At 66.9% G+C, this 113,031-nt stretch carries 101 protein-coding genes, 1 tRNA gene and 7 pseudogenes (2 of these 109 only partly in view); 50 read left to right on the forward strand and 59 right to left on the reverse strand.

Annotation, left to right across the window (positions count from 1 at the left end):
- Positions 1-292, forward strand: partial view of a glutamate--cysteine ligase gene (locus tag ACWPN3_RS27480; protein WP_492240152.1) — the 3' portion only. 1,073 nt of this gene lie to the left of the window's left edge; only the last 292 of its 1,365 coding nucleotides appear in the window; its start codon lies beyond the left edge, outside the window; it ends in the stop codon at positions 290-292.
- A 140-nt stretch (positions 293-432) separates the two neighbouring features.
- Here the strand turns inward: ACWPN3_RS27480 and fdxB are convergent, their stop codons facing one another.
- Genes fdxB through nifE form a run of 6 tightly spaced genes read right to left on the reverse strand, consistent with a single transcriptional unit; the run spans position 433 to position 4,720 of the window.
- Positions 433-726, reverse strand: a complete 294-nt coding sequence (gene fdxB / locus ACWPN3_RS27485) for a ferredoxin III, nif-specific (protein ID WP_012973385.1) — start codon at positions 724-726, stop codon at positions 433-435.
- Between the two features lie 56 nt (positions 727-782).
- Positions 783-983: a CCE_0567 family metalloprotein gene (locus ACWPN3_RS27490; protein WP_455176626.1), complete on the reverse strand. Its 201-nt coding sequence runs from the start codon at positions 981-983 to the stop codon at positions 783-785.
- Positions 984-1,000: 17 nt separating this feature from the next.
- Complete coding sequence (locus ACWPN3_RS27495) at positions 1,001-1,456, reverse strand: NifX-associated nitrogen fixation protein (protein ID WP_109450506.1); 456 nt, start codon at positions 1,454-1,456, stop codon at positions 1,001-1,003.
- 2 nt (positions 1,457-1,458) lie between these two features.
- Positions 1,459-1,857, reverse strand: coding sequence for a nitrogen fixation protein NifX (nifX, locus tag ACWPN3_RS27500; protein WP_109450505.1), 399 nt, complete (start codon positions 1,855-1,857; stop codon positions 1,459-1,461).
- Positions 1,858-1,895: 38 nt separating this feature from the next.
- Positions 1,896-3,296, reverse strand: coding sequence for a nitrogenase iron-molybdenum cofactor biosynthesis protein NifN (gene nifN, locus ACWPN3_RS27505; RefSeq protein WP_492240153.1), 1,401 nt, complete (start codon positions 3,294-3,296; stop codon positions 1,896-1,898).
- 5 nt (positions 3,297-3,301) lie between these two features.
- On the reverse strand, positions 3,302-4,720 hold the full coding sequence (nifE, locus tag ACWPN3_RS27510) for a nitrogenase iron-molybdenum cofactor biosynthesis protein NifE (protein ID WP_109450502.1): 1,419 nt from the start codon (positions 4,718-4,720) through the stop codon (positions 3,302-3,304).
- Between the two features lie 243 nt (positions 4,721-4,963).
- Here nifE and ACWPN3_RS27515 point away from each other — a divergent pair, with 243 nt between their 5' ends.
- On the forward strand, positions 4,964-5,491 hold the full coding sequence (locus ACWPN3_RS27515; RefSeq protein ID WP_109450500.1) for a hypothetical protein: 528 nt from the start codon (positions 4,964-4,966) through the stop codon (positions 5,489-5,491).
- Positions 5,492-5,530: 39 nt separating this feature from the next.
- Here ACWPN3_RS27515 and ACWPN3_RS27520 read toward each other — a convergent pair whose 3' ends face one another.
- From ACWPN3_RS27520 to ACWPN3_RS27545, 6 genes and pseudogenes are all read right to left on the reverse strand, one after another.
- Entirely contained in the window at positions 5,531-6,499 is a 969-nt protein-coding gene (locus tag ACWPN3_RS27520) for a methyl-accepting chemotaxis protein (RefSeq protein WP_492261854.1), read from the reverse strand.
- Positions 6,459-7,091, reverse strand: a pseudogene (locus ACWPN3_RS27525) (PAS domain-containing protein); the annotation flags it as partial. The gene ACWPN3_RS27520 and the pseudogene ACWPN3_RS27525, both read right to left, overlap by 41 nt.
- A gap of 385 nt (positions 7,092-7,476) precedes the next feature.
- Positions 7,477-9,036, reverse strand: coding sequence for a nitrogenase molybdenum-iron protein subunit beta (gene nifK, locus ACWPN3_RS27530; protein WP_109450496.1), 1,560 nt, complete (start codon positions 9,034-9,036; stop codon positions 7,477-7,479).
- 31 nt (positions 9,037-9,067) lie between these two features.
- Complete coding sequence (nifD, locus tag ACWPN3_RS27535) at positions 9,068-10,507, reverse strand: nitrogenase molybdenum-iron protein alpha chain (protein ID WP_109450494.1); 1,440 nt, start codon at positions 10,505-10,507, stop codon at positions 9,068-9,070.
- A 184-nt stretch (positions 10,508-10,691) separates the two neighbouring features.
- Positions 10,692-11,588 carry a nitrogenase iron protein gene (nifH, locus tag ACWPN3_RS27540; RefSeq protein WP_063634031.1) on the reverse strand — a complete coding sequence of 299 codons (897 nt, stop codon included), beginning with the start codon at positions 11,586-11,588 and terminating at the stop codon, positions 10,692-10,694.
- 264 nt (positions 11,589-11,852) lie between these two features.
- Positions 11,853-13,148 (reverse strand): hypothetical protein, encoded by a 1,296-nt coding sequence (locus ACWPN3_RS27545; protein WP_492240155.1) that lies wholly within the window; start codon positions 13,146-13,148, stop codon positions 11,853-11,855.
- A gap of 185 nt (positions 13,149-13,333) precedes the next feature.
- Between ACWPN3_RS27545 and ACWPN3_RS27550 the strand changes: the two genes are divergently transcribed.
- The 5 genes and pseudogenes from ACWPN3_RS27550 (at position 13,334) to ACWPN3_RS27570 (ending at position 17,312) form a co-directional block, all read left to right on the forward strand.
- Entirely contained in the window at positions 13,334-14,224 is an 891-nt protein-coding gene (locus ACWPN3_RS27550; protein ID WP_492240156.1) for an NAD(+)--dinitrogen-reductase ADP-D-ribosyltransferase, read from the forward strand.
- A 106-nt stretch (positions 14,225-14,330) separates the two neighbouring features.
- Positions 14,331-15,225 (forward strand): annotated as a pseudogene (draG, locus tag ACWPN3_RS27555) (ADP-ribosyl-[dinitrogen reductase] hydrolase).
- A 2-nt stretch (positions 15,226-15,227) separates the two neighbouring features.
- Positions 15,228-15,647 carry an ArsC/Spx/MgsR family protein gene (locus ACWPN3_RS27560; protein WP_492240157.1) on the forward strand — a complete coding sequence of 140 codons (420 nt, stop codon included), beginning with the start codon at positions 15,228-15,230 and terminating at the stop codon, positions 15,645-15,647.
- A 129-nt stretch (positions 15,648-15,776) separates the two neighbouring features.
- Entirely contained in the window at positions 15,777-16,547 is a 771-nt protein-coding gene (locus ACWPN3_RS27565) for a class II glutamine amidotransferase (RefSeq protein ID WP_109450484.1), read from the forward strand.
- Positions 16,548-16,688: 141 nt separating this feature from the next.
- The gene (locus tag ACWPN3_RS27570) at positions 16,689-17,312 is read left to right on the forward strand and encodes an FMN-dependent NADH-azoreductase (RefSeq protein ID WP_492240158.1); all 624 of its coding nucleotides are present in this window, start codon (positions 16,689-16,691) and stop codon (positions 17,310-17,312) included.
- A 52-nt stretch (positions 17,313-17,364) separates the two neighbouring features.
- On the opposite strand, the gene ACWPN3_RS27575 is transcribed toward ACWPN3_RS27570, so the two are convergent.
- The 7 genes from ACWPN3_RS27575 to ACWPN3_RS27605 form a co-directional block, all read right to left on the reverse strand.
- Complete coding sequence (locus tag ACWPN3_RS27575; RefSeq protein ID WP_109450480.1) at positions 17,365-18,873, reverse strand: AMP nucleosidase; 1,509 nt, start codon at positions 18,871-18,873, stop codon at positions 17,365-17,367.
- A gap of 120 nt (positions 18,874-18,993) precedes the next feature.
- A complete protein-coding gene (gene ftsY, locus ACWPN3_RS27580) occupies positions 18,994-20,355 on the reverse strand; it encodes a signal recognition particle-docking protein FtsY (protein ID WP_492240159.1) in 1,362 nt (453 codons plus the stop codon).
- A gap of 22 nt (positions 20,356-20,377) precedes the next feature.
- Complete coding sequence (gene mtaB / locus ACWPN3_RS27585; protein ID WP_492261855.1) at positions 20,378-21,649, reverse strand: tRNA (N(6)-L-threonylcarbamoyladenosine(37)-C(2))-methylthiotransferase MtaB; 1,272 nt, start codon at positions 21,647-21,649, stop codon at positions 20,378-20,380.
- Positions 21,646-22,497 carry a diaminopimelate epimerase gene (gene dapF, locus ACWPN3_RS27590; protein WP_109450476.1) on the reverse strand — a complete coding sequence of 284 codons (852 nt, stop codon included), beginning with the start codon at positions 22,495-22,497 and terminating at the stop codon, positions 21,646-21,648. Before dapF ends, mtaB begins: the two co-directional genes overlap by 4 nt.
- 92 nt (positions 22,498-22,589) lie before the next feature.
- Positions 22,590-23,018 carry a GtrA family protein gene (locus tag ACWPN3_RS27595; RefSeq protein WP_492261905.1) on the reverse strand — a complete coding sequence of 143 codons (429 nt, stop codon included), beginning with the start codon at positions 23,016-23,018 and terminating at the stop codon, positions 22,590-22,592.
- Positions 23,018-24,076, reverse strand: a complete 1,059-nt coding sequence (locus tag ACWPN3_RS27600; RefSeq protein WP_109450471.1) for a glycosyltransferase family 2 protein — start codon at positions 24,074-24,076, stop codon at positions 23,018-23,020. The genes ACWPN3_RS27595 and ACWPN3_RS27600 overlap by 1 nt, the downstream gene beginning before the upstream one ends.
- A gap of 86 nt (positions 24,077-24,162) precedes the next feature.
- Positions 24,163-25,803 carry a hypothetical protein gene (locus ACWPN3_RS27605; protein WP_492240161.1) on the reverse strand — a complete coding sequence of 547 codons (1,641 nt, stop codon included), beginning with the start codon at positions 25,801-25,803 and terminating at the stop codon, positions 24,163-24,165.
- A 375-nt stretch (positions 25,804-26,178) separates the two neighbouring features.
- Here ACWPN3_RS27605 and leuD point away from each other — a divergent pair, with 375 nt between their 5' ends.
- Positions 26,179-26,790, forward strand: a complete 612-nt coding sequence (gene leuD, locus ACWPN3_RS27610; protein ID WP_098740325.1) for a 3-isopropylmalate dehydratase small subunit — start codon at positions 26,179-26,181, stop codon at positions 26,788-26,790.
- A gap of 72 nt (positions 26,791-26,862) precedes the next feature.
- The gene (gene leuB / locus ACWPN3_RS27615) at positions 26,863-27,978 is read left to right on the forward strand and encodes a 3-isopropylmalate dehydrogenase (protein WP_109050567.1); all 1,116 of its coding nucleotides are present in this window, start codon (positions 26,863-26,865) and stop codon (positions 27,976-27,978) included.
- 105 nt (positions 27,979-28,083) lie between these two features.
- On the opposite strand, the gene ACWPN3_RS27620 is transcribed toward leuB, so the two are convergent.
- Positions 28,084-28,374 (reverse strand): con-10 family general stress protein, encoded by a 291-nt coding sequence (locus tag ACWPN3_RS27620; protein ID WP_109050568.1) that lies wholly within the window; start codon positions 28,372-28,374, stop codon positions 28,084-28,086.
- Between the two features lie 529 nt (positions 28,375-28,903).
- Between ACWPN3_RS27620 and ACWPN3_RS27625 the strand changes: the two genes are divergently transcribed.
- Together ACWPN3_RS27625 and ACWPN3_RS27630 are read left to right on the forward strand one after the other, a co-directional pair.
- A complete protein-coding gene (locus tag ACWPN3_RS27625; RefSeq protein WP_109450464.1) occupies positions 28,904-29,299 on the forward strand; it encodes a response regulator in 396 nt (131 codons plus the stop codon).
- Positions 29,300-29,332: 33 nt separating this feature from the next.
- Positions 29,333-30,778, forward strand: a complete 1,446-nt coding sequence (locus tag ACWPN3_RS27630; protein WP_492240162.1) for a hypothetical protein — start codon at positions 29,333-29,335, stop codon at positions 30,776-30,778.
- A 28-nt stretch (positions 30,779-30,806) separates the two neighbouring features.
- Here ACWPN3_RS27630 and ACWPN3_RS27635 read toward each other — a convergent pair whose 3' ends face one another.
- Positions 30,807-31,676 carry an HpcH/HpaI aldolase/citrate lyase family protein gene (locus ACWPN3_RS27635; protein WP_492240163.1) on the reverse strand — a complete coding sequence of 290 codons (870 nt, stop codon included), beginning with the start codon at positions 31,674-31,676 and terminating at the stop codon, positions 30,807-30,809.
- Between the two features lie 203 nt (positions 31,677-31,879).
- Between ACWPN3_RS27635 and pdxY the strand changes: the two genes are divergently transcribed.
- Positions 31,880-32,740, forward strand: a complete 861-nt coding sequence (pdxY, locus tag ACWPN3_RS27640) for a pyridoxal kinase PdxY (protein ID WP_492240164.1) — start codon at positions 31,880-31,882, stop codon at positions 32,738-32,740.
- A 31-nt stretch (positions 32,741-32,771) separates the two neighbouring features.
- On the opposite strand, the gene ACWPN3_RS27645 is transcribed toward pdxY, so the two are convergent.
- A complete protein-coding gene (locus ACWPN3_RS27645) occupies positions 32,772-34,946 on the reverse strand; it encodes an ATP-binding protein (protein ID WP_492240165.1) in 2,175 nt (724 codons plus the stop codon).
- A 255-nt stretch (positions 34,947-35,201) separates the two neighbouring features.
- Here ACWPN3_RS27645 and zapE point away from each other — a divergent pair, with 255 nt between their 5' ends.
- The 3 genes from zapE to ACWPN3_RS27660 all read left to right on the forward strand — a co-directional run bounded on the left by zapE (position 35,202) and on the right by ACWPN3_RS27660 (position 39,097).
- Positions 35,202-36,374 carry a cell division protein ZapE gene (gene zapE / locus ACWPN3_RS27650; RefSeq protein WP_492240166.1) on the forward strand — a complete coding sequence of 391 codons (1,173 nt, stop codon included), beginning with the start codon at positions 35,202-35,204 and terminating at the stop codon, positions 36,372-36,374.
- A 381-nt stretch (positions 36,375-36,755) separates the two neighbouring features.
- Positions 36,756-38,426, forward strand: coding sequence for a methyl-accepting chemotaxis protein (locus tag ACWPN3_RS27655; RefSeq protein WP_492240167.1), 1,671 nt, complete (start codon positions 36,756-36,758; stop codon positions 38,424-38,426).
- 209 nt (positions 38,427-38,635) lie between these two features.
- A complete protein-coding gene (locus ACWPN3_RS27660; RefSeq protein ID WP_492240168.1) occupies positions 38,636-39,097 on the forward strand; it encodes a hypothetical protein in 462 nt (153 codons plus the stop codon).
- Here the strand turns inward: ACWPN3_RS27660 and lipA are convergent.
- From lipA to ACWPN3_RS27695, 7 genes are all read right to left on the reverse strand, one after another.
- Complete coding sequence (lipA, locus tag ACWPN3_RS27665) at positions 39,081-40,001, reverse strand: lipoyl synthase (RefSeq protein WP_492240169.1); 921 nt, start codon at positions 39,999-40,001, stop codon at positions 39,081-39,083. The genes ACWPN3_RS27660 and lipA overlap by 17 nt on opposite strands.
- On the reverse strand, positions 40,001-41,131 hold the full coding sequence (locus tag ACWPN3_RS27670; protein ID WP_492240170.1) for a 2,3-butanediol dehydrogenase: 1,131 nt from the start codon (positions 41,129-41,131) through the stop codon (positions 40,001-40,003). The genes lipA and ACWPN3_RS27670 overlap by 1 nt, the downstream gene beginning before the upstream one ends.
- A gap of 63 nt (positions 41,132-41,194) precedes the next feature.
- Complete coding sequence (locus ACWPN3_RS27675; RefSeq protein WP_492240171.1) at positions 41,195-41,980, reverse strand: glucose 1-dehydrogenase; 786 nt, start codon at positions 41,978-41,980, stop codon at positions 41,195-41,197.
- 95 nt (positions 41,981-42,075) lie between these two features.
- Positions 42,076-43,200, reverse strand: a complete 1,125-nt coding sequence (locus ACWPN3_RS27680) for an acetoin dehydrogenase dihydrolipoyllysine-residue acetyltransferase subunit (RefSeq protein ID WP_492240172.1) — start codon at positions 43,198-43,200, stop codon at positions 42,076-42,078.
- A gap of 120 nt (positions 43,201-43,320) precedes the next feature.
- Positions 43,321-44,355, reverse strand: a complete 1,035-nt coding sequence (locus ACWPN3_RS27685) for an alpha-ketoacid dehydrogenase subunit beta (protein ID WP_492240173.1) — start codon at positions 44,353-44,355, stop codon at positions 43,321-43,323.
- Between the two features lie 67 nt (positions 44,356-44,422).
- Positions 44,423-45,406, reverse strand: a complete 984-nt coding sequence (locus ACWPN3_RS27690; RefSeq protein WP_098740309.1) for a thiamine pyrophosphate-dependent dehydrogenase E1 component subunit alpha — start codon at positions 45,404-45,406, stop codon at positions 44,423-44,425.
- Positions 45,407-45,438: 32 nt separating this feature from the next.
- Entirely contained in the window at positions 45,439-46,530 is a 1,092-nt protein-coding gene (locus tag ACWPN3_RS27695) for an ATP-NAD kinase family protein (RefSeq protein WP_492240174.1), read from the reverse strand.
- A gap of 332 nt (positions 46,531-46,862) precedes the next feature.
- Here ACWPN3_RS27695 and ACWPN3_RS27700 point away from each other — a divergent pair, with 332 nt between their 5' ends.
- The gene (locus ACWPN3_RS27700; RefSeq protein WP_492240175.1) at positions 46,863-48,266 is read left to right on the forward strand and encodes an FAD-linked oxidase C-terminal domain-containing protein; all 1,404 of its coding nucleotides are present in this window, start codon (positions 46,863-46,865) and stop codon (positions 48,264-48,266) included.
- A 25-nt stretch (positions 48,267-48,291) separates the two neighbouring features.
- Here ACWPN3_RS27700 and ACWPN3_RS27705 read toward each other — a convergent pair whose 3' ends face one another.
- The gene (locus tag ACWPN3_RS27705) at positions 48,292-48,771 is read right to left on the reverse strand and encodes a YaiI/YqxD family protein (RefSeq protein WP_492240176.1); all 480 of its coding nucleotides are present in this window, start codon (positions 48,769-48,771) and stop codon (positions 48,292-48,294) included.
- Between the two features lie 162 nt (positions 48,772-48,933).
- Here ACWPN3_RS27705 and ettA point away from each other — a divergent pair, with 162 nt between their 5' ends.
- Positions 48,934-50,610, forward strand: coding sequence for an energy-dependent translational throttle protein EttA (gene ettA / locus ACWPN3_RS27710; RefSeq protein WP_098740304.1), 1,677 nt, complete (start codon positions 48,934-48,936; stop codon positions 50,608-50,610).
- A gap of 93 nt (positions 50,611-50,703) precedes the next feature.
- Here the strand turns inward: ettA and ACWPN3_RS27715 are convergent, their stop codons facing one another.
- The 4 genes from ACWPN3_RS27715 to ACWPN3_RS27730 form a co-directional block, all read right to left on the reverse strand.
- On the reverse strand, positions 50,704-51,891 hold the full coding sequence (locus tag ACWPN3_RS27715; protein ID WP_492240177.1) for a YsnF/AvaK domain-containing protein: 1,188 nt from the start codon (positions 51,889-51,891) through the stop codon (positions 50,704-50,706).
- 5 nt (positions 51,892-51,896) lie between these two features.
- Positions 51,897-52,349, reverse strand: a complete 453-nt coding sequence (locus ACWPN3_RS27720) for a YsnF/AvaK domain-containing protein (protein ID WP_492240178.1) — start codon at positions 52,347-52,349, stop codon at positions 51,897-51,899.
- A 19-nt stretch (positions 52,350-52,368) separates the two neighbouring features.
- Positions 52,369-52,509 carry a hypothetical protein gene (locus tag ACWPN3_RS27725; protein ID WP_492240179.1) on the reverse strand — a complete coding sequence of 47 codons (141 nt, stop codon included), beginning with the start codon at positions 52,507-52,509 and terminating at the stop codon, positions 52,369-52,371.
- 148 nt (positions 52,510-52,657) lie between these two features.
- A complete protein-coding gene (locus tag ACWPN3_RS27730) occupies positions 52,658-54,172 on the reverse strand; it encodes a pentapeptide repeat-containing protein (protein ID WP_492240180.1) in 1,515 nt (504 codons plus the stop codon).
- 162 nt (positions 54,173-54,334) lie between these two features.
- Here ACWPN3_RS27730 and ACWPN3_RS27735 point away from each other — a divergent pair, with 162 nt between their 5' ends.
- Complete coding sequence (locus ACWPN3_RS27735) at positions 54,335-55,606, forward strand: MFS transporter (RefSeq protein WP_492240181.1); 1,272 nt, start codon at positions 54,335-54,337, stop codon at positions 55,604-55,606.
- Between the two features lie 63 nt (positions 55,607-55,669).
- Here the strand turns inward: ACWPN3_RS27735 and ACWPN3_RS27740 are convergent, their stop codons facing one another.
- Both ACWPN3_RS27740 and ACWPN3_RS27745 read right to left on the reverse strand, forming a co-directional pair.
- Positions 55,670-56,299: an MlaC/ttg2D family ABC transporter substrate-binding protein gene (locus ACWPN3_RS27740; protein WP_109450422.1), complete on the reverse strand. Its 630-nt coding sequence runs from the start codon at positions 56,297-56,299 to the stop codon at positions 55,670-55,672.
- 206 nt (positions 56,300-56,505) lie between these two features.
- Positions 56,506-57,291, reverse strand: coding sequence for an MlaA family lipoprotein (locus tag ACWPN3_RS27745; protein ID WP_109450420.1), 786 nt, complete (start codon positions 57,289-57,291; stop codon positions 56,506-56,508).
- Positions 57,292-57,747: 456 nt separating this feature from the next.
- On the opposite strand from ACWPN3_RS27745, the gene ACWPN3_RS27750 reads away from it, so the two are divergent.
- The 12 genes and pseudogenes from ACWPN3_RS27750 (at position 57,748) to ACWPN3_RS27805 (ending at position 67,952) form a co-directional block, all read left to right on the forward strand.
- Positions 57,748-58,734, forward strand: coding sequence for an ArsR/SmtB family transcription factor (locus ACWPN3_RS27750; RefSeq protein WP_492240182.1), 987 nt, complete (start codon positions 57,748-57,750; stop codon positions 58,732-58,734).
- Positions 58,731-59,636 (forward strand): methylenetetrahydrofolate reductase [NAD(P)H], encoded by a 906-nt coding sequence (gene metF, locus ACWPN3_RS27755; protein ID WP_492240183.1) that lies wholly within the window; start codon positions 58,731-58,733, stop codon positions 59,634-59,636. The genes ACWPN3_RS27750 and metF overlap by 4 nt, the downstream gene beginning before the upstream one ends.
- 60 nt (positions 59,637-59,696) lie before the next feature.
- Positions 59,697-60,170, forward strand: coding sequence for a DUF29 domain-containing protein (locus ACWPN3_RS27760; protein WP_109450413.1), 474 nt, complete (start codon positions 59,697-59,699; stop codon positions 60,168-60,170).
- Between the two features lie 4 nt (positions 60,171-60,174).
- Positions 60,175-60,648 (forward strand): DUF29 domain-containing protein, encoded by a 474-nt coding sequence (locus ACWPN3_RS27765; protein WP_492240184.1) that lies wholly within the window; start codon positions 60,175-60,177, stop codon positions 60,646-60,648.
- A gap of 51 nt (positions 60,649-60,699) precedes the next feature.
- Positions 60,700-64,192 (forward strand): annotated as a pseudogene (gene metH, locus ACWPN3_RS27770) (methionine synthase).
- A gap of 50 nt (positions 64,193-64,242) precedes the next feature.
- Complete coding sequence (locus ACWPN3_RS27775) at positions 64,243-64,575, forward strand: nucleotidyltransferase domain-containing protein (protein ID WP_109450406.1); 333 nt, start codon at positions 64,243-64,245, stop codon at positions 64,573-64,575.
- Positions 64,565-64,966, forward strand: coding sequence for a HEPN domain-containing protein (locus tag ACWPN3_RS27780; protein WP_109450404.1), 402 nt, complete (start codon positions 64,565-64,567; stop codon positions 64,964-64,966). The genes ACWPN3_RS27775 and ACWPN3_RS27780 overlap by 11 nt, the downstream gene beginning before the upstream one ends.
- On the forward strand, positions 64,967-65,302 hold the full coding sequence (locus tag ACWPN3_RS27785) for a nucleotidyltransferase domain-containing protein (protein ID WP_492240185.1): 336 nt from the start codon (positions 64,967-64,969) through the stop codon (positions 65,300-65,302).
- Between the two features lie 19 nt (positions 65,303-65,321).
- The gene (locus ACWPN3_RS27790) at positions 65,322-65,708 is read left to right on the forward strand and encodes a HEPN domain-containing protein (protein ID WP_492240186.1); all 387 of its coding nucleotides are present in this window, start codon (positions 65,322-65,324) and stop codon (positions 65,706-65,708) included.
- A complete protein-coding gene (locus ACWPN3_RS27795; RefSeq protein ID WP_492240187.1) occupies positions 65,705-66,202 on the forward strand; it encodes a thioesterase family protein in 498 nt (165 codons plus the stop codon). The genes ACWPN3_RS27790 and ACWPN3_RS27795 overlap by 4 nt, the downstream gene beginning before the upstream one ends.
- 65 nt (positions 66,203-66,267) lie before the next feature.
- On the forward strand, positions 66,268-66,804 hold the full coding sequence (locus ACWPN3_RS27800) for a pentapeptide repeat-containing protein (RefSeq protein ID WP_492240188.1): 537 nt from the start codon (positions 66,268-66,270) through the stop codon (positions 66,802-66,804).
- 119 nt (positions 66,805-66,923) lie between these two features.
- Positions 66,924-67,952, forward strand: a complete 1,029-nt coding sequence (locus tag ACWPN3_RS27805) for a GGDEF domain-containing protein (protein ID WP_109450395.1) — start codon at positions 66,924-66,926, stop codon at positions 67,950-67,952.
- 21 nt (positions 67,953-67,973) lie between these two features.
- Here ACWPN3_RS27805 and ACWPN3_RS27810 read toward each other — a convergent pair whose 3' ends face one another.
- The 5 genes from ACWPN3_RS27810 to ACWPN3_RS27830 all read right to left on the reverse strand — a co-directional run bounded on the left by ACWPN3_RS27810 (position 67,974) and on the right by ACWPN3_RS27830 (position 74,301).
- Positions 67,974-69,053: an NAD(P)H-dependent flavin oxidoreductase gene (locus ACWPN3_RS27810; protein ID WP_492240189.1), complete on the reverse strand. Its 1,080-nt coding sequence runs from the start codon at positions 69,051-69,053 to the stop codon at positions 67,974-67,976.
- Between the two features lie 112 nt (positions 69,054-69,165).
- Positions 69,166-70,788 carry an ABC-F family ATP-binding cassette domain-containing protein gene (locus tag ACWPN3_RS27815; protein WP_492240190.1) on the reverse strand — a complete coding sequence of 541 codons (1,623 nt, stop codon included), beginning with the start codon at positions 70,786-70,788 and terminating at the stop codon, positions 69,166-69,168.
- A 162-nt stretch (positions 70,789-70,950) separates the two neighbouring features.
- Positions 70,951-72,819 carry an adenylyl-sulfate kinase gene (gene cysC, locus ACWPN3_RS27820; RefSeq protein WP_492240191.1) on the reverse strand — a complete coding sequence of 623 codons (1,869 nt, stop codon included), beginning with the start codon at positions 72,817-72,819 and terminating at the stop codon, positions 70,951-70,953.
- A gap of 1 nt (position 72,820) precedes the next feature.
- Positions 72,821-73,618, reverse strand: a complete 798-nt coding sequence (cysD, locus tag ACWPN3_RS27825; protein WP_109153259.1) for a sulfate adenylyltransferase subunit CysD — start codon at positions 73,616-73,618, stop codon at positions 72,821-72,823.
- On the reverse strand, positions 73,615-74,301 hold the full coding sequence (locus ACWPN3_RS27830; protein WP_492240192.1) for a phosphoadenylyl-sulfate reductase: 687 nt from the start codon (positions 74,299-74,301) through the stop codon (positions 73,615-73,617). Before ACWPN3_RS27830 ends, cysD begins: the two co-directional genes overlap by 4 nt.
- Positions 74,302-74,581: 280 nt before the next feature.
- Between ACWPN3_RS27830 and ACWPN3_RS27835 the strand changes: the two genes are divergently transcribed.
- From ACWPN3_RS27835 to ACWPN3_RS27850, 4 genes are all read left to right on the forward strand, one after another.
- The gene (locus tag ACWPN3_RS27835; RefSeq protein WP_492240193.1) at positions 74,582-75,139 is read left to right on the forward strand and encodes a precorrin-2 dehydrogenase/sirohydrochlorin ferrochelatase family protein; all 558 of its coding nucleotides are present in this window, start codon (positions 74,582-74,584) and stop codon (positions 75,137-75,139) included.
- 130 nt (positions 75,140-75,269) lie between these two features.
- A complete protein-coding gene (locus tag ACWPN3_RS27840; RefSeq protein WP_109453140.1) occupies positions 75,270-75,557 on the forward strand; it encodes a DUF2849 domain-containing protein in 288 nt (95 codons plus the stop codon).
- Between the two features lie 57 nt (positions 75,558-75,614).
- A complete protein-coding gene (locus ACWPN3_RS27845; protein ID WP_492240194.1) occupies positions 75,615-77,306 on the forward strand; it encodes a nitrite/sulfite reductase in 1,692 nt (563 codons plus the stop codon).
- Positions 77,293-77,793, forward strand: coding sequence for a DUF934 domain-containing protein (locus ACWPN3_RS27850; protein WP_109450381.1), 501 nt, complete (start codon positions 77,293-77,295; stop codon positions 77,791-77,793). Before ACWPN3_RS27845 ends, ACWPN3_RS27850 begins: the two co-directional genes overlap by 14 nt.
- Positions 77,794-77,861: 68 nt before the next feature.
- Here ACWPN3_RS27850 and ACWPN3_RS27855 read toward each other — a convergent pair whose 3' ends face one another.
- Positions 77,862-79,364: a calcium-binding protein gene (locus ACWPN3_RS27855; protein ID WP_492240195.1), complete on the reverse strand. Its 1,503-nt coding sequence runs from the start codon at positions 79,362-79,364 to the stop codon at positions 77,862-77,864.
- A gap of 313 nt (positions 79,365-79,677) precedes the next feature.
- Positions 79,678-80,313: a peptidoglycan L,D-endopeptidase MepK gene (gene mepK, locus ACWPN3_RS27860; protein ID WP_247873207.1), complete on the reverse strand. Its 636-nt coding sequence runs from the start codon at positions 80,311-80,313 to the stop codon at positions 79,678-79,680.
- Positions 80,314-80,873: 560 nt separating this feature from the next.
- Here mepK and ACWPN3_RS27865 point away from each other — a divergent pair.
- Positions 80,874-82,181, forward strand: coding sequence for a pentapeptide repeat-containing protein (locus ACWPN3_RS27865; protein WP_109453138.1), 1,308 nt, complete (start codon positions 80,874-80,876; stop codon positions 82,179-82,181).
- A 28-nt stretch (positions 82,182-82,209) separates the two neighbouring features.
- Here the strand turns inward: ACWPN3_RS27865 and ACWPN3_RS27870 are convergent, their stop codons facing one another.
- The 3 genes from ACWPN3_RS27870 to ACWPN3_RS27880 all read right to left on the reverse strand — a co-directional run bounded on the left by ACWPN3_RS27870 (position 82,210) and on the right by ACWPN3_RS27880 (position 86,863).
- A complete protein-coding gene (locus ACWPN3_RS27870) occupies positions 82,210-83,928 on the reverse strand; it encodes a sensor histidine kinase (protein WP_492240196.1) in 1,719 nt (572 codons plus the stop codon).
- 122 nt (positions 83,929-84,050) lie between these two features.
- Positions 84,051-84,647 carry a response regulator transcription factor gene (locus ACWPN3_RS27875; protein ID WP_492261856.1) on the reverse strand — a complete coding sequence of 199 codons (597 nt, stop codon included), beginning with the start codon at positions 84,645-84,647 and terminating at the stop codon, positions 84,051-84,053.
- A complete protein-coding gene (locus ACWPN3_RS27880; RefSeq protein WP_492240197.1) occupies positions 84,644-86,863 on the reverse strand; it encodes a sensor histidine kinase in 2,220 nt (739 codons plus the stop codon). The genes ACWPN3_RS27875 and ACWPN3_RS27880 overlap by 4 nt, the downstream gene beginning before the upstream one ends.
- 176 nt (positions 86,864-87,039) lie before the next feature.
- On the opposite strand from ACWPN3_RS27880, the gene ACWPN3_RS27885 reads away from it, so the two are divergent.
- From ACWPN3_RS27885 to ACWPN3_RS27925, 9 genes are all read left to right on the forward strand, one after another.
- Positions 87,040-88,062: a TRAP transporter substrate-binding protein gene (locus ACWPN3_RS27885; RefSeq protein ID WP_492240198.1), complete on the forward strand. Its 1,023-nt coding sequence runs from the start codon at positions 87,040-87,042 to the stop codon at positions 88,060-88,062.
- A 236-nt stretch (positions 88,063-88,298) separates the two neighbouring features.
- Entirely contained in the window at positions 88,299-88,868 is a 570-nt protein-coding gene (locus tag ACWPN3_RS27890) for a TRAP transporter small permease (RefSeq protein ID WP_199237694.1), read from the forward strand.
- Positions 88,865-90,163, forward strand: coding sequence for a TRAP transporter large permease (locus ACWPN3_RS27895; protein WP_109450369.1), 1,299 nt, complete (start codon positions 88,865-88,867; stop codon positions 90,161-90,163). The genes ACWPN3_RS27890 and ACWPN3_RS27895 overlap by 4 nt, the downstream gene beginning before the upstream one ends.
- A gap of 174 nt (positions 90,164-90,337) precedes the next feature.
- The gene (locus tag ACWPN3_RS27900; protein WP_492240199.1) at positions 90,338-92,389 is read left to right on the forward strand and encodes a molybdopterin oxidoreductase family protein; all 2,052 of its coding nucleotides are present in this window, start codon (positions 90,338-90,340) and stop codon (positions 92,387-92,389) included.
- A gap of 118 nt (positions 92,390-92,507) precedes the next feature.
- Positions 92,508-94,304 (forward strand): single-stranded-DNA-specific exonuclease RecJ, encoded by a 1,797-nt coding sequence (gene recJ, locus ACWPN3_RS27905; protein ID WP_492240200.1) that lies wholly within the window; start codon positions 92,508-92,510, stop codon positions 94,302-94,304.
- 122 nt (positions 94,305-94,426) lie between these two features.
- A tRNA-Glu gene (locus ACWPN3_RS27910) sits at positions 94,427-94,500 on the forward strand.
- A 321-nt stretch (positions 94,501-94,821) separates the two neighbouring features.
- Positions 94,822-96,243 carry a threonine synthase gene (gene thrC, locus ACWPN3_RS27915; RefSeq protein ID WP_492240202.1) on the forward strand — a complete coding sequence of 474 codons (1,422 nt, stop codon included), beginning with the start codon at positions 94,822-94,824 and terminating at the stop codon, positions 96,241-96,243.
- Positions 96,240-97,499 carry a M16 family metallopeptidase gene (locus tag ACWPN3_RS27920; protein WP_492240203.1) on the forward strand — a complete coding sequence of 420 codons (1,260 nt, stop codon included), beginning with the start codon at positions 96,240-96,242 and terminating at the stop codon, positions 97,497-97,499. Before thrC ends, ACWPN3_RS27920 begins: the two co-directional genes overlap by 4 nt.
- A gap of 157 nt (positions 97,500-97,656) precedes the next feature.
- Positions 97,657-98,247 carry a GNAT family N-acetyltransferase gene (locus ACWPN3_RS27925; protein WP_492240204.1) on the forward strand — a complete coding sequence of 197 codons (591 nt, stop codon included), beginning with the start codon at positions 97,657-97,659 and terminating at the stop codon, positions 98,245-98,247.
- A 51-nt stretch (positions 98,248-98,298) separates the two neighbouring features.
- On the opposite strand, the gene ACWPN3_RS27930 is transcribed toward ACWPN3_RS27925, so the two are convergent.
- The 7 genes and pseudogenes from ACWPN3_RS27930 to efp all read right to left on the reverse strand — a co-directional run bounded on the left by ACWPN3_RS27930 (position 98,299) and on the right by efp (position 103,686).
- Positions 98,299-98,568 carry a hypothetical protein gene (locus ACWPN3_RS27930; RefSeq protein ID WP_247873206.1) on the reverse strand — a complete coding sequence of 90 codons (270 nt, stop codon included), beginning with the start codon at positions 98,566-98,568 and terminating at the stop codon, positions 98,299-98,301.
- Between the two features lie 68 nt (positions 98,569-98,636).
- Complete coding sequence (locus ACWPN3_RS27935) at positions 98,637-100,031, reverse strand: peptidoglycan -binding protein (RefSeq protein WP_492240205.1); 1,395 nt, start codon at positions 100,029-100,031, stop codon at positions 98,637-98,639.
- A 36-nt stretch (positions 100,032-100,067) separates the two neighbouring features.
- On the reverse strand, positions 100,068-100,376 hold the full coding sequence (locus ACWPN3_RS27940) for a hypothetical protein (RefSeq protein WP_492261857.1): 309 nt from the start codon (positions 100,374-100,376) through the stop codon (positions 100,068-100,070).
- Between the two features lie 95 nt (positions 100,377-100,471).
- Positions 100,472-101,215 (reverse strand): hypothetical protein, encoded by a 744-nt coding sequence (locus ACWPN3_RS27945; protein ID WP_492261858.1) that lies wholly within the window; start codon positions 101,213-101,215, stop codon positions 100,472-100,474.
- Between the two features lie 97 nt (positions 101,216-101,312).
- Positions 101,313-101,951, reverse strand: coding sequence for an OmpA family protein (locus ACWPN3_RS27950; RefSeq protein WP_492261859.1), 639 nt, complete (start codon positions 101,949-101,951; stop codon positions 101,313-101,315).
- A 270-nt stretch (positions 101,952-102,221) separates the two neighbouring features.
- Positions 102,222-103,017, reverse strand: a pseudogene (locus tag ACWPN3_RS27955) (inositol monophosphatase family protein).
- A gap of 102 nt (positions 103,018-103,119) precedes the next feature.
- Complete coding sequence (gene efp, locus ACWPN3_RS27960) at positions 103,120-103,686, reverse strand: elongation factor P (RefSeq protein ID WP_109048864.1); 567 nt, start codon at positions 103,684-103,686, stop codon at positions 103,120-103,122.
- A 356-nt stretch (positions 103,687-104,042) separates the two neighbouring features.
- Here efp and ACWPN3_RS27965 point away from each other — a divergent pair.
- The 4 genes and pseudogenes from ACWPN3_RS27965 to ACWPN3_RS27980 all read left to right on the forward strand — a co-directional run.
- A pseudogene (locus ACWPN3_RS27965) lies at positions 104,043-104,267 on the forward strand (EF-P lysine aminoacylase EpmA); the annotation flags it as partial.
- A gap of 67 nt (positions 104,268-104,334) precedes the next feature.
- Complete coding sequence (locus ACWPN3_RS27970; RefSeq protein WP_492261860.1) at positions 104,335-105,126, forward strand: EF-P lysine aminoacylase GenX; 792 nt, start codon at positions 104,335-104,337, stop codon at positions 105,124-105,126.
- Between the two features lie 182 nt (positions 105,127-105,308).
- Positions 105,309-105,821, forward strand: coding sequence for a hypothetical protein (locus ACWPN3_RS27975; RefSeq protein ID WP_492261861.1), 513 nt, complete (start codon positions 105,309-105,311; stop codon positions 105,819-105,821).
- Between the two features lie 70 nt (positions 105,822-105,891).
- Positions 105,892-106,125, forward strand: a complete 234-nt coding sequence (locus ACWPN3_RS27980) for a hypothetical protein (protein ID WP_492261862.1) — start codon at positions 105,892-105,894, stop codon at positions 106,123-106,125.
- A gap of 47 nt (positions 106,126-106,172) precedes the next feature.
- Here ACWPN3_RS27980 and ACWPN3_RS27985 read toward each other — a convergent pair whose 3' ends face one another.
- The 6 genes and pseudogenes from ACWPN3_RS27985 to ACWPN3_RS28010 all read right to left on the reverse strand — a co-directional run bounded on the left by ACWPN3_RS27985 (position 106,173) and on the right by ACWPN3_RS28010 (position 111,276).
- Positions 106,173-107,492, reverse strand: a complete 1,320-nt coding sequence (locus ACWPN3_RS27985) for an OmpP1/FadL family transporter (protein ID WP_247873205.1) — start codon at positions 107,490-107,492, stop codon at positions 106,173-106,175.
- 265 nt (positions 107,493-107,757) lie between these two features.
- The gene (locus ACWPN3_RS27990; RefSeq protein ID WP_109450346.1) at positions 107,758-108,564 is read right to left on the reverse strand and encodes a TSUP family transporter; all 807 of its coding nucleotides are present in this window, start codon (positions 108,562-108,564) and stop codon (positions 107,758-107,760) included.
- Positions 108,565-108,709: 145 nt separating this feature from the next.
- Positions 108,710-109,382: pseudogene (thiE, locus tag ACWPN3_RS27995) on the reverse strand (thiamine phosphate synthase).
- A 3-nt stretch (positions 109,383-109,385) separates the two neighbouring features.
- Positions 109,386-110,314: pseudogene (locus tag ACWPN3_RS28000) on the reverse strand (class I fructose-bisphosphate aldolase).
- Between the two features lie 165 nt (positions 110,315-110,479).
- Positions 110,480-110,716, reverse strand: coding sequence for a hypothetical protein (locus tag ACWPN3_RS28005; RefSeq protein WP_247873204.1), 237 nt, complete (start codon positions 110,714-110,716; stop codon positions 110,480-110,482).
- Positions 110,717-110,826: 110 nt separating this feature from the next.
- Complete coding sequence (locus tag ACWPN3_RS28010; RefSeq protein ID WP_492240210.1) at positions 110,827-111,276, reverse strand: hypothetical protein; 450 nt, start codon at positions 111,274-111,276, stop codon at positions 110,827-110,829.
- 205 nt (positions 111,277-111,481) lie between these two features.
- Between ACWPN3_RS28010 and ACWPN3_RS28015 the strand changes: the two genes are divergently transcribed.
- Together ACWPN3_RS28015 and ACWPN3_RS28020 are read left to right on the forward strand one after the other, a co-directional pair.
- Positions 111,482-111,826: a type II toxin-antitoxin system HicB family antitoxin gene (locus ACWPN3_RS28015; protein ID WP_109450340.1), complete on the forward strand. Its 345-nt coding sequence runs from the start codon at positions 111,482-111,484 to the stop codon at positions 111,824-111,826.
- Between the two features lie 162 nt (positions 111,827-111,988).
- Positions 111,989-113,031: the 5' portion of a methyl-accepting chemotaxis protein gene (locus ACWPN3_RS28020; protein ID WP_492240211.1), read on the forward strand. 646 nt of this gene lie beyond the right edge of the window; the window shows 1,043 of its 1,689 coding nt (coding positions 1-1,043); its start codon is at positions 111,989-111,991; its stop codon lies beyond the right edge, outside the window.

Raw genomic sequence — 113,031 nt, forward strand, 5'->3', positions numbered from 1 at the left:
GACGACGGCGGAGCGGGCGCATCTGCGTGCCGAGGTGCCGCGGTCCGGCCTGCGCACGACCTTCCGCACCGGGACGGTGCGGAACGTGGCGTTGGAGATGCTGGCGATTGCCCGCGACGGTCTGGCCCGCCGCGCCCGCAACGACAATTGGGGCGACGACGAGACCCACTTCCTCGACACGCTTCAGGTCGTCGCCGAGACCGGCCGCAGCCCCGCCGACGAGCTTCTTGAGAAGTTCAACGGGCCCTGGGGCGGCAGCGTCGATCCGGTGTTCAAGGAATACGCGTACTGAAAAGGGTGGGGGCCGGCGCCCGTGCGTCAGCCCCCGTTTTTAGAGCCTGTCTGATGCTTCAACGAGCACAGACAGGCTCTAAGTTTTTGGTTTTCCGTGTGATTCACGCTTCAAGCGCTTCCGCTTGAACCGATCACACTCTAGGCCGCCACCGGCGCATGGGTGATGCAGCTCTTCGAGCACACCTTGGAGCAGCTTTCGCAGCCGATGCAGTTGGCCGCTTCCTTGACCGTCATGATCTTCTTCTCGGCCTCGTCGTCGAAGGCGTCGACGATGTCGCCGTCCTCGGTCAGGCCGATCATGTCGAGCACGCCGCGCCCGCACACCTTGAAGCAGCGGCCGCAGCCGATGCACTGCTTCTGGTCGATGGATTGGACGAATTTCGGGGTCCAGCTTTGACCACCGCGGGTGGTGCCGGTCAGGAACTCAGCCATGGGAATGCTCCTCTCGGGAAAGGGTGCGCCTAAGCTCTTCTTTGGGAATGGTGGGGTTACGCCGTCTCCAGCGCCTTCAGCGCCGCCCGCTTCTCGGTCAGGGTCTTGAACGCGTCATAGGTTTCCTGCGCCACCGTCAGGATGGATTGCCAATTCTGCGGAAGCTCTTCCGACAAATCGTGAAGGTCCATCTTCTTCTGGGTGGCGCGGGCGTTCAGCTTCTTGATCTCGTCCTTCAGGGCGTCGATCTCGCTCATGGTCGCAGCTCCGTGGTTCAGAGGTTCGCGACATCGGGATATTCCCGGATCAGCGCCACGGCGTCCTCGACCAGCCTGGCGCCGTCGGCGGCGAGCTTTTCGATGCTGGGGAAGCCGAAGCGGTGGACGTCGCGCAGGGACTTCGACACCACCACCAGCCGCCCGGTGGTGAGGATCATGCGGCCGAAGCCCTCATGGCTCATCTTCATCATCGGCGAGGCCATCAGGCCGGTCTGCTTCTCCACCATCAGCCCGACCGCCTTGTAGAACAGCTCCAGTCGCCACAGCGTGTCCGGGTCGGGATCGCCGATGATCGGGATGGCGGCCCGCGCCTCCTTGTCGAGCACGAAGGGGGCGAGCAGAGCCTCGTCGGGCTTGCCTTCCCAGGCGCCATAGCTGTCCTCGGCACGGAACAGCAGGACCAGCGTCTTCACGAACTGGTCGGCGACGGACAATTCAGCCACATCAGCCATACTCAGACCTCCTCCTCGTCGAAATGGAATTCGGGCGTTTCGCCCATCGCCTTGCGCAGCCAGGGCGGCGGATTGCCGTTCAGCGTCTGGACCAGCTTGTCGAGCAGGGCCGGGATTGTGTCGGTGGCCTCGACCTTCACCGGATGGATCTTCTTCGCCACCACGCGGGCGGCGGCCGATGCGCCGATGGCCGACAGATAGAGGATGGCGACGTCGGCCAGCGCCTCCAGCTTGGGCACCAGCTTGTCCTCGTTGCCGTCCTCGAACATCGAACCGCCGAACTGGAATGTCTCCAGAAAGGCATGGCCCTGGCGGTCGACCTGGTAGACGGCGATGTTCTTGGCCCAGCCGAAATGCGCATCGACGTGCTGCATGTCCTGGGTGCAGAAAGCGACCTTCATCGATCCTCCTTTGGTCGGACGTGGGTCCTGCACCACGCTCAGACGGCGTTGCATCCGCATGATCCGCCTCCGCAGCCGTGGGATTCCCCGTGGTTGTCGTGCCCGTGCCGGTCCTGCCCGTGGGCATGGCTCTCGTGGTCCATCTCGCGGGAGAGGAACAGGTTGCCGATCTCGCACAGCAGCTCCCGCGTGCCGCGGTAGCCGACCTGCACCCGCAGACCGGCCCCCAGCCGGTCGAACAGCGGCAGGCCCATGCGGTGCAGCGGCACGCCGATCCGCGCCGCCCCCTGCCGCCCGTGCGAGTTGGAGACGATCAGGTCGGCATCGCGGGCCAGCGTCTCGACATCGGAATGGTCGCCGACCATGATGGTGGCGGCCTTCAGCCGCTCCAGCACCGGGCTCTGCGTCGGCGACACCGCGGCGATCACCTCGGCCCCCATGTCGGCGAGGAAGCCGGTGACGGCATAGAGCAGGTCGGGCTCCAGCGCGACGGCGATGCGCTTGCGGCTGTAGAAGAAATGCCCGTCCAGCATGGCATCGACGAGGCTTTCGCGCTGGCGCCGCAGCCGGGCGGGCGCCGGCTTGCCCGACAGCTCCGTCAGCAGCCGGACCAGCTTGTCCGTCGCCTCCAGCCCGGTCAGGCGGTTGAAGAAATGGCTGGGCACGTCGGTCTTCAGCTCCAGCGCGTTGCCGGCCACCCGCATATGCTCGCCGACCACGATGGTGATGGCCGAAGCGCCCATGGCGCGGATCTGATCGACCGTCACGCCGCCCAGCGAGGTGGCGGTGAAGTCGGACGGCTGGCGGCCGGCCATCGACAGCGACAGGTCGGGCAGGAAGATCGGCGACAGGCCGAAGCCCTCGATGATGTCGCGCAGTTCCTCGACGTCGCCGGGCGACAGGTGGCAGCCGGCCAGCACGTTGACCTGGGTCGGGATGCGCACCGGCGACGGTTCGACCAGCCGCTCGACGATGGCGGTGACCGCGGCGGCGAAGCCGTCCTCGAAGCCGCCGGCGAAGTCCGGGGTGTTGGCGAAGACCAGCGCCGTGTCGGCCATGTCGGGGTTGCGCTGGCGGAACAGCGTGTATTGCCCGCCCATGTCCTCGCCCTTGGTCTCGGTGACGCCGGTGGTGGCGACGCCGATCATGGCGGGATCGTTGCGCTCGACGATGGTGCGGATCGCCTGTTCCAGATTGTCGTAGCCGCCGAGAATGGTGGCGACCTGATCCATCGCCGTGGTCTGCAGCGGGATCGCCTCACGGAAATGGCGCACCAGCAGCACCAGCCCGAAGGCGGTGCAGCCCTGCGAGCCATGGAACAGCGGCAGGCAGCGGTCGACGCCGAGATAGGCCAGCGCCGCGCCCAGCGGCTGGCTCATCTTCAGCGGGTTGGTCGACGCGGCCTTGGCGGCGGAGGGGAAGCGCTGGATGTGGGACATCGCCGTCACTCCGCCGCCATCGAGGAAGCCAGAAGGGCGGAGGACGGGCCCGACTCCCACGGTGCCGGCTGGCGGACCTGACGCCAGATCGGGTTGGACAGCGTCTTGTCGATCTCCTCGCAGAGATTGACGATGCCGTCATAACCGGCATAGGCGTGGTGGCGCTCCTGGTTGATGTCGAGCCAGGGAACCTTGGCCTTCAAGGAGATGAACTGCGACCGGCCGCCGGACATCATGATGTCGGCCCGGTTGTCGGCCAGCATCTTGTAGATGTCGCGCGGCTTCAGATCGTCCCACTGGTGGAACTCCTCGCCCTTCATCTTCTTGATGCGCTCCTTGTCCTCCCTGGTCGATTTCTTGGTGGAGGTGCCGAGGATGGTAAGCCCCGCGCCCTCCAGCGCGCTGACCATCGACCAGCTCTTGACCCCGCCGGTGAAGAGCAGGACGCGCTTGCCGTCGAAACGCGGCTTGTAGGGTTCCAGCCGGCGCCAGACCCGGCTTTCCTCCCGCGCGATCACGCCCTCGGCGCGGTCGATCAGGCTCTTGTCGGCGCCGCGCTCCACCAGCATCCGGGTCATGGTGCGCAGCGTGTCCGACATGTCGGAGACGCCGTAGAAGGAGCCCTCGAAATAGGGGATGCCGTAGCGCTCCTCCATCTTGCGGCCGACATTCACCAGCGCTTGGCTGCACACCATCATGGTGACGCGGGCGCGGTGGGCCTGGGCCACCTCCCGGTAGCGGCCGTCGCCGGAGATGCAGGACAAGAGGCGGATGCCGATCTCGTCCAGCAGCGGCTTGACCAGCCACAGCTCGCCGGCGAGGTTGTATTCGCCGATGATGCAGACATCGGTGGGCGTGGTGTATTCGGGCTCGACCGTGCCGATGACGTGGTCGAGCAGGGCTTCGCCGGCCAGCTTGTTGCCGAGATTCTTCGATCCGACGAAGCCGGGGGCATCGACCGGGATCACCGGCTTGCCCAGCTTCTGCGCGGCGAACTTGCAGACCGCAGCGATGTCGTCGCCGGTCATCGCGGGCACGCAGGTCTGATAGACGAAGACGGCCGGCGGGTCGTATTGCTGAACGATTTCCTTGATGGCGCGGTAGAGCTTCTTCTCGCCGCCGCCGATGACGTCCAGTTCCGACAGATCGGTGGTGAAGCCGGTGCGGTAGAGCTGCGAGCCCGAGGATTTGGAGCCGCGGTTGTCCCAGCTGTTGCCGAGGCAGGCGATGGGGCCATGGACCAGATGGGCGGCGTCGGCGATCGGCTGGAGCACGATCATCGCCCCGTCATAGGCGCAGCCGCCGGCCGCCGCCCCTGGTTTCAGCGACTTGGTGCAGCCCTTCTTCTTCTCCTTGGCCGACTTGGTCTGGTTGGTCGCGCAGCCCGGTTCGTTGAAGACATCCTGGATCTTGTCCTGGAGCATGCCCGCTCTCCCATCCTGGCGCCGGAAATGGCTCTGCATCGGCGTGATGCAGGGGGCGTGCCAGTGGGTAAGTCGTTGGCGAAAAACGATTGTCTGGTTTTCCAACCCTGTCCGATAGCTGACAATCGGCGGCTCCGCCCAGGGGGCTTGTCGGGTGTCGCACATGTCGCGCAGGGGATGGGCCGCGCAGGGGGCGGGGAGGGCCGGCCGTATCAGGACGGCTCGAACGGGTGGAAAGCAACAATGCAACGGTACGGCAGGCGCTGGCGATATGCGGCCGCGATGGTGGCGGTGCTGGCGGCAGTCCCCGCCGCGGCGGCACAGGACGGCGCGGTGATCCGGCTGGCCCAGGAACCGGGGGGTGAGATCGGTGTCGCGTGCCGGTTCCTCGACCTCGACCAACGCCCGGTTCCACCGGAGGCCGGGATGCTGTGCGATGCCGCCGCCGATCTCGTCGCCCGGAAAGCCGGCGGTTACGGCAAGGCGGTGGTTCGCCTCGGCCTGCGCGCGGTAATGCCCGATGCCGAACCTGCCGAGACGCCGCTTGCGGTCGATGGCCCGGTCCTGCTGGTCGTCCTCGAAGGCCGCCAGGACTGGAGCGGCGGTGCCCGCCCCCGTCTGCTGCTGCGCGCCCGTCCGGTCCGCGACGGCATGGCCGCCCCGTCGGTCGGATTCCCGCCGGCTTCGATCGAGCTGGGCGGCGAGGGCTGGCAGGCGGCGGCCGACCGTGCACTGGAACGGGTGGTCGGCTTCGCGATTCGCGGCGGTTGAGGCGAAATGGCTGGCCAGCCCGCCAGCCCGCCAGCCCGATCAGCGGGCGAGCACTTGCGCCGCCTCCTTGGTCGAGGCGATGGCGGTTCCGACCTGAGCGAAGGCGGTGGAGATTGAGGTGATGTTCCGGTCCACCACCGCCACCGAGGTCGATGCTCCCTGCATGTTTACGGAGATGCTCGCGGTGACGGTGGTCTGCTCCTCGACGGCGCCGGCGGACATGACGACGAATTCGCGCAGATTGTTCATGGCTATGCGAATTGCCGACAGGGAAGACACGACATCGCCGGAGACGGATCGCATTCCCTCGATTTCGCGGGAAATCTGGGCGGTCGCGTTAGCCGACTGGTTGGCCAGGTTCTTGACCTCGTTGGCAACCACGGCGAAGCCCCTGCCGGCCTCGCCCGCCCGCGCCGCCTCGATGGTCGCGTTCAGGGCCAGCATGTTGATCTGTCCGGCGATGGAACGGATCAGTTCGACGATGCCTCCCATCGCCTTTGCGACTTCCGAAAGTCGGGTGGCGGCCCGGTCGGCGTTGTTGGTCTCGCTCACCGCGACATCGGCCGCCTGCTGCGACCGGGACATGCCGTCGGCGATTTCGTGGGCGGACGCCGTCAGCTCCTCCGCGCCGGCCGCGATGGTCTGTACAGTCACCCGCGTCTGCGACGATGCGGCAGCGGCGGTATCGGCCTGCCGGTGGGCCGTGGTCATCGCCTGTTCGATCTCCGAGAAATTGGTGTCGATCAGGGACTTCAGGCGGCCCAGCATGCCGATCTGTTCGGTGATGTCCGTTGCGAACTTAACCACCTTGCACAGTCGGCCCATGTCGTCGAACACCGGGTTGTAGGACGCCTGAATCCAGACAGCCCGCCCGCCCTTGCCGATGCGCCGGTATTGGGCAGTTTCGAACTGTCCGCTGTTGAGCCTTTTCCAGAATTCGCGATAGGCGGGAGTCTTCGCGCTCCTGCGGATCGATGAACATGCTGTGATGGCGCCCGCGGACTTCATCCAGACTGTAGCCGAGAACGGTGAGGAAATTCTCGTTGGCGGTGATGACCGTGCCGTCGGGATTGAATTCGATCACCGCCTGCGACCGCGAAATCGCATCGATCTTGCCGCGCATGTCGGCGTTCGTCGCCTGCCGTTCGGTGACGTCGGTGGCGACTTTGATGATCTTGCAGGCACGGCCGGTGGCATCGAGAATGGGGTTGTAGGTGGCCTCGATCCAAATCTCGCGACCGTTCTTGGCGATGCGCCGGTACAACGCCCGCTGGAACTCGCCGCGTCTCAGCCGATCCCAAAACTCCTGATAGGCGGGACTGGCATGTTCGGCCGGGTCGATGAACATCCTGTGATGGCGTCCGACCACTTCGGGCAATGAATAGCCCATCACCGCCAGGAAATTGGGGTTGGCATTCAGGATCGTTCCATCCAGGGAAAACTCGATGATGGCAAGCGAGCGGTCCAAGGCGGACAGCAGGGCGTGGCTGTTTGAACCCTTGCCATAGATCGTCTGAATGAAGCCGAACATTTCCGCCCCCCTTCCTTGCGTTTGCGGTGCGCCACGATCGAAAGCCGACCGTAAATAATCGAAGCGCATGGAGCGGAATTAGGTCAATTAGTATTGGTCCTAAGGTGTGGTGAAAGCATGAATATAAGGGTGATTTTTGCTCAATATATGCAATTTTACCTATTTCTCCCCTATATATTTTAGTCTCTGCAAAATCCATCCGCTTTTTGAAGCCTGATCGTTCTGCGGACCGACCATAAATTACTTCAAGGCGGCAATATAATCTCCAGAAATAAAGACTGCTTCTCAGTCTCCCGTGTTCCTTCTCCCGACAAAAATACCCGGAGCGCGCCGTTGCCGACGCTCTCCGGGCTGGGGGAGGTTGCCGCCGGGCTGGGGGATGGAAATCCCGGCCCGACGGTTTGGCTGAACCGATGCCTGCAAATCGAAAGCTGAAGCGCCGGCGGCCTGCCGGTCAGCGGATCAGGTCGAACGAGTAGTCGGTCTGGCCGACGATGTTGGTGTTGGCGTCGATGTCCTCGAAGATCCGGTCCAGGATCCGCACCAGCACGTTCAGTGCGCCCTGGTAGCCCCAGGTCGGGTAGCGGTGGTGGTGGTGGCGGTCGAAGATCGGGTAGGTCAGGCGGATCAGCGGAACCTTGGTGTCGCGTTCCAGATACTTGCCGTAGCTGTTGCCGATGATGTAGTCCACCTTGTCGGTGAAGATCAGCGAGCGCAGGTGCCACAGATCCTTGCCGCCATGGGCCGCACCCGACTTGCCGAAGGGCGAGGCGTCCAGCACCTTCTGGACCTGCTTCTCCCACTTCTTGGAGCCGGAGGTCGACAGGATGTGCACCGGCTCCGCACCCAGCTCCAGCAGGAACTTGGTCATGCCCAGGCAGAAGTCCGGGTCGCCGTAGACCGCGAAGCGCTTGCCGTGCATGTGGGTGTGGCTGTCGGCGATGGCGTCGACCAGACGGCCGCGCTCCAGCTTCAGGCTGGCCGGGACCGGCTTGCCGGACAGTTCGGCGAGCTTCAGCAGCAGCTCGTCGGTGCCGGTGACGCCCATCGGGTAGTTGAACTTGGCGACTTCCTGGCCCTTCTCCTTGCAGAACTGCAGGGTCTGGGTCGTGTTGTACTCCTGCATGGAGATGGTGGCCTTGGCGTGCAGGGCCTCCTTGGTCTCCTCGATGGTGGTGCCGCCGTCATACATGCGGTACTCGCCATCCATCGGCGTGTCGAAATTGTCGGACACGTCGGACAGGATTTGCAGCTTCACGCCGAACTCGCCGGCGATGCGCTTCAGTTCGCGGTTGTTGCCGACCGCGAAGCCGTCGAAGCCCGGGATCAGGTTGATCTGCTCGGTCTTGGGCGTGTCGAAATTCTCCGACGTGCCCCAGAAGTTGGTCAGGATCCCCTTGATCATGTTGTCGTAGCCGACGATGTGGCTGCCGACGAAGGCCGGGGTGTGGGCGTAGGGGACCGGGAAGTCGGCCGGGACGCTTTCCTTGTTCTTCGCGTTGGCGATGAAGCCCTGCAGATCGTCGCCGATGACTTCGGCCATGCAGGTGGTCATCACCGCGATCATCTTCGGCTTGTAGAGCGCATAGGCGTTCGCCAAGCCGTCGATCATGTTGTTCAGGCCGCCGAACACCGCCGCGTCTTCCGTCATCGACGAGGAGACCGCGCTGTTGGGCTCCTTGAAGTGACGGGTCAAATGGGTGCGGTAATAGGCGACGCAGCCCTGGGAGCCGTGGACGAAGGGCAGGGTGCCCTCGAAGCCCTGGGCGGCGAACATCGCGCCGATCGGCTGGCAGGCCTTGGTCGGGTTGATGACGACCGCTTCACGGGCGAAGTTCTTCGCCTTGTAGTCCTCGGACTTCGTCCATTCGGACACGCGGGCGACTTCCTCGTCCGAATGGCCGTACTCGAACTCGGTCTTCTTCTTCTCGAACATCGCCGCATATTCGGGCTGCCGGAAGAGGGTGTAGTGGTCGAGGACCTTGTCGGCGCTCTGCGAAAGCTTGTCGGTCATTCTCAAATTCTCCTGTTCCAGAGGCCGATGGTCAGAACGGGGCCTTCATCACGCCCCAGACGGGGTTGTTGATGGCCAGGTCCATGTCGCGGGCGAAGATCGCGAAACCGTCATAGCCGTGGTACGGGCCGGAGTAGTCCCAGCTGTGCATCTGGCGGAACGGCAGGCCCATCTTCTGGAACACGTACTTTTCCTTGATGCCCGACGCGACGAGGTCGGGACGCATCGCCTCGACGAACTTCTCCAGTTCGAACGCGGTGACGTCGTCGTAGATCAGCGTGCCTTCCTTCACATAGTGCGGCGTGCGCTGATAGTCGTCGTTGTGGGCGAACTCGTAGCCGGTGCCGATGATCTCCATGCCCAGGTCATGGTAGGCATCGACGACGTGGCGGGGACGCAGGCCGCCGACGTAGATCATGACCTTCTTGCCGTCCAGCCGCGGCTTGTACTTGGCGATGACCGCATCGACCATCGGCTGGTAGCGGGCGATGACCTTCTCGGCGTTCTCCTTGATCTTGTCGTCGAAGAGTGCCGCGATCTTGCGCAGGGACTCGGCGATCTGGCTCGGGCCGAAGAAGTTGTATTCCATCCACGGAATGTTGAACTTCTCTTCCATGTGGCGCGCGATGTAGTTCATCGAGCGGTAGCAGTGGATCAGGTTGACCTTGGCCTTCGGCGTGTTCTCCAACTCGGCCATGGTGCCGTCGCCCGACCACTGGGCGATCACGCGCAGGCCGATCTCCTCCAGGAGGATGCGGGACGACCAGGCGTCGCCGCCGATGTTGTAGTCGCCGATGATGGTGACGTCATAGGGGGTGGAGACGAAGTCGGCCTTGGGTTCCGTCTTCTCGAACACCCAGTCGCGGATGGCGTCGTTGGCGATGTGGTGGCCCAGCGACTGGGACACGCCGCGGAAGCCTTCGCAGCGCACGGGGATGACCGGCTTGCCGATTTCCGCCGACTTGGCGCGGGCGACAGCCTCGATGTCGTCGCCGATCAGGCCGATCGGGCATTCCGACTGGATCGAGATGCCGTTCACCAGCGGGAACAGCTCGTTGATTTCCTCGATGACCTTGTGCAGCTTCTTGTCGCCGCCGAAGACGATGTCCTTCTCCTGGAAGTCGGAGGTGAAGTGCATCGTGCCCCAGCTGTCCACACCGGTGTCGCCGATGTAGTAGTTGCGGCGGCCGGACCAGGAGTAGTAGCCGCAGCCGACCGGACCGTGGGAGATGTGGATCATGTCCTTGATCGGACCCCACACCACGCCCTTGGAGCCGGCGTAGGCGCAGCCGCGGATGGTCATGACGCCGGGGATGGACTTGACGTTCGACTTGACGCCGCAGTCCTTGGCCTCGGCCTCCAGCACGTTCAGGTGCTTGGCGCGGCGCTTGCGGGATTTTTCGGGATAGGCTTCGAGGACTTCGTTGACGAGGTTCTTGACGTCGACCGTGGTGTTCTCGGACAGGCTCATAGCCGGCCTCCTGCTTGAATATTCGCGCCACTGCAGCGCGTGACCGAGCCCCTCCCTCCCACGCCGTCGCCCCTGGCTTTGCTGGGTCGGCGTTGTGCGGGGCTGGGGATGGGGCCAGTGTTCAGGCGGTCCCCCCTGCGCGGACGGCAGGGGGGCCGGTAGGCAACCGTCGCTACGCCTGGGGTCAGGCGCCGGCCTTCGCCGCTTCCTTGGCGGCCAGCTCGGCGAGCTGCTGCTCTTCGGTCTTCATGATGCCGAAGTCCATCAGCATCTCTTCCAGCTCTTCCATGGTGATCGGGGTCGGGATGCAACCCTGGCCCGAGTTCGCATGGATCTTGTTGGCGAGCGCGCGGTATTCGCCGGCCTGCTTGCTGTCCGGGGCATACTCGATGACCGTCATGCGGCGCAGCTCGGCGTGCTGGACGATGTTGTCGCGCGGCACGAAGTGGATCAGCTTGGAGCCCAGGCGCTTGGCCAGCGCGTCGGCCAGATCCCATTCCTTGTCCGTCTGGCGCTCGTTGCAGATCAGGCCGCCGAGACGGACGCCGCCGCTGTGCGCGTACTTCAGGATGCCCTTGGCGATGTTGTTGGCGGCGTAGAGCGCCATCATCTCGCCGGACATGACGATGTAGATTTCCTGGGCCTTGTTCTCGCGGATCGGCATGGCGAAGCCGCCGCACACCACGTCGCCCAGCACGTCGTAGGACACATAGTCCACGTCGTCGTAGGCGCCGTTCTCTTCCAGGAAGTTGATCGAGGTGATGACGCCGCGGCCGGCGCAGCCGACCCCCGGCTCCGGACCGCCGGACTCGACGCACTTGATGTTCTTGTAGCCGATCTTGAGCACGTCCTCGAGCTCCAGATCCTCGACCGAGCCGGCCTCGGCGGCCAGATGCAGGACGGTGTCCTGGGCCTTTGCGTGCAGGATCAGGCGGGTCGAGTCGGCCTTCGGGTCGCAGCCGACGATCAGGATCCTCTGATCCAGCTCGACCAGCGCGGCCAGCGTGTTCTGAGATGTGGTGGATTTGCCGATACCGCCCTTGCCGTAAAAGGCGATCTGACGCAGAGGCGCTTTGGCCATGTGGGTCGCTCCTGTGCTTGGGTCGTGGGACTGTGTTTCGATCCGGTGCGGCCGGTTCGTGGCCGCTTCGGATTTCATGGATTGCACGACCCGTGCCAGAGCTAAAAAAATCCAATAAGCTATTGATTTTATTATATAATTTTCTCAGGAAGCCTTTCCCTTTCCTTTGTCGTGGTCCCGACACACACGACAAAGCCCGACATTTTGTCGGGTCTTTGCGGCAGGGGAGCTTTGGAAGCGGGCGGGCCCGCCGATTCCTGCGCTTCAGCGCTCTTCGCCCAGCGCCTCGGCAGCGACGACGATGCGGAGCGCCAGCTCCTCCACCGCCTCGTCGCGGTTCATGTCATAGAGCAGCTGGGCGAGCAGACGGCCGCGCGCCAACAGCCGACGGGCGAGGGCGGGATCGGCGGGCTTGGCCAGCAGCGCCTCGACCAGACGCTCCCCAGTCAGGCGGGCCAGCGCGTCACAGCGGTCGACCAGCCGCTGCTTCAGCGTGTCCACGGCCGCCGGGCGGCCGGCGTGGGTCAGGTCGGCGCAGAAGTGATGCAGGCTGCGCAGTTGCCGCAGCAAGGCGGCGAACAGCAGGTCGTCCAGCTCGCCGCCGGCCGCGGCCTTGCCGACAAGATCGAACAATGTGTCGGAAAGGCGCCACGCCGCCGACAGCCAGTCGTTCATCGCCTTGCGGTCGGCCGGCTCGACGAAGGGGCCGGACTCCTCCTTCGTCTCCTCCTGGTCGTCCAGATTGCGCAGCGCGATGACGATCAGCCCGTCGGCCTGGGCCAGGGTGGCGAGGCTGGCATGGAGCGTCTTCAGCCCGCGGTCGGCGACAAATCCCTCGATCGCCTCGGTGGCGCGGCGCAGGGAATAGCGGGCCAGCCGTCGCGACTGATAGATGACGTCCTGCAAGGCGCTGGCACCCCCCAGCGCCTCCAGCGCCATCCGCCGCACCTCGAAGCGCAGCAGGGCGCGGGCCAGCCGGTCGATGCCGCCCACGTCGATGGGGCGGCTGTCCCTGGTCAGTGCGTCGGCGGTGGCGCGGGCATCGGTGCCGATGGCGGCGACGACGGCCTGGAGATGGCCCTTGCCGGCGCCGCGCATCCGGCCGACCAGCGCCCGCATCGCTTCGGCAAGGTCGACGGCGCCCGGCAGGCTGTCCTCATGGTCGGTGCGGCCGGCCACCAGCCGGTCGATCAGGTGGTCGCGCACCCCCGGCAACAACACGTCGGTGACGATCTGGCCGATGGGCCGCAGCAGCGCGTCGACCATCTGTCCCTGCGGCTTGCCGACCAATGCCGGCAGCGGGTTGACCGGCTTGGGCACCAGGCGCGGCCGGTGCGGCTCCAGGATTTCCAGCACCGTGTCGCCGCGCAGGGGGGTGATCGTGCCGCGGAGAAGCTGGGCCAGCCGCAGGGCGGTCCGGGCTTCCGCGACGCCGCGCGGCGGACCGCCGGCAGGCGTGACGGGGCTGGCAGAGGCGGGCGTCGCGGCAGGCGTCTGGGTGGGCAGCGGCGAAGTGCGCCGGCGCCGGCTATCGTCGTACTTGGTCGGCCAGAAGGCCATGCGGGTGCCGCCGGATCGTAAGCGTCGCTGTACAGAGTATGGGGACGGATCGTTCGGCTTCAAATGGACAATGTTGCGACATGCGGCGACACGCCTGTGCCGGTTGCGGCGGTGAAGGCTTGGCACGCGCCGGCTTATGCAATATCCATATAAGAAGTAATGGCATTGCGGCGGAGCGGAACGGCGTGGCGGACGGGGTGGTGACGAGCGATGGGATGGGCCGGACGCAGGAGCCCGACGTGCCGCCCGATTCACCGCTGGCGTTGCGCGCCCACCGCGCCAACCTCGTCAATGTGCCGGCCGCCGCCCTGTGCGGCGAAGCCTACAATGACGAACCGCGGCGCCTGCGCATCGGCGCCACCCGCAGCGAACATGCCGCCCTGTTCGAGGCGCTGGACGAGTGCCGCGACGCGCCGACCGCCTCCGACATATTCCAGCGCCATATGGCGGCGGTGTTCGGGGTGAACCCCGACTTCTCGGGAACCGAAGGGCCGGATGGCAGGCGGCGTTTCCGCGCCAGCTACCTGCGTCTGCTGAAAGGCTGGATGTTCGACAGCAACCGGGCGGAAGGGGCGGTTCTGAAGGGCTGGGTGGAGAGCCGTTTCGGCCTGCTGCCGACCTTCCATGGCGAACCGATCCGCCGCTTCGCCTCCGACGCCTGGGCGGCCTATGGCGAACAGAAGCAGTCGACCCGCTTCCACAACAACAACATCCACCTGCAGCTCGACCTTCTGTACGAGTTCTGCCAGTGGACGATCCGCCGCGGCTGGCCCGACGCGCCGATGCCCAACTGGGCCTCGCACATCCGGCTCTACCGCGGCGTCAACGATTTCGAGGAACACCACATCGTTGCCCGGCCGGACAAGCGCACCGCGGTGCTGCGGCTGAACAACCTGTGTTCCTTTTCCATCAACCGCGACATCGCCGGCCAGTTCGGCGACTACATCCTCGATGCGTGGGTGCCGCTGCCCAAGATCGTCTTCTTCCGCGACATCCTGCCGCGCTACCCTTTCCAGGGAGAAGGAGAATATCTGGTGATCGGCGGGGACTATCGCGTGGGTGTGTCGCTTCTCTGACAACCTCACGTCCGGCGGCGGCTTGCCTGCCGTCTGCGGGACGCACCAGGAAGGGACGGACCCTGTGCCCAACGGCATGACCGATCCGACGAGTCTGACGCCTGAAATCCGCTCCCCCCAGATTCGTTCCAGGGCGCTCGGCGCCTATCTTGGCCTCGCCTGCGGCGACGCGCTGGGGGCGACGGTGGAGTTCCTGACCAAGGGCGAGATCGCCCACCAGTATGGCGTCCACAAGCACATCAAGGGCGGCGGCTGGCTGAAGCTGGCGGCCGGACAGGTGACGGACGACACCGAGATGTCGCTCCATCTCGGCCGCGCCATCCTGTCCGGGCCGGAATGGGAGGCCCGCCGCGCCGCCGAGGAGTTCGCCATCTGGCTGAAATCGGTGCCGGTCGATGTCGGCGACACGACACGCCGCGGCATCCGCCGCTTCATCATGAACGGCACGCTGGAGGAGCCGGAGTCTGAATACCATGCCGGCAACGGTGCGGCGATGCGCAACCTGCCGGTGGCGCTGGCGACGCTGGGCGACGATGCCGCCTTCGAGCGCTGGTCGGTCGAGCAGTCGCACATCACCCACTGCAACCAGCTGTCCGATTCCGCGGTGATCGCGCTCGGCCGGATGGTGCGGCGGCTGGTGCTGGGCGGCGGCATCGTCGCCGCGCGGGAGGAGGCCAACGCCCTGATCGCCAGGCATCGCCAGTTCAAGTTCGAACCCTATCGCGGCCTGTCGACCGCCTTCATCGTCGATACGGTGCAGACCGTCTTCCACTATTACTTCCAGACCGATTCGGTCGAATCCTGCGTGGTGGAGACGGTCAACCAGGGCGGCGACGCCGACACCACCGGCGCCATCGCCGGCATGCTGGCCGGCGCCACCTATGGCGTGGAGTCGATCCCGCCGCGCTGGCTGCGCAAGCTGGACCGCGGGGTCCATGACGAGATCTCGTCAGCAAACCGACGCGCTGCTGGCCCGCGCGCCGCTGTTCGGAGGGACATGACCATGGCCGACGTGATCTTTTTCGAGAAGCCCGGCTGCGGCGGCAATGCCCGGCAGAAGGCCCTGCTGGAGCAGGCCGGCCACCGCGTCGTCGCCCGCGACCTGCTGAGCGAGCCCTGGACGCCCCAGACGCTCCGCCCCTACTTCGGCGACCGTCCGGTCGCCGACTGGTTCAACCGCGCCGCGCCTGCGGTGAAGAACGGCGAACTGGTGCCGGAGAGCATGGACGAAGCCGGGGCGCTGGCCGCGATGGTCGAGCGTCCGCTGCTGATCCGCCGTCCGCCGATGCAGGTCGGCGACCGCCGCGACTGCGGGTTCGAGATCGACCGGGTCGATGCCTGGATCGGGTTGGGCGGCGGTGTCCCGGCACGGAAGATGGAGGGGTGCCTGCGGCCGGACATGCCGCCCTGCTCAAAACCGTAAGGCCCAAAACCGTGAGGCCAATCGCCTGACATGCACGCCGTTTCCGGCCATGTCCGCGCGTGACCTTGCGCACGGCCTGTCGTAGCTTGTCGCTCCCTAGGGCGACGACAAGCGGCAGACGAGGACATCATGTGCGAACTGCTGGGCATGAGCGCCAACGTGCCCACGGACATCTGCTTCAGCTTCGCCGGCCTGATGCGCCGCGGCGGGCAGACCGGGCCGCACCGTGACGGCTGGGGCATCGCCTTCTATGAGGGGAAGGGATGCCGCACCTTCCACGATCCGGCCCCCAGTGCGGAGTCGGAGATCGCCCGGCTGGTCAGCCGCTATTCGATCAAGTCCTGCACCGTGATCTCGCACATCCGCCGTGCCAACCGCGGCCGGGTGTCGCTGGAGAACACCCACCCCTTCACCCGCGAGTTGTGGGGGCGGATGTGGACCTTCGCCCACAACGGCCAGTTGAAGGGTATCAAGGACCGCATCCTGACCTTCTACGAACCGGTCGGCAGCACCGACAGCGAGCATGCCTTCTGCTGGCTGCTCGACCAGATCCGCATGCAGTATCCGGAGCCGCCGAAGACGACCACCGGGCTGATGAAGCTGATCCGCCATCTGGCCGCCGATCTGGGAACGCTGGGCGTTTTCAACATGCTGCTCAGCGACGGGCGCTATCTGTGGTGCCATTGCGCCACCAACCTCGCCTGGCTGACCCGCAAGGCTCCCTTCGGTGCCGCGACCCTGCTCGATGCCGACATGAGCGTCGATTTCTCCCAGGAGACGACGCCCAACGACGTCGTCACCGTCATCGCCACCCGGCCGTTGACCAGGGACGAGGCCTGGACGGTGATGCAGCCGGGCCAGATGGCGGTCTTCCGCAGCGGGGCGCTGGTGACGCGCTGATCCTGCCGGGCCGATTGTTGCTTTGGCAGAGACGATCTATCGCGCAGAACCCGGCTTAACCGTTGGAAAAGATAGGGGCATCTTGGGCGTCAGAACCCGGCCGGAGAAGACGGCCGCAACAACCAAGAGGCTCCTTCCGTCATGACCACGATCCTGCATGTCGACTCCAGCCCGCTCGGCACCTTCTCCGTCACCCGCCAGCTGACCGCCTCCATCGTCGAAGCCCTGGTGAAGGCCGACCCGGCCGCCACCGTCGTTACCCGCGACGTCGCCGCCAACCCGCCGGCCCATCTCGACGGCGAGCTGCTGCCGGTCCTCAAGCTCGGCGTTGTCGATGGGCTGAGCGAGCGTCAGCGCGAAGAGCTGGCCCTGACCAACGTCCTGCTCGACGAGTTCCTGGCCGCCGACGTCGTCGTGGTCGGCGCGCCGATGTACAACTTCTCCGTCCCGACCCAGCTGAAGGCCTGGATCGACCGCCTCGCCCAGGCCGGCTGTACCTTCCGCTACACCGAGAAGGGCCCCGAGGGTCTGGCCGGCGGCAAGCGCGTGATCGTGGCCTCGGGCCGTGGCGGCGTCTATTCGACCAACCCGGCGCTGGCCGGCCTCGACCACCAGGAGGCCTATCTCCGCTCGGTGTTCGGCTTCTTCGGCATCACCGACGTAACCTTCATCCGCGCCGAGGGCGTCAGCATGGGTCAGGAAGCCAAGGACAAGGCGCTGGCCGCCGCGACCAAGGAAATCGAGAGCCTGCTGGCCGCTGCCTGAGGCCTGAGTTCAAGACCGAGATGGGGGCGGGTCTCGTACCCGCCCCCATTCGTTATTGGAACGCCACTTCCGCCAAGCTGCGCAGCTTGCGGGAGTGCAGCGTTTCCATGCCGTGCTCGCGCAGCAGTTCCATCGCCAGCACGCCGATCTTCAGATGCTGGTCGACCCGCTCGCGATAGAAGCGGTCGGCCATCCCCGGCAGTTTCAGCTGCCCATGCATCGGCTTGTCCGACACGCACAGCAACGTCCCGTACGGCACGCGGAAGCGGAAGCCGTTGGCGGCGATCGTGGCACTTTCCATGTCCAGCGCGATGGCGCGGCTCTGGCTGAACCGCATCAGCGGCTCGCGGTGGTCGCGCAGTTCCCAGTTCCGGTTGTCGATGGTCGCCACCGTGCCGGTGCGCATGATGCTCTTCAGGTCGAAGCCCGACAGCCCGGTCACCCGCTCCACCGCCGTCTCCAGCGCGCGTTGAACCTCCGCCAGGGCCGGCACCGGCACCCAGAGCGGCAGGTCGGCGTCCAGCACATGGTCCTCGCGGACATAGCCGTGCGCCAGCACGTAATCGCCCAGCCGCTGGGTATGCCGCAGCCCGGCACAGTGCCCCAGCATCAGCCAGGCATGCGGGCGCAGCACCGCGATGTGGTCGGTGATCGTCTTGGCGTTCGACGGGCCGACGCCGATGTTCACCAGCGTGATGCCGTTGCCGTCCGGCCGTTTCAGGTGGTAGGCCGGCATCTGCGGCATCCGCATCAGCCTGGCCGCCGGGGCATCGGCGAAACCACCCAGATTCTGGTTGGTGGTGACGATGTCGCCCGGCTCGACGAAGCTGTCATACTGCGCGCGGTAGGCCGCCAGATCGGCGTCGCCGGTCGGCTCCATGATCTCGCGCGACAGCCGGATGAACTCGTCGACATAGAACTGGTAGTTGGTGAACAGGACGAAGTTCTGGAAATGCTCCGGCCCCGTCGCCGTGTAGTGGCGCAGCCGGTGCAGCGAGAAATCCACCCGGGGAGCGGTGAACAGCGCCAGCGGCTTCACCGCGTCCGGCCCGCCGTCGAAGGTGCCGTTGACGATGGTGTCGTCCATCCGCGCCAGATCGGGCAGGTCGAACAGGTCCGGCAGCTTGGTCAGCCGGTCCGGCGGCAGGTCGCCTTCCACATACATGCCGTTGGGAAAGGCGAAGTGGATCGGGATCGCCTCCTCGCTGACGCCGACCTCCAGCGGGACGCCGTGGTTGCGCAGCAGAAGCGTGAACTGTTCCAGCAGATAGCGCTCGAACAGGTCGGGCCGCGTCACCGTGGTGGAATGGACGCCGACCCCCTCGACGAAGCCGTAGGACAGCCGGGTATCGACCCCGGCCCCCGACACGGCGGTCAGCCGGACATAGGGGTAATAGGCCCGGTTCCGCCCGCCTTCCTCATCGCCCTGCGTGTAGGCGGAAAAGCGGTCGCGCAGGTAGGCGGTGTTGCGCTCGTAAATGTCGCGCACGCAGGCCAGTGCTGCTTTGGCATCGGTGAAGCGCCCGGCCGAACCGGGCTGGAACGGGGCTTTATCAGTCATGCCGTCAAAGATGGGGTACGAACGACCGGCTGGGAAGGCCGAATTTCGGCCAACCCCCGGTGCTTACCCATTCAGGCCGATAGAGAGCCGTTCGGGCCCCGTCGGAGAGGCCCCCGCCGGTCAGTCGGCGCTCAAGCCCATCAGCGACTTGGCGAAGGCATCGGCATCGAACGGCCGCAGGTCGTAGACGCCCTCGCCGACTCCGATGGCGTGGACCGGAATCTTGAACTTCTCGGCCAGCGAGACCAGGACGCCGCCGCGGGCGGAGCCGTCCAGCTTGGTCAGGATCAGGCCGTTGACGTTGACCATGTCGCGGAAAATCTCGACCTGGCTGTGTGCGTTCTGGCCGGTGGTGGCGTCCAGCGTCAGCAGGGTGGTGTGCGGCGCCGTCTCGTCCAGCTTCTTGATGACGCGGACGATCTTGCGCAGTTCCTCCATCAGGCCGGTCTTGTTCTGCAGCCGGCCGGCGGTGTCGACCAGCAGCACGTCGACGCCTTCGGCCTTCGCCCGCTCCAGCGCGTCATAGGCAAGGCCGGCGGCGTCCGCCCCGGTGTCGCGGGCAACGACCGGGCAGCCGGTGCGCTCGCCCCAGATCTTCAGCTGGCTGACCGCGGCGGCGCGGAAGGTGTCGCCGGCGGCCAGCATCACGGTCTTGCCTTCCGCCTTGAACTGGCGGGCGAGCTTGCCGATGGTCGTGGTCTTGCCGGTGCCGTTGACGCCGACGACCAGGATGACATGCGGCTTCAAGGCCGGGTCCAGCACCAGCGGCTTGGCCACCGGGGTGACGATTTTCGACACCTCGGCCGCCAGCGTGGTCTTGACCTCCTCCGGCGAAACCTCCTTGCCGAAGCGGGTGCGCGCCAGCTCGGCCGTCACCTTCGCCGCGGTGGCCGGGCCAAGGTCGGCGGTGATCAGCAGCTCCTCCAGCTCCTCCAGCGCCTCGTCGTCCAGCTTGCGCTTGGTGAAGATGCTGGTGATGCCGTCGGTCAGCTTGGACGAGGACTTGGACAGCCCTTCCTTCAGCTTGGCGAACCAGCCCTTCTTGGTCGGCGGCGCCTCTTCGGCGGCGGCGACCGGAGCCGGGGTGGGAGCCGGTGCCGGCGGCAGTTCCGGAACGGGGTCCGGCTCCGGGACCGGGGCAGGGGGAACCGGGGCAGGGCTGACCGGAGCAGGGGAAACCTGAACGGGGGCGGGCGGCGGCTCGACCGGCGCAGGAGCCGGGGCCGGCGCGACCGGCGCCTGCATGACGGGAGCGGGCGAGGTGGGAGGCGGCGCGGCAACCGGCGGGGCCGGCGCCAGTTCCGGCACCGGTTCGGTTTCCGGCTTGGGCGCGGGTGCGGCGGCAGGCGGCTCCGGCGCCTTTTCCGGCTCCGGTTCCGGCGCGGGGGTGGACGACTCCAGGGTGACCGATTCGTCCTTTGCCGCCTCGTCCTTGGGTGCGGTCTCTTCGGGCTTCTTGCGGCCGAACCAGCGGAAAATCATGGAGTGTCCACTATAAGAGGGGTCAGAGCGGGGTGCCGGTCAGCACGCCGTCCTTGATACCGGTGATGGCGGCGGGCACCAGCGAGCCGGGCGGGAAGGTCCGGCCCAGGCGGATCGCGGCGAAATGCTCGGTGCGGCCGAGATCGTCCTTCTCCACCAGCACCGTGGCGGTGCGGCCGACCAGGCCTGCCAGGGTGCGGGCCTCCGCCGCCTCGCCGACGGCGCGCAGACGGGCGGCACGCTCCTTGCGGACGGCGCCGTCGACCTGCGGCATGCGGGCGGCCGGCGTGCCGGGGCGCGGGCTGTAGGGGAAGACATGCAGCCAGGTCAGGCCGCACTCCTCCACCAGCCGCATGGTGTTCTGGAACATCTCCTCGGTCTCCGTCGGGAAACCGGCGATGAAGTCGGCGCCGAACACCACGTCGGGGCGGATCGACCGCACCCGTTCGCAGAAGGCGATGGAATCGGCGCGGCCATGGCGGCGCTTCATCCGCTTCAGCACCATGTCGTCACCGGCCTGGAGCGACAGGTGCAGGTGCGGCATCAGGCGCGGCTCGTTCTCGATCAGGCGCCAGAGGTCGTCGTCCATCTCGATGCAGTCGATGGAGGACAGGCGCAACCGCGGCAGTTCCGGCACCAGCGCCAGCAGCCGGCGCACCATCTGCCCCAGCGACGGCGAGCCCGGCAGGTCGGGGCCGTAGCTGGTGATGTCGACGCCGGACAGCACCACCTCGTTGTAGCCGGCCTTCACCAGCGCCTGGACCTGTTCGACGATGCCGCCGATGGGGACGGAGCGCGAGGGCCCACGGCCATAGGGGATGATGCAGAAGGTGCAGCGATGGTCGCAGCCCTGCTGGACCTGGACGAAGGCGCGGGCACGGTCCTCGAACCCACCGATCAGGTGACCGGCGGTCTCCTTGACCGACATGATGTCGTTGACCAGCACCTTCTCGGCCGGCGGCAGGCCCCAGCTTTCCGGCTGCAGCTTTTCCTGGTTGCCCAGGACCTGATCGACCTCCGGCATCGCCGCGAAGCGTTGCGGGTCGATCTGCGCGGCGCAGCCGGTGACGACGATGCGGGCGTCCGGCCGCTCGCGGCGCAACTTGCGGATGGTCTGCCGCGCCTGCCGTTCGGCTTCCGACGTCACGGCGCAGGTGTTGACGATCACCACGTCGTCCAGCCCGGCGCTGCGCACATGGTTGCGCATCACCTCGAACTCGTAGGTGTTCAGGCGGCAGCCGAAGGTGACGATCTCGGGGCCGGCCTGCGTCGTGCTGTCGGTGCTGTCGCTCATTCCGAAACCAGTTCAGGCGAAACCAGCTCCGCCGACAGCCGGCCGCTGTAGGCGAGCGCCACCGGGCCGGTCATCAGGACGCGGTCGTCCTCGGTCCACTCGATGGTCAGGGTGCCGCCGTCCAGGATGATGTCGGCCTTGCGGTCGGTCAGGCCGCGGCGCACCGCGGCGACCAGCGTGGCGCAGGACCCCGACCCGCAGGCCTGGGTGATGCCGGCGCCGCGCTCCCACACCCGCATGCGGATGGCGGTGGGCGACAGCACCTGCGCGAACTCGATGTTGGCCCGCTCGGGGAAGGCCGGGTGGTTCTCGAAGACCGGGCCGACCTCGTCCAGCGGCACCGCCTCGGCATCGTCGACGAAGAAGACGGCGTGCGGGTTGCCCATGTTCACCGCGACCGGAGCGGCGAAACCGCCATGCTCGACCGTCTCGACCCGCAGCGTGTCGCTGGGGGAGGCCAGCGGAATCGCCGCCCAATCGAGGCGGGGGGCGCCCATGTCGACGGTGATGCGGCCGTTGTCGGCACGGCTTGCATGTAGCAGACCAGCGGCGGTCTGGAAGCTGGCACGGTCGCGCCCGCTTTCCTCCATCAGCAGCCAGCCGACGCAGCGCGACGCGTTGCCGCAGGCCGCGGCCTCGCTGCCGTCGGCATTGCGGATGCGCATGAAGGCGTCGACGCCCGGCGCATCGGTCTTCTCCAGAACGATGAACTGGTCGCATCCGACGCCCAGCCGGCGGTCGGCGATGGCGCGCACCTCCGCACCCGAGGGGCGGTAGGGTTCGGAACGGGCGTCGATCACGACGAAGTCGTTGCCGAGGCCGTGCATCTTCAGGAATTCGCGGGTCATGGCCGCCGTTATATGGCGAGCCGCAGGGATAAGTCCATAAGGCGCCGCGCAAGGCAGATTCGCGGGCGCCTTCCGCTACCTAAGCCCCCCCGTTACGCCCCCTTGAACACCAGATGCTTCGACGCCGCGAAGTTGAAGAACATGCCGGCGATGGACCCGGCGGCCACTGCCAGGAACGGGTGTTCGGCGACCATCTGCACGCTCAATTCCAGCCCGACCGAGACGCCGTAATTCACGACACCGCCGATGGCGTTGGCGGCGATGAACTTGGCCCACTGGCGATGCAGCGGCTCGTCCGCCGCACCGCGGAAGGTGAAGGCGCGGTTCAGCGCCCAGGTCGCCGTCGCCGCCGCAAAGAAGGACGGGACGCGGGCGGCAAAGAACTGGAGGCCCAGCGCCAGGCCGGCGTATAGCACGACCGTGTCCACCACCAGCCCGATGATGCCGACCGCGCCGAACTTGGCGAACTGCACGCCCAGCCGGCCGAGCCGGCTGTCCAGAAATCTCGCGACCGATGCCATCACCGGCGCCCGTCCTCACGCTCCGCCGCCAGCGGCCGATGGTGGCCCGGTGCGCGCAGCGACAGGTAGCTCATGCGCTTGGCCTCGCGGCGGCCATGGGTGACGGTGTCGAGGATCAGGCCGCAGGTCAGGCTGAGGAAGGCCAGCAGCATCAGCCCGGTGGCGAGCAGGGCGGTGGGGAAGCGCGGAACCAGCCCGGTCTGGAAATATGTCGCGATCACCGGCACGCCCAGGATCACCGACAGCAGGGCCAGCAGCCCGAAGGCGGCGGAGAAGAAGGGCAGGGGCCGCTCCTCCTTCACCAGCATGACGATGGCGCGCAGGATGCGGATGCCGTCGCGGATGGTGTTCAGCTTGCTGTGCGACCCGGGCGGACGGTCCTTGTAGGGGGTCTTCACCTCGGCGATCGGCATGCGCAGCTCCAGCGCATGGACGGTCAGCTCCGTTTCGGTCTCGAAACCACTGGCCAGCGCCGGGAAGGACTTTACGAAGCGGCGGGAGAACACCCGGTAGCCCGACAGCATGTCGCCGATGCGGCTGCCGAAGATCTTGGCGACCATGCCGGTCAGCACGAGGTTGCCGAAGCGGTGGCCGGGCCGATAGGCGGCGACGATCTCCGTCACCCGCGCACCGTTGACCATGTCGAGCTGCTCGTCCCACAGGCGCTTGACCAGTTCCGGCGCGCTGGCGGCGTGATAGGTGTCGTCGCCGTCGACCAGCACATACACGTCCGCCTCGATGTCGGCGAACATGCGGCGCATGACGTTGCCCTTGCCCTGCAGCGGCTCGCTCCGGACCACGGCGCCCGCGGCGCGCGCGACCTCCACCGTCCGGTCCTTCGAGTTGTTGTCGTAGACATAGACGATGGCGTCCGGCAAAGCCGCGCGGAAGTCCTGCACCACCTTGCCGATCGCCGCTTCCTCGTTGTAGCAGGGGATCAGCACCGCGATGGTGGGAGCCGGGCCGACAGCCGCGGCCGCCGACGGCGTTCCGGAGGCGCCGGCATCCGGGGTGAGGGCGGGGCGGTCGGCAGGGCGGCCGAGGGTCGATACGGTCATGGCGCTGGCTTCTGGCTGGAGGCGGGACAGGTCGGGCTGTCGGCAGATCGGGCTGTCTGCGGCGATAAACAGCACAAACGCCGCGATTATTCCACTGTCTCCCTTTTGCCGCCCTCGCGGTCAACGGCGCATAGGTTCAGGGTCTCCCCCAGATTGTTGGGGATCGGCCGGCAGCGCTGCGGGTCGAGCCGCAGGCCCAGCAGCTCCGCGGCTTTCGCGGCACCGGGCGTGTCGGGAATCGTGCTCAGCATCAGGAAGGTGCCGCGGTGGGAGGCCACCTTGTCCTTCAGGATGGCGAGGTAGCCGTTGCCGACGGAATCCGGCTGCAGGAAATTGGACTGGATGCGCACGAAGGTGACCCGCGCCGGGAAGGACGGGATGACGTGCGAAATGGCCCAATAGCCGGCCATCAGCACCATGGTGTCGTCCGGATCCGCGATGGCCGGGACGTCCGCCTCGACCCACTTGGCATCGGTGCCCGTTGGCCAGGCGACGCGCCCCCAGTCGGCGGGCTGCACCGTCAGCTGCACCACGGCCAGCAGCGCCACCGCCAGCCCGATGCGCAGCCGGCGCGCCAGCGGCAGCAGCCCGACCGCCATCACCAGCGCCAGCGGTGCCAGCATCTCCAACGGCACCAGATAGCGGTAGATGCAGAACATCACCACCCACAACGCGTAGGTGACGGTTATCGCCGCCAGCAGGAACCGGGTCGCCGGCACCGCCGTCAGCCAGTCGTTCCGCTTCCCCAACATCCCCGTGGCGACTGCGCAGACAACTCCGGCCGGAACCAGGACGAACAGCGCCAGAACCCGCAGGTCGAAGAACGGCACCTCGCCCACCGTCAGGGGGGAAACGGTGAAGACGAAGGGGAAGAACAGCCGCTGCCACAGGCCGGGCGGGAAGAAGCTGACATTGACGTAGTCGGACAGCGCGGCGAAGGGTGACTTGAAGATGTGGTTCATGTGCGGGAAGACCGGGTTCCCGTAATCGTGCCACAGATGCACCATCCAGACGCCGCCGCCCAGCGCCAGACCGGCCAGCACGCCGATGCCGAAGAAGAAGGCCAGCCACAGCCGGCGCCACGGCCGGGCCGGCAATGCCAGGAAGCCCAGGCACAGCCCAACCGCATAGATCACCGTCGGGTTCTTCAGCCCCATCGCCGCCCCGGCCAGCAGCCCGGCCGCCGCGACCCGCGCGAAGCTGGGCAGCGGCCGGCCGTCGAGGATGCCGGGCAGGCTGCCGGCGATGGCCGCCGCAGCACCCAGCACGCCCAGGCTGACCACATTGTCCTGGAAGGTGGTGCCGATCAGACCCAGCGTCCCGCCGCCCAGCCCGCCCATCACCGCAAGCGCCATTGCGATCAGCGCCCGTTTCAGGGCCGGAACGTTCCGGAGTGAAAAGGATGCAAGCAGATACAGCAGCGACAGGTTGATGCCCTGAAGCGTTCCCCACAGGAATCCGGCGGCCCGCGCCGGCAGATGGGTCGCCAGCCAATAGAAGGGCACGTCCAGGAACGGGCTGTAGAAGGTCGGCATCTGGGCAGCCAGCAGATCGCGCCCGATCCGTCCGGTCATCATCGCGTAGCCGTTGTACCAGTGGTAATTCCGCAGGTCCCAGTTGGCATCCATCCCGAAGGCCAGCGTCAGCAGCCCGTAGGCCGGCGGTGCCAGCAGCAGGAAGGCGATGCCGATCAGGCGGGCGCTGCGGTCGTCGTCAAGTGTCGGCATCGGATCGGGCGGGCCTTCGTTCTGGTGGGCATGTCGACTGGCTGGGCGACTTGGTAGGCGGGCGGGGCCTCCACTGCAAGGGGTGGTCGCCCATCCGCCGCCCGATGAACAGCAGGAGCCTCAACCCTATTCCCGCCCAGCGACCCCCCTTGCGATCCGGGTGCTGCGTTCCGGCATCCCCAAACGGGCCTGACCGCGCCGATACGCTGCCTGACGCGCAACAATGATGCGTGCCGGTGCATTCGCGCATGCCTGTTCGCTCAGTGCGTGCCGGGAAAAGGGCAAGCTTCCTCTGGCAATGGCTTGTTCGGTCTGCTATTCACCACGCTCTGCATGCGCACGCTTGCGCTTTCTTGCGCGACAGGATTTCTGGCGATGGAAAAGTTCACGGTTCTCACCGGCGTTGCGGCGCCGCTGCCGATGATCAACGTCGACACCGACATGATCATCCCGAAGCAGTTCCTGAAGACCATCAAGCGGACGGGGCTTGGCAAGCATCTGTTCGACGAGATGCGTTACACCCCGGACGGGCAGGAGATCCCGGACTTCGTCCTGAACAAGCCGGCCTACCGCAAGTCCAGCATCATGGTGGCGGGCGAGAATTTCGGCTGCGGCTCGTCGCGCGAGCATGCGCCGTGGGCGCTGGCCGATTTCGGCATCCGCTGCATCATCGCCCCCAGCTTCGCCGACATCTTCTACAACAACTGTTTCAAGAACGGCATCCTGCCGATCAAGTTGCCGAAGGAGCAGGTCGACCTGCTGCTCGACGACGCGTCGCGCGGGTCGAACGCCGTCATCACGGTCGACCTTGAGAAGCAGACCATCACCGGCCCGGATGGCGGCACCATCTCCTTCGAGCTGGACCCCTTCCGCAAGCATTGCCTGCTGAACGGCCTGGACGACATCGGCCTGACCCTGCAGCAGTCGGCCCATATCGACGGGTATGAGGGCAAGCAGCGCGCGGGCCAGCCGTGGATGTGGGGCTGAGCGCCTCCATCCTCCCCCGATCCTCTTCAACTTCTGTCTTCTTGACGTCTGACATTTGGGAGTGCGCCCGCCATGGCCGCCAATAAGAAGCTTCTGTTCCTCCCCGGCGACGGTATCGGCCCGGAGGTGATGCGCCAGGTTCGCCGGGTCATCGACTGGATGGACCGCAAGCGCAAGATCACCTTCGACGTGTCCGAAGGGCTGGTCGGCGGCGCGGCCATCGACGCCCATGGCGTTCCGCTGTCCGACGCCACCCTGGCCGAGGCGCTGGCGGTGGACGCGGTGATGCTGGGCGCCGTCGGCGGCCCGAAGTGGGACAACCCGACCGACTACACCAAGCGTCCGGAAGCCGGCCTGCTGACCCTGCGCAAGGAACTGGGCCTGTTCGCCAATCTGCGCCCGGCGGTGGTGTTCGACGCGCTGGTCGACGCCTCGACCCTGAAGGCCGACGTCATCCGCGGGCTGGACATCCTGATCGTCCGCGAGCTGACCGGCGGCGTCTATTTCGGTGAGCCGCGCGGCATCACCGAGATCGGCGACGGCGAGCGCCGCGGCGTCAACACCCAGGTCTACACCACGTCGGAAATCCGCCGCGTGGCCCGCGTCGCGTTCGAGCTGGCCCGCAAGCGCGGCAACAAGCTCTGCTCGATGGAAAAGGCGAACGTCATGGAGTCCGGCCTGCTGTGGCGGCAGGAAGTGACCAGGCTGCACGGGGAAGAGTTCCAGGACGTCGAGCTGAGCCACATGTACGCCGACAACGGCGCCATGCAGCTGCTGAAGAACCCGAAGCAGTTCGACGTGATCGTCACCGACAACCTGTTCGGCGACATCCTGTCGGATGAGGCGGCGATGATGACCGGCTCGCTCGGCATGCTTCCGTCGGCCTCGCTCGGTGCTCCGGATGCCAACGGCAACCGCAAGGCGCTCTACGAGCCGGTGCACGGGTCCGCCCCGGACATCGCCGGCCGCGATCTGGCCAACCCCTGCGCCACGCTGCTGTCCTTCGCGATGTGCCTGCGCTACTCGTTCAACCTGGACGAGGATGCCAAGCTGATCGAGCGGGCCATCCAGAACGTGCTGGGCGGCGGCATGCGCACGTCCGACATCATGGCCCCGGGCATGGCGCGCTGCTCCACCACCGTGATGGGCGACTCGATCCTGCGCGAACTGGACAAGGTGGCCTCCTGACCGGTTACCCGGCAGCACTGCCGATTGCGCTGAAAGAAAAAGCCCCCGTCCACAAGGACGGGGGCTTTTTCGTCTGCACGATACCCAACTCGTCAAACTCCCCGGTCAATCGCCTCCGGCCGGCCGGTCGGCCGTACGGCCGCCATGGCTTGCCTGTCCACCCTTGCGGCCGGCTTCGGCCGCCAGGGACGGGTTCTTGGAGAAGCTGCGCGAGGATGCGGGCACGCTACGCCCACCCTTGCGTCCCGCCTCCGCCGCGAGTTCCGGATTCTTTGAAAAGCTGCGTTTGTCGGCCGGTACGCTTTCACCGCCTTTGCTGGCGATCTGGCGTTGCCGATCCGGGTCCATCGACGCGAAGCCGCGGCCCGACGTACGATTGCTCTCTTTCGAGGCCATAACCAACCTCCGACTGTGCCTTGCTCGACTCGACAACCAATCGGCCAGAGGGTGGTTCCCACTTCGACTTATAAAAACTGTCCTTATGGCCTGTGGAGTGAGGGCACCGGTTTGCCGGAGCCTGCTGTTCGGTCTACGGAAAAGTTGCACGGAAGCATTCCATTTTCATCCATGGACGGCAATTCAAGAAACTTATCGCGTTTGAGATGATGTGCGGCGAAATGATGCGGGCATAGGCGGTGCCGACAACAAGAAACAGCATAAGCAATTATTTCCTGGAATTGAAAAAATAACTTTGAATTATGGAAGCAATTCTGTGGGAATGAACCGCTCTTTTGCGTAGATGATGCGTATTTTTGTGCCGAAATATCAATGTTTCCCTAACGCAATTATTTGAAAAATCCAAGAAAATGCAGGATTTTTTGGATTATCGGTGGTTATTTTAAGAAATTGGCAATGGATATCGGGGCCTGATTATGGGGGCGACGGATTTGATGCCGGATGGGCTTCACGTGGACAGGAGGGGAAAATGCCAACCGTGCTTGTGGTTGACGATGATCCCGCTCTGCGTTTGACGCTGCGTCGCCTCCTCGAAAAAGCCGGGGTGGAGGTTGTCGAGGCCGAGGACGGCCAGGAGGCCATGCGCCTGTTCCGGGCGAATCTGCCGGACCTTGTGATCTGCGATCTGGTGATGCCGTTCGCCGATGGTCTCCAAACCATCATGCGCATGCGGCGGTCGTCCCCTTCGGTCAAGATCATCGCCATTTCCAGCGGCGGACGCAGCAAGGCAATGGACTTGCTGGCGGTCGCCCGGCAAATGGGCGCCGATCACGCGCTGGCGAAGCCGATCGAGCGCAGCCACGTCGATCTCATCGTCGATTTCTGCGGCCGCGGATCCGGTGGTCCCACGCCGCGCACCCTCTGACGCGCCGGGAGCGGCGAGAGGAGTTGCGGTATCGTGTTGCGGACGATCGCCTCCATGCGGCGTCTGCTGCGCCGGTGGTTTATTAGCCAGGCCGGGGCAGCCGGATCTCCGCCGACCGCTGCCGGCCGCCCCGACGGTGCCGACAAACCGTCACCGGCATCGCCGCTGGAGAACGCAGAGCAGCTGCGCGCCCTGGAACAGCGGCTATGGCGGCTGCTGATGCAGCCGGCGGTCGCTTCGACTGGCCGGGTTCACCTGCTCGATCTCGGCATGATGCGGGATCGCCTGGGCCCCGGTTGGCCTGCTCTGCGCCCGCGGGTTCTGGCGGCCGCGGACGCGATCATCGACCGTTGCCTCACCCGCAACGACATCCGCTTCAAAACCGCGAGCGACGATTTCATTCTGGTGTTCGCGACGCTCGACCGGCATGCGGCTGACCTGGTCTGTGCAAGGATCGCGCAGGAACTTCTGCAGCTTTTTCTCGGTGACGACCGGTCAGCCGACATGCGGGTCTCGACCGCCGTCGGCGTGGCGGACGGGCAAATTCAGTTCGAGCATGCTTTTGCCAAGGTTCTGCTGGCGGAAGCGCGGCCGCGGCCGGACCCCGCGGCCGTCCGGTCGGCCGATGGTTCGGGCGCCGCGGGTTCTCCGGCCATGTCCGGCCCAAACTTTCACGCTGACGACGGCGGCAAGGTTCGGCCTGTTCTGCGCCAGCTGCAGCTTTCCCCCGAGGATGCCGGCCAGTTCAGCATCCGTTACCGGCCGGTCTGGGACATCGGCAAGCTGGTCATCTCGACCTATATGGGCACGCCGGTACGGATCTTTCCCGACGGTTCCTTCCTGGAAGGGGCGGCGGCGCTGAATTCCCTGACGGATCCCATGGAGATCCTGCGGCTCGATGCGGATGCGCTGGTCGAATCCGTGGAAATCCTGAACGGGCTGTTCCGCAACAGATCGCGGCTGATGATGTCGGTGCCTGTCTGCTTCGAAACGCTGGCGGCCCGCCGCACCCGGCTGCCCTTCCTGGAGATCTGCCAGTCGATCCCCGACTATCTGCGCCGCTTTCTCATCTTCGAGCTGCTGCGTTTTCCGCCTGGGGTGCCGACCGGGCGGCTCAACGAGCTGTTGCATGAGGTCAGGCCCTATTGCCGTTGGACCTTCATGCGGATCGAGTTCAAGTCGCAGAGCCTTTCCGGACTTTCAGGCAACGGCCTGAGCGGGATCACCGTGGCGATGCCGGCGGACCGCTCGGCCGAAGCCCGCCTGATGGAGGAGATGAACGGCATCGTCACCGCGGCGGACCGCGCCGGCCTGATGATCTGCGTCGCCGGGCTGTCGACCACCAGCATGGTTGTGGCGGCGCGGGCATCGGGGGTCAGGTTGGTCGCCGGAAACCGCATCGGCCCGCCGCAGGACCGGCCGCGCTCGATGACCCGCTTCGACTGGCCCGACCTGTACCGCGATGGAGAGGATGGGTGATTCTGTCCGTCAGACGGTTCGGCCAGCCTCAGAGCGCGCCGATCGCCTCGGCCAGCGTCACCAGCCGGCGGGCGTTCTCGACATGCAGGTTCTCCACCAGCTTGCCATCGACCAGCACCACGCCCTTGCCGGCGGCTGCCGCCTCCGCATGGGCGGCGATGATGCGGTGGGCTTGGGCGATCTCTTCCTCGTCGGGGGCGAAGGCGGCGTTGCAGGCGGCAATCGTCTTCGGGTGGATCAGCGTCTTGCCGTCGAAGCCAAGGTCGCGCCCCTGCCGGCAGGAGGCGGCGAAGCCGTCGTCGTCGTTCAGGTCCAGATGCACGCCGTCCAGCACCGCCAGCCCATAGGCCCGCGCCGCCAGCAGGCACAGCCCCAGGCTGGTGATCATTGGCAGCCGCTGTGCCGTGTGGGCGGCGTGCAGATCCTTGGCGAGGTCTGAGGTGCCGAGCACAAGCCCGCCGACGGCGGGAGAGGCGCCGGCGATCTCCTTGGCGTTCAGGATGCCGAGCGGCGTTTCCATCATGCACCAGATGGTCTGGCCGGCCGGCGCCCCGGCGGCACGCAGCACCGCCTCGGCCTGCCGCACCGCATCGGCGCTCTCCACCTTCGGCAGCAGCACGGCATCGGCGCCGCTGGCCGCCGCCATGCGCAGATCGTCATAGCCCCAGGGCGTGTTCAGCCCGTTGACCCGGACGATCAGTTCCCGCCCGCCATAGCCGCCGGCGGCCAGCGCGCCGGCGATGGTGTCGCGTGCGGCCGCCTTGGCGTCCGGAGCGACCGCATCCTCCAAATCCAGGATCAGCCCGTCCGCCGGCAGGTTGCGTCCTTTCTCCAGGGCGCGGGCGTTCGAGCCCGGCATGTAGAGCACGCTGCGGCGGGGGCGGACTGTGGTGGCCATGGCGGTATCCCGGAACTGCGGATGATGGAATGGGCCAGCTTTAGACGGGCGCCGGTCCCCTGTCCATGGGCCAGGCCGTCACAGCCGTGTTCCCTCATCGTCCGGCGTATGGTCCGGCGCATGGCAGCCATGATGCTCGACCCCGCCGTCACCGCGGAGTCGGCGGCTTTACGCCCGGCGGAGCGTCGCTTACGCTTGCCGCCATGAAAAGCGTCCTCACCATCCAATCGCACGTCGCCTATGGCTATGTCGGCAACCGCGCCGCGGTGTTTCCGCTGCAGCGGCTGGGGATCGACGCCACGGCGGTGAACACCGTCCAGTTCTCCAACCACACCGGCTATGGCGCCTGGACCGGGCAGGTCTTCACGGCGGAGCACATCGCTGACATCGTCGACGGCATCGCCGCCCGCGGCGTGCTGCCGGCGCAGGATGCGGTGCTGTCCGGCTATATGGGCGCCGTCGAGTTGGGGCAGGTCATCGTCGAGACGGCGGCGCGGGTGAAGGCCGCCAATCCCAAGGCGATCTACTGTTGCGATCCGGTGATGGGCGACGTCGGCCGCGGTTTCTTCGTGCGGCCCGGCCTTCCGGAGTTCATCCGCGACCATGCGGTTCCCGCCGCCGACCTGATGACGCCGAACCAGTTCGAGCTGGAATATCTGACCGACCGCAAGGTGGCGACGCTGGACGACGCGCTGGCCGCCACCGCGGCATTGCGGGCGCGCGGGCCACGGCTGGTCCTGGTCACCAGCCTGACCCGCAGCGATGCCGATCCCGACAGCATCGAGATGCTGGTGGACGGCGCCGACGGCGCCTGGCTGGTGTCGACACCGCGCCTGACCTTCGACCCGCCGCCCAACGGGTCGGGCGACGCGGTGGCGGCCCTGTTCCTCGCCCATTACCTGACCGCCTTCGATCCGGCCGATGCGCTGGAGAAGGCGGCGTCGGCGATCTTCGCCATTTTCGAGACGACTCGGCGGATGGGCACGCGCGAGCTTCAGCTGATCGCCGCGCAGGACGATTTCGTCGATCCGTCCCGGCGCTTCTCCGCAACGCGTCTGCGATAACGCGACCGAAGGCCGCCTGCGCAAAACCGCCTCAGGCCGCCGGAACCGGATCGTGGCTGCCGATGCGGCTGGGCTGTTCGATCACCCGCCCGGCCGGCAGCCGCACCGTCATCATGGTGCCGGCACCGGGCGTGCTGCGGCAGGTCAGCGTGCCGCCATGCAGGTCGACGAAATTCTTCGAGATCGACAGGCCCAGCCCGGTGCCCTCGTACCGGCGGTTGGCGGCGTTCTCCGCCTGACGGAAAGGCTGGAACAGGTCGGCCATGAAGTCCGGCGGGATGCCGATCCCGGTGTCGGCAACCGCCAGTGCGAAGCCGCGACCCTGCTCCATCCCGGCCGTTATGGTGATGCTGCCGCCGCCGGGCGTGAATTTCACCGCGTTGGACAGCAGGTTCAGGATCACCTGCTTGAAGGCACGGCGGTCGACCCACAGGGTGGCGATGGCGGCCGTCACCTCGTTGTGGATGGCGACCCCGCCGGAGGCGGCGCGGTCGCGCACCATCATCAGGCATTGGCCGACCGCCTCATGCACCTCCACCGCCTCCTCGCACAGCTCGAACTGGCCGGCTTCCAGCTTCGACATGTCCAGCACGGCGTTGACGATGTCCAGCAGGTGCCGGCCGCTGTCATGGATGTCGGTGATGCAGGACTTCTGCCGCTCGTTGACCGTGCCGAAGAACTCGCTGTCCAGCACCTCGGCGAAGCCGATGATGGCGTTCAGCGGGGTGCGCAGCTCATGGCTCATGTTGGCCAGGAATTCGCTCTTCGCCCGGTTCGCCAGCTCCGCCTGGGTCTTGGAGGCGATCAGTTCCGCCTCCTGCTGCTTGCGGCGAGTCATGTCGCGGATGACGCCGACATAGATCCGCGGTTCGTCCGGACGCGCCGCACCGGTCCCGCCGCCCAGCCGCAGATCGCTGACGGTGAAGCCGACCGGGAAGGCATGGCCGTCACGGCGCAGGGCGGTCAGGTCGCGGTCGTTGGCACCGCCGCGCGCATCGGGGATCAGCGCCTCGATCGGCTGGCCGATCATCTCCCGCTCCGGCACGGCGAACATCATCTCCGCCGCGCGGTTGAAGGTGACGATGCGCCCGGCGGTGTCGAAGGTCACCACCGCATCCAGCATGGACTCGAGGATGCCGCGGATCCGGCGGGAGGCGCGGGCCAGCCGGGCCTGATCCTCGTCCCGCCGGGCATGCTGGCGGACGACGAAGGCGGTCAGCAGGGCGATGGCGATGGTCATCACCATGCCGATGGACGTCCAGGCCGCCGTGTCGCGCCGCCATTCGGCCAGCGCCGCCGCCACCGGCAGGGTCGCGACGATCACGAAGGGATAGCCCTGCACCCGCCGCACGCTGACCAAGCTGTCGGTGTCGCCCCCGGGTCCGGGGACCGCATCGCGGATGGTCGTCTCGTCATGGATGGCAAGCGCGGTCCACACCGCCGGCCAGTCGGTCAGCCGGCCCGGTCCGCCGTGATTTCCACCTGGCCCCTGCGGCCGCTCCAGCAGGATGGTGCCATCCCCCAGCGCCAGGATCACGCTGCCCTTGCGGTCGATATCCCGCGATTCCAGCGTCGCCGCCAGACGTGTCGGATCGACCATGGCGACCAGCACGCCGCGGAAGCCGCCGTCGGTATCCAGCCAGCGCCTGCTGAACGGGATGATCTGCGTGCCGGGCCGCACCCGGCTGGTGATGGCGGCGCTGACATGCAGATCCCGGCCGCCGTCACGCGGCCCGGTGAAATAGGAGCGGTCGGACAACGGCACCGTCGGCAGCGGCAGTTCGGCCGAATGATGCAGGGCGAAGCCGTCGCCGTCGACCACCACCAGATCGGCCAGTTCGGCGAAAGTGTCGCGCCGCTGGCGCAAATGGTCGTGGATCGCCGTGCTGCCGCGGCGGGGGCCGTCGGGAAGCATGTCGAGCGCGAAGGACAGGTCGCGCAGCAGCTGGTCCACCGCGAAGGCCGTCCGCAGCGTCTGCGATTCCAGCATGCGGGCAAGATCGCGGGTCGCGCGCTCACCGGCGTCCAGCGCCTCGCGACGCCCCTGGAGGATGCCGTAGCCGATCAGCGTGTTGACCACCAGGATGAAGGCGAGGCCGGACGCGGTCATCAGGAAGCGCACCGATCCCAGCCGGCCACGCAACGCTCCCGCCAGACCGGCGGTGGAGCGGGGTGGCGGCGGGGAGGCGGACCCGGGAACGGGCATCGGCGTCGTGATTTCCTGTGGCGGTTGCGGCCGGATGGCCCCCCTGTTTAATCGCGCCAGCGCCTTAAAGAAAGTGTAACCGGACGGAAATGCGGGGCTTTGCACTGCGCGCAGATGCCGCGCCGTTCATGCCGCGTGCTTTGAGCGTGGACGCCGCTCTGCCATGCCCTGTTCTCCCTCCCGTCGGCGGTTGCCGTAGCCGGCGCCATCCGTTAGGTAAGGAGCCATCTTGGCAGCCGGATCGCGCATATCCCCATGACCGACGGACCGCTTTCGCTCTACCGCGCCCGCCGCGGCAGCGGCACTCTTCGCCCCGATCCCGACCAGGAACTGGCGGCGGAGAAGTTCCAAAGCCTGTATCAGGCGTTGAAGGGCTATCAGCCGCAGCCCGTCGGAGACGACAAGCCGGCAGGGGGAGGGTGGCTGGAGCGTTTCGGTCTGGGCCGCCGCCGTGCCGCGCCGCCGCCGCCGGATATCGCCTCCACCGCACCGCAGGGGCTGTACATCTACGGCAGCGTCGGCCGCGGCAAGTCGATGCTGATGGACCTGTTCTACGAGACCGCCCCGGTCGACAAGAAGCGGCGCGTCCATTTCCACGAATTCATGCTGGAGATCCACCAGCGCATCCACGACCATCGCCGGTCGGGCAAGGGAAAGCACGATGGCCCGGACGAGGCGCTGCCCGAACTGGCCCGTGCGCTGGCCGACGAGGCGTGGCTGCTCTGTTTCGACGAGTTCCACGTCACCAACATCGTCGACGCGATGATTTTGGGGCGCCTGTTCACCAACCTGTTCGATCTGGGCGTGGTGGTGGTCGCGACCTCCAACTGGCCGCCCGACATGCTGTACAAGGACGGTCTCCAGCGCGAGCTGTTCCTGCCCTTCATCGCCCTGCTGAAGGAGAAGCTGGACATCCTGTCGCTGGACGGCCCGACCGACTACCGGCTGGACCGGCTGAAGGGCGTGCCGATCTACCATCACCCGCTGGGTACGGCCTCGGACGCTGCCCTTGCGAAAGCCTTTTCCGACCTGACCGGCGGTGCGGCGGGCGAGCCTTGCAGCCTCACGGTGCAGGGACGGCGGGTGGAAATCGCGCGTGCCGCCAAATGCGTGGCCTGGGTCGATTTCTGGGATTTGTGCGGCAAGCCGCTGGGGGCGGCCGACTATCTGGCGATCGCCACCCATTTCCACACGGTTCTGATCGACCATGTGCCCACGATGAAGGACGAACTGCGCAACGAGGCCAAGCGCTTCATGACGCTGATCGATGCGCTGTACGAGCACAAGGTCAACGTCGTCATCGCCGCCGAGGGCCCGCCGGAACGCCTTTATCCCGAAGGCACCCACGCCTTCGAGTTCGAGCGCACGGTCAGCCGCCTGATGGAGATGCAGAGCGAGGACTACCTGCAACGGCAGCATTTGACCTGATCGCTGCTCCGGATCGGTTCTCTCGACCGGGGTTCGCCGCCTTGCCCGGTCCTTCCATGGCTGGTCAAGGCGGCTGTATTTCTCTTGCCGATACAAGAGAAGGAATTTCTTTGCGAGAGTAATAAAATATTCTTTTTGATTGTCAGTCAGCTCGTACAATATTTGCGCGAAAATGGCAATATATTGACAAAATCTCGCCATCAAGTTGATGAATTACGCTCTGAAAATAAACATTTCATTATTTAAATAATAAAGTGGTTTACCCCCTATTGATTGGATTGGTGAAAAAACTACCCTAAATCCGAGGGGATGGTTTTGATCCCGCTCGGAATTATCGCTTTTGGGGGGTGGTGGATGTTGGGGTGGTTCGGCAATCAAAAGATGATCGTGAAGATCCTCGCACCGGTGATTCTGCTGCTGGCCTTCATGACGGCGATTGCCGTGACGGCGCTCCAGCGTCTGGAACTGGTTCAGCGGGTCTCGGAATATGCGCTGACCGTCGAGGCGGCGCGGCGTGCGACCATTCTCGACGTCGGCCGACATCTCAATGCGGCGACCGTGGCCGAGAAGAACGCCATCATCGAAAAGAACGTCGATGAAATGCGGCGTTTTTCCGCCATGTTCAACGAAGCGATGGCGCGGACCGACAAGGCCGTCGCCGACCTCGCCCTCACCGCGGACAGCGACATCCGCCGCGAAACCGGCGTGAAGATCAAATCGCTGGTCGACGCCTACCGCCAGAACGCCCTCAAGGTCATCGACCTGACCATTCAGGGCAAGGATGACGAGGCGTTCGCCCTCAGTTCCGGCGAAGGCGCCAAGACGCGCCGCGCGGCGTCTGAACTGATCGACGAGCGGGTCGAAATCAACCGCAAGGGTGTCGAGAAGGCGATACGGGAAGCCAGCGCCGCCACCGAGCAGACGCGGAGCGTCGTCCTGACGCTCTCCATCGCCGGCATCCTGCTGGGGCTGGGGTTGTCGTTGATCGTCGTGGTGCTTCTGATCACCCGTCCGATGACGCGCATCATCACCGCGATGACCCGCGTGTCGCAGGGCGAACTGGATTTCGCCATCGATGGGACGGAGCGCCGCGACGAGGTCGGCTTGCTCGCCCGCACCCTGGATGTCTTCAAAGGCAGCGCGCTCGAAGTCCGGCGCCTGACCGCCGAGCAGGAGGCACAGAAGGCGCGCGCAGAGGCGGAACGCAAGGCGGAGATGCGCCGACTCGCCGACCGGTTCGAGGGCAGCGTCAGCGCCATCGTCCAGAATGTGTCCTCGTCCGCCATCCAGATGCAGGGGGCTGCCGGCAGCCTGTCCTCCAATGCGACCCAGTCGACCGCGCAGGCGACCGCCGTCGCGGCGGCATCGGAACAGTCCAGCGCCAACGTGCAGACGGTCGCCGCGGCAACCGAGGAACTGGCCGCCTCGATCCTGGAGATCGGGCGTCAGGTGTCGAACCAGAGCGCCATTTCGGCAACCGCCGTGCAGGAGGCCGACCGCACCAACGCCAGCATGCAGCTTCTGGTCGAAACCGCCAACCAGATCGGCGCCGTGGTCGATCTCATCAATTCCATCGCTGGCCAGACCAACCTGCTTGCCCTGAACGCCACCATCGAGGCCGCCCGCGCCGGCGAGGCCGGCAAGGGCTTCGCCGTCGTCGCCAGCGAGGTGAAGGCGCTGGCCAGCCAGACGGCGAAGGCCACCGACGAGATCCAGACGAAGGTGAAGCAGATCCAGGGCGCCACCACCGGTGCGCGGGAAGCGGTGGCCGGCATCGCCGGGATCATCGGGCGAATGAGCGAAATCTCGTCGGCCATCGCCGCCGCCATCGAGGAGCAGAATGCGGCGACCTCCGAAATCTCCAACAATGTCGCCCAGGCGGCGCGCGGCAGCGAGCAGGTGTCCACCAACATCGTCGGCGTGACCAGGGCCGCCACCGAAACCGGCGCCGCCGCCGATCAGGTTCTGAGCACCGCCAACGGGCTGGCGAAGGAAGCGGAGCGGTTGAAGGCGGAGGTCGGCAACTTCATCGCCACCGTCCGCGCCGCCTGACCGTACCCGCATCCATCGTCCTCAATCCGCTCGCCGAACCGGACCATCCCATCCGTGGGACTGGGTCGGCAGGCGGATTTTCTTCGTCTCCGGATTGTGGTTGCTTTGCCCTGGCAACCTTTTTTGCGAATCCTACGCCGGAACTGGATGACTCCGTCTGGCTTGGGTGTTCATGCCAGGTAACGTCAATCCAGGGCGGGGCATCCATTATGATGGCGCGTTTCATTGTGTTCGGCTGCCTGCTGGCGGCCGGGTTGGCCGGCTGTACCCCAACTCCGAATTTACAGACGAGGACGACCACATTCATGCCGGCAACCGACGCCGGAAAACGCTGCGTCGCCCAATGCCAGCAGACGAAACAACTGTGCAACGCCGCGGTCGAATTGGGGTACCAGACCTGCATGGCCGAAGGGCTGACCCGTGCGCATGCGGCATATTACGAGTACAAGAAAAATCTTCCCAAAGGTGCGAAGCATGAAAGGCGAATTGGGGACTTTGAAAGTGAAATTCATTGCTACCGATTGAGCAGCTGTTCCCAGGATTACGATGAGTGTTTTGTGAGCTGCGGCGGCCGCATGGAGATGCAGACCTATTGTGTGAGCAATTGCAAACTGATGAAGCCGCCGCAGTCGGATGGGTCCAAGGTGGGGCCGGTCAGGGTGGTGCAATAGCCGCCGCCCGCCGCCGCAGCTCTTCGAAATCGCGGCCGGCATGGTGGGAGGAGCGGGTCAGCGGCGTCGCCGACACCATCAGGAAGCCCTTCGCCCGCGCCACCGTCGCATAGCGCTCGAACTCCTCGGGCGTGACGTGGCGGGCGACCGGGTGATGGGTGGGGGTGGGGCGGAGATACTGGCCGATGGTCAGGAAATCGACGCCCGCCGCACGCAGATCGTCCATCACCTGCAACACCTCCGCCGGCTCCTCGCCCAGCCCGACCATGATGCCGGACTTGGTGAAGATGCCTGGGTCGCGCTCCTTCACCCGCTCCAGCAGGCGGAGCGAGCCGTAATAGCGGGCACCCGGCCGCACCTCGGCATAGAGCCGCGGCACAGTCTCCAGATTGTGGTTGTAGACGTCGGGGCGGGCATCGGCGACCGCCTCCACCGCCCCTGGCTTGTTGCGGAAATCGGGGGTCAGCACCTCCACCGTCGTGGCGGGGGCGGTCTCGCGCAGGCGGCGGATGCAGCGGGCGAAATGCGCGGCACCGCCGTCCGGCAGGTCGTCGCGGTCGACCGAGGTGATGACGACATGGGCAAGGCCCAGCTTGCTCATCGCCTTGGCCAGCCGGTCCGGCTCGTGGGGGTCGAGCGCGTCCGGCCGGCCGGTGGCGACGTTGCAGAAGGCGCAGGCCCGCGTGCACACGCTGCCCAGGATCATCACCGTGGCATGCCGCTTGCTCCAGCACTCGCCGATGTTGGGGCAGGCGGCCTCCTCGCAGACCGTGTTCAGGCCGTGGCGGCGGACGAGCGATTGGGTGTCCTCGAACGCCGCACCGGCGGGGGCGCGGGCGCGGAGCCAGGCCGGCTTCTCGGCCCGGTGTTCCGGGCGGGGTGCATGCAGCGCGGGCAGGGCCATCAGTGGACAAGCTCCGGCTGTTCGGCTGCCGCGGCCACGGCTTGCGGCTGCACGATGATCTTCACGTTGCGGTCCTTGTGGGCGACCAACTCCTCGAAGCCGCCGCTGACGATGTCGCTCAGCGTGATGCGGCCGGTGATCAGCGGCTGCACGTCGATGCGGCCGTCGGCGATGAAGCGGATGACGTCGGCGAACTCGCCATTGTAGGCCAGCGAGCCGATGACCTGCTTCTCGGTGGCGACGATCTCGAAGAAGTTGAAGGCGCTGGGTTCCTCGAAGATGCCGACCAGAACCGTCTTGCCGGCCTTGCGGATGACGTCGATGGCGAGCTTGGCGGTGTCGCGGTGGCCGATACATTCGAACGACACGTCGGCGCCGTACCCGCCGGTCAGTGCCTTCACCTCCGCCACCGCGTCGCACTCCTTGGGATCGAGCACGATGGACGCGCCGACCTCCAGCGCCTTGGCCTTGCGGGCGGCGGACATCTCCAGAACGATGATCCGCCCGGCTCCCGCCGCCTTCGCGCACATGATGGTGCAGAGCCCGATGGTGCCGGCGCCGACCACCACCACCGTCTCGCCGACGATGCTGCCGGCCTTCTTCACCGCATGCATGCCGACCGCCAGCGGTTCGATCAGGGCGCCGGCCTCGGTCGGGAAGCCGTCGGGCAGCTTGTAGAGCAGTTCTGCCGGGACGTTGACCAGACTGGCGAAGGCGCCGTTGTTCATCAGGCCGGTGAAGGCCAGCTTCTCGCAGATGTTGTACATGCCGTGCTTGCAGTAATAGCACTCGCCGCAATGCTGGCAGGCGTCGGCCGCCACCCGGTCGCCGACGCTGAACCCGGTCACGCCCTCGCCGAGCACCGCGATCTCGCCGCTGAACTCGTGGCCGAGGATGCACTGGCCCTTCAGGCCGGTCAGCGGGTGCGGGGTGTCGACCGGGATGAAGACCGGGCCGGCGACATACTCATGCAGGTCGGACCCGCAGATGCCGCACCAATGCACCTTGATCTGCACCCAGCCGGCGGGCGGCGCGCCCGGCAGCGGCACGTCCTCGACCCGGATGTCCTTGCGGCCATGCCAGACGGCGGCCTTCATCGTGGTCGCCAAATCTTTGTTTATGGCATTCATGGTGTTGTCCTCCGGTTTTATCGTTGGGGCGGTTTTATCGTTGTCGGCGAGTGTCTGCTGCGGTCAGGCGAACACCATCCCGCCATCGACCAGCAGGGACTGGCCGGTCATGAAATCGCTGTCGGACGAGGCGAGGAAGCGGGCGACGCCGACCAGATCGTCGGGCCGCGACGGCCGCCCCAGCACGGCGCCGGCGGCGAACATGTCGAAGGCCTCGTTCTCCGACTTGGTGATGCCGGTGTCGCGGAAGCCCTGGTCGATGATCTTCCACATCTCGGTCGCCACCACGCCGGGACAGATGGCGTTGGCGGTGATGCCGTCCTTGCCGAAGCCGCGGGCGGCAGCCTGGGTCAATGCCACCACGGCGAACTTGCTGGCCGAGTAATGGGCCAGCGGCTCGTAGCCCTGCTTGCCGGCGATGGAGGCGGTGTTGACGATCTTGCCGCCGCTGCCCTGTTTGCGGAACGTCTTGATCGCCTCCTGCATGCCGATCAGCACGCCCAGCGCATTGACGTCGTTGACCGTGTGCCAGTCGTCCTCGGTGATGTCGAGGAAGGGCTTGGTCTGGGCGATGCCGGCATTGTTGAAGAGGACATCGAGCCGGCCATGGGCCTTCACCGTCTCGTCGATCATGCGGCGGACGGCGGCGCGGTCGCGGACATCGACGGTGACGGCGATGGCGCTGCCGCCGGCCGTACGGATGGCCTCGGCGACCTGTTGGGCGTCGGCCGCGTTGCGGTCGGCGATGGTCAGCTTGGCACCGTCGGCTGCCAGCGCATGAGCGATGGTGGCGCCGATGCCGCGGCCGGCGCCGGTGACGATGATGCACTTGTCCTTGAGATCGGGCATGAACGGTCTCCTGCCGGCGCGCTGGCGGACAGCCTGCGCGCCGGTGGCGAAGGGTTCGGGAACCGGGGAAAGGGGCGGGAAGGGGGCTGGCCTCCTCAGTCCACCTTGGCGATGTGGTCCTTCAGCAGCGCGTTCACTTTGCCGGCCGCCTCCATCTGCACCATGTGGCCGGCGCCGGGGATGACGGCGACCTGGGCCGTGTTCGCCAGCGCCTGGGCATGGTCGGCGGGGATGACGCGGTCCTCCTCGCCCCACACCACCAGCGTCGGCGTCCTGGCGTCCGCGATGCCGGAGGCGAGCACGCTGGCCTGCCGGCCCTCGGCGAACAGCGAGGCCGACAGCGCCCGAAGCGCCTCGTCCACACCGTCCAGCCGCTTGTACTTCAGGAGGTCGTCAACCATTTGGCGGCTGACAAGGCCACGGTCGGCGAAGAGCGTCTCCAGGACCGGTTTCAGGTCGCGGCGCGATGTCGCACCGACGAAACCCTGGATGTAGCTGTGGTCGATCTGCTCGCCGAGACCGGCCGACGCGATCAGCGACAGCGACGCCACCCGCCCCGGCGCGTCGAGCGCCGTGCGCATCGACACCGCCCCGCCCATCGAATGACCGACGAAATGGGCGCGCTCCACCCCGACCGCATCGAGGAAGCCCAGCACCGCCTTCGACAGGCCGGACAGGCTGGGATCGGCGATCCGCTTGTTCGACTGGCCATGGCCGGGCAGGTCGAGCGCATAGACGGTGGCCTTCTCCGCCAGCGCGTCGATGGTGAACAGCCAGTTGTCGAGATCGCCGCCGAAGCCGTGGACGAGCAGGACGGTCGGCCCGGTCTCGCCCCGCTTGGCGTAGCGGATGGTTCCGGCCGGCGTTTCCGCGGTGTGGTATTGCGGGCCGGCCTCGGCGTCGCCGTCGTCTTCGCTGGCCGGGACGGCATAGGCGCTGATGAAGGCATCGATGTCGTCGTCGGGCACGTCGGGGTCGGCCAGCACGGCGATCAGCGCCTTGACTGGGTAGACTGTGCCGGGCTCGCCCAGCACGCGGCGCAGCACGCCGGTTTCGCCCGCCTCGACCACATTGGTGATCTTGTCGGTCTCGACCTCCAGCAGTTCATCGCCGATGGAGATGGTGGATCCCGGCCGCTTCAGCCAGCCGGTGACCTTGCCTTCCGACATGGACAGGCCCCATTTCGGCATGACGATGGGCTTGATGCGCTCGTTCAACATGGAACTCGGTCTCCTGGGAATGCTTTTTTGCTTGGCGCACACCCCTCCCATCACTCCCGCTGAGGCGGGAATGAGGGGGTGGGGCGGCTCGTGCGTGCTGTGTGGTGTGAGGCCGGTCTGTTACGCCGCGATCCGCGGCGATGCGCCCTTGGGCGACAGGGTGCGCTTCACGGCGCTGGCGATGCTGTCGGCGCTGGGAACGTACAGATCCTCCAGCGAGGGCGCGAAGGGCACCGGGGTGTGCGGGGCGGTGACCATCTGGATGCCGGCCTTCAGCGCCCCGAAGGCGTTCTGGCCGACGAAGGCGGCGATGTCGGTGGCGAGGTTGCAGCGCGGATGCGCCTCGTCCACCACCACCAGCCGGCCGGTGCGCTCCACACTCTCGACGATGGTGTCCCAGTCGATGGGCGACAGGGTGCGCAGGTCGATCACCTCGGCCTCGGTGCCCTCCTTCGCCAGCGTCGCCGCCGCCTCCATCGCGCGGTGGACGGTCAGGCCGTAGCTGACGATGGTCACGTCGTCGCCGTCGCGCAGCACGTTCGCTTCGCCGAAGGGGATGGCGTAGCTCTCGGCCGGAACCTCGCATTCCAGGCCGTAGAGATTCTTGTGCTCGCAGAAGATCACGGGATCGTTGTCGCGGATCGACTGGATCAGCAGGCCCTTGGCGTCATAGGCGTTGCTGGGGCAGACCACCTTCAGACCCGGAATGTGGGTGAACAGCGGGGTGAGCATCTGCGAATGCTGGGCGGCGGCGCGGAAGCCGGCGCCGACCATGCCGCGGATCACCACCGGGGTCTCCGCCTTGCCGCCGAACATGTAGCGGAACTTGGCGGCCTGGTTGAAGATCTGGTCGAAGCAGACGCCCATGAAGTCGAGGAACATCAGCTCGGCCACCGGCCGCAGCCCGCAGGCGGCGGCCCCGACGGCGGCACCGATATAGGCGGATTCCGACAGCGGCGTGTCCATCAGCCGGTCGCCATGCTTGGCGTACAGACCCTTGGTGACGCCCAGCACGCCGCCCCAGGCGTCGTCCTCGCCCTGGGCGCCGGTGCCGCCGACGATGTCCTCGCCCATGACGATGACGGTGGGGTCGCGGCGCATCTCCAGATCCAGGGCCTCGTTGATCGCCTGCTTCATGCTGATCTTGCGGGACATGTGTTTCCTCCGCGCGTTTCGCGTCTCTTGGATTGGGGTTTGGCTCAGTAGGCGACGTAGACGTGGCTCAGTAGGCCACGTAGACGTCGCGCAGCAGGTCTTCCGGCGCCGGCAGCGGGGCGGCCTTGGCGGCGCGCGTGGCGTCCTCGATCAGCGCGTTCACCTCGCGGTCGATGGCCTGCAGCTCGTCGCGGCCGATCACCCCGGCCTCGACCACCCGTTCCGACAGGATGGTCAGGCAATCGCGGGACGCGCGGATCGCCTCCAGCTCGCCCTTGGCGCGGTAGGTCTGGGCGTCGCCCTCGAAATGGCCGTAGAAGCGGACCATGTTGCATTCCAGCAGCGCCGGGCCGCCGCCGTCGCGGGCGCGGCGGATGATCTCGCCGGCTGCCTCGTACACCGCGAAGAAGTCGGTGCCGTCCACCGTGACGCCCGGCATGCCGAAGCCGGTGGCGCGGTCGACGTAGCTGTCGCAGGACACCGCCCACTCCATCGCGGTGGATTCGGCATAGCCGTTGTTCTCCACCACGAAGACCACCGGCAGGTTCCACACCGCGGCGAGGTTCAGGCTCTCCAGGAAGGTGCCCTGGTTGGACGCGCCGTCGCCGACGAAGGTGATGCCGACGCCGCGGTCGCCGCGCACCTTGGCCGCCAGCGCCGCGCCGCAGATCAGCGGTGCCCCGGCGCCGAGGATGCCGTTGGCGCCCATCATGCCCTTGGACAGGTCGGCGATGTGCATCGACCCGCCCTTGCCCCGGCAGGCGCCAGTGCTGCGGCCGTAGATCTCCGCCATCATCGCGTGGACGTCGACGCCCTTGGCGATGCAGTGGCCGTGGCCGCGGTGGGTGGAGGCGATGCGGTCGTTGTCGTTCAGGTGCATCATGATGCCGGTGGCGCAGGCCTCCTCGCCGGCATAGAGGTGGACGAAGCCGGGGATGTCGCCCTTGGCGAAATCGACGTGCAGCCGCTCCTCGAACTCGCGGATCGTCCGCATGGTGCGGTAGGCCTTCAGCAGCTCGTCCTTGCCGAGAGGGAAGGGATTCTGGGCCATGAGGTGTTTTCTCCCTGGAGTGTGTTTGATGTTTAGAAGGCGGCGGCGACGGGCACCGGGGTGCCGGTCAGCAGCCGGTTCTGGCCGGCGTGCCGCATGACCGCGGCGACGTTGACCGTGCGGAAGGCGTCGTCCCTGAGCGTCAGGGACAGACGGTCGCGTTCGGTGAAGGACAGCTCGCGCTCGCCATCCAGCGCGATCGAGCCGGCGGTGACCTCCGGCACGAAGGCCACGCCGGCCGGCATGCGGCGCCAGTCGGTGACGCCGACCCGGGCCATCATTCCCGGCGCGATGGGAGCGTTGAGGGTGGTGATGCCCCTGCGGCAATCGCCGGCGCCATCGCCATTGGGCGACAGCCGCACCATCAGGCCGCCGCTCTCGTCGCGGCCGACGGGTTCCAGCAGGCCGGCGATGGCCGACATGCCGATCACCTCCGGGTCGGCGAAGGTGACGTAGAGTTCGCGGAAATTCTCGGTCCGCCACAGGGCACGGGCGCCGATGTAGCGCTCCGTCACCAGGGCGACATCGACCAGCGCCATCTCGGTGACGGTGGCGCCGGTCGCCCCGCTGTCGAGCGATACGTCGATCCGCTTGTTGGCGGCAAACGCGATGTGCGGCGGCACCCGCCCGGTGACCGCCAGCCCGGTGGCGAGCCCGGTGATCGTCGGCTCGCGATGTTCGGGGAAGGCGTTGTTGGTGCCGGTGGAGATGCCGGCGATGGGCACCGTCCCGCATTCCGCCGCCACCGCCCGATGGGTGCCGTCGCCGCCCAGCACCACCAGAGCCGACACGCCGGCCCGCCTCATCTCCGCGGTGGCGCGGTGGGTGTCGGCGACGGTGCCGGTGACCGGCATGGAGACGGTGTGGAGGGCAGGGTAGATGTCCTGGCCGCCCGAGGCGCCATTCCCCCTGGCCCGCATCAGGCCGCGCTCGACATGGGCACGGATGCCGCCATTCTCCGGCATCATCAGCACGTCGCGGACGCCGCAGGCACGCAGCGCCGCCAGCACACGCAGCAGGATGTTCGCCCGGTCGGCGATCTGCAGGCTGGTGGCGTTGGCGACGACCCGGCGGATATCGCGGGCTGAAACCGGATTGGCGACGATGCCGACGACCGGAGCCAAGATGGCGCCTCCCCCTCGCTGATGCGCGCCGTTGATCGACGCGCGGTTCGAGGGAGTAAGAGCAACCGCCGTGCCAGATGGTCAGTTCAGCGGATTTTCTTGATTTTCAACGGTTGGAGGTGGTGCGGCGGGGTGGGGCGTTGCAACACCTGTTGCACGGACTGTTGCGCCGCCGGTGCAACAGGTGTGGCGCTTCATGCGTGAGATTGGAACCATCCCGCCGCACTCCGGCATTCCACCGTTGCGCAACACCCGTCTTGCCAAGCACTTGTCCGCCGCTCTAGCTTCCTTTGGTCATACCAATGAACCGTCCAGCGGGGAGGACAACACCCATGACCGTCATCGCCACCACCCGGCCGCGTGCGGCCCTGACCGAGGAGGCCCGGGCCGAGCTGTCGGCTCTGCTGGGCGACCGGTTCACCACCTCCCTGCCGGTGCGCGAGCATCACGGCAAGGACGAATCCTATCACACCCCCTTCCCGCCGGACGGCGTCGCCTTCGCCAACTCGACCGAAGAGGTCAGCGCAATCGTCAGGATCTGCGCGAAGCACAAGCTGCCGATCATCCCCTTCGGCACCGGCACCTCGCTGGAGGGCGGCATCGCCGCGCTGGCCGGCGGCATCACCATCGACCTGTCGGGCATGCAGCAGATCCTGCGCGTCAGCCCGGAGGATCTGGACGTGACCGTCCAGGCCGGCGTGACCCGCAAGCAGCTGAACGAGCATCTGCGCGACACCGGCCTGTTCTTCCCCATCGATCCCGGCGCCAACGCCTCGCTGGGCGGCATGTCGGCGACCAGGGCCAGCGGCACCAACGCCGTGCGCTACGGCACCATGCGCGAGAATGTGCTGGGCCTGACCGTGGTGCTGGCCGATGGCCGCGTCATCAAGACCGGCGGGCGGGCGCGCAAGTCGGCGGCCGGCTATGACCTGACCCGGCTGTTCGTCGGCTCCGAAGGCACGCTCGGCATCATCACCGAGGTGACGCTGAAGCTCTACGGCATCCCGGAAGCCATCTCGTCCGCCGTCTGCGCCTTCCCGACCATCAAGGGCGCCGTCGACACGGTGATCCAGACCATCCAGGTCGGCGTGCCGGTCGCCCGCATCGAACTGCTGGACGAGGTGCAGATCGACGCCGTCAACAAATACTCCAAGCTCGACTACGCCGTCGCCCCGACCCTGTTCTTCGAGTTCCACGGCACCGAGGCCGGGGTGAAGGAGCAGGCGGAGATGGTGGCCGCCATCGCCGCCGAGCATGGCGGGATGGAGTTCGCCTGGGCCACCCGGCCGGAGGACCGCTCGAAGCTGTGGCAGGCCCGGCACGACGCCTACTACGCGGCACTCGCCTTGCGTCCGGGGTCGAAGGGCTGGCCGACCGACGTCTGCGTGCCGATCTCGCGGCTTGCCGACTGCATCCTGGAGACCAAGCAGGATCTGGCGGAGTCCAACATGCTGGCCCCGATGGTCGGCCATGTCGGCGACGGCAACTTCCACCTCGTCTATGTCCTCGACCCCGAGAACCCGGCGGAGCTGGCCGAGGCGCAGCGCCTCGCCGACAAGATGGTGACCCGTGCGCTGGAGATGGGTGGCACCTGCACCGGCGAGCACGGCATCGGCTACGGCAAGATGGCCTTCCTGGAACAGGAAACCGGCGAAGCGTTCAACGTCATGGGCGACCTGAAGCGGGCCTTCGATCCGGACAACCTGCTGAATCCGGGCAAGGTGGTGCGGGTGTAAGGGGGCCTCGGCCCCCTCCTTCCCCTCACCGGAACTTCGGCCGCCGCCCCGCCTTCAGCGCCTGCACCGCCTGGTCCAGCGTCTGGAGGAACTGCGACTTGTCGCGCTGGCTCATCGGGGCGTTGCCGCCGCTGACCACGCCCATGTCGCGCAAATCCTGCATCAGCGCGCGGGTCGCCAGTGCCGAACCGACGCTGTCGGGCGTGAAGGGGCGTCCGGTCGGGCCGATCACCACCGCGTCGCGCTTCACGCAGCGGTCGGCCAACTGGATGTCCGCCGTCACCACGACGTCGGTCGGGCCGGCATGCTCGGCGATCCAGTTGTCGGCGGCGTCGAAGCCGTCGCTGACCACGACCAGTTCCGCCATGCACTCCGTCGGCAGGCGCAGCGGCGCGTTGGCGACCAGCCAGACCTTGGAGCCGGTGCGGCCGGCGACCTTGTAGACCTCGGCCTTGACCGGGCAGGCGTCGGCATCGACGTAGATTTCGACCTTGGAACTGACCAATCCTGTTCCTCCCGTCGCCGCCCGGCCCCCGCCGGGTGGCTCAACAAGGTTTCATGCAAGGCCCTTATGCGCTAAAACCAGTCCCTAGCGACAGGGTGCCGTAGAACCATCGGGATGGGGCGGCGCCAATTCTCACATTTTTTCGGAAGGTCGGAGCGGCGCATGGCGTCCTACCAGTATGTCTATGTCATGAAGGGCCTGACCAAGGTCTATCCTGGCGGCAAGAAGGTTCTCGACAACGTCTGGCTCTCGTTCCTGCCGGGTGTGAAGATCGGCGTGCTCGGCGTCAACGGTTCCGGTAAGTCGACCCTGATGAAGATCATGGCCGGGCTGGACAAGGACTACTCCGGCGAGGCCTGGGTGGCCGAGGGCGCCAAGGTCGGTTACCTGCCGCAGGAGCCGCAGCTCGATCCGACCAAAAACGTCCATGAGAACGTCATGGAAGCGTTGGGCGAGACCAAGGCGCTGCTCGACCGCTTCAACGAAGTGTCGAACCTGATGGCCGACCCGGACGCCGACTTCGACGCGCTGCTGGCCGAACAGGGCGAACTGCAGGAGAAGATCGACGCGGCCGACGCCTGGGACATCGACCGCACGGTCGAGATCGCCATGGACGCGCTGCGCTGCCCGCCGGGCGACGCCGACGTGACCAAGCTGTCGGGCGGCGAGAAGCGCCGCATCGCGCTGTGCAAGCTGCTGCTCGAGAAGCCCGACCTGCTGCTGCTCGACGAACCGACCAACCATCTCGACGCCGAATCGGTCGCCTGGCTCCAGAAGCATCTGGAGGACTACAAGGGCACCGTCGTGCTGGTCACCCACGACCGCTACTTCCTCGACAGCGTCACCGGCTGGATCCTCGAACTCGACCGCGGGTCGGGGATTCCGTGGGAAGGCAATTACTCGTCCTGGCTGGAGCAGAAGCAGAAGCGCCTGGAGCAGGAAGGCCGCCAGGAAGAGTCGCGCCAGAAGCAGCTGGCCACCGAACTGGAGTGGATCCGGCAGAGCCCGCGCGCCCGTCAGGCCAAGAGCAAGGCGCGCATCACCGCCTACGAGACCTTGCTGGCCGAAAGCGGCAAGGAACAGTCCGGCGAGACCCGGATCGTCATCCCGGTGCCGCCGCGCCTCGGCAACGTCGTCATCGAGGCGGAGAGCATCGCCAAGGGCTTCGGCGACCGGCTGCTGATCGACGGGCTGTCCTTCCGGCTGCCGCCGGGCGGCATCGTCGGCGTCATCGGCCCGAACGGCGCCGGCAAGACCACGCTGTTCCGCATGATCACCGGGCAGGACGGGCCGGATGCCGGCACCTTCCGCGTCGGCGACACGGTGAAGCTCGGCTATGTCGACCAGAGCCGCGACAGCCTCGACGCCAAGAAGACGGTGTGGGAGGAGATCTCCGACGGGCTGGATCTGGTCGAGCTGGGCAAGAAGACCATGCCCAGCCGCGCCTATGTCTCCAGCTTCAACTTCCGCGGTCCCGACCAGCAGAAGAAGGTCGGGCAGCTGTCGGGCGGTGAGCGCAACCGCGTCCACCTCGCCAAGATGCTGAAGTCCGGCGCCAACGTCCTGCTGCTCGACGAACCGACCAACGATCTCGACGTCGATACGCTGCGGGCGCTGGAAGACGCGTTGCAGAGCTTCGCCGGCTGCGCCGTGGTCATCAGCCACGACCGCTGGTTCCTCGACCGCATCGCCACCCACATCCTGGCCTTCGAGGGCGAAAGCCACGTCGAATGGTTCGAGGGCAACTTCCAGGATTACGAGGTCGACAAGAAGCGCCGCCTGGGCGCCGACGCCGACCAGCCGCACCGCATCAAGTACAAGCCGCTGGTGCGCAGCTGATCCTGGCTGCCGATCCTGGTGGCTGAACGGAAAAGGCCGCCCCCTCCGATTGGAAGGGGCGGCCTTTTCCATATCCGTGAACGGTCAGTCCGGTCAGCGGGTCACATCGTCCGACCGGTCGGTGCGGCGGTCACGCAACTTTTCGTCCCGCGTGTCCTCGATCTCCACCTCGGTGCGGCGGACGGTGTCGCGGACACTCTGGGCGCGTTCCTCGACATCCTTGCGGACCACGACGGTTTCGCGGACATGGGCGGTCTTGCTGACCACCGCTTCCTCGTCGGTCTCCGTCACCTCGATGGTGCGCTCGCGGAAGGCGTCGGCCGGGACCTCGCTGCTGCCCCCGACCAGGCCGCCGGGGCGGCGCTCGACGGTGACGGTCTCGTCACGCAGGCGGACCTGCTCCTCGACCGGCGTCTCGACGACATAGCTGCGGACGCGGACGCCGCCGCGCTCGACGCTGCGCTTGCCGATGTTGACCTGCTCCTCGACGATCGGAATCTGCTCTTCCCGTTCGGCGCTGCCGGTCCGGGTGCTGTCGGCGTTCACGTCGCGCATGGCGGCGGCGGCTCCGGTCAGCCCGGCCGCAGTGCCCGCTGTCGTGCTGCCCATCGTCGTGCTGCCCGTGGTGTCGATGGCGGTGCGGCCCGGCGAGTAGCGTACGCGCTCCTCCTCCGCCGATTGGTCATCGTAGTAAGCGGCGGTTTCGTCGTAGCCGGCCCAGCCGGAGTCGCGGTAGGCGCTGCCGCGTTCCTCGACATCCACCACGTTGCCGCGCTCCAGCACGTCCATGGCGCGGTCGACATCCTCCTCTTCCAGCCGCAGTTTCAGCAACGATCCGCCGCGGCGCACGCCTTCGGCATAGACCTGCGCATCCTGGTTCGGGATGCCCCAGCCGGTCAGCCGGGCCAGCATTCCGCCGGATCCGCTGCCGGTCATGACGCCGCCGGATCCCATCGTGCCCATGCCCGCTCCGGCGCCCAGGCCGCTTTCCATGCTGAGCCCGGTGCCCGGCACCGTGTTGGGCGAGGCGACATAGCCGGTGGACAGGTCGGTGCGGGCCATGCCGCTCGCCGCACCGATGGAGCTGTCGCCGGTCAGGGAGCCGGCGGCGGTGCCGGTGGGGGAGCCGCTCAAGTCCCTGTCGCCCCAGCCGCCGCTGGACAGGTCGCTGTGCGACAGGATTTCGATGACGCTGGACTCGAACCCGGCAGCCTGCAGATCGCGGGATGCGGTTTCCGCGTCGGATCGGTGGTCATAGAGGGCAACGATGGTTTTGGTCATCGGTCTCACTCCTCGGGCGAAGTCTGATTGGGGGATCGGACGGGGGAGGGCGGGGTGGTCACACGCTCCACCACCGCGTCTTCGGAACGCAGGGTGACGGGCTGCTCGATCTCGACGGTCCGTCGGTTCTTGCGGATGTGCAGCTCTTCGCGGAGCACCAGGCGCAGTTCCACCACCAGCACCTCCTCCACCAGCGGGATCACCGTGACGTCCCCCTCCTGGCGGATGCCGGGATGGGCGTCGATCTCGCGGTCGATGGGGACGCGGGTGACGGTGGCCTCCTCATGCTCCAACGCTTCGCGGACGATCTGCTCGCGTTCGGACACGCGGGTGGTGACGCGGACGCGGCTTCGCTCGACCCGCTGCTTGCCGACGGTCACCGACTCGTCGTGCAGGGGAATGACCGCATCGTCGCCGTCGCTGCGCCGGGCGGGTGGCGGTCCGGTGTCGGCCGTCATGGCGGCGGGTGCCGCCGGGTCAGCGGAACAGGAGATAAAGGACGACCGCGACCACGATCAGTCCGATGATGATCCACATCCAGTTCATGCCGAAACTGCCGGCTCCGCCGTCGGAACCGCCATACACACCAATTTTCCTGGGCTTCTGTTCGTCTGCCATGGGAGCCTCCTATCGGATGTAGACCGGCAGGGTTTTGCTCCCATCCGGCACGCATCCTTCAAACAGAGGCACGTCACTGATCGTTCCGGGGATTCAACGATCCTTTGAAATAGACGGAGCGATGGCAGGAAAATTTGTGCGGCCGGTGTCAGCCCGCCATCTTCTGGTGTTCCAGGAAGGCGGTCTTCAGCAGCGCCTTCAGGTCGTCGCCATACTGGTGGAAGCGGACGGACAGCTGCCCGCGCTCCTCGTCGCGGTGCAGGACGACGAGGTTGGCGACGGCGGCCACCTCCTGCTGGTCGGCCAGCACGACGCGGGCCTGGAAGGTCTGGCCGCGCTGGTAGGGCTGGTTGACCGCCAGCAGGCACAATCCGCCGACCGACCAGTTGCGGGCGGGGAAGCTGCCATGGTCGGTGTGGACGACCATGCCGGGGCGGACGAAGCGCTTCTGCCGCCGCCGTTCTTCCGGCGGGGGCGGGGGGAAGGGGCTGGTGGCGCCGGTGATGTCGATGCCGGAGCTGTCGGTCAGCGCCTTGGTGAACACGGCACCGCGCACGATTGCCGGCCCCATGGTGGAGTCGCGCAGGTCGGCGTCGGAGAAGTCGGCGCCCTCGAAATTGGCCGGCCAGTCGCGGCCGCCGGCCAGCGGCACCGGTCGGGCATCGACCCCGTTCATCAGCGTGTGAGCCAGATAGGCGCGGCGCAGGGTGGCCCCGCGCAGCACGGCGTCGCGCAGGTCGGCCTCGTCGAGGTCGATGTAGGACAGCTCCGCCATCTCCAGGCTGGCCTTGGTCAGCCGGGCGCCCGGCAGGCGGCAGCGGCGCAGGCGGGCCGCCGCCAGCGTCCGCCCATGCAGGTCCGCCCCCGCCACCGACACGAGGTCGAGGTCGAGCCGGGCCCCCTCCGCCCCGCCGCTGTCGACCCAGCGCTCGTGCCGCTCCACCAGCTCCAGGAACTCGGCGACCGGCATCGCGCTGTAGCTGGGGCGGACGATGGCGTCGGGCGGCAGGGCGAAGGGGATGAAGGTGCGGGTCAGGGTGGCGTGGTCCATCACCGTGTTGCCGAACACCGCCCCGTCGAGGTTGGCGCCGCAGAAATCGGTGCCCATCAGCACGGCGGAGGTCAGCTCCGCGCCCGTCAGGTCGGCGTCGTTCAGGTCCGCCCCGGTCAGGTCGCAGCCGGAGAAATTGGCGCCGGCCAGGATCGACCGCTCCATCTTCGCTTCGGTCAGCCGGGTGGTGCCGGTGCCGCGGGTGGAGGTCCGGCCACTGCCCTCTTGGCCGCCCTCCTGGCCGCTGCTGTCCACCAGCTCGCCCGCGCGGAAATCGGCACCGCGCAGGTTGGCATCGGTCAGCAGGGCGCGGTGCAGGTTGGCGCCGCGCAGGTCGGCGCCGGTCAGGACGGCGCCGGTCAGGTTCACCGCCTCCATGTCGGCGCCGAACAGGTCGGCCTGCGACAGGTTTGCCTTCACCATGCGGGCGTTGCTGAGGTTGGCCCCGGCCAGCTTGGCGCCGGCCAGCGACACGCGCTCCAGATTCAGCCGCGAGAGATCGCGGAAGCTGAGGTCGGCGCGCCGACCGCTGGACGGCCGTTTCAGCCATGCCTGATGCGCCTGGATGATCGTCCGGAGTTCGTCGATCTCTTTCGGATCGCGTTCGGCCATGGCGTCGGGTTCCCGGATCCAACCGTATGACGAAAGACAGCAGAGTCGCTGCAACGATAGCCCGTTCGGACAGGCGCGTCACTGCTTCTGAATGCTCTGGAGCAAATCGCTCCGTTCGGCGTTCTGTTGCCGCAGCTCCATCCGGGGCGGACTCCCTGCAGGATGACCGACGTGGCCGGACCAGACCGTTCTCTCGATCTGCTGAACTTCTTCCTAGCCGACGTGCGGGATGGGCTCGGCCCTTATCTGGCGATCTATCTGCTGACCGTCCAGCATTGGAACGAGGCGGACATCGGGCTGGTGATGACGCTCGCCGGGCTGGCGGGAATCGCAGCCCAGGTGCCGGCCGGAGCGCTGGTCGACGGCACCCGCTACAAGCGCGCGGTGATCGTCGTCGCAGCGCTTCTGGTGACGGTGGGCTCGCTGACGCTGCCCTGGCTGAACAGCTTCACCGTCGTCGCTGTGCTGCAATCGGCGGTGGGCGCCGCCGGAGCGGTCTTCCCGCCGGCCATCGCGGCAATCACGCTGGGTATGCTGGGGCCGCGCGCCTTCGTCCGCCGGGTCGGACGCAACGAATCCTTCAACCATGCCGGCAATGCGGTGGCGGCCCTGCTCGCCGGTCTGGCCGCCTATGCCTTCGGACCCATCGCGGTGTTCTGGCTGATGACCGCGATGGCGTTGTGCAGCATCGCCGCCACCGCCGGCATTCCCGCCAATGCCATCGACCATGCGGTCGCCCGCGGGCTCCATGGCGCGGACCATGGCGGCGACCGGGAGAGCCCGTCCGGTCTGCGTGTCATCCTCAGCTGCCGGCCGCTGCTGATCTTCGGCGGATGCGCCGCCCTCTTCCATTTCGCCAATGCGGCGATGCTGCCGCTGGTCGGCCAGAAGCTGGCGATGAAGGATCCGGCGCTGGGCACCAGCCTGATGTCCTTCTGCATCGTCGCGGCACAGCTGGTCATGGTGCCGATGGCGATGCTGGTGGGCGCCAGGGCCGACCGCTGGGGGCGCAAGCCCCTGCTGCTGGCCGCCTTCCTGGTGCTGCCCCTGCGCGGTGTCCTCTACACCCTGTCGGACAATTCCGCCTGGCTCGTCGGCGTCCAACTGCTGGACGGGGTCGGCGCCGGGCTGTTCGGTGCGCTGTTCCCGCTGGTGGTCGCCGACCTGACCGAGGGGACCGGGCGCTTCAATGTCAGCCAGGGCGCAATCGCCACCCTCCAGGGCATCGGCGCCTCGCTCAGCACCGCCGCCGCCGGGCAGATGGTGGTGCGGGAGGGCTACAGCGCCGCCTTCCTGATGCTGGCCGCGGCCGCGGGCGTGGCCCTGCTGCTCGCGGCGCTGCTTCTGCCGGAGACCCGCAATGTCGGCGCTGCGGAGGCCGGTGACGACGACATGGCATCGGCCGACGCCGCAAAGGCCGCATCGGAGGCCTGAAACGACGAAGCCCGGCTCCATGAGGGGCCGGGCTTCGCGGTAGGTTAGACTGCTGTCGAACGGTCAGCCGGTACGGCCGACCTTCTGGCGCAGCGCCTGGATCAACCCGTCGATGCGGCCGCCATTCTGTTCGATGACGGAGGCGAATTCCTGCCGCTGGGTCACGCCCATGCTGACATTCTCCACCACCACGTCGATGATCTTGTAGTCGGCGCCGCCCTTGCGGACACGCCAGCTGACATTCACCGGCGGGCCGTTGGGACGGACGATCTGCGTCGTCACCATGCTGTCGGCTTCACCGGCCGGGCTGACGCCGGCGATCTTGAACGTCTCGCCGGAATACTCGACGAAGCGCTCGGCATAGGTGTTGACGATCAGCTGTTCGAACAGCTTCTGGTATTCGGTCCGCTGCGCCTCGTTGGCGTTGTTCCAGTAGCGGCCCAGCACCCAGCGGCCGATGTACGGCACGTCGAAGCCGGCGTACAGCAGCGTGCGGAAGCGCTGGATCGCCTGATCGCGCGACAGGCTCTTGTCCGAGAAGGTTGCGATGGCGTCGTTCCCCAGCTTCTGGATGAACGCGCTTGCCCCCTGGTCCGCGGTTTGCGCGGCTGCGGGAGAGATGAGAGAGTGCCCGGCCCAACCGCTCACCGCGAGCAGGGCAGCGGACGCGACAAACTGGCGGCGTGTCAGCATGATGGGGCGAAAAGTGGCTGTTGCTGGGGCTTTGTCAACGGTCATCTGGCCTTTGGGTTGCCGCCGGATGCTTTTGGAGGAGGCTTACGCTCCCGGCTCCGGCATCCATGGCCGCCGGTTTGCCCGCCGCCGCGGTCGCCGCACCCGTTCCCGGAGGGAGCGTGCGGCGGTCGCGATGGACGGGGCCAAGAGGTGTCAGGGACGGATCAGGGCTTCGGCGCGGTGGTGAAGTCCGGGAATTCCGGAGTCGTGCCGGCCTTGTTGTTGCTGATCGCCGCCCGGCGCTGCTGCTGGTACAGGCTGCGCACGGTGGCATAGAAGTCCAGCGAGTTGCGGCGCAGGTCGTCGACCTCCTTCAGCACCTCCGACCGGCGGTCGACGGCGCTGACGATGCCGCGGGTCATGTAGGCGCCCTTGTGGTCGTTGGCGTAGGCCCAGATGCGGATCGGGTCGCCCACGGTGTCGACGGCGTAGCCGGCGGTGTCGCGCAGGTTCGACGGACCCAGCAGCGGCAGGACCAGATACGGCCCGTCGCCAACGCCCCACACCGCCAGCGTCTGGCCGAAATCCTCCGGCGCATGCGGGATGCCCGCCTGCGACGCGACGTCGGCGATGCCGCCGGCGCCCAGGATGGTGTTGGTCAGGAAGCGGCCGGTGGCGTTCGTCGCCCCCTCCACATTGCCCTGCAACAGGTTGTTGGCGATGTAGAGCGGCGACATCAGGTTGTCGATGAAGTTGTGGATGGCGTCGCGCACCGGATCGGGCACGACCCCCACATAGACCTCGGCCGCCGGGCGGATCACCAGCACGTCCGCCGCCTCGTTGGCGGCGAAGACGAAGCGGTTGGGGATCTCCAGCGGGTCGCTGACCTGGTAGGCCGCATCCGCAGCACCCGAGTCGCCCGGGTTGGTCGCGCAGGCCGTGGCCGTCAGGGCGAAGGCCACCACGGTGGCCGAACGGAGGAGGGAGCGGGAAAGGCTGGCCAGCTTCATGTGCGACGGCTCTTTATCTGTGGGCTCGAACTCGGTGCGGGTCGCCGCATCTCCTGTCCACAACCGAAGACCCCGATGGCTGGAGTCCTCAACCCTGGCAAGGTGGCTACGCGGTCGGGAGGAAGATTGGGCGAGATATCGCAGAATTTCCACCGTTTCCTGACCTAACACAGGCTTCGCCTTTTGACCAGCATGCGCCAGCCTGTCGCAGGAGAGGGCGCGGCGACTGTGTCGGCTTTGCCGCAATGCGGCGGGAGAGCTTGCATCCCGCCGCTTTCCGCCGCGGACTGCCGGCACCGGGTCGGGCCGGCGCGGACCTGTCGCGGGCATCGATGCAAGCGGCTGCGAAAAGCGGTTTACGACGCATAAAGATATCTTTATATCTGTATCCAGGCCGGCGGGGCGGGGTGTCCCGTCCGGCCGGCTCCTTTCCCGGCCCGAATCGGACGTGAGGCGATGGACGATCTGCTTGCGACGCTGAAGGCGGCGGCCGAAACGACGCGACTGCGGCTGCTGGCACTCTGCGCGCACGGCGAGCTGACGGTGACCGAACTGACCCAGATCCTGGGGCAGAGCCAGCCGCGCGTCTCGCGCCACCTGAAGCTCCTGTGCGACGCCGGCCTGCTCGACCGCTTCCGCGAGGGGACCTTCGCCTTCTACCGGCTGGCCGAGAAGGGGCAGTCGGCCGAACTGGCGCGCGTCCTGGTCGACGCCATCCCCGCGAACGACGCCACACTCATCCTCGATCTGGAGCGGCTGGACGCCATCAAGCGGTCCCGCTCGGAAAGCGCTGCCGCCTATTTCCGTGAGAATGCTGCGCGCTGGCACGAAATCCGCTCCCTTCACGTTGCGGAAGGCGAGGTCGAGGCCGCTCTGCTGCGCCTGTTCCCGGAAGAGGGGGTGGAGGAGCTGCTGGATATCGGCACCGGCACCGGACGGATGCTGGAGGTGCTCGCCGGGCGCGTCCATCGCGCGATCGGGGTAGACCAGTCGCGCGAGATGCTGGCCGTCGCCCGCAACCGGCTGGAGGAGGCGGGGCTTCGCCACTGCCATGTCCGCCAGGCCGACATGTACCAGCTGCCGTTCCCCTCGGGATCCTTCGATGCCGCGGTGATCCATCAGGTGCTGCACTACACCGAATCGCCTTCTGGCGTCCTGGCCGAGGCGGCGCGGGTCCTGCGCCCCGGCGGGCTGCTGCTGATCGTCGATTTCGCCCCCCATCATCTTGAAGCCCTGCGCGAGGAGCACGCCCACCGCCGCCTGGGCTTCTCCGATGCCGAGGTCGCCGGCTGGTGCCGCCAGTCCGGCCTCGACTGCGGCCCGGTGGTGCAGCTGCCGGGCGACCCGCTCACCGTTTCCGTCTGGCCGGCCACCCGCCTTGCCGCCGGCGCCGCCATTTCCTTCCCGAAGACCGCCCACTCGCTCAGCGGAGTTCCGTCATGACCGCGCCCACCTCTGCGCTGCCGTCCATCAGCTTCGAGTTCTTCCCGCCCAAGTCGGAGAAGATGGAGCAGAGCCTGTGGCAGTCGATCCGGCGGCTGGCCCCGCTGTCGCCCAGCTTCGTGTCGGTGACCTACGGTGCCGGCGGCTCGACGCGCGAGCGCACCCACGCCACCGTCTGCCGCATCCAGGACGAGACCGGCATCCCGGCCGCCGCCCATTTCACCTGCGTCGGCGCCACCCGCGACGAGATCGACGCCATCGCCCGCACCTATTGGGATGCCGGCATCCGCCATCTGGTGGCGCTGCGCGGCGATCCGCCGGAGACGGCGGGCGGCGTCGGCGGGCAATACGAGCCGTTCCCCGGCGGTTACGCCTATGCCGCCGATCTGGTGGCGGGGATGAAGCGCATCGCCGATTTCGAGATCTCGGTGGCCGCCTATCCCGAAAGCCATCCGGAGGCGCCGAGCGCCCAGTTCGACCTCGACAACCTGAAGCGCAAGGTCGATGCCGGCGCCACCCGGGCCATCACCCAGTTCTTCTTCGACAACGACGCCTATTTCCGTTTCCTCGACCGCTGTGCGGCGGCCGGCATCCATGTGCCGATCGTCCCCGGCATCCTGCCGATCACCAACTTCGCCCGCGCGGTGGAGTTCGCCGGCAAGTGCGGCGCCTCGATGCCGGCGAAGCTGGCCGAGACCTTCGAGGGTCTGGACGACGACCCGGAGACCCGCCAGCTCGTCGCCGCGACGGTGGCGGCGGAGCAGTGCCAGGCCTTGCAGGCGCAGGGCGTGAACGACTTCCACTTCTACACGTTGAACCGCTCCGACCTGACCATCGCCATCTGCCGCATGCTGGGCGTCAAGGCGAAGGCCGCTCCGGCGGCGGCAGCGGTGGCGGGGTAGGGCGCCGGCCGCCGCCCTGTGCTACGCTGGGACGGCGAATTGTCGCGGGAGGGCGATGACATGGACAGCCGGATCGGATACGACACGGACTTCTACGCCTGGACCCAGGAACAGGCGCGTCTGCTGCGCGAAGCGGCGACCGAACGCTCCAACTCGCCCATCGATTGGGAGCACATCGCCGAGGAACTCGACATCATGGGCGGGCAGGTCAAGGACGCGATCCGCAGCCATCTGGCCACGGTGATCGAGCATCTTCTGAAACTCGAACAGTCGCCCGATCCCTATCCGCGCCGGAAATGGCGGATCTCCGTGACCAAGGCCCGCCGCCATCTGCAGGACAAGCTGGAAGACCATCCGAGCCTGCAGCGCTGGCCGGCCGAGATCCTGGGAAAGGCGTGGCTGGACGGTCGTGACGACGCCTGCCAGGACGACAGCATCGCCATCGATGCGCTGCCGAAGGATTGCCCTTACGCCCTGGAGGATCTGCGCGATCCCGACTGGTGGCCGCTGAACCGCCACGGGCTGGAGGGCTGAGCCAATGGACAGCCGGATCGGATACGACACCGACTTCCTCGCCTGGACCGAGGAGCAGGCCCGCCTGCTCCGCGAGGCGGCGCGCGAGCGCATCAACACGCCCGTCGACTGGGAGAATGTCGCTGAGGAGATCGAAAGCATGGGCCGGTCGGAATTGCGCGCGGTCGAAAGCGCGCTGGTCCGTGTGATCGAGCATCTGCTGAAGCTGGAACACTCCCCGGCGGCCGATCTGCGCGGCGATTGGAAGGTCTCCGTCCTCGAACACCGCGACCGTGTTGCCCGCGACTTGTCGGCCAGTCCCAGCCTTCGCGGACGGATCGACACCGCCAACATTTACAAGTCCGGTCGCAAGATCGCCGCTCTCGGTCTGGAGCGTGATGGCATGCGACCGAACGACCTTCCGGCCGACTGCCCCTATTCTCTGGACCAGCTTCTTGACGAGGACTGGTGGCCAAAGAGCCGCCACGGCCTGACCTGACCCTGCCTTTTCTGCCCCGAACCCGCCAAATAACGGACAAGACGCATTCCCATGGCCCACATCCTCGACACCCTGCGTGACCGTGTTCTGCTTTGCGACGGCGGGTTCGGCAGCCGCATCCAGGCGCTCGACCTCGACGTCGAGAAGGATTACTGGGGGCACGAGAACTGCACCGACATCCTGCCCCTGTCGCGCCCGGACATCGTCCGCGACATCCACCGCGGCTATTTCGAGGCCGGCGCCGACATGGTGGAGACCGACACCTTCGGCGCCTCGCCGGTGACGCTGGGCGAGTTCGGCATCTCCGAGAAGGCCTTCGAGATCAACCAGCGCGCGGTCGAGCTGGCGCGCGAGGCGGCGGAAAGCTTCAAGGACGGGCAGCCGCGCTTCGTCATCGGCTCCATCGGGCCGGGCACCAAGCTGCCCAGCCTCGGCCACATCGCCTATCAGCCGGCGGAGGACAGCTTCTATGTCCAGGCCGCCGGCCTGATCGCCGGCGGCGCCGACGCCATCCTGGTCGAGACCTGCCAGGATCCCTTGCAGATCAAGGCCGCCGTCAACGGCATCAAGCGCGCGCGGGCAGAGGCCAACAGCGACACCCCCGTCTTCGTCCAGGTCACGGTGGAGACCACCGGCACGCTGCTGGTCGGCACCGACATCGCCGCGGCGGCCACCGTCATCCAGGCGCTGGACGTGCCGCTGATGGGACTGAACTGCGCCACCGGCCCGCTGGAGATGAGCGAGCATGTGCGCTGGCTGTCGCAGAACTGGCCGGGCCTGATCTCGGTCCAGCCCAATGCCGGCCTGCCCGAACTGGTCGACGGCAAGACCCATTACCCGCTCCGCGCCGACGACTTCGCCCACTGGCTGGAGCGCTTCGTCGGTGAGGACGGGGTCAACCTCGTCGGCGGCTGCTGCGGCACCAACGTCCCCCACATCGCGGCGGCGAACCAGATGCTGCGCAAGCTGGCTCCGGCCGGCTCGCACCGTCCGGCGCCGAAGGGCCGCACCGTCCATTGGGTGCCGGCGGTGGCCTCGCTCTACTCCCAGGTGACGCTGCGCCAGGAGAACGCCTTCTTCGCCATCGGCGAGCGCTGCAACGCCAACGGTTCCAAGAAGTGGCGCGAGTTGCAGGAGAAGAACGACTGGGACGGCTGCGTCGAGATGGCGCGCGAGCAGGTCAAGGAGGGCAGCCACTCGCTTGACGTCTGCACCGCCTTCGTCGGCCGCGACGAGGTGGCGGAGATGAACGCGGTCATTTCCCGCTTCTCCGGCTCGGTGACGGCGCCGCTGGTGGTCGATTCGACCGAGTACAAGGTTCTGGAGCAGGCGCTGGCGCTCTATGGCGGCAAGGCGATCCTCAACTCCATCAACTTCGAGGACGGCGAGGAACCGGCAAGGCAGCGTCTGGCGCTGGCCAAGAAGTTCGGCGCCGCCGTCATCGCCCTGACCATCGATGAAGAGGGCATGGCGAAGACGCCGGACCGCAAGCTGGAGATCGCCAAGCGGCTCTACGATCTGGCGGTGAACGAATACGGCCTCGCCCCATCCGACCTGCTGTTCGACCCGCTGACCTTCACCATCGCCACCGGCAACGAGGATGACCGCAAGCTCGCCATCTGGACGCTGGAGGGCATCGAGGCGATCGCCCGCGAGATGCCCGGCTGCCAGATCATCCTCGGCCTGTCCAACGTCTCCTTCGGCCTCAACGCCGCGGCGCGCCATGTGCTGAACTCGGTCTTCCTCGACCATGCAGTGAAGAAGGGGATGACGGGCGCCATCGTCCATGTCTCCAAGATCCTGCCGCTGCACCAGATCCCCGAAAAGGAGGTCAAGACCGCCGAGGATTCTGATCTTCGACCGCCGCGCCGAGGGGTACGACCCGCTCCAGGCCTTCATCGCCCTGTTCGAGGGCCGCAAGGCGGCGGATGCCAAGAAGAAGGCGCGGGCCGAAACCGTCGAGGAGCGGCTGAAGGAGCGCATCGTCGACGGCGACCGCACCGGGCTGGAGGACGATCTCGCGGAAGCGATGAAGACCCATCCGCCGCTGGAGATCATCAACACCTACCTGCTCGACGGCATGAAGGTGGTGGGCGAACTGTTCGGCGCCGGCAAGATGCAGCTGCCCTTCGTGCTGCAATCGGCCGAGACGATGAAGGCCGCCGTGGCGTGGCTGGAGCCGCACATGGAGAAGATCGAGGGTCAGCAGAAGGGCACGCTGGTGCTCGCCACCGTCAAGGGCGACGTCCACGACATCGGCAAGAACCTCGTCGACATCATCCTGACCAACAACGGCTACAAGGTGGTCAATCTCGGCATCAAGCAGCCGGTGAGCGCCATCATCCAGGCGGCCAAGGAGCACAAGGCCACCGCCATCGGCATGTCCGGCCTGCTGGTGAAATCCACCGTGGTTATGCGCGAGAACCTTGAGGAGATGACCCGCGAGGGGCTGGAGGTGCCGGTCCTGCTCGGCGGTGCGGCGCTGACCCGCGCCTATGTCGAGGGCGACTGCGTGGCCTCCTACGGCTCGGGCCGCGTCGCCTACGCCGGCGACGCCTTCGACGGGCTGACCCTGATGGACAAGGTGGTGGAGGGCAGCTTCGACCAGCAGCTCGCCATCCAGCAGGCCAAGCGCGCCGGCAAGGCGACCAACCGCCGCCGCGTGCTGGGGCAGGCGACCAGTGCCGCCACCGGCCCGGTGGACAAGGACGCCGTCCGCGCCCGCCGCCACCGGCTGGCCGAGGGCGTTCCGGTGCCGACCCCGCCCTTCTGGGGGCCGAAGCTGATCGACCATGTGCCGCTGAAGACGTTGGTCACCTACCTGAACGAGCGGATGCTCTACCAGCTGCAATGGGGCTACCGGAAGGACGGCAAGTCCTTCGAGGAGTTCAAGGAGTGGGCGAAGAAGGAGCTGCGGCCTGTGCTCGACCGCATTCTCCAGATCGCGGCGAAGGAGGAAATCCTGCGCCCGACCGCCGTCTACGGCTATTGGAAGGCGGCGGCCGACGGCAACGACGTCATCCTGTTCGAGGAGGACGGCACCACCGAGGCCGCGCGCTTCTCGCTGCCGCGCCAGGGCAAGGAGGATGGCGAGTGCATCGCCGACTTCCTGCGCGACGTGACCGATCCGGAGCGTGACGTGCTCGGCCTCCAGGTCGTCACCATGGGCCAGCATTGTGCCGAGGTGGCGCGGGAGTGGTTCGCCGAGAACCGTTACCAGGACTATCTCTACCTGCACGGCCTGTCGGTGGAGATGACCGAGGCGATGGCGGAATATGTCCATGCCCGCATCCGTGCGGAGCTGGGCTATGGCTCGGAAGACAGCCGCGACAAGGAGAAGCTGTTGCAGCAGTCCTACCGCGGCAGCCGCTACAGCTTCGGCTATCCGGCCTGTCCGAACCTGAAGGACCAGGAACAGCTGCTGAAGCTGCTGGATGCCGGCCGCATCGGCATCGAGATGTCGGACGAGGACCAACTCCATCCCGAGCAGAGCACCTCGGCCATCGTCCTGCACCACCCGCGGGCCAAGTACTTCTCGGTGTGATTTGATCCTCCGCCGCCCGTTCCGTGTTAGGATGGGCGGCGGAGGTCTTCATGGCTATGGTCGACGCGCGGAACGACGAGAAGCTGCAAATCCTGTTGGACCGGATCGTCCCGGCCCTGGAGCCGGAAGCCGTCTACCTGTTCGGCAGCCGGGCGCGCGGCGATTTCGACGAGGACAGCGATTACGACCTGCTGGTGATCGTCCCGGACGATGCACCGAAAGAACGGCGGTCGATGTCCACCGCCTTCGAGGCCAGCCGGCAGTCTCGGGTTCCGGCCGACATCATTCCCTGTTCCCGCACCGGCTTTGAACGAAACAAGGATTCGGTGGGAACGCTCTGTTACGAGGCCAATCACTTCGGGGTGCGGGTCTATGGTCGATAGGGTGGTCACGGCCTGGCTGGCGGTGGTTGACGAGGACATCCGGGCGATCCGTGCTTGCCTCGTGGGCTCTGCGGTCAAGTCCGCGGCCTACCATTGCCAGCAGGCTGCAGAGAAGTTGGTCAAGGCGGTTCTTGTCTCCTTCGGACGCCATCCGCCGAAACAACACAACATCGTGGCATTGCTGGACGATGTGCCGCCCGATCACCCCTTGCGTGCGACCTTGTTGCCATTGGAGCGCTTCACGATTTATGCCGCGGCTTTCCGCTATCCGAGCATGGATATCTTCGACGGCCCGCCGGACGAACCCGATCCCGACGACGTGTCCCATTGGCTGGCTGAAATCGAGCAGGTACGGGCGACGGTTTCCGCTTTTCTGGAAGCAAAGGCGTAGATGATGGATGCCATCGACGCACGGAACGACGAGAAGCTGCGAATCCTGCTGGACCGGATCGTCCCGGCCCTGGAGCCGGAAGCCGTCTATCTGTTCGGCAGCCGGGCGCGCGGCGATTTCGATGAGGATAGCGATTACGACCTGTTGGTGATCGTCCCGGACGACGCGCCGAAGGAACGGCGGTCGGCCGTCTTCGCCCATGCAGCCAAGTCCGGGACCTGCATCCCGGCTGACATCGTGCCCTGCCGCCGTTCCTTCTTCGAAGCGAACAGGAATCAGGTCGGCACGTTGAGTTACAAGGCCACGCATGAGGGGGTGCGTGTCTATGGGGCTTAGGGTCGGACCCGAAGCATGGTTGGCAACGGCGACCGTCTACCTGCGCGCAGGCCGGGCCTGCCTGTCCGTTCCGGATCCCATCGTCACGGCCGCTACCTACCATTGCCAACAGGCTGCTGAAAAGCTGGTCAGGGCGGTTCTGGTCTGGCTGGATCTTGATGTCCCCCGTTCCCACGATATCGATTTGCTCGTCATGCGCATCCCGCGTGATCTGCCGATCCGGGAACGCTTGTCGCCTCTCGGGCGCTTCACCGCTTTCGCCACCTTGTACCGGTATCCGGGAGAGGCGGGCGATGTCTCCGACGAACCGACCCCGGAGGAGGTGTTCGGCTGGCTTGACGAGATTGAAGCAACCCGCGACAGCATTGGACTCACCATTTCGTCTGACGCCGGATCCTGTGCATGACCCTTCATACTCCCCTGGCCCTCCACCACGAAACTGTCCGCCCGCAGTGGATCGACTACAACGGGCACATGAACGTCGCTTATTACCTGCTGGCCTTCGACCACGCGACGGACGCCGTGCTGGACCGCTTCGGGATCGGCAAGGCTTATGTCGCGGCGGAGAACCGCTCGGTCTTCGTCGTCGACGCCCACCTGACCTATGCCCGCGAGGTGACGGAGGGGACGCCGCTGCGCTTCGACTCGCTGCTGCTCGGCGCAGATGCCAAACGGCTGCACCTGTTCCACGAAATGCGGCATGCCGAAGAGGGGTGGCTGGCGGCGACGGCGGAGTTCATGCTGCTGCACGTCGATCTCGGCACACGGAAGACCGGCCCCTTCCCACCGGCCGTCGCGGCGGCGCTGGCCGGACAGGCGGCGGCCCATGCCGCCCTTCCCCGGCCGCCGCAGGCGGGGCGTGCGGTTGCCCGGCTGGACGGTTCCCGAGGTGCCGGATAACCGCAAGCCCTGCTTGCAGCGGCCTGGTGGTTGAGTTGAGCGGCGGTGCCCCCATCTATCGAGGGATGAGAACCGCACCCGTCCCGCCGCTTCGCCTGCGCATCCGTTCCGGCAGTCTCGCCGCCGCCGCGGTCGTGCTGACCGTCCTTTCCGTGGGTCCGGCGCTGGCCGACTGCACCGACGCGGCGCAGCCGAAGGTCAATTGGCGGCGCTGCTCGCTGGAAGGGCAGACGCTGACCGGTGTCGATCTCAGCGGCGCCATGCTGCGCGATGCGACCTTTCAGCGCGCCAGCCTGGGCGAGGCGAAGCTGACCGATGCCGACGGCTACCGTGCCAAGTTTATCAGCGCCGCCGCCCCCGGCGCGGTCTTCGACAAGGCCCGCCTGATCGAGGCCGATTTCACCCGCGCCGACCTGACCGGCGCCAGCTTCCGCGAGGCCGACCTGCGCAATGCCAAGATGGTGGGCGCGTCGCTGGCGCGTGCCGACCTGACGGGAGCGAAGCTGTCCGGCACCGACCTGCGCCATGCCGACCTGTCGGGGGCACGCTGGACCGACGGCAAGCATGTCTGTGCCGAGAGCTCCGTCGGACAATGCAATTAATCGGATAGTGCACAACCAAAGCGGTTGTAACATCTCTCCTTGTTCCCAAAAACCTTCTTGCCGTAAGGGCTTGCGCCGCGTACCGTTCGAAATCTAATGATTTTGGACGGACGGCGGTCGTGGCAACTGCGGAGGATTTCGAGCGTTCCAGCGGCCTCGCCGCGAAGGCCATGGAGCGGATGCTGTCCGACCGGCTGCCGGCCACCCCGGAAAACTTCACGCTTTGGTACGTCTATTACAGCGGCAACAACCCGGACCTGACCCGCGCCATCGATCTGGCGCGCCGCGATGGGCTGGCCGCCTCGCAGACGCTGTGCGACGAACTGTACAAGCGCTTCTTCACCATGGACGCCGAAGCCCAGGCAATCCGTGAAACCTCGGACAAAGCCCGCTATGCCCTGGGGCGCATATTGGAGCAGCTGGGCAATGTCGGATCGGAGACGGAGCGCTACGGCAACGCCCTGTCCGGCTTCCGGGAGGAGCTGGACCAGCCGCTCAGCCTGTTGGAACTGCGTGCCATGGTCGCCGCCATCGCCGCGGAGACCAAGGAGATCGTCGACCGGCAGACGGCGCTCCAGCTGCAGCTTCAGGAATCGAGCCAGCAGCTGGCGGAGATGCGGGTCAGCCTGGACAGCGCGCGGCGCGAGGCGCTGACCGACGGGCTGACCGGCATCGGCAACCGCAAGGCCTTCGACCTGATGCTGGAGGAGGCGATGGAGGCGTCGGTGCGTGACGAGCAGCCGCTGTCGCTGCTGATGGTCGACATCGACCATTTCAAGAGCTTCAACGACACCCATGGCCATCTGGTCGGCGACCATGTGCTGAAGCTGGTCGCCCGCATGCTGACCGAATGCATCAAGGGCCGCGACACCGCCACCCGCTATGGCGGGGAGGAGTTTGCGATCATCCTGCCGCGCACCAGCCTGGAGAACGCCACCAAGCTGGCGGAGCAGGTGCGGGCCTTCGTCGGCGGGCGCCAGATCGTGAACAAGGCGCGCAACGCCAATTACGGCACCGTCGCGCTGTCGGTCGGCGTCGCCCAGTTCCGCCCCGGCGAACCGGCCCTGACGCTGGTCCGTCGCGCCGACCAGGCGCTCTACGCCGCCAAACGCAGCGGCCGCAACCGGGTGACGGCCGAGGCCGTCTGAACTGGCTGGCCGGCTGTCCAGTCAACCGGCAAGCCTGCGCCGTACCTCCTCCGTCCCGCGGAGCAAATCCGCCACCAGGTCCCCCGCCGGGCGCCGCCGGGCAAGCGTCAGCCCCTGTCCGGCCCACAGCGACAGGAACTCCGCCCGGCCGGCCTTGCCGGCGGCGGTGCGCAGCGGGCGGGTCAGCGCGTTCTGCAAGGGGAAGGGCAGCACCGCCTTGGGCGCCCGCGGGTCCTCCACCGTCTCCATGAAGCGGTTGACGACGCCGCGTGCCGGACGGCCGGAGAAGGCCCGGGTGATCCGGGTCTGGTCCTCGCGCGCCGACAGGATGGCGGCCTTGTGCGCCTCGGGGATGCCGGCCTCTTCCGTGGTCAGGAACACCGTGCCCATCTGCACCGCGCAGGCGCCAAGGGCCAGCGCCGCGGCGATGCCGCGCCCGTCCATGATGCCGCCCGACGCGATCACCGGCACGCCCACCGCATCGGCGACCTGCGGCACCAGCGCCATCGTGCCGACCAGATTGGCGGCCGGATCGCCGATGAAGCTGCCGCGATGTCCGCCGGCCTCGCTGCCCTGGGCGATCACCGCATCGACGCCGGCCCGTTCCAGGGCCACTGCCTCCGCCGCGGTGGTCGCGGTGCCCAGCACCCGCATGCCGCGCGCCTTGGCCGCCGCCACGCTGTCGGCCGGCGGCAGCCCGAAGGTGACGCTGTAGAAGGCGGCACCGCTGTCGAGCAGGGCGGTGAACTGCCGGTCGAACATGTCGCCGCCATAGGCGGGCTCCTCCGCGTCCGGCAGGCCAAGCTCGGCATGGAAGGGCCTCAGGCGGGCCATCGCCTCGGCCATCATCGGCGCCGGTTCGGGGGGCGGCGTCGGCGCGAACAGGTTGATGCCGAAGGGCAGGGCGGTGCGCTGACGGATGGCGAGCGCCCGCTCGGCGATCTGCTCCCCGGTCAGGTAGGCGGCGCCGACGAAACCAAGGCCGCCGGCTTCGTTGACCGCAGCGACCAGGGCCGGCGTGTCGCCGCCCCCCGCCATCGGCGCCTGGATCACCGGCGACCGCAGCCCCAGCCGTTCAAGGGACTCCGTGAGAGAGGGCATGTCCGCCTCCGCTGTCTCGACAACGCAGGCGATGCTACGCCCCGGCGGACTTCACGACCAATGACTTGTTCTGAAGGACGCGTTCACTCAGGGTGATGGGAAGGTCCGGGGCTCAGCTGTGCAGCCCCGGCGCCTCCTGCCCGGTGCGCTCGACATACTCGGTATAGCCGCCGCCATACTGGTGGATTCCCTCCGGCGTCAGCTCCAGCACGCGGTTGGACAATGCTGCCAGGAAATGCCGGTCGTGCGAGACGAACAGCATGGTGCCCTCATAGGCCGCCAGCGCCTGGATCAGCATCTGCTTGGTGTCGAGATCCAGATGGTTGGTCGGCTCGTCCAGCACCAGGAAGTTGGGCGGGTTGAACAGCATGATCGCCATCACCAGCCGTGCCTTCTCGCCGCCCGACAGCACGCGGCACCGCTTTTCCACATCGTCGCCGGAGAAGCCGAAGCAACCGGCCAGCGCCCGCAGCGAGCCCTGGCTGGCCTGCGGGAAATGCGCCTCCAGCGCCTCGAAGATGGTCTGGTCGCCGTCCAGCAGCTCCATGGCGTGCTGGGAGAAATAGCCCATCTTGACGCTGCCGCCGACGGTGACGGTGCCGCTGTCGGGTTCGGTCGTCCCGGCGATCAGCTTCAGCAAGGTCGATTTGCCGGCGCCGTTGACGCCCATCACGCACCAGCGCTCCTTGCGGCGGATGGTCAGGTCCAGCCCTTCATAAATGGACCGGCTGCCATAGCCCTTGTGGACGTTCTTCAGCACCGCCACGTCGTCGCCGGAGCGCGGGGCCGGCGGGAAATCGAAGGTCACCACCTGGCGGCGCTTGGGCGGCTCGAAGCGTTCGATCTTGTCCAGCTTCTTGACCCGGCTCTGCACCTGGGAGGCGTGCGAGGCGCGGGCCTTGAAGCGCTCGATGAACTTCAGCTCCTTCGCCAGCATCGCCTGCTGGCGCTCGAACTGCGCCTCCTGCTGCTTCTCCTTCAGCGCCCGCTGCTTCTCGTAGAAGCCGTAGTCGCCGGAATAGCTGGTCAGCGTTCCGCCATCGATCTCGATGATCTTGGTGACGATGCGGTTCATGAACTCGCGGTCGTGCGAGGTCATCAGCAGGGCGCCCTCATAGCCCTTCAGGAAACCTTCCAGCCAGATCAGGCTTTCAATGTCCAGATGGTTGCTCGGCTCGTCGAGCAGCATGGCGTCGGGGCGCATCAGCAGGATGCGGGCCAGCGCCACGCGCATCTTCCAGCCGCCCGACAGGCCGCTGACGTCGCCGTCCATCATCTCCTGGCTGAAGCTCAAGCCCGCCAGCACCTCGCGTGCCTTGCCCTCCAGCTCATAGCCGCCCAGCTCGTCGAAGCGGGCCTGCACCTCGCCGTAGCGTTCGATGATGGCGTCCATTTCGTCGGCGCGGTCGGGGTCGGCCATGGCGGCTTCCAGCTCCGCCAGTTCGGCGGCAATGACGCTGACCGGCCCGGCGCCATCCATCACCTCCGCCACGGCGGAGCGCCCGGACATCTCGCCGACATCCTGGTTGAAATAGCCGATGCTGACCTGCTTCTCGATCGCCACCTGTCCGCCGTCCGGCTGCTCCTCGCCGGTGATCATGCGGAACAGGGTGGTCTTGCCGGCACCGTTAGGACCGACCAGCCCGATTTTCTCACCCCGATTGAGCGCCGCGGAGGCCTCCAGGAACAGGATGCGGTGGCCGTTCTGCTTGCTGACGTTATCGAAGCGGATCATGGGCGGCAGGGGTCCTTGGGGCGTGATGCGTGAGGGCGGCCCCTTATGCCACAGGATCCGGGGAGGGGGGAGGGTTGATGGGGCGGGGGGCGGCATCGGCTGAAAAAGCATCGGGCGCGGTCTTTCCCCCGCGCCCGATGCCACACCCTATGAAACTGGCCCTCAGATCACATAAGTCAGCTCTTTCTCCGACTTCAGGCTGTTCTTGCCCAAGGTCTCGTCGACATAGTCCAGCAGCTGGGCCAGCGCCTCGCTGCGGCTCAGCGCGTCGGTGTCGATCACCAGTTCGGGCTGGTCCGGCGCCTCGTAGGGGGCCGAGATGCCGGTGAACTCGGCGATCTCGCCGGCCCGCGCCTTCTTGTAGAGGCCCTTCGGGTCGCGCTCCTCGCAGGTGGCGAGGTTGGCGGCGACATGCACCTCGTGGAAGCGCTCGCCGCCGATCACCCGCGCCCGCGCCCGGTCGGCCTTCAGCGGCGAAATCAGCGAGGCAATCACCACCATGCCGGCGTCGGCGAACAGCTTCGCCGTCTCGGCCACCCGGCGGATGTTCTCCGCCCGGTCGTCGGCGGAGAAGCCCAGCCCGGCGTTCAGGCCGTTGCGGACATTGTCGCCGTCCAGCACGAAGGTTTGCCAGCCGCGGTCGAACAGCGCGCGTTCCAGCGCCATCGCCAGCGTCGACTTGCCGGCACCCGACAGGCCGGTCAGCCAGATGACGCCGCCCTTGTGGCCGTTGGCCTGGGCGCGCTCCTCCAGCGAGACGGTGTGCGACACCTCGGTGATGTTGGCCGCAGCACTGTCCTCGATCTCCACCACCAGGCAGCCGCCGACCACGTCGTTGCCGTCGATCAAAGCGCCACGGCCGGTGCGCGGCAGGTCCGACGCCAGATCGAGCGCGATGGGCGAGCGGGAGCGCAGGACGACCTCGGCCACCTCGTTGCGGCGGACCGCCTTGCCGGGGGTGCTGGACAAATCCTCCACGTTGATGACCGCCGTCACCTGCTCCACCGTCACCCGGTGTTCGGCGGTGGCGATCTTCAGCGTGTAGGTTTTGCCGACCACCAGCGGGTCCGACACCAGCCAGAACAGCCGCACGCTCAGCCGGTGGGCCAGGGTGGGGGCGTCGGACTGGTGGTGGGCGATGTGGCCGCGCTCGGCAAAGATGCGCTTGTCCAGCGTGATGCCGATGCTCTGCCCGGCCTGGGCCGACAGCACGGTCTCCGGATGGTTCCACGCCTCGATGCTGACCACCTTGGCGCTGGCGCCGGTGGGCGAGAAGTGCAGGGTGTCGCCGACGCGCAGGCGCCCGCTCTCGATGCGGCCGGCCAGGATGCGGCGGTCGTCCGGCTTGTAGACGTCCTGCAACGGGAAACGCAGCGGCTGGTCGGGCGAGGTCTGCTGCGGACGGAAGGCGTCCAGCTGCTCGATCACCGTGGGGCCGAGATACCAGTCGGACTGCTCGCTGCGGCTGACGATGTTGTCGCCGTTGCGGGCGGACACCGGGATCACCGCCTTGGGCTGGAGACCCAGCTCGGCCAGATAGTCCTTGATCTCCTGCGCCACCACCTCATAGCGGCGGCTGGAGAACTCGACCTTGTCCATCTTGTTGACGACCACCGCGACCTGACGCACGCCCAGCAGGTGCAGCAGGAAGGCGTGGCGGCGCGACTGCTCCAGCGCGCCCTCGTCGGCGTCGATCACCAGCAGCGCGGCGTCGGCCTGGGAGGCGCCGGTCACCATGTTCTTCAGGAACTCGGTGTGGCCCGGCGCGTCGATGATGACGTAGGGGCGCTGCTTGGTCTTGAAGTGGATCTGCGTGGTGTCGATGGTGATGCCCTGGTCGCGCTCGGCCTGGAGCGCGTCCATCACGAAGGCCCACTCGAACGGCATGCCGCGCTTGCGGCTCATCTCGCGGACCTGTTCGACCTTGCCGTCGGGCAGGCTGCCGGTGTCGTTCAGCAGGCGGCCGATCAGCGTGGACTTGCCATGGTCGACATGGCCGACGATGACGATGCGGAGTTGAGAATGCGGCATCTTACATGTACCCCACGCTGCGCAGGCGCTCGAAGCTGTCTTCGGATTCATTGTCCATCGCGCGGCCGGCGCGCTCCGGAATGCGGGTCACCTGAAGCTCGGCGATGATCTCGTCGATGGTGGACGCGGTGCTGTCGACCGGGAAGGTGATGTTCTTCTCGCCCAGCGAGCGGTAGCGCTTGCCGTCCTTGGCGAAGTACAGCGGGACGATGGGAATCCCCTCGCGCTGCGAATAGCGCCAGATGTCCAGCTCGGTCCAGGCCAGCAGCGGGTGGATACGGACATGGACGCCTTCGGGGAAGCGCGTCTTGTAATGGTCCCAGAATTCCGCCGGCTGGTCCTTGACATCCCAGTCGCCTTCCAGCGAGCGCGGCGAGAACACGCGCTCCTTGGCGCGGGTCGCCTGTTCGTCGCGGCGGATGCCGACCATCACACCCTGGTACGCATGGTCGCGCAGCAGGTTCTTCAGACCTTCCGTCTTGCGCGCGGCGGCGCGGGTCAGCGGCGGCAGGGTCTGGTCCATCTCTTCCTCGGGCGGGCACTGCTCCACCTTGAGGTCGAGGTCCCACTCCTTGGTGATGCGGTCGCGGAACTCGTAGACCTCCGGCAGCTCCATCGCGGTGTCGAGCTGCACGACGGGGAAGGGAATGCGGCCGAAGAACGCCTTGCGGCAGAGCCACAGCAGCGCGTTGCTGTCCTTGCCGATCGACCAGAGCATCGCCAGCTTGTCGATGCGGTTGTAGGCCTCGCGCAGAATATAGATGCTCTGGTTTTCGAGCTGGTCGAGATCGGCGCTCATCGGGCGGTTCCAATCATGGTGTGTATGCCGCATTCGGTCTTGGCGCTGCCGGCCCAGCGGCCGGAACGCGGGTCGGCACCGGGCGCCACGCGCTCGGTGCAGGTGAAACAGCCGATCGACAGGAACCCGTCGGCTTCCAGCGGGTGGCGCGGCAGGTCGCGCCGGGTGAACTCTTCCTCCAGCCGGGCCTTGTCCCAGTTGGCCAGTGGGTTGACCTTCACGCGGCCGCCTTCCGCCTCGAACAGGGGCAGGGCGGCGCGGGTCGAGGACTGGAAGCGCTTGCGGCCCGTCACCCAGGCCTCCAGCCCGGCGGTGGCCAGCGCGCGGTCCAGCGGCACCGTCTTGCGCAGATGGCAGCAGGCGTCGTAATCGCGGGTGAACAGCAGGCTGTCCCTGTCGCCGGCGGCGAGATCGTCGGCGGTCGGCCCGATCTCCCGCACATCCCTGAGGCCAAGCCGCTTCACCAGCTGGTCGCGGTAGCGCAGGGTCTCGCCGAACAGCTTGCCGGTATTCACAAACAGAACCGGGAAATCCGGCGTCGCTTCGGCGGCCAGCGCCAGCAGCACCGCGGATTCGGCGCCGAAGGACGACATCAACGCGATCCGCCCGCCGAACAGCTCATGCATGGCGGCCAGCAGCGGTGCGCCTTCCAGCGTGCCGTGGCTCTCGGTCAGATGCTTCACCCGTGTTTCCGCGTCCATCGTCGGCTGCCTTTCGCGGTGGCCTTTAAGTCTACTAATTATGTAGGTTTAATGACTGTGTTTGCACATTAACACCGGCGGAAAACCCGTGCAACGTAAATACATTCTCTACTTGTTTAATAGGTTTGTGCTGCGCTGCAAATCATTGTGTGAAATATGTTGATTGTCGTGCGGCGGCCGGGCTAAATGACGCCATGCACAGGATCCCGGTCATCGGCGCCGCAGCCGCCCGCCCGATTTCGCCCGTTTCGGTGAGGCGGACATGATTCCGCTGGCGCTCGACCCGGCGCGTGTGGCGATTGCGCTGGCCGGCAACGGCCCGCTCGCGCTGCGCCGTCTGACGCAGCTTCGCGAGGGCGGGGCGGATCCGCAGGTCTTTTCACCGGAACCGGATGGGGAATTGGCGGCTCTCGCCGGCGACCGTCTGGTGCGGGCTCTGCCGGAGGCATCCGATCTCGACAGGGTCGGCGTGCTGTATGTGATGGGGCTGGGACCTTCGATCGAGACGGCACTGGCGGAACTGGCGCGGCAGCGCCGCGTGCTGGTGAATGTCGAGGACGTCATCCCCTTGTGCGATTTCCACTCGCCCTCCGTGGTGCGGCGTGGCGATCTGGTGATGACGGTCTCCACCGGCGGCCGCAGCCCGACCCTCGCCAGCCTGCTGCGCCAGCGGCTGGAGGCCCTGTTCCCGGAGGAGTGGGCGGAGCGGCTGCGCACCATCGCCGAGCTTCGCAACCGCCGCCGGGCGGAAGGGGCGTCGATGTCCGAGGTCGCCCGTGAAAGCCGCGAGTTGATCGAGCGGGAAAAATGGCTGCCATGACCGTCCGGCCATAGAGCCGCCGAATTCACTGCCGGACCGCCGACGGTTCGGGTTAAGACACCAAACGCGTTCGAGAACGACCAGCCAGGAGAGCCAGATGTCGGCCAAGGATCGATCGAAGGAAGGATCGATGAAAGCCATCACCGCCAACCGCCTGCGCGACGGGGAAGTCGTGTTCCTGGGCAAGGATGGCGTGTGGGTCGAGTCCTTCGCCGAGGCTGCGCTGTTCCAGCGCTCCGAGGCGGATGCCGTGCTGGCCGACGCCAAGGCGAAGGCCGAGCGCGAGCAGTTCGGCGTCGACATCTACGCCTTCGAGGTGGTGGATGAGGACGGCGTCCCGGTCCCGGCGACGATGCGCGAGCGCATCCGCACCGCCGGCCCGACCGTCCGTCTGGATCTGGGCAAGCAGGCCGCCTGAGTGGCTGTTCGGGTGAATGAACGTTGGCCGTTCCGGCGGCTCTGAGGGCTTATCGACATGAACCACATCGCGCCCGGCGCCCGTGCCGGCATCTATCACTATGACGAGATCGACCGGCAGTTCGTCGCCGAGCGCGTCGAGCAGTTCCGCAAACAGGTCGAGCGCCGGCTGTCCGGCGAGCTGACGGAGGAGGAGTTCAAGCCGGTCCGGCTGATGAACGGCCTCTATCTCCAGCTTCACGCCTACATGCTGCGCATCGCCGTGCCCTATGGCGTGATGTCGGCCACCCAGCTGCGCAAGCTGGCGGAGATCGGGCGCAAGTACGACCGCGGCTACGGCCATTTCACCACCCGCCAGAACCTGCAATACAACTGGATCAAGCTGGAGGACACCCCGGCCATCCTGCATGAGCTGGCCGAGGTCGACATGCACGCGCTGCAGACCAGCGGCAACTGCGTGCGCAACGTCACCACCGACCCGTTCGTCGGCGCCGCCAAGGACGAGGTGGTCGACGGTCGCGTCTATGCCGAGATCCTGCGGCAGTGGACGACGATGCATCCCGAGTTCACCTATCTGCCGCGCAAGTTCAAGATCGCCATCTCCGGTGCGGAGAGCGACCGCGCCGCGGTGCGCATCCATGACGTCGGCCTGCTGGCGCGGCGCAACGACAAGGGCGAGGCCGGCTTCTCCTTCTATGTCGGCGGCGGTCTCGGCCGTTCGCCCTTCGTCGGCAAGCTGGTGCGCGAGTGGGTGGCCGAGGAGGATTTCGTCGCCTATCTCGAAGCCATCCTGCGCGTCTACAACCAGTACGGTCGCCGCGACAACATCTACAAGGCGCGGATCAAGATCCTGGTCCACGAGCTGGGGCTGGAGAAGTTCACCCAGGAGGTCGAGGAGGAGTTCGCGCGGCTGCGCGGGCCCAAATACCGCCTGGATCCGGAGATCGTCGAGGGTGTCAGGCAGCATTTCGCCCCGCCGCCCTTGGAGGAGCTGCCCGACCATTCCGAAGCGCTGGAGCGCGCCAAGGCATCCGACCCGGCCTTCGCCAACTGGCTGGAGGTGAATGTCGCGGAGCACAAGGCGCCGGGCTATGCCATCGCCACCGTCTCGCTGAAGCCGGCCGGCGGCATCCCCGGCGACGCCACCTGCGACCAGATGGACCTCGTCGCCGATCTGGCCGAGCGCCACAGCTTCGGCGAACTGCGCGTCACCCATGTCCAGAACCTCGTCCTGGCGCACGTCAAGAAGGACGAGCTGTACGATCTGTGGAAGCGGCTCGACGCCGCCGGTCTGGGCAGCGCCAATGCCGGGCTGATAGGCGACATCATCGCCTGCCCGGGGCTGGATTACTGTGCGCTGGCCAATGCCCGCGCGATCCCGCTGGCCCAGGCGATCTCCGCCCGCTTCGCCGACCCGATCCGCCAGCGCACCATCGGTGAACTCGGCATCAAGATCAGCGGCTGCATCAACGCCTGCGGCCATCACCATGTCGGCGCCATCGGCATTCTCGGCGTCGACAAGAAGGGCACCGAATATTACCAGATCACCGTCGGCGGCGACCCGACGCTGACCACGGAAATCGGCGACATCCTCGGCCCGGCGGTGACCGAGACCGAGGCGGTGGATGCCATCGAGGCCATCGTCGACGTCTATCTCGCCAACCGCACGGGCGAGGGCGAGCGCTTCATCGACACGCTCCGCCGCGTCGGCCATGCCCCGTTCAAGGAGAGAATCTATGCCGCTGATTGAGAATGGGCGCATCGGCGAGGACGCCTGGAGCTTCATCCCCGATGGCGAGCCGGTCCCCAACGACCGCCCGGTCATCATCAGCTTCGAGCGCTGGCAGGCGGAGCGTGACAGCTTCGAGGGCCGCAACGCCCGGCTGGGCGTGCGGCTGAAGAGCGGCACGCTGGCGGGGGCCATCGCCGCCGACCTCGACCGCTTCTCCCTGGTGGCGCTGGAGTTCCCGAAGTTCCGCGACGGCCGCGGCTTCTCCACCGCGCGCGAACTGCGCGAACGCTATGGCTACACCGGCGAGATCCGCGCGGTCGGCCATGTCATCCCCGACCAGTATCTGTTCCTGGTCCGCACCGGCTTCACCTCGGTCGAGGCGCCGGAAGGCACCAACCCGGACAGCTGGGCCAACGCGCTGACGGAGGTCACCATCGCCTTCCAGCCGAGCCTGGACGACACAGCACCGCTGTCGCTGCTGCGCCGCAAGCTGAAGGTGGGGTAGGGCGGTCTTCATCCGCCCGGGACAAATGGGAAAGGCGCCGTCCCTGCCGGGACGGCGCCGTCCTCATTTCAGAGGGTGGTGAACCAGGAACTCGACACGTCCTGTGCCATCACCCCGGAGAGGGTGACGGTCGGGGTGCCGTTGGCGTTGGTGATGGTCAGAACGGCCTCACCCTGGGCATTGGCGTTTACCGTATAGAAATTGTTCATGCCTAGCCCGATCAGGTCACCCTCCGCGGCACTGAAATCCGTCAGGATGACGTCGGAGTCGATGGTCGCAAGATTGAACAGGTCGGCGCCGGATCCGCCCTGCAGCGTGTCGTTGCCGATGTCACCGAACAGCGTATCGTTCCCGTCTCCGCCGGACAGGAAATCGTTGTACCGGCTGCCCGTCAGCGAATCATTGCCGCCCCCACCGTCCATCGTCAGACCGTTGGAGGAGTCGGCTGCGGTGACGCTGTCGTCCCCGGCCCCGCCGAAGAAATGCTCGATGGAGTAGGTGAGGGCCAAGTTGACGCCACCGGAATACCGGACATACACCGTGTCGTCACCTCCGTCGCCGACCAGAAAGGCCACCGTCGGGGTATCGATGTAAAAAGCATCGTCCCCGTCGCCGCCGAACAGCATGTTGTCGCCGGCCCCGCCGAACAGGACATCGTTTCCGTCCCCACCGACCAGCGTATCGTTGCCGTCGCCGCCCCAGAGCGTGTCATTGAAAGCGCTGCCCTCAATGGCGTCATTGCCGGCCCCGCCGTCGATCTCGATTGCGCTGGCGGACTGATGCGCGAAGACGAGGTCGTTTCCGTCTCCGAGGAACAGCCGTTCGATGCCGGCGGTGTTCATGAAGACCATGCTGTTGCTTCCATGGACATAGACGGTGTCGAAGCCGTCTCCGGCGTCGACCGTGTCGGTCGTATCCATGTAGATCACATCGTCGCCCGCCCCGCCGACGATCTGGTCGCGCCCATTGCCACCGAAGAGCGTGTCGTTGAAAGCGCCGCCAACGAGCGTGTCGTCGCCGTCTCCTCCATCGATCAAAAGCCCGATGACCGCTCCGTCGGCAATCAACTGGTCGTTTCCAGAGCCGCCATAGGCCCGTTCGATGCTGCACGCCGCCAGATCGAGATAGGTTCCGAAGTTGCTTTGGATGAAGACGGTATCGAATCCGGCCCCGCCCTGCAAAGGTGCGTCGGCGTGATCCGTATAGAAGACATCGTCGCCCTCGCCACCGATCAGCGTGTCGACGCCGTCGCCGCCCGTCAGGGTATCGTTCCCCGCCCCGCCGACGATCATATTGTCCAGTGCGTTGCCGGTCCCCTGGAAGTCGCCGGTTCCGATGAAAGTCAGGCGCTCCAGATTGTCGCTGAGCGTTTGGGCGTTGAGCGTGGTTCGGACCTCGTCGAAGCCTTCGAAGGCGAATTCCTGGATGACGGCGCCCGTCCCGTTCACGATGTAGACGTCGTTGCCCATGCCGCCGATCAGGAGATCGTTGCCACCACCGCCATCCAGCGTGTCGTCACCATAACCGCCGACCAGAGTTTCGCTGCCGCTTCCACCGAACAGATAACCCATATGCCTATCCCCCCACTTGCGAAGCTCGGCGCTCCGAAAAATTGTGGAGTGGAAATGATAATAAAAATATCGGACCGGCAAAACGGAAACATCTACCCTAGGATGCGGTAATGAGCCGCAACCGTCATTTTCCAAAAGTTGCAGAAAAGGCGTTCAAAGGCGGGCCACCATCGCAGAAGCCTGCGGCGGGAGACAGGAGGCGTGACCCGAAAGCGACTGCGGCGCCGAAGCCCGGTCCGGACTTGGCGCCACATCGTATCGAACGTCTGAAGGATTGGTATGCCACCCCACGGTAAATCCGTGGTCAGGCCGCTCACCAGTGGCGCAGCGGCCCCACGTCGACATGGACGAAGTTGCTGTCCGGGTAATAGCCGACCCCGCCGCCACGCAGGCTGAGCGCCGCCCGCTGGAGCTGGCGGGTCGACAGGCCCTGGACCCGCAGGTCGATCGCCATGCCGCGCATGTGATAGCTGTTCTGCGCCACGCCGCTGCCGTCGGCCTCGCGCAGCATCGCGTTGGTCTCCGGCGAGCGGTAGCCCGAGATGATCTCGATCGGGCCGCGGCGGTTGATCTTGCGGCTCAACGAGTGGACCAGATCGATCAGCTTCGGATCGATGGCATGGACCGAATTGTTGTGGTGGTCGCGCAGCACGCGGTTCAGGGCCCGCATCGCGTCGCGGACATATTTGCCCCGCGACCAGTATTCGGCGCTGATGCGCTCGCCGGTGTGCAGGTTCACCAGGGACAGCACCCGCGGCGGAGCGCGCAGCGCCGCAGCTTCCGCCTCTTCGCTGGTCAGCAGGGTCCCGCCCGCTGAGGCGACCGCCGCCAAGCCGAGGCCGGCGCGCAGAAGATGGCGGCGATCAAGATGACGGCGTTCGGTGGCGTGGCTCTCGCCGACGCTCGGGCGTGCGGTCGTGATCGACCGGGCGTCCGCATCCTTCATCATTCTTCCTTCATATCCCGTTTTTCCGCTCCGGCAGCCGAAATCCATCGTCTGGACCCCATCGTCCCGGTTACGGCCAAAGTCACATCTTGGCTAAGGTCAAGGCGTGCTGCGGTGCGTTTATCCGAAAGGTGGGACACTTTTAGGATGCCCGTGGCCTTTTCTGTCAAGAAACCATTGCTTAACCGATGCTGTTTTCTGAAGGAGTCGAGGGATTCCGCCGCCTTGCCAGGAACAGGGGCGGGAAGCCCTGGCCGTGGCTGTTCGCGACCCGTTCGCAACCGGTTCGATTACAGAACGGTAACGTGCGCGACTCGGGACTGACGCGGTAAGGTAACGGCGATGGACGGGTCGGGGCCTATGGCCGTTGTTATGGCCAAGCTTCCGTTTTTCCTATGCAGCCCGGCTGGAATCAGTGTTTTCCCGCCGATGCGCCATGCCGGCGGGCCGCCGAACCGCATCCTCCGAAAGAGGGTGCGCAAAAGGGGGGTTCATTCAGCCTTCGGTAAGGAATGAACCGCATGATTGTCGCGATGTAACCATTTCACGGCGTCGAGTTGTCCGTGCCAACCGCCACCACCCCGACCGCCCAGTCCGTCTCCTTCTTTCGGCCCGACCAGCTGGCCGAGGTGCTGGACCGGCACGCCCGCTGGATCAAGGGCCAGCCGGGCGGCGCCCGCGCCAACCTCGCCATGGCCGATCTGGAAGGGGTGGACCTGTCGCAGCGCGATCTGCGCGGCGCCCGCCTGGTCGGGGCGCGGCTGGCGCGCGGGCGGCTGAACGGAACCAATCTGGCCGGCGCCGACCTGTTCGGCGTCGATCTGCGCGATGCCGACATCAGCCGCGCCAACCTGATGCAGACCGACCTGCGCGGCGCCCGGCTGCGCGCGGCCGACTTCTCGAACGCCAATTTGAAGGGCGCCGACCTGCGGGCCGGCACGCTGGAACCGGGCGGCACCGCCCGCCGCGGCACCGGCCCCGATGCGCAGGATGCCGAAAGCGCCCGCCAGATCCACAAGGCGGCCCTCGCCCGTCTCCAGAACGGCATGACGGCGGAGGGCGGTATTCCCACCGACCTCACCGGCGCGGTGCTGCGCGGCGCCAACCTGTCCGAGGCCGACCTCAGCGGCGCCGTGCTGCAGAACGCCGATCTGTCGGGGGCGGTGCTGACCGGGGCGGACCTGACCGGCGCGCGTCTGAACGGCGCCAACCTGTCGGGGGCGGCGCTGGACGGCACCCGTTTCGACAAGGCCGACATGGTCGGCACGCGGATGGCCGACTGCGACCTGTCCTCCACCCGCATCGCCACGGCGCAGATGACCCGCCCCATCGACAGCATGGGGTCGGAAATCCAGCGCGCCATCTTCGACCATGAGCGCTGGATCGACAGCTTCGGCCAGCGCGGCCAGCGGGCCGACCTGGACGGTGCCGACCTCAGCCGCGCCGACCTGCGCAACGTCAACCTCAGCGCCGCTTCGTTGCGGGGGGCCAACCTGTCGGCGGCGGCGCTGACCGGCGCGCGGCTGATGATGACCGATTTGTCCGGCGCCACTCTGGAGGGCGCCAACCTGATGGGCGCCGACCTGTCGGGCGCCAACCTCAGCTACGCCGTGCTGACCGGTGCCGACCTGACGCGGGTGCGGCTTGGCCCGGCGGCGATCAAGGATCCGTCTGGCCGCCCCACCGGCCGCTCCTGGGCCGCCAACCTGATGGGAGCCGACATGCGCGGCGCCCTGCTGGTCGGCACCTGCCTGGTGCAGGCGAACCTGTCCGACGCCAATCTCGACAGCGCCGACATGGACGGTGCCGACATGGCCGGCGCCAAGCTTCAGCGCGCCACGCTCCCCGGCCGTCCGCCCCGCCGGGGTTGAGGCGAAGCGCCGCTTTCCGCAACCCTCCTCACGGCAGGATGATCGTCACCGTGGTGCCGGTGCCCGGCGTGCTGTCCAGGGTCAGGGTGCCGCCATGGGCCTCGACGAAGCGGCGGGCCAGCGGCAGGCCCAGGCCGGTGCCGGCCTCCGCCTTGGTCAGGTAGTTGTGGACCTGACGGAACGGCTCCATCGCGATCACCATCTCGTCCGCGGTCATGCCGACGCCGGTGTCGGCGATCACGATGACGGCGCCGGTTCCGCCGGGTCCGGGCCTGGCCTCCACCCGCACCGCACCGCCCGCCGGGGTGAATTTGACGGCATTGGACAGGACGTTCAGAACCGCCTGCCGCATGCGGACCCCATCCACCGTGACCTGAAGATCGGACGCGATGGCGCCGCCGGTCAGCACCACCCCCTTGCGCAGGGCCAGCGCCTCCATCAGCGACAGGCAGTCCTCCAGCAGCTCGCCCAGCGCAACGCAGGCGGGGAACAGCTCCAGCCGCCCGGCCTCGATCTTCGCCATGTCCAGAAGCTCATTCACCAGATCCAGCAGATGGCGGCCGGACTGGTGGATGGCGGTCAGATATTCGACATGCTTGGGCGGAGAGGGGCCGAAGATGCCGGACATCAGGGCCTCGGCGAAGCCGATGATCGCATTCAGCGGGGTGCGCAGCTCGTGGCTCATGTTCGCCAGGAAATCGCTCTTGGCCCGGTTCGCCGCCTCGGCATGGTCCTTTTCCGATTGCAGCCGGCGGCGCTGCTCGATCAGCACCGCCTCGCGGGCACGGCGCACCTCCTCCTCGGCACTGCGGCGGCGGCGGTAGGCGCGCGACACCAGCAGCGCCAGCATCAGCGTCGCAGCACAGGCGGCAGCCGCGCCGCCGACCACCGTCATGCGGGTGGCGTTCAGCTTCTGCTGCACGAGGGCCGAGGGCACGCCCAGCACCACCGCCCAGCCGGTTTCGGAGGAGCGGTGGATGACGGAGTGGACCTCGACCCCGTCCTTGGTCTGGCCGACGAACATGCGGTTGCTGCCGGTGCGGATCCGCGCCTCCAGCGACGCGTAGACCTTCTGGCCCAGATAGGCGGCGGCATCGCGCGAACGGGCGGCGATCACCATGGTCGGATCGATGACGGTGACCGTCCATTCCGGCGGGGTGTCGCGGGTCCGCAGGGCGCTGGACAGCCCCTCCAGCCCAAGTGCCAGGGACAGGATGTAGCGCACCCGGTCGGTCTGGTGGTCCGGGTCGAACTGGAGGATCGGTGCGCGCAGGATCAGCGACGGCCGGCCCGGCGGTCCGCCGGGCGGCAGCACGCCGCCGATGGTCGCGCGGCGGCTCTCGATGACATGGCGGGTGACATCGTCCAGCCGGGGCGGCGGCAGCGGCTGGACGCCCAGCGGGTAATGGGTGTGGAAGACGAAGCGGCCGGTGTCGGCGTCGATCATCCCCATCGCCAGCCAGCCGGGCTGGCTGTGGGTGGCGGTGGTGGTCTCCTGGTACAGGGTGCGCAGATCGTCGGCATTGGGCTGGAGCAGCGACGCCAGCAGTTCCAGCGGGCGCAGCTGGCTCGCCAGTTCGCGGTCGACCGCCAGCGACAGCGACTGCGCCACCGATTGCAGCGCATCCTCCGTCTCCGCCCGGTCGCGGGCGTCGAGCTGCCAGACCATCACGGCGCCGAACAGCAACAGCGGTGCCGTCACGGCCAGACCGATGGCAAGGATGGAGCCGGGTAACCGAAACCTCAACCGCTGATGCTCCAGACCGTCGGGGACGACCACCGGAGTGGTACGGACAGACTAGTACGGGACCGGTGGGGACTCCAGGCGCCTCCGTCGTTCCCCGGGTTTTCTCTTATCGGAAGGGGCAATCAGGCGGCACCCGTCAGCAGCCGCGTCAGCTCCACCGCCGTCTTCACCCGCATCTTCTCGAACACATGGCTGCGGTGGACCTCCACCGTGCGCATGCTGATGCCAAGTTCGTCGGCGATCACCTTGTTCAGGCGGCCGGCGACGACCAGCTCCATCACCTGCCGTTCGCGCTGGGTCAGGGTGGCCAGACGGGCGGCCAGCCCGGCCTGGCCGGCTTCGCGCTCGCGCTGCTCGGCGTCGAAGGCCAGCGCGTCGATCACGCGGTCGACCAGCTCATTGTCGTTGAAGGGCTTCTCCACGAAATCGCGGGCCCCCTTCTTCAGGGCGCCGACGGCGATGGGCACGTCGCCATGGCCGGTCAGGAAGATCACCGGCATGCGGCAGCCCTTGGACAGCAGCCGGTCGAACAGCTCCAGCCCGCTCATGCCCTCCATGCGGATGTCCAGCAGGAGGCAGCCGGCGGTGTCCGGCCGCCACGACTCCAGGAAGGATTCGGCCGACGGCCAGCCTGCCACCGGGACGTTGCGCGACTGGAACAGCCAGCCGAGCGCGTTGCGGATGGCCTCGTCGTCGTCGACGATGTGGAGCGTGGTCATTCGGCAGCCTCGGCAGTGTCATCGGGAAAAGGGCCGGCGGGATGCGGGCCGGCGGGATGTGGGCCGCCAGGATGCGGGTCTGTCGACCGGTCCGGCGTGCGGGCATGGACGGGCAGGGTGAACAGGAAGCGCGTGCCGGCGGCGGTGGCCCCCGTTGCGTCCCCGTCTCCATCTCCCTCCGGCGCCACCGTCTCGAACCACAGCCGGCCGCGGTGGTGCTCGACGATGGAGCGGCAGATGTTCAGCCCCATGCCCATACCTTCGCGCTTGGTGGTGAAGAAAGGGGAAAACAGGCGGTCGGCCACGTCGGGGGCGACGCCGCAGCCATGGTCGCGGATCTCGGTCAGCAGCAGGCGGGCTCCATCCCCGCCCCCGCCCTTGCCGTCCCCACCGCCGTCGCAATCGGTCTGGCGGACGGTGACGGTCAGGCGGCGGTCGGCGCGCGGGGTGCGGGCCATCGCCTCGATCCCGTTGCGCATCAGGTTCAGCACCACCTGCTGCAGCAGGATGCGGTCGCCGGTGACCGGCGGCAGATCCGCCGGGGCATCCAGCTCCACCCGCACGCCCAGCCTTGCAGCATCGCTGCCGGCCAGCCCGACGCAGTCCTCCAGCACCTCGGCCAACGAACAGGGGGCGACCTTGGGGTCGCGCTTGCGCACGAAATCGTGGATGCGGCGCACCACCAGCCCGGCGCGCTTGGCCTGGGCGGCCAGCTTCTCCAGCGCCGCCGCCACCTCCTGGGTGTCGCAGCGGTCGGAGCGCAGCCGGTTGAGGCAGCCGGTGCAATAGCTGGCGATGGCCGACAGCGGCTGGTTCAGCTCATGGGCCAGGGTGGAGGCCATTTCGCCCATGGTGATCAGGCGGGAGGTCTGTTGCAGCCGCTCCTGCTGCTGGCGGGCCAGTTCCTCGGCGCGCTTGCGCTCGGTGATGTCGAGGACGGAGCCCATCCAGCCGGTCTGCCGCCCGTTGGCGTCGATCAGCGGCGCCTCGTAGATCAGCGCCTCGAACCGCTCGCCGTCGGCACGCTGGAAACGCATCTCCAGCCCGCTTTCCGGCGCCCGGCCGGCCAGCACGTCCTGGAAGGCGGCCTCGGCCCGGTCGATCTCCTCCGGCAGCCAATAGGGCGCTGGCGGGCCGCGCCCGATCAGGTCCTCCGCCTCCAGACCGACCATCCGGCAGAAGGCCGGGTTGACGTAGGTGATGCGCCCTTCCAGGTCGCGGGCGCGCATGCCCACGGTCAGGCTGTCCTCCATCGCCTTGCGGAAGGCATGCTCCTCGCGCAGCGCCTCCTCGGCGCGCAGGCGGCCGGCGATGTGCCGGCGCAGCGACCACAGGCTCCACAATGCCGATCCGGTCAGCGCGAAGATCGCCGCCACCAGAACGGTGCGGGTGACGTTGGAGTCGGTGGGGTAGGCGGTGGCGACCAGGGCCATCCCATGGCCGGGCGGATCGAACGGGATCAGGTGGCTGCGCGCCGGGTCGGGGGCCGGACCGGCCATGGAGCCCGGCACCGACATGCGCGACTTCGATCCCAGCACCGCGCCGGTGGCGTCGACCACCTCCAGCTGGTAGCGCTGGGCGAACCACCAGGGGACATGGTGGGTCAGCATCGCCTCGAACGAGAAGACGCCGACCAGCGTGCCGGCGAAGACGCCGTCGCGGAACAGCGGGAAGGCGGCGTCGAAGCCGCGGTCGGTGGCGTCGATCCGGTAGGGCGCGCCATAGGCCCGCAGGCCGGAGGACCGCGCGATCCGCACCGCGTCGTCGCGGGCCATCCCCTCCGCGCCGGCCGGTTCCGATGCTGCATCCGTTCCGCCGTTCCCCGGCAGCGGCGGCTCGGCCAGCAGGGTGCGGCCCCGGGCGTCGAGCCACAGCACCCGCTCGATCGCCGGGTTGGTGTTCACCACCAGCCGGGCCATTGCGGCGAACTGCCGCAGATCCACCTCAACCCGGCCCGCCTCGATTCGGCTGAGCGTCTCCGCCAGCCTCTCCAGCTTGTCCTCGTCGGACGCGAGCTGGAAGTGCAGGTTCTGCTCCACCCACAGCGCGTCCTTGATCAGCGCCAGCGCCTCCTCCTCCCGCTCGTTGCGCTGCAACAGCCACAGGAAGGCGCCCAGCAGCACCACGACCAGCGCCATCGCCACCACCGGCATGGCATGCGGCACCGCCCGCCCGATGCGGACGGCAGGACTGGACTTGGAGGATGGCTTCGGCATCGGGGTGGACACGAAAATATGGGGGCAGGGGATGGCGGGACCGTACGAAAGTGGAATAGGCCGACTTTGCGGATATCCACAATAGCCGCAATCCGTCCGATCATGAACAATGCGCAACAAGTACGGGGCCGAACAGTCAGTCCCGTCTACAATGAATACCAGAGGGGGACGCACCTATGAAACTCGTGAAGCTCCTGTGCGCGGCGGCGGTCGGCTGCATGATGTCGGCGCCGATGGCGATTTCGACGGCCTGGGCCCAGGACCAGATCGTGATCAAGTTCAGCCACGTCGTCGCGCCGGAGACGCCGAAGGGCAAGGGTGCCGAGAAGTTCAAGGAACTGGCCGAGAAGCTGACCGCCGGCAAGGTGAAGATCGAGGTCTATCCGAACAGCCAGCTCTACAAGGACAAGGAAGAGCTTGAGGCGCTGCAGCTGGGCGCCGTCCAGATGCTGGCCCCGTCGCTGGCCAAGTTCGGCCCGCTGGGCGCGAAGGAATTCGAGGTCTTCGACCTGCCCTACATCTTCCCGAGCAAGGAAGTCCTCCAGCGCGTCACCAAGGGCGAGATCGGCAAGAAGCTGTTCCAGAAGCTGGAGTCCAAGGGCATCGTCGGGCTGGCCTACTGGGACAACGGCTTCAAGATCATGAGCGCCAACAAGCCGCTCATCAAGCCGGAGGACGTGAAGGGCCTGAAGATGCGCATCCAGTCGTCCAAGGTTCTGGACGCCCAGATGCGCGCGCTGGGCGCCCTGCCGCAGGTGATGGCCTTCTCCGAAGTGTACCAAGCGCTGCAGACCGGCGTCGTCGACGGCACGGAGAACCCGCCGTCCAACATGTACACCCAGAAGATGCACGAGGTTCAGAAGAACGCCACCCTGACCGACCACGGCTATCTCGGCTATGCGGTCATCGTGAACAAGAAGTTCTGGGAAGGCCTGCCTGCCGACGTCCGCGGCAAGCTGGAAGAGGCGATGAAGGAGGCGACCGACTACGCCAACGACATTGCCCAGAACGAGAACGACGTTGCGCTGGCCCAGATGAAGGCGTCCGGCAAGACCGAGTTCCACACCCAGACCAAGGAAGAGCGCGAAGCCTGGGTCAAGGCCCTGAAGCCGGTCCACAAGGACGCCGAATCCCGCGTCGGCAAGGACCTGATCGAAGCGATCTACAAGGAATTGGCCGCGGCCGGCTTCAAGATGTGATTTGAGGGCGGGCGACGCCATTCCACCGGAAGGCGTCGTCCACTCCAAACCGGCATCCACACTGTCCGGCCGTCATCCCCGCGCAGGCGGGAATCCAGCTTCGACGATCCATTCCGCTCCGGCAGCCGCCTGGATCCCCGCCTGCGCGGGGATGACGGCCGACTGAAGCGCTAAGGGTCGTGCTGCGGCTATCCAGCCTTTAAGACCATCTCCGCCGACCGGGAGATCCCCCCGACATGCTCATGAAACTACTCGACCGGCTTGAGGAGACGCTGATCGCGTCGCTCATGGCCGGGGCGACGCTCGTCATCTTCGCGTCCGTCGTCCACCGCTATTTCTCCGGCGTTCCCTACATCCAGGACTATGTGCTGCACTGGAACCTCGCCTGGGCGCAGGAGCTGTGCATCTACATGTTCGTGTGGATGGCCAAGTTCGGCGCCGCCTATGGCGTGCGCACCGGCATCCATGTCGGCGTCGACGTCATCATCAACCGGATGGAACCGCACCTGCGTGCCAAGTTCGTGCTGTTCGGGCTGGGTGCCGGCGCGCTGTTCACCTTGATCGTCGGGTCGCTGGGTGCCCGCTTCGTCTACCACATCTCCGAGACCGAGCAGGTGTCGGCCGATCTGGAATGGCCGATGTGGATCATCTATCTGGCGGTGCCGCTCGGCTCCTACCTGATGTGCTTCCGCTTCCTCCAGGTCGCCTGGACCTTCGTCCGCACCGGTGAACTGCCCCATCACGACCACGCCCAGGTCGACGGCATCGACCCGGTCGAAGCCGCCAAGGAAGGAGGCCCGGCATGAACGCCGCCATCATCTTCGGGCTTCTGCTGGCCCTCATGCTCACCGGCATGCCGATCTCCATCTCGCTCGGCCTGACCGTTCTGTCCTTCCTGTTCTTCATGACCGACGTGCCGATCGACGCCGTGGCCCTGAAGCTGTTCACCGGCATCGAGAAGTTCGAGATCATGGCGATCCCGTTCTTCATCCTGGCCGGCAACTTCCTGACCCATGGCGGCGTCGCGCGCCGCATGATCAACTTCGCCACTTCGATGGTCGGCCACTGGCACGGCGGCCTCGGCCTTGCCGGCGTGATGGCCTGTGCGCTGTTCGCGGCGGTGTCTGGCTCCAGCCCGGCCACGGTGGTCGCCATCGGCTCGATCATCCTGCCGGCCATGGTGGCGCAGGGCTTCCCGAAGAATTTCGGCGCCGGCATCGTCACCACCTCGGGCGCGCTCGGCATCCTGATCCCGCCGTCCATCGTCATGGTGATGTACTGCGTCGCCACCACCGGCCACCCGCAGGCCGCCTCCATCGGCCAGATGTTCATCGCCGGCGTGGTGCCGGGTATCATGCTGGCCTGCTTCCTCGGCTTCACCACTTGGTTCCGTGCCCGCAAGTTCGGCTATCCGCGCCTGCCCAAGGCCAGCTTTGCCCAGCGCATGCACGCCCTGCGCGAAAGCTTCTGGGGCCTGCTGCTGATCATCGTCGTCATGGGCGGCATCTACAGCGGCATCTTCACCCCGACCGAGGCGGCGGCGATGGCCGCGGTCTATGCCTTCGTCGTCGCGGTCTTCGTCTACAAGGACATGCCGCTCCGCCGCGTGCCGAAGGTGCTGCTGGACAGCGCCAGCATGTCGGCGATGCTGCTCTACATCATCACCAACGCGGTGCTCTTCTCCTTCCTGATGACGTCGGAGCAGATCCCGCAGAACATGGCGGCCTGGATCCTCGACCAGAACATGGGCGTGTGGGTCTTCCTGCTGGTGGTGAACATCATCCTGCTGGCCGCCGGCAACTTCATGGAGCCGTCGTCCATCGTCCTGATCATGGCGCCGATCCTGTTCCCGGTCGCCATGAAGCTGGGCATCGACCCGGTGCATTTCGGCATCCTGATCATCGTGAACATGGAAGTCGGCATGTGCCACCCGCCGGTGGGCCTGAACCTCTACGTCGCCTCGGGCATCACCAAGATGGGCATCACCGAGCTGACGGTGGCGGTGTGGCCGTGGCTGCTGACGATGCTGATCTTCCTCGGCCTCGTCACCTATGTCCCGGCGATCACGCTGTGGTTCCCGCGCCTGCTCGGCTTCATGTAAAGCCGCAAGTCGCCAGGGGATTTTCTCGCTAAAATCGGCAGGGGCCGCGAAGTCCGGACAAGGGACTTCGCGGCCCCGCTTTTTTGTACCCATACATTGTTGCGCATTGAAGCCGGCGTGGGGCAGGGCCTAAACTTTGGGCCACCCCGCCGCCAGCCAGACCAGAGGTTAGCCTTGTCGGCCCAGTTCCTGCCCACCGCCTGTCCGCACGATTGCCCCAGCACCTGCGCGCTGGAGGTGGAACGCCTCGCCCCCGACCGCATCGGCAAGGTGCGCGGCGCCGCCGAGAACAGCTACACCGCCGGTGTCATCTGCGCGAAGGTCAGCCGCTATGCCGAGCGCGTGCATTCGCCGGACCGGCTGAAGACCCCGCTGCTGCGCAGCGGCCCCAAGGGCTCCGGGCAATGGAAGCCGATCGGCTGGGAAGAGGCGCTGGACCGCATCGCCGACGCCTTCCTGACCGCCGAGCGGACCTACGGCCCAGAAGCCGTCTGGCCCTATTTCTACGCCGGCACCATGGGTCTGGTGCAGCGCGGCGGCATCCAGCGCCTGCGCCATGCCAAGGGCTATTCGCGCCAGACCAGCACGGTCTGCGACACCCCGGCCAACATGGGCTGGCTCGCCGGCTATGGCGACATCCGCGGCGCCGACCCGCGCGAGATGGCGGAAAGCGACCTGATCGTCAACTGGGGCGGCAACCCGGTGGCGACCCAGGTCAACGTGATGACCCATGTCAGCCGCGCCCGGAAGGGCCGCGGGGCGAAGCTGGTCACCATCGACCCCTACCGCACCGGCACGGCCGAGGTCTCCGACCTGCACCTGATGCTGCGGCCGGGCACCGACGGGGCGCTGGCCTGTGCGGTGATGCATGTGCTGTTCCGCGACGGTTACGCCGACCGCGCCTATCTGGCCCGGCTGGCCGGCGATACCGGGGCGCTGGAGGCGCATCTCGCCAGCCGCACCCCGGACTGGGCAGCATCCATCACCGGCCTGACCGTGGCGGAGATCGAAGAGTTCGCCCGCCTCTACGGCACCACGAAGCGCAGCTACCTGCGCGTCGGCTACGGCCTGTCGCGCGCCCACAATGGGGCGGCGCAGGTCCATGCCGTCTCCTGCCTGCCGGTGGTGACCGGGGCGTGGCAGCACAAGGGCGGCGGCGCGCTCTACTGCTCGTCCGGCATCTACAAGCTGGACAAGACCCTGTCGGAGGGGCTGGACCGTCTCGACAAGTCGGTGCGCAGCTTCGACCAGTCGCGCATCGGCGCTGTCCTGACCGGTGACCCGCGCGACCTGACCAGCGGCCCGCCGGTGACGGCGATGCTGATCCAGAACACCAACCCGGTGACGATCTGCCCGGATTCCAACCGCGTCCGCCAGGGCTTCCTGCGCGAGGATTTGTTCGTGGCGGTGCATGAGCAGTTCATGACCGACACAGCCAAGCTGGCCGATCTGGTGATTCCCGCCACCACCTTCCTGGAGCATGACGACATCTACCGCGGCGGCGGCCAGATGCACATCCTGATCGGCCGCAAGGTGATCGAGCCGCAGTTCGAGGCGCGCGAGAACCATTGGGTCATCAGCGAACTCGCCCGCCGCGTCGGCGCCGAGCATCCGGGATTCGGCATGACCGCGCTGGAAATCATCGACGCCATGCTGAAGGCGTCCGACCTCGGCGACGCGGCGACGCTGACCGCCGACCGCTGGATCGACGCCCAGCCGGATTTCGAGACCTCGCATTTCCTCAACGGCTTCGCCCATCCCGACGCCAAGTTCCGCTTCGCCCCCGACTGGGCGGCGCTCGGCCCCTATGGCGGCATGCCGGAGCTGCCCGACCATATGCCCCCGGCCCGCGACGCCGATGCGGATCACCCGTTCCGTCTCGTCACCGCCCCGGCCCGCCAGTTCCTCAACACCTCCTTCACCGAGACGCTGACCGCCCAGAAGCGCGAAGGCCGTCCCACCGCCCTGATCCATCCGGACGATGCCGCCGGTCTGGCTCTGGCCGACGGCGACGCGGTGCGGCTGGGCAACCCACAGGGCAGCGTGGTGGTCCATGCTAAGTCCTTCGCCGGTGTGCCGCGCGGCGTGGTGATCGTCGAGGGCATCTGGCCCAACAGCGCCTTCGTCGAGGGCATGGGCATCAACAGCCTGACCTCGCCGGAGCCGGTGCCGCCGGCCGGCGGTGCGGCGTTCCACGACACCGCGGTGTGGATGCGGGCGGCTTAAAGCCGCCCACCTCCACTCCCACGGCCACATCCCACCCCTGTCCATACCCACCCGTGCGCCGCGCCCCCATCTCTGCTATGGCTGTGCCCCCATCCCAGAGAGACCGTGCAGCACCGCCATGACCGAGCCCGCCGCCTTCCTCAACGTCGCCCACTCCCTGTCCGGCAAGCGCTGGCAGGCGCGGCCCTGCGACGAGCGGCAGGCGCAGGCTCTCACCCAGGGGCGTGGGCTGCCGGAGATCGTCGGCCGGGTGCTGGCCGCCCGCGGCGTCACCGAGGACAGCTGCGAGACCTTCCTCAACCCGACGCTGAAGGCGCTGCTGCCCGATCCGTCGCGCTTCCGCGACATGGACCCGGCGGCCGAGCGCATCGGGCGGGCCATCCGCGACGGCGAGCCGGTGGCCGTCTTCGGCGACTATGACGTCGACGGCGCCACCTCCGCCGCCCTGCTGCGCCGCTTCTTCCGCGCGCTCGGCGCCGACATCCGCGTCTATGTCCCCGACCGCATCACCGAGGGGTACGGCCCCAACGCCCCGGCGCTGCTTCGCCTGAAAGGGGAGGGGGTGCGGCTGGTGGTGACCGTCGATTGCGGCATTTCCGCCTTCGCGGCGCTGGAGGCGGCAGCCGAGGCCGGGCTGGATGTCGTCGTGCTCGACCACCATGCCGCCGAACCGCGCCTGCCCCCCGCCGTCGCGCTGGTCAACCCCAACCGGCTGGACGAGGACGGCGCCTACCGCACGCTCTGCGCCGCCGGCGTCACCTTCATCACCATCGTCGCCATCAACCGGGTGCTGCGGACAACCGGCTTCTACCGCGACCGGGCGGAGCCCAACCTGATGGAGTGGCTCGACATCGTGGCACTCGGCACGGTGTGCGACGTGGTGCCGCTGACCGGGCTGAACCGCGCGCTGGTCGCGCAGGGGCTGAAGGTGATGGCGCGGCGCGCCAACCCCGGCCTCGCCGCCCTGTCCGACGTGGCGGGGGTGAAGGAGAAGCCGGACGCCTACCATGCCGGCTACGTCCTCGGGCCGCGCGTCAATGCCGGCGGCCGGGTGGGGGCGTCTGACCTCGGTGCCCGCCTGCTCTCCACCGATGATCCCATCGAGGCGATGGAACTGGCCCAGCGGCTGGAAGGCCACAACGCAGAACGCCGCACCATCGAGCAGGCGGTCCTCGACGAGGCGCTGGAGCGCGTCGCCGCCGAGGCCGGGCGCACGACCGATCTGGTCTTCGTCACCGGCGCCGGCTGGCATCCCGGCGTCATCGGCATCGTCGCCGCCCGGCTGAAGGAGCGCTACAGCCGCCCGGCCTGCGTGGTGGCGCTGGAGGAAACCGCCGACGGCACCGTCATCGGCAAGGCGTCCGGCCGTTCCGTCCGTGGCGTCGATCTCGGCTCGGCGGTGATCGCCGCCCGGCAGGAGGGGCTGCTGCTGGCCGGCGGCGGCCACCGCATGGCGGCGGGCTTCACCGTGGCCGGCGACAAGATCGATGCGCTGCGCGACTTCCTGCACAGCCGTATCTCCGAACAGGTGGCGTCCGCCCCGCTGGTGCCGACGCTGGAATTGGACGGCGCCCTGTCGGTCGGTGGCGCCAGCGTCGGTCTGGTGACGATGCTCGACAAGCTCGGCCCCTACGGCACCGGCAATTCCGAGCCGCGCTTCGCCATCGCCGATGCCCGCGTCGTGCGTGCCGACGTGGTGGGCGCCAACCATGTCCGCTGCATCCTGCAAGGCAATGACGGTGCCCGGCTGAAGGCCATCGCCTTCCGCGCGCTCGACAGCGACATGGGCCAGGCCCTGCTGACCGGCCGCGGCACGCCGTTCCATCTTGCCGGCGTCCTGCGCATCGACCGCTGGAACGGCTCCGAAGGGGTCCAGTTGCTGATCGACGACGCGGCACCGGCGCGCTCGGCCTGAGCACTGGCGGGGCATGGGGGTGGGGAATGGGGGCAGGCAGGGCGCAAAAAGTATCGGAGGATGCAAAAAAGCGCTTGCGCTCGGCGGCTCCGATCTTTAGAAAGCGCGTCACCGCGAACGACGTCCCCGTCGTCTAGAGGCCTAGGACACCGCCCTTTCACGGCGGCGACACGGGTTCGACTCCCGTCGGGGAACGCGCCGCCTCGCTGGTGCGCCGGCGCGGTGCCGACGAGGTGGTCGAGGAGGCTGCGTGAGAGGATCGGGCCGGGATGGAACGATGGAACATCTCCGGGGAACCGTTTCACTCTGTTCCATGCCGTCCATCCGGAGCCGCACGGGTCGGGCCGGATTGAACACTGAACACACCCCACGAAACCGTTTCATGGTGTTTCAAGCGTTCTACCCGAAGCCGTCGGGCGCCCCCACCATCGGGAATATGCGCCGTGCGTCCCGCACCGCTTGCGTGCGGGCGGGGTCCTCGCTAACTATGCCCACTTCATCGGACGGAGTGTAAGCGGTGCGGTACGTCAGCACGCGGGGCGCGGCCCCGGTCTTGGGTTTCGAGGACGTCCTTCTTGCCGGGCTGGCGCGCGACGGCGGCCTCTATGTGCCGGAGACCTGGCCGCAGTTCACGGCCGACGACATCCGCGCCATGCGCGGGCTGCCCTACAGCGAGATCGCCGTCCGGGTGATGCTGCCCTTCCTGGGCGGCTCCATCGCCGAGGACGAGTTCCGCGCCATCGTCCGTGACGCCTATGCCAGCTTCGACCATGCCGCGGTGACCCCGCTGGTGCAGATCGACCCGACCACCTGGGTGCTGGAGCTGTTCCACGGGCCGACGCTCGCCTTCAAGGACGTGGCGCTGCAGCTGCTCGGCCGCCTGTTCGACCATGTGCTGGCCAAGCGCGGGCAGCGGGTGACCATCGTCGGCGCCACCTCCGGCGACACCGGCTCGGCCGCCATCGAGGCCTGCCGCGACCGCCAGAACGTCGACATCTTCATCCTGCATCCCAAGGGCCGCACGTCCGAGGTGCAGCGCCGCCAGATGACCAGCGTGCTGTCGTCCAACGTCCACAACATCGCGCTGGACGGCACCTTCGACGATTGCCAGGACCTCGTTAAGGCGATGTTCAACGACGGCGCCTTCCGCGACCGGATGGGGCTGTCGGCGGTGAACTCGATCAACTGGGCGCGCATCATGGCCCAGATCGTCTATTACTTCACTGCTGCCGTTGCGCTGGGCGTCCCGGACCGCAAGATCGCCTTCACCGTGCCGACCGGCAATTTCGGCAATGTCTATGCCGCTTATGGCGCCCGCTCCATGGGGCTGCCGATCGAGACGCTGGTGGTGGGATCCAACAGCAACGACATCCTGGCGCGCTTTTTCGCCAGTGGGAGCATGGTCGCGGCGCCTGTCGTGCCTACCTTGTCTCCCAGCATGGACATCCAGATCTCTTCCAACTTCGAGCGGCTGCTGTTCGACCTGCTCGACCGCGACGGCACCGCGGTGACGGCGGCGCTGAACCGCTTCCGCACCGAGGGCAGGTTCGCGGTGACCGACGCGCAGCTCGCCCGCGCGCTGGCCATCTTCTCCGGCCACCGGGTGGACGAGGCCGCCACCATGGCGACCATTGCGGACGTCTGGAAGGACAGCCTCTATCTGCTCGACCCGCACACGGCGGTCGGCATCGGGGCGGCCAAGGCGGCGGTTTCCGCCGGCCGGGCCGATCCGACCGTTCCCATGGTGGTTCTCGCCACCGCCCATCCCGCCAAGTTCCCCGACGCGGTGGAAAAGGCGACCGGCCGCCGGCCGGACCTGCCGCCGCGCCTGTCCGATCTTTATGTGCGCGAGGAGCGCCTGTCCGACCTGCCGAACGATCTGGCGGCGGTCCAGGACTTCGTCACCAAGCGCGCCCGCGCCGCCCAGGAGGCCGCATGAGTTCCATTCGTGTGACGACGTTGCCCAACGGGCTTCGCGTCGCGACCGACACCATGCCCGACGTGCAGTCCGTTTCGCTCGGCTGCTGGGTCGGGGTGGGCACCCGCAACGAGGCGGCGAGCGTCAATGGCGTCGCCCACCTCGTCGAGCATATGCTGTTCAAGGGCACCCGGCGCCGTTCGGCCTTCCGCATCTCCGAGGAGATCGAGAATGTCGGCGGCCAGCTGAACGCCTACACCACCCGCGAGCAGACCGCCTATTACGCCAAGGTCCTGCACGAGGATGCGCCGCTGGCACTCGACATCCTCTCCGACATGATCCAGCACTCCACGCTGGACGCCGAGGAGCTGGTGCGCGAGCGCACGGTGGTGTTGCAGGAGATCGGCCAGAGCGCCGACACGCCCGACGACATCATCTTCGACCATTTCCAGTCCACCGCCTATCCGGGGCAGGCCATCGGCCGTCCGGTGCTGGGCTCGGCGGAGATCGTCGGCGCATTGCCGCGCGAGGCGCTGGTCGACTACATCGTCGGCCATTACGGTGCCCCCGGCATGGTGCTGAGCGCCGCCGGCCGGATCGAGCATGACCGGATGGTCGACCTCGCCATGAAGGCCTTCGGCGACCTGCCGAGCGGCGCACCGCCCAAGCCGGAGACCGCCCGCTACACCGGCGGCGATTTCCGCGAGGACCGTGACCTGGAGCAGATGCACCTCGTGCTCGGCTTCGACGGGGTGGGGGTGCACGACCCCGACTTCTACGCCCACTCGGTGCTCTCCACCCTGCTCGGCGGCGGCATGTCGTCCCGCCTGTTCCAGGAGGTGCGGGAGAAGCGCGGGCTGGTCTATTCCATCTACACCTTCACCGGCGGCTATCATGACGGCGGCCTGTTCGGCGTCTATGCCGGCACCGGCGAGGACGAGGTGGCGGAGCTGGTTCCCGTCGTCTGCGACGAGATTGCCAAGGTCGGCGCCGACGTCACCGAGGACGAGGTCGCCCGCGCCCGCGCCCAGCTGAAGGCCGGCACGCTGATGGCGCTGGAAAGCACCATGTCGCGCTGCGAGCAGCTGGGCCAGCAGGTCCTGATCTACGACCGCCCAGTTCCGGTTGAAGAGATCGTGGCGAAGATCGACGGCGTCGACCGCGAGTCTGTGGTCAAGGCGGCGTCCCGCCTGCGCGCCAGCCGTCCGACCGTGGCCGCTCTCGGCCCCATCGCCAAGCTGGAAAGCTACGACCGCATCGCGGAGCGCCTCGCCTGACGATGAAGACGGTGGCGGTCCCCACTTCCCACCCGCACTCGTCCCCCTCTCCCCCCCGGGGAGAGGGGCGGGGTGAGGGGGTTGCACTGCGTGGATGGACCGGGATGCGGATCCCTCTTCTCCTGAGCGAAGGCGGGAGAGGAAGGGTGGTCACTCAATGATCCGCCTTCTCGGCAGCGGCCTCATCAGTCCTCCCGCGATCCGGCTCGACGGATCGCATTGCTACATCCGGCCGCCTTTGCCCCGCGACTGGCGGGAATGGGCCGATCTTCGGGCCGCCTCGCGCGGCTTCCTGACGCCCTGGGAGCCCACCTGGCCGGCCGATGCCCTGACGCGCACCGCCTTCGCCCGGCGGCTGCGGCGGCAGGCGCAGGAGTGGCGGGACGATCTCGGCTACAGCTTCCTGATCTTCGACCGGGGGACCGACGCTCTTGTCGGCGGGCTCGGCCTCACCAACATCCGCCGCGGCGTGGCGCAGATGGGGACGCTCGGCTACTGGGCCGGACAGCCCTACGCCCGCAACGGCTATGTCTCCGGCGGCACCCGGCTGGCCCTGGAGTTCGCCTTCGGCCAGCTCGGCCTGCACCGGGTCGAGGCCGCCTGCCTGCCGACCAACCTGCCGAGCCGCGGTTTGCTGGAAAAGGTCGGCTTTTCCCACGAAGGCTATGCCCGTGGTTACCTGCGCATCGACGGCGCATGGCGTGATCATGTCCTCTACGCCATCCTGCGGGAGGAGTGGCAGGCCTAGACCAGGTCCATAGCCGCTCCATCCCGCCTGAAAACGCTTACCTGACAGCGCTCACTTCGGCGGCTGGTTGTTGCCGTGCTGGTCCTGCTGCTGCTCGGCCTGCTTCTTGGCGGCCTCATCCTTCTTCTTGGCTTCGTGATGGCCGACCGCGCAGCCGAGCGCGGCGCCCGCCACCCCATGGCCCGACCCGACCATATGGCCGGCGACGCCGCCGACGGCGGCACCCTTCACGCATCCCTTCGCCTCGGCCGGGTGCGGCAGGGCGGCGATACCGCCGGCCAGGACTGCGACCGAAAGGGCAGCAAAGACAGTCTTCATCATGGCTGATTCCTCATGTCGACAAGAGCGTCGATGGAAGGAAAACAGCCAGCCGCGCGGCTGGGTTCCGCTCAGCGCTGGTCCAGCTTGATCTCGATGCGGCGATTCTTCGCCAGCGCCTCGTCCGAGGTGCCGGGGTCGATGGGCTGGAACTCGCCGAAGGCGGCGGCCGCCAGCCGCTCCGCCGGGATGCCCTGGTCGATCAGGAACTTGACCACCGACAGCGCGCGGGCCGAGGACAGTTCCCAGTTGGAGGCGAACTGGAAGCGCACCGGCTTGATATCGGTGTGGCCGTCCACCCGAAGGACCCAGTTGATGTCGGAGGGAATCGCCTTGCCGATCTCGATCAGGGTGCGGGCGAGGTCGGCCAATCGCTGCTTGCCGGCCTCCTCCAGCGTCGCGGATCCGGACGGGAACAGCAGTTCCGACTGGAAGACGAAGCGGTCACCGACGATCCGCACGTCCGGCCGGCTGCCCAGCGCCTCGCGGACGCGGCCGAAGAACTCCGACTTGTAGCGGGCGAGGTCCTGGACCTTGGCGGCGAGCGCCTGATTGAGCCGGGCGCCCAGCTCGGCGATCTGCACCTTCTGCTCTGCCGACGCCTTCTCCGACGTCTCCAGCGCCGCACCGATGCGGGCGAGCTGGTCGCGGAGCGCCAGCAACTGCTGGTTCAGCAGGTCGATCTGCTGCTTGCTCTTGGTGCCCTCCGCCTGCTCGCCGGTCAGGGAGGCCATCAGGTCGCGGATGCGCAGGTCGCGCTGCTCCAGATCCTTCTGGGCCTGGGTACGGCTGCCGGCCAGCTGCGACTCCAGCCCTTTCAGGCGGATGTCGCGCTGGTCGATCTCCTTCTGCGCCAGCATCGTCTTCTCGGCGGCCGACGCCAGCTCCGATTCCAGGGCCTTGGCCCGGTCGCGGGTGGTGCCGAGTTCGGCCAGCAGGGCCTGGCGCTGCTGTTCGGTCAGCTTGGTGGCGGCCATGGCGGCGGCCAGCTCACCTTCCAGCTTCTGCCGGGCGTCGCGCAGGGCCTTGATGTCGGCCTGGAGGCTGAGGATCTCCTTCAGCTTGAGGTCCAGCGATTCGCGGTCGACGCGGACATTGCGCTGGAGCTCTTCCAGTGTGCGAGCGGTGCGGTCGCGGTCCTCCTGAACTTGGCTCAGCTTCAGGGTCATGTCGTCGCGGGTGGTGACGGAGGTCTGCAACTCGGTCGACAGCTGGGTGATGTTGACGCGCAGGTCGGCGTTGGCGTCACGCTCCATCGCCAGCAGGTCGTTCATCTCCGCGATCTTGTGATTGAGGGCGGTCAGCTGCTCGTCGCGGCCGGTCAGGGCGGTGGCGAGGTAGAACTGCGCCACGACGAAGACCATCAGCAGGAAGATGACGACCATCACCAGCGACGACAGGGCGTCGACCCAGCCGGGCCAGGCGCTGGCGTCGCGGTGGCCGTTGCGGCGGCTGATGCTGGCCATGGATGCTCCCGGCGTTGGCCTGTGACGGTCTGGGTATCAGCGCGGCTGCTGGTCGGCTTCTTCGGCGAGTGCTGCGATGGTGCGGGCCAGCAGCTTGATCTCGCTGCGGATCTCCTGCACCGCCTGGACCCGTCCGTTGGAGGATTCCTCGACGATGCGGGCAAGGTAGATGTCCATGTTGCGGAGATGCTGGCGCGAGGCGTCGTCGAAGCCGGCGCCGGAATTCTCCGCCAGCCGGTCGAGCAGACCCCTCACCTCCAGCTGATTCTCGCCAAGGCGCAGGAGAAGCTGCTGTTCGGCCCGCATATGGTCGGTCAGGCTCGACAGCCGCTCGGTCAGCGCCATCAAATTGGCGTTGGCGGCGCGCCGTCCCTCTTCGGCGGTGGCGACGGTGCGCTGGAGCGAATCGAGGTTCTCGGCGGTCTGCTCCAGCAGGGCGGTCAGATAGGCCGACGCGGCATGGTCGCCCGAACTCGAGCCCGCCGGCGGCCCCGCTCGACAGGCGGGTGGCGCTGGACAGCCAGTCCTCCAGATCCTGGAAGAAGCGGTTGTGGGCCTGGCTGGCCTGGAGTTCGAGGAAGCCCAGCACCAGCGATCCGGCCAGACCGAACAGCGAGGAGGAGAAGGCGGTGCCCATGCCGACCAGCGGCGCTTCCAGCCCCTGTTGCAGCCGGGAGAACATGCTGCCGACGTCGCCGCCCTGCACCGACAGGCTGCCGATGACGCCGCCCACCGACTGCACGGTGTGCAGCAGGCCCCAGAAGGTGCCGAGCAGGCCGAGGAAGATCAGCAGGCCGATCAGATAGCGCGACAGCTCCCGCGAATTCGTCGAGGCGCGAGGCGATGCCGTCCAGCATCGAGCGCATCGACAGCGCCGACAGGGTCAGCCGGCCGCGCCGCTCGCCCAGCATGCGCGCCATCGGCGCCAGCAGAACCGGCTCCTGAAGGGATGCGGGGGCGACGCCGCTCTGGTACTGCTCCAGCCACGCCACTTCGGGACGGAGCATCAGGACCTGCCGGAAGATGAAGGCGATGCCGGCGAGCAAGGTCGCCAGAATGACGCCGTTCAGCGGGGCGTTGTTGAGGAAGGCCGAGCGCAAGGCGGGGAACAGCAGGCCGGTCACCGCGCAGACCACGACCAGGAACAGGATCATCCGGGTCAGGAACCGCTCCGGGCGTGTCATGAGGGCGGATACCTCCTGCGGTCGAGGTCGTCGGGATTATGGCGGTCATGATGCTCCGAAGGGGTGTTCCGATCAGACCTCGCGCACGGTGTGGGCGCTACTCGTTCAGAAAGACGGCGTCGATGCGGTCGGGAACCCCACCGCCCTCGTCCAGGCCCAGCGCACGGACATCGACGCGGGTGCTGCGGATCCCGAAAGCGGTCAGCCGCTCGCGCAATGCCAGCGCCCGGGCCAGCGCCCGCTGCCGTGCCTCGCGCGCCGTATCCGGCGTGCCGCTGGCGTAGGAGCGAAGCTGGAGCCTCGCGGTGTCGCTGGCGCGCAACCGCTCGACGATCCGGTCGACCACGGCGTCCGCCGCATCCGGCAGATTGGTGGCATCGGCCGGGAACACAAGGCTCAAAACGCTCGAAGGTGGCAGGCTAGCCGCCGGAGGTGCCGCCTCCGGGGGAGGGGGTAGTGCGGCCGTGTCGGTCCGCGGCGCGGCCGGAGCCGGCGTGACGGGCGCCGGAGCGGCGGGCGTCCCCTGGGCTGCGGGCTGCTGCGGCTGGGCGGGAACGGCGGCCGGAGGCTGGTTGCGGGCGGTGGTCGACCGCGGAGCCGGCTGGGCCGGGCCTTCGGTCAAGGACGGCGGCGGCGGCGCTTCGAGCGGCTGCGGCAGGGTGAGGCGCGGCGGCGCCTTGACCGGCGGCGGGGGTGCGCAGGCTGGGCCGCGGCGGGACCGACAGGGGGACCGCATTCTCCAGCGTCAGGCCGGCGGGCGTCGCGGCAGGAGTCGCAGCGGCGTTGCTGGCCGGGGCAGCCGCCGACAGGGCAGCCGGAGAGAGCGTCCAGACCGCGCACAGAGCGGCGGCGGCAAGGTGCTTGCGGTCGGCGTGTCCCCAGCGGCGCAAAACGATGTGTCCCGTTAAACCTTTGTCCCGCAAACCATAGCCTATCGATCGCTCCAGCCACAACCGCTCATCCGCCGTCTCCGTTCGGGAAGGCGGCGGAGCGGGCGGGGCGGAGGTCAGCCCTTGGCGGACTTCAACAGGCGGGAAACCGGAACCTGGAGGTGGCTGTTGGCCGCCAGGACGTTGCCGGTGAAGACCGGGTTGCGGCCGCCCTCGATCTCGCCGACGAAACCGCCGGCCTCGGTGACCATGAGCACGCCGGCCGCGCAGTCCCAGGGAGCCAGCCCGCGTTCCCAATAGGCGTCGAATTGGCCGGCGGCGGTGTAGGCGAGGTCGAGCGAGGCGGCGCCGAAGCGGCGGATGCCCGCAACCTCCTTCATCACCGCTTCCTGTTCCTTCAGGAAGGTGGCGTGGTCGCCGCGGCCCTTGAACGGGATGCCGGTGGCGATCACGCGATGCTCCAGCCGGCGGCGCTCTGACACGCGCAGGCGGGTGTGGTTGACGTACGCGCCGACGCCCTTTTCGGCCCAGAACAGCTGGTCGCCGATGGGAGCGTAGATCACGCCGGCGACGATCTCGCCGTTGCGCTCGGCACCGATGGAGATCGCCCAGTGCGGCAGGCCATGCAGGAAGTTGGTGGTGCCGTCGAGCGGATCGACGATCCAGCGCGCCTCGGCATCGCTGCCCTTGGACGCGCCGCTCCTCCATCAGGAAGCCGAATTCGGGCCGCGCCTTCTGCAATTCCTCGCGCAGGGTGCGTTCGGCCTTCAGGTCGGCGGCGGACACGAAGTCCGCGGGCCCCTTGCGCGACACCTGGAGGTGTTCGACCTCGCCGAAGTCGCGGACGAGACCCCGGGCGGCCTTTTCGGCGGCGCGGACCATGACGTTGATGAGAGCGGAGCGGGTGGCCATGGGTGTTGGTGTACCGTTTCGTGCAGCAGGAACCAGAAAACAATACACCGGCCTCCGCGCATGGCGAAGACCGGTGATGGCAGGCACGGACCTTGGAAAGGATCAGTCCTTGGCGCGCTCGACGTATTCGCCGCTGGCGGTGTCGACGACGACGCGGGTCCCGGCCTCGATGTGCGGCGGAACCAGGATCGACACGCCGTTCTCCAGCTTGGCCGGCTTGTAGGACGAAGAGGCCGTCTGGCCCTTCACCACCGGGTCGGACTCGGTGATCAGCAGCGTGACCTTGCCGGGAATCTCGACGCCCAGCGGCGAGCCTTCGTGGCTCTGCACGGTGACTTCCATGCCGTCCTGGAGGAAGACGGCCGGTTCGCCGATGATGTCGCGCGGGATGGCGACCTGCTCGAAGCTTTCCTTGTCCATGAAGGTGAAGCTGTCACCTTCGGCGAAGAGGAAGGTCATCTCATGCTCGTCCAGGCGAGCGCGCTCAACGGTCTCCTGGGTGCGGAACCGCTCGATCGACTTGTTGCCGGTGCGAACGTCCTTCATTTCCAGCTGGATGAAGGCGCCGCCCTTGCCAGGCTGCACGATGGCGGTTTTGGTGATGACCCAGAGCTTACCGTTGTGCTCCAGCACATGGCCGGGGCGCATCGTGTTGGCATTGACCTTCATGGCTTACTCATGACTTCCAGAAATATGGGCGGCGCGGACCCTACCAGCTTGACCGCCTGTAGGCAACGGCGCGGAACGATGACGGCGCGCAATCCGGCCGATTGACAGGCGATTCTTCGCCAAACCGGCCCGCCGGGTTTAGAACGGCTCCAGCAATGGGACGTTTGGAACGTTTGAAACGCTTTTCCCGGCCCTGTTCAGTGTTCCAGCCGTGCCGCCCCGGCGGTTCGGTGGTGATGGGCGGAGTTTATCACAGGCCGCGGCTGCGACCAATCCCAAGCCGGCTTGAGTACGCCGGCCGTCGATGCTCTGATGCGGCCGTACCCCTTTCGACCGTCCATCAAGAGCGCGCCGACATGTCCGCCCCCCTCCGATCCGCCGAACTTCCCCCCTGGCATCCCGAGGCGCTTGCCCGCCGCCGGCCCTATCTGGCGGCGCGCGGCCGGGTGCTGAACGCCGTCCGCCGCGTGTTCGAGGAGCTGGCCTTCATCGAGGTCGACACGCCGGCCCTTCAGGTGTCGCCGGGGATGGAGCCGCATCTCCAGGCCTTCGCCACCGAACTGCGGGGACCGCACCCCGACGACAGCCGGCGGCTCTACCTGCACACCAGCCCGGAATTCGCCATGAAGAAGCTGCTGGTCGCAGGGCGTGCCGCGGCTGTGGCAGCTGGCCCATGTCTACCGCAACGGCGAACGGTCGGGGACGCACGCGCCGGAATTCTCGATGCTGGAATGGTACCGCGCGGGCGAGGGCTACCGCACGCTGATCGACGATTGCCGGGACCTGCTGTGCGCCGGGGCCGAGGCCGGCGGGCGGCGGAGCTTCGGCTTCCGCGGCATGACCTGCGATCCCTTCGCGCCCTGGCGAATCCTGACCGTGCCTGAGGCGTTTCACGACTATGCCGGCATCGACCTGATGGCGACCTACGACGGCAGCCACGATCCCGACCCGGCGGCGCTGGCGGCGGAGGCGGCGCGCATCGGCATCGCGCCCCATCACGGCGACCGCTGGGAGGACATCGTCTTCCGCATCATGTTCGACCGGATCGAGCCGCATCTGGGCGAAGGCGTGCCCTGCGTGCTGACCGACTATCCGCTGTGCATGGCGGCGCTGTCGCGGCCGAAGCCGGAGGACCCGCGGCTGGCGGAGCGCTTCGAGCTGTATGCCTGCGGGCTGGAACTGGCGAACGCCTTCGGCGAGCTGACCGACCCGGCGGTGCAGCGCGCCCGCTTCGAGGCGGACATGGCGCTGAAGGAACGGCTCGATGGCGAGCGCTTCCCGGTGGATGAGGATTTCCTGGCGGCGCTGGAGCATGGCATGCCGCAGAGCAGCGGGATCGCCATGGGCTTCGACCGGCTGGCAATGCTGTGCAGCGGCGCCGAGAGCATCGAGCAGGTGCTGTGGCTGCCGGTTGCAAAAAGCATTTCCTTAATCAGATAATTAGAATATATTAATCAAAGCACAATAAATGACGGCGGCGCTTGCGCCGCGCTGCTTATCTTCTGCAATATGAATTGCATGTGAGTTTATAAGAATGTCTGAGACAGTTATGGATGGAAATCGAGGCAATGATCAGATTGTTGATCATAAAGATGTTACTGAAAGAAGATATGACTTGATAGGTGTTCCAGAAGATTAGATCTCTGGTTTATCTTGTTGGAATGCTAGGTTTTCCTGTAGTTGCTGCAGCTTACACTCTCGTAGTTCTAAGCTCTGATCTTAAGGATGTTGATAGAAGGCTGTCTCAGCTCGCCACTAGAATTGATGAAAGGCCAATGGGGCTAGACAGAACTACTGACTTTATCATCTATATAACTGAGTCGATGAGGAGCGATCTAAAATCCGGAGTTTATGGGTTGATTAATAGAATCGATTTCACAATTCCTGATTCTGATGAAGATATTGTAAAAAAGCTCAATATAATCGACAGAGCTTTCGAAGCCTATATACGGCCAATAGTTAGAAAACATCAAAGATTTTCGTCAAGATTTCCTTCTGTTGGAGGGAATATTGGGAGCCTTTTCTACTTGGCAGCTCCGGCACAAGACATTAAGGCTAACCACACGGAAGGATATTTGACAGGGCAAGTTAATAAAGATTTTGGAGAGTCTATCAAGTGCTGTAATAATCGATAATTTATCAAACTTCGGAGACGATAGGTTGTCTGTCGCAAAATCTAGTAATTCAAAAAAAGAAGTCGAGGAGATGTTCAAGAAAATCTTCGAGTTTGATAAAAAATATAGCTCAGAAAAAACGGTAGATAAAGAGATAAAGAAGAGATCAGAGTCTGGTTATATAATAGAGAAAGAGAAATTTGTTGAACTAACTCTTGGAGCAATAGATGCAACAATAACTGCGCTTCAAGATCAAATGTTGCAAAGAGTGAGAGTTCAATCTTCAGACTCTAGTGGTGGTAATTTATCAGAGCGCAAGCTCTAAGAAGAAGGCGCCGCAAATGAGAATTTTGCGGCGCCGTTGTTCTATGCTTAGAACGTGAACTTCGCCTGCAGGCCGATCAGGTCGATGCTGCTCTTGTAGTCCGCGTTCAGGTTGCCGCGGCCGGCTTCGGGGCCGGTCAGGTCGTCGGTGAGGGCGACTGAGGTCTTCGGAATGAAGACGTGCGAGTAGGCGGCGTCGACGCGCAGATTGTCGGTGACCTGATAACCGGCACCGGCCGACAGCCAGTAGCGGTTCTGTTCCGGAATGCGCGGCGTGCGGTACTCGACGTCGACCGAACCCTGGTCGAAGGCGACGCCGGCGCGCAGCGTCAGCTTGTCGGTCACCTTGTAGGAGGTGCCGAGCGCGTAATACCAAGTGTCCTTCCAGTGCTCCTCCGTCACGGAGTTGAGCGCCGGATTGGCGATGTTGACGCGCAGTTCGCGGAAGCGCGACCAGTTGGTCCACTGCACGTCCGCCATCACCGCCCAGCGGTCGTTGACCTCGTGGTACAGGCCGATGGAGGCGATGTCCGGCGTGGTCAGGTCGGCGCTGGCGCTCTGGGCGGGCAGGGCACCGGCCAGCGGCGCCGGCAGGCCGGTGAAGGAGATGCTGCCGGTCAGCGTGTGCTTGACCGCCGAGCGGTAGGCGAGGCCGACGCGGGTGCCCTTCACCGGCTCGATCAGGGCGCCGAGCGTGAAGCCCCAGCCCCAGTCGTCGCCGGTCACGTCGCTCTTCACGTCGAGCGAACCGGGGCGGCCGAGGCGGCTGGCGCCGAAGTCGGACGACTGCGACAGCTTGGCCTTCGCATACTGGATCTGGACGCCGCCGCCCAGCGTGATCATCGGGTTGATGCGGTAGGACACCGACGGCGCGAAATTGTAGGTGCGCAGGTCGGAACGGATGCCGTGATAGCGGCCGATCCAGCTGTCGCCGTAATCGGTCACCAGACCCCAGGGGCCGTTGGCCGAGATGCCGACCTTCAGATCGTCATCGATCGAATAGACGAAGTAGCCGGCGGGGACCAGTGCATCCTGGGCGATGTCGCCGGGCGAGGCGTTGCCGCTGATCGAGGTGCCGCCCAGCCGCCGGGCGCGGTTGGCGCTGGCGCTGTCGACCTTCGACTTCACGATGACGCCGGTGGCGGTCTGCACCGCCTCGATCCCGGTCACCAGCCCCATGGTCGCCGGGTTGTAGAACATCGAGCTGGCGTCGCCGTTGCCGCCGGCGGTCACGCCGGCATAGGCCGTGCCCTGACCCGATACGCTCTGCTCCTTCAACGCAAAACCGGCGGCGAAGGCCGTGGAGGCGGTCGCCGCGGTGACCGCAATGGCGGCGGCGGCGGTCATCAGGCGTGTCTTGAGCGTCATCGGAGACATCGTTCCTTCCCCAAATTGTGTTATTGACGCAATGATACACGAACTGACGCTTACGTAAAGGGGCCGCCACCACTTTTTGTTGGCTCAACGAACAGCTTTGCGGAGCCTTGCCGAAATCGGAAGGGGAAAAGACGGAGGCGCATGCGCGAGCGCCGCCGGATGGGGGTTAACCCCTACGGCGGTGTCGGCAAGACGGTCGAATATCGGCGGAGATACGTGGATCCAGGGGCGGCGGAGGCCGCCTGTCAAGCTATGGTCAGGCGATCCAGGCGGCTGCGGCGCTGAACAGTTCGCGCAGGATGTTGTGCTCGTCGGTCCAGACCAGCTTGGCGGTGATGACGATGGAGGCGACCACCAGCATCGGGCGCACAACTCGGGCACCGTTGCGGATCACCATATGGGCGCCGGCCTGGGCGCCGATATATTGCGCGACGCCCATCACCAGCCCGACCGTCCACAGCACATGCCCGCCGGCGATGAAGAACAGCAGCGATGCGAGGTTGCTGGTCAGGTTCAGCACCTTGGTGTGGGCGGTCGCCTTGCGCAGGTTGTAGCCGAGCAAGGAGACGAAGGCGATGGCGAAGAAGGTGCCGGTGCCCGGCCCGAAGAAGCCGTCGTAGAAGCCGATGCCGGTGCCGATGCTGAGCGCGAAGGCATGCTCGCCGATGCGCTGGTGGGCATCCACGTCGCCGGCCTTGGGCGACAGCAGCAGATAGAGGGCGATGCCGATCAGCAGGATCGGGATGACGTCGCGCAGGAAGCTGGGATCGAGCATCTGCACCAGCGTCGCGCCGGCACCGGCGCCGACAAAGGTGCAGAGGATCATCGTCCGCATCGACGCCGGATGGACCTCGCCGCGGCGGACGAACTTGATGGTGGCGGACAGCGATCCGAAGCTGGATTGCAGCTTGCCGGTCGCCAGGGCCTCCGCCGGGGACAGGCCGGCGGCCAGCAGGGCCGGGATGGTCAGCAGGCCGCCGCCGCCGGCAATCGAATCGACGAAGCCGGCCAGCAGGCCGACGGCGAACAGGATGCCCAGCGACTCGGGCGTCAGGAGGTCCATGATTGTGTGGAAACCCGCGTAGATGCACCGCCGGCGGAGCCGGCCTATCCGTAAATCGGCGGAGCCGGCATACTATGATTCGGCGGAGCCTGCATGCTGTGTTTCAGCATGGCCGGTACACACACATCCGGCCGGCCTGTCGATGTCAGCCGGCCGGACCGGCCAGTGCAGCCTCGATGGCGGCGTTCAGCGCCCGGACCCCGGCGCCGGGACCCTGGGGATGGCCCCAGACGGCGTTGACCACGGCCAGGAAATCGGCGCCCGCGGTGACCAGCGGCGCGCAATTCTCGGCGGTGATGCCGCCGATGGCGACACAGGGGACCTCCATCAGCTCCGACCACCAGCTCAAGAAGATCCGGCTCGGCCTTGTATTCGGCCGTCTTTGTGGCGGTGGGGAAGAAGGCGCCGAAGGCGACATCGTCCGCCCCTTCCTCGCCGGCGATCATGGCGAGATGGCGGCTGTCGTGGCAGGTGACGCCGACGATGGCGTCGTTGCCCATGATCTTGCGGGCGTCGCGATAGGGGGTGTCGGTCTGGCCGACATGCACGCCGTCGCAACCGGTTTCCCGCGCAAGGCGGGGATGGTCGTTCAGGATGAAGGCGACCTCACGCTCCTGCGCGACCGGGCGCAGCACGTCGCAGGCGCGGCGGATGTCGTCCTCGGGGCAGTCCTTCAGGCGAAGCTGCACGCAGGCGACGTCGCCCGCATCCAGCGCTTCCGCCAGAATCGGCGCGAACGCCGCCGGCTCCAGGGCCGGCGGCGTCACGAGGTACAGTCGGCAGGCAGGTTCCGCCTGCGTCGGCTTTCCCTTGGCCAAGTGTTACTCCCGGCCCTGGTAGATCTTCATGATCCGGTCGAGCAGCTTGAGGGCGTCCTCGCGCGGGCGCTGGAAGGCGTTGCGGCCGATGATCGAGCCGTTGCCGCCGCCGTCACGGATGGCGCGGGCGTCCTCGAACACCGCGTCCTCGCCCTTGGTGGCGCCGCCGGAGAAGACCACGACGCGGCGGCCGTTGAAGGCGCACTGCATGATGTGCTTCACCCGCTCCGCCTGGGTGGCGATGGGGATGTTCTTCGACTCGTAGATCTTCTTGGCTTCCGGCTGCTCCAGCGTGGCCGACGGCAGCTTCACCTTGATGATGTGGGCGCCCAGCAGAGCGGCCATGTGGGCGGCATAGCCGATCACGTCGATGGCCAGCTCGCCGTCCTTGGTGACGGCGCCGCCGCGCGGGTAGGACCACAGCACGGTGGCGAGGCCGTAGGACTTGGCCTCCTTCGACAGCTCGCGGAACTCCTCGTACTGGGAGTACATGGCGTCGGAGCCGGGATAGATGGTGAAGCCGATGGCCGACGCGCCGATGCGCAGGGCGTCCTGGACCGAGGCGGTGACGGCCTGGTCGGCGGCTTCCTTCTGGGTGGACAGCGAGTTGGCGCTGTTCATCTTCAGGATCAGCGGGATCGAACCGGCGAAGGTGCCGGCACCGGCTTCCAGCGAGCCCAGGGGGGCGGCGTAGGCGTTGCAGCCCGCGTCGATGGCCAGCTGATAATGGTAGTGCGGGTCATAGCCGGCATCGTTCGGGCCGAAGCTGCGGGCCGGACCATGCTCGAAGCCCTGGTCGACCGGCAGGATCACCAGCTTGCCCGTACCGCCGAGCTTGCCTTCCATCAGGATGCGGCGAGATTCGCCTTGGTGCCGGGATTGTCGCTCTCGTAGTTGGCGAGAATGTCTTTGACGCGGCGCGTGAGCTTCATTGTGGCTCTTCCCCTGGGCATTCTTGGAATGGCGCCGTCTTAGCCCGGATTGGCCCGTTTTGCAACGGCGGGAGGGGCATAAAGCGGCCATTTGCCACGCCTGAACGGCCTAGGGCCTGCGGTCGGGCAGGACCCTTGCGGAGGGCATGAGCCCGTCCGAAGGGGTTAGGGCAGAAGGGATCCCGCCAGCGTGTAGAGCCCGTATCCGGCCCCGCCGAGCACCGCCCAGGACCCAACGGTCAGCCCGACCCAGACGGCGACCAGCTTGAGGCCGCGCATCTTCTCCGGCCCCGGAGCCGGCCTGTGTCCCATCCGGTCGGAGTGCCGGCCGCCGGCGGCCTGCCCCGGACGGTGGGGTTGCGCAATCGTCTGATCCGGCGTGGTGAGGGAGGTGATGCTCATGGGCGGGTCATCCGGCATCGGAGGGAGGGCGGCGTGTCACAAAAATATCCTAAGGTGACGTTACACCACCTTTGCGCGGAGAGGCTGTGCGAAAAAGCGGTAGTCGGGCGCTATCCTTCGGCCCGCGCCAGCCAGCCACGGCATAGGGCCTCAAGCCTTTCGGCGCGGTCGGTCCCCCGACCTTCGGCGGCGAGATCGAGCAGCGGCGGGCATCGGGTCAACAGGGTGGCGCCACGGGCCGCGGCGATTGCCGCGAGGCGCTCCGCCGCCAGCGGATGGCCAGTGAACAGCAGGGCGGGCACGCCGGCCGCCAGCGCCCCCTGCGCCTCCCCGGCGCGGTCGCCGCAATCGAGCAGGCCGGTCGATGCCAGTCCGGGGTGGGTGCGGCGCACCCGCTCCAGCACGCCGAGCAGCCAGAGCGCTCCCCCCGCCGGCGGCGCCATCAGCGTCAACGCCGTGCCGGCCGACCCGGCCGCCCGCGCCGCCGCCAGCGCGTCGCCGAGGTTGCGGATCAGGATGGGCCGGGCCGGAACCGGCTGGACGGAGGGAAATGCGGTCATGGGGGCGCCAGGGGGAGGTCGGGCGGCCACTGTAGACGGGCCTGCCGGACGGCTCCACACCCCAGCCGCCCCGTCCAGCCGGTTGCGAGAATTGAGGCAGGTCAAACCCTGCGGTCGCCGACCCGGAGTATGGTCAGTCACAGAAGAGCGGGGGCCGGAGCGCCGGCGCCCGTTTCATGGGAATACCTCCCCCGGGAATGCCGCGATGATGGAATACAAGGGTTACAAGGCCCAGATCGACTTCGACAACGAAGCGGGCGTCTTCGTTGGCGAAGTCATCAACACCCACGACGGCATCACCTTTTCCGGTCGGTCTGTGGACGAGCTGCGGGAGTCTTTCCGGCGGGCGGTGGACGATTATCTCGACCTGTCCTGCGATATGGGCGGCGACGGCGAACAGCCCTTCTCCGGCCGTCTCGCCATCCGCATCAACCCGATCCTGCACCGCGCCGTCGCCGACTGCGCCGCGCGGGAGGGCAAGAGCCTGTCCGCCTGGATCGCCGAATGCCTGGGCCGCGCCGCGGGTGTGACAAACGTCAAGACGGGCTGACTTTTCGCAAAATGCGAAGCAGCTTGCTTGCCGCCATTCGCAGGACCAGCGGATTGTCCCGGCGCGCTCTCGCCTTTTCGTGGCAGCGTCAAGGAGCCATCCCGTTTTGCGGGTTGGCATCGTCCTTGCTCCGCCCCCGCTATAACGAAGGGGGGATAGCCCATGAGCGCACTGAAACTGACCCTGCGGGCGAAGCTGTCGGCCTTGGTCGTGCTGGCTGGCGTCGTGTCCATCGCGATGGCCGTCGCCGCTCTTTGGCTCGACCAGCGGAACATGCTGGACGAGCGCAAGGAGACCTTGCGCTCCGTCGTCCAGACCGCTCACGGATTGGCAGTTGGATACGAAGCCGAAGTCAAGGCGGGACACCTGACGCGCGAACAGGCTTTCGAGCGGTTCAAAGCCAACCTGAACACCATGTTCTACAACGGCAAGGACTACATCTTTGTCCAGAACATGAACTACCAGACGGTCATCCATCCGGTCCGCCCCGACGTCATCGGCAAAGACCAGCGCGACAATAAGGACGCCAACGGCGTTTATTTCGTCCGGTCGTTGGTCGATACCGCACGGACCAAGGGTGATGGGTTCGTTGAGTACATGTATCCAAAGCCCAACACCGAAGTGCCGCTGCCCAAGCTCAGCTATGTCAAGATGTTCGAGCCCTGGCAACTGCTGATCGGTACCGGTGTCTACATCGACGATCTGGACGCCCGCTTCGCCAGCAGCCTGTGGACCATGGCGGCCATCGTCGGCGGGCTCGCGCTGCCAGTTGTGGGGCTGATCGCACTGGTCGGCAACTCGATCAGCCGGCGCATCCGCCGCCTGTCCGGTGCCATGCGGGCGCTCGCCGACGGCAACCTGTCCGTCACCGTGCCGGAAACGGAGAGCGGCGACGAACTGGGCGACATGGGCCGTGCGGTCCAGGTGTTCCGGATCAATGCCGAGGCGAGCCGCCGGCTGGAGGCCGAACAGGCCGAAGCCGCCCGCCGGGCCGAGGAGGAGAAGCGCCGGTCGATGGACCGGCTGGCCGCAAAATTCGAGGGGACGGTGGGCGGCATGATCCGCTCCGTCTCCACCACCACCGACGCGCTGGGGCAGAAGGTGCGGGCGATGTCGCAGGCGGCGGAGCAGACCAGCCAGCTGGCCGGCATCGTCGCCAGCGCCAGCGACGACACCGCCGCCAATGTGCAGACCGTCGCCGCCGC

Source organism: Azospirillum sp. UENF 111221, assembly GCF_058780625.1.

Excerpts from the sequence above, each read along its gene's own strand:
- ACWPN3_RS27565 (WP_109450484.1), top strand. The coding sequence starts at position 15,777 with ATGTGCGAACTGCTGGGCATGAGCGCCAACGTGCCCACGGACATCTGC.
- recJ (WP_492240200.1), top strand. The coding sequence starts at position 92,508 with ATGACCGAGCCCGCCGCCTTCCTCAACGTCGCCCACTCCCTGTCCGGC.
- ACWPN3_RS27855 (WP_492240195.1), bottom strand. The coding sequence starts at position 79,364 with ATGGGTTATCTGTTCGGTGGAAGCGGCAGCGAAACTCTGGTCGGCGGT.
- dapF (WP_109450476.1), bottom strand. The coding sequence starts at position 22,497 with ATGACCCGCGAATTCCTGAAGATGCACGGCCTCGGCAACGACTTCGTC.
- ACWPN3_RS27570 (WP_492240158.1), top strand. The coding sequence starts at position 16,689 with ATGACCACGATCCTGCATGTCGACTCCAGCCCGCTCGGCACCTTCTCC.
- ACWPN3_RS27945 (WP_492261858.1), bottom strand. The coding sequence starts at position 101,215 with ATGACACGCCCGGAGCGGTTCCTGACCCGGATGATCCTGTTCCTGGTC.
- ACWPN3_RS27885 (WP_492240198.1), top strand. The coding sequence starts at position 87,040 with ATGAAACTCGTGAAGCTCCTGTGCGCGGCGGCGGTCGGCTGCATGATG.
- ACWPN3_RS27725 (WP_492240179.1), bottom strand. The coding sequence starts at position 52,509 with ATGGCAGACGAACAGAAGCCCAGGAAAATTGGTGTGTATGGCGGTTCC.
- ACWPN3_RS28010 (WP_492240210.1), bottom strand. The coding sequence starts at position 111,276 with ATGACCGCATTTCCCTCCGTCCAGCCGGTTCCGGCCCGGCCCATCCTG.
- ACWPN3_RS27645 (WP_492240165.1), bottom strand. The coding sequence starts at position 34,946 with ATGCCCGTTCCCGGGTCCGCCTCCCCGCCGCCACCCCGCTCCACCGCC.
- pdxY (WP_492240164.1), top strand. The coding sequence starts at position 31,880 with ATGAAAAGCGTCCTCACCATCCAATCGCACGTCGCCTATGGCTATGTC.
- ACWPN3_RS27935 (WP_492240205.1), bottom strand. The coding sequence starts at position 100,031 with ATGGCCAGCATCAGCCGCCGCAACGGCCACCGCGACGCCAGCGCCTGG.
- ACWPN3_RS27880 (WP_492240197.1), bottom strand. The coding sequence starts at position 86,863 with ATGCCGAAGCCATCCTCCAAGTCCAGTCCTGCCGTCCGCATCGGGCGG.
- efp (WP_109048864.1), bottom strand. The coding sequence starts at position 103,686 with ATGAAGGTCAATGCCAACACGATGCGCCCCGGCCATGTGCTGGAGCAC.
- ACWPN3_RS27605 (WP_492240161.1), bottom strand. The coding sequence starts at position 25,803 with ATGCCGACACTTGACGACGACCGCAGCGCCCGCCTGATCGGCATCGCC.
- ACWPN3_RS28015 (WP_109450340.1), top strand. The coding sequence starts at position 111,482 with ATGATGGAATACAAGGGTTACAAGGCCCAGATCGACTTCGACAACGAA.
- ACWPN3_RS27840 (WP_109453140.1), top strand. The coding sequence starts at position 75,270 with ATGAAAGCCATCACCGCCAACCGCCTGCGCGACGGGGAAGTCGTGTTC.
- ACWPN3_RS27545 (WP_492240155.1), bottom strand. The coding sequence starts at position 13,148 with ATGGCCTTCTGGCCGACCAAGTACGACGATAGCCGGCGCCGGCGCACT.
- ACWPN3_RS27740 (WP_109450422.1), bottom strand. The coding sequence starts at position 56,299 with ATGCTGACACGCCGCCAGTTTGTCGCGTCCGCTGCCCTGCTCGCGGTG.
- ACWPN3_RS27680 (WP_492240172.1), bottom strand. The coding sequence starts at position 43,200 with ATGTTGAACGAGCGCATCAAGCCCATCGTCATGCCGAAATGGGGCCTG.
- nifD (WP_109450494.1), bottom strand. The coding sequence starts at position 10,507 with ATGAGCCTGTCCGAGAACACCACGGTCGACGTCAAGAACCTCGTCAAC.
- mtaB (WP_492261855.1), bottom strand. The coding sequence starts at position 21,649 with ATGAGCGACAGCACCGACAGCACGACGCAGGCCGGCCCCGAGATCGTC.
- ACWPN3_RS27490 (WP_455176626.1), bottom strand. The coding sequence starts at position 983 with ATGAGCGAGATCGACGCCCTGAAGGACGAGATCAAGAAGCTGAACGCC.
- lipA (WP_492240169.1), bottom strand. The coding sequence starts at position 40,001 with ATGGCCCTGCCCGCGCTGCATGCACCCCGCCCGGAACACCGGGCCGAG.
- ACWPN3_RS27745 (WP_109450420.1), bottom strand. The coding sequence starts at position 57,291 with ATGAAGCTGGCCAGCCTTTCCCGCTCCCTCCTCCGTTCGGCCACCGTG.
- mepK (WP_247873207.1), bottom strand. The coding sequence starts at position 80,313 with ATGATGAAGGATGCGGACGCCCGGTCGATCACGACCGCACGCCCGAGC.
- ACWPN3_RS27950 (WP_492261859.1), bottom strand. The coding sequence starts at position 101,951 with ATGCGGTCCCCCTGTCGGTCCCGCCGCGGCCCAGCCTGCGCACCCCCG.
- ACWPN3_RS27930 (WP_247873206.1), bottom strand. The coding sequence starts at position 98,568 with ATGATGAAGACTGTCTTTGCTGCCCTTTCGGTCGCAGTCCTGGCCGGC.
- ACWPN3_RS27980 (WP_492261862.1), top strand. The coding sequence starts at position 105,892 with ATGTTCAAGAAAATCTTCGAGTTTGATAAAAAATATAGCTCAGAAAAA.
- ACWPN3_RS27575 (WP_109450480.1), bottom strand. The coding sequence starts at position 18,873 with ATGACTGATAAAGCCCCGTTCCAGCCCGGTTCGGCCGGGCGCTTCACC.
- ACWPN3_RS27920 (WP_492240203.1), top strand. The coding sequence starts at position 96,240 with ATGAGTTCCATTCGTGTGACGACGTTGCCCAACGGGCTTCGCGTCGCG.
- ACWPN3_RS27940 (WP_492261857.1), bottom strand. The coding sequence starts at position 100,376 with ATGGCGCTGACCGAGCGGCTGTCGAGCCTGACCGACCATATGCGGGCC.
- ACWPN3_RS27700 (WP_492240175.1), top strand. The coding sequence starts at position 46,863 with ATGACCGTCATCGCCACCACCCGGCCGCGTGCGGCCCTGACCGAGGAG.
- ACWPN3_RS27780 (WP_109450404.1), top strand. The coding sequence starts at position 64,565 with ATGGTCGATAGGGTGGTCACGGCCTGGCTGGCGGTGGTTGACGAGGAC.
- ACWPN3_RS27595 (WP_492261905.1), bottom strand. The coding sequence starts at position 23,018 with ATGGCATCGGTCGCGAGATTTCTGGACAGCCGGCTCGGCCGGCTGGGC.
- ACWPN3_RS27925 (WP_492240204.1), top strand. The coding sequence starts at position 97,657 with ATGATCCGCCTTCTCGGCAGCGGCCTCATCAGTCCTCCCGCGATCCGG.
- ACWPN3_RS27660 (WP_492240168.1), top strand. The coding sequence starts at position 38,636 with ATGATGGCGCGTTTCATTGTGTTCGGCTGCCTGCTGGCGGCCGGGTTG.
- ftsY (WP_492240159.1), bottom strand. The coding sequence starts at position 20,355 with ATGATTTTCCGCTGGTTCGGCCGCAAGAAGCCCGAAGAGACCGCACCC.
- ACWPN3_RS27845 (WP_492240194.1), top strand. The coding sequence starts at position 75,615 with ATGAACCACATCGCGCCCGGCGCCCGTGCCGGCATCTATCACTATGAC.
- ACWPN3_RS27990 (WP_109450346.1), bottom strand. The coding sequence starts at position 108,564 with ATGGACCTCCTGACGCCCGAGTCGCTGGGCATCCTGTTCGCCGTCGGC.
- ACWPN3_RS27720 (WP_492240178.1), bottom strand. The coding sequence starts at position 52,349 with ATGACGGCCGACACCGGACCGCCACCCGCCCGGCGCAGCGACGGCGAC.
- nifH (WP_063634031.1), bottom strand. The coding sequence starts at position 11,588 with ATGGCCAAAGCGCCTCTGCGTCAGATCGCCTTTTACGGCAAGGGCGGT.
- fdxB (WP_012973385.1), bottom strand. The coding sequence starts at position 726 with ATGGCTGAGTTCCTGACCGGCACCACCCGCGGTGGTCAAAGCTGGACC.
- ACWPN3_RS27635 (WP_492240163.1), bottom strand. The coding sequence starts at position 31,676 with ATGGCCACCACAGTCCGCCCCCGCCGCAGCGTGCTCTACATGCCGGGC.
- leuD (WP_098740325.1), top strand. The coding sequence starts at position 26,179 with ATGGAAAAGTTCACGGTTCTCACCGGCGTTGCGGCGCCGCTGCCGATG.
- ACWPN3_RS27765 (WP_492240184.1), top strand. The coding sequence starts at position 60,175 with ATGGACAGCCGGATCGGATACGACACCGACTTCCTCGCCTGGACCGAG.
- ACWPN3_RS27810 (WP_492240189.1), bottom strand. The coding sequence starts at position 69,053 with ATGCCCTCTCTCACGGAGTCCCTTGAACGGCTGGGGCTGCGGTCGCCG.
- ACWPN3_RS27875 (WP_492261856.1), bottom strand. The coding sequence starts at position 84,647 with ATGACCACGCTCCACATCGTCGACGACGACGAGGCCATCCGCAACGCG.
- nifN (WP_492240153.1), bottom strand. The coding sequence starts at position 3,296 with ATGTCCCACATCCAGCGCTTCCCCTCCGCCGCCAAGGCCGCGTCGACC.
- ACWPN3_RS27620 (WP_109050568.1), bottom strand. The coding sequence starts at position 28,374 with ATGGCCTCGAAAGAGAGCAATCGTACGTCGGGCCGCGGCTTCGCGTCG.
- nifK (WP_109450496.1), bottom strand. The coding sequence starts at position 9,036 with ATGACCGACAAGCTTTCGCAGAGCGCCGACAAGGTCCTCGACCACTAC.
- cysC (WP_492240191.1), bottom strand. The coding sequence starts at position 72,819 with ATGCCGCATTCTCAACTCCGCATCGTCATCGTCGGCCATGTCGACCAT.
- ACWPN3_RS27515 (WP_109450500.1), top strand. The coding sequence starts at position 4,964 with ATGCAACGGTACGGCAGGCGCTGGCGATATGCGGCCGCGATGGTGGCG.
- ACWPN3_RS27715 (WP_492240177.1), bottom strand. The coding sequence starts at position 51,891 with ATGACCAAAACCATCGTTGCCCTCTATGACCACCGATCCGACGCGGAA.
- ACWPN3_RS27600 (WP_109450471.1), bottom strand. The coding sequence starts at position 24,076 with ATGACCGTATCGACCCTCGGCCGCCCTGCCGACCGCCCCGCCCTCACC.
- ACWPN3_RS27735 (WP_492240181.1), top strand. The coding sequence starts at position 54,335 with ATGACCGACGTGGCCGGACCAGACCGTTCTCTCGATCTGCTGAACTTC.
- ACWPN3_RS28005 (WP_247873204.1), bottom strand. The coding sequence starts at position 110,716 with ATGAGCATCACCTCCCTCACCACGCCGGATCAGACGATTGCGCAACCC.
- ACWPN3_RS27795 (WP_492240187.1), top strand. The coding sequence starts at position 65,705 with ATGACCCTTCATACTCCCCTGGCCCTCCACCACGAAACTGTCCGCCCG.
- ACWPN3_RS27985 (WP_247873205.1), bottom strand. The coding sequence starts at position 107,492 with ATGACGCTCAAGACACGCCTGATGACCGCCGCCGCCGCCATTGCGGTC.
- ettA (WP_098740304.1), top strand. The coding sequence starts at position 48,934 with ATGGCGTCCTACCAGTATGTCTATGTCATGAAGGGCCTGACCAAGGTC.
- ACWPN3_RS27750 (WP_492240182.1), top strand. The coding sequence starts at position 57,748 with ATGGACGATCTGCTTGCGACGCTGAAGGCGGCGGCCGAAACGACGCGA.
- ACWPN3_RS27625 (WP_109450464.1), top strand. The coding sequence starts at position 28,904 with ATGCCAACCGTGCTTGTGGTTGACGATGATCCCGCTCTGCGTTTGACG.
- ACWPN3_RS27785 (WP_492240185.1), top strand. The coding sequence starts at position 64,967 with ATGATGGATGCCATCGACGCACGGAACGACGAGAAGCTGCGAATCCTG.
- ACWPN3_RS27890 (WP_199237694.1), top strand. The coding sequence starts at position 88,299 with ATGCTCATGAAACTACTCGACCGGCTTGAGGAGACGCTGATCGCGTCG.
- cysD (WP_109153259.1), bottom strand. The coding sequence starts at position 73,618 with ATGAGCGCCGATCTCGACCAGCTCGAAAACCAGAGCATCTATATTCTG.
- leuB (WP_109050567.1), top strand. The coding sequence starts at position 26,863 with ATGGCCGCCAATAAGAAGCTTCTGTTCCTCCCCGGCGACGGTATCGGC.
- ACWPN3_RS27760 (WP_109450413.1), top strand. The coding sequence starts at position 59,697 with ATGGACAGCCGGATCGGATACGACACGGACTTCTACGCCTGGACCCAG.
- ACWPN3_RS27835 (WP_492240193.1), top strand. The coding sequence starts at position 74,582 with ATGATTCCGCTGGCGCTCGACCCGGCGCGTGTGGCGATTGCGCTGGCC.
- nifE (WP_109450502.1), bottom strand. The coding sequence starts at position 4,720 with ATGCTCCAGGACAAGATCCAGGATGTCTTCAACGAACCGGGCTGCGCG.
- zapE (WP_492240166.1), top strand. The coding sequence starts at position 35,202 with ATGACCGACGGACCGCTTTCGCTCTACCGCGCCCGCCGCGGCAGCGGC.
- ACWPN3_RS27775 (WP_109450406.1), top strand. The coding sequence starts at position 64,243 with ATGGCTATGGTCGACGCGCGGAACGACGAGAAGCTGCAAATCCTGTTG.
- metF (WP_492240183.1), top strand. The coding sequence starts at position 58,731 with ATGACCGCGCCCACCTCTGCGCTGCCGTCCATCAGCTTCGAGTTCTTC.
- ACWPN3_RS27730 (WP_492240180.1), bottom strand. The coding sequence starts at position 54,172 with ATGGCCGAACGCGATCCGAAAGAGATCGACGAACTCCGGACGATCATC.
- ACWPN3_RS27800 (WP_492240188.1), top strand. The coding sequence starts at position 66,268 with ATGAGAACCGCACCCGTCCCGCCGCTTCGCCTGCGCATCCGTTCCGGC.
- ACWPN3_RS27815 (WP_492240190.1), bottom strand. The coding sequence starts at position 70,788 with ATGATCCGCTTCGATAACGTCAGCAAGCAGAACGGCCACCGCATCCTG.
- ACWPN3_RS27520 (WP_492261854.1), bottom strand. The coding sequence starts at position 6,499 with ATGAAGTCCGCGGGCGCCATCACAGCATGTTCATCGATCCGCAGGAGC.
- ACWPN3_RS27690 (WP_098740309.1), bottom strand. The coding sequence starts at position 45,406 with ATGGCCCAGAATCCCTTCCCTCTCGGCAAGGACGAGCTGCTGAAGGCC.
- ACWPN3_RS27495 (WP_109450506.1), bottom strand. The coding sequence starts at position 1,456 with ATGGCTGATGTGGCTGAATTGTCCGTCGCCGACCAGTTCGTGAAGACG.
- ACWPN3_RS27685 (WP_492240173.1), bottom strand. The coding sequence starts at position 44,355 with ATGTCCCGCAAGATCAGCATGAAGCAGGCGATCAACGAGGCCCTGGAT.
- ACWPN3_RS27895 (WP_109450369.1), top strand. The coding sequence starts at position 88,865 with ATGAACGCCGCCATCATCTTCGGGCTTCTGCTGGCCCTCATGCTCACC.
- ACWPN3_RS27850 (WP_109450381.1), top strand. The coding sequence starts at position 77,293 with ATGCCGCTGATTGAGAATGGGCGCATCGGCGAGGACGCCTGGAGCTTC.
- ACWPN3_RS27560 (WP_492240157.1), top strand. The coding sequence starts at position 15,228 with ATGGCCGACGTGATCTTTTTCGAGAAGCCCGGCTGCGGCGGCAATGCC.
- nifX (WP_109450505.1), bottom strand. The coding sequence starts at position 1,857 with ATGAAGGTCGCTTTCTGCACCCAGGACATGCAGCACGTCGATGCGCAT.
- ACWPN3_RS27670 (WP_492240170.1), bottom strand. The coding sequence starts at position 41,131 with ATGAATGCCATAAACAAAGATTTGGCGACCACGATGAAGGCCGCCGTC.
- ACWPN3_RS27675 (WP_492240171.1), bottom strand. The coding sequence starts at position 41,980 with ATGCCCGATCTCAAGGACAAGTGCATCATCGTCACCGGCGCCGGCCGC.
- ACWPN3_RS27655 (WP_492240167.1), top strand. The coding sequence starts at position 36,756 with ATGATCGTGAAGATCCTCGCACCGGTGATTCTGCTGCTGGCCTTCATG.